Annotated in this window: 77 protein-coding genes and 4 pseudogenes (1 of these 81 only partly in view); 66 read left to right on the top strand and 15 right to left on the bottom strand. The window is 73.4% G+C overall.

Translation table 11 applies throughout. The features are described from left to right. Window positions 1-395, top strand: partial view of a threonine--tRNA ligase gene (gene thrS, locus ACFT41_RS01500; protein WP_377583163.1) — the 3' portion only. The gene continues 1,618 nt to the left of window position 1, outside the view; only the last 395 of its 2,013 coding nucleotides appear in the window; its start codon lies beyond the left edge, outside the window; the stop codon is at window positions 393-395. 114 nt (window positions 396-509) lie between these two features. Here thrS and ACFT41_RS01505 read toward each other — a convergent pair whose 3' ends face one another. Further along, window positions 510-1,250 carry a D-Ala-D-Ala carboxypeptidase family metallohydrolase gene (locus ACFT41_RS01505; RefSeq protein WP_229404427.1) on the bottom strand — a complete coding sequence of 247 codons (741 nt, stop codon included), beginning with the start codon at window positions 1,248-1,250 and terminating at the stop codon, window positions 510-512. A 149-nt stretch (window positions 1,251-1,399) separates the two neighbouring features. Here ACFT41_RS01505 and ACFT41_RS01510 point away from each other — a divergent pair, with 149 nt between their 5' ends. Both ACFT41_RS01510 and ACFT41_RS01515 read left to right on the top strand, forming a co-directional pair. Further along, a complete protein-coding gene (locus ACFT41_RS01510; protein ID WP_377583232.1) occupies window positions 1,400-1,912 on the top strand; it encodes an HIT family protein in 513 nt (170 codons plus the stop codon). A gap of 74 nt (window positions 1,913-1,986) precedes the next feature. Further along, the gene (locus tag ACFT41_RS01515; RefSeq protein WP_377583161.1) at window positions 1,987-3,045 is read left to right on the top strand and encodes an aldo/keto reductase; all 1,059 of its coding nucleotides are present in this window, start codon (window positions 1,987-1,989) and stop codon (window positions 3,043-3,045) included. A gap of 10 nt (window positions 3,046-3,055) precedes the next feature. Here ACFT41_RS01515 and ACFT41_RS01520 read toward each other — a convergent pair whose 3' ends face one another. After that, window positions 3,056-5,179, bottom strand: a complete 2,124-nt coding sequence (locus ACFT41_RS01520; protein WP_377583159.1) for an elongation factor G-like protein EF-G2 — start codon at window positions 5,177-5,179, stop codon at window positions 3,056-3,058. A gap of 251 nt (window positions 5,180-5,430) precedes the next feature. Between ACFT41_RS01520 and pgsA the strand changes: the two genes are divergently transcribed. From pgsA to ACFT41_RS01560, 8 genes are all read left to right on the top strand, one after another. Further along, on the top strand, window positions 5,431-6,063 hold the full coding sequence (pgsA, locus tag ACFT41_RS01525) for a phosphatidylinositol phosphate synthase (protein ID WP_377583157.1): 633 nt from the start codon (window positions 5,431-5,433) through the stop codon (window positions 6,061-6,063). Next, complete coding sequence (locus ACFT41_RS01530) at window positions 6,060-7,010, top strand: phosphatidylinositol mannoside acyltransferase (protein WP_377583155.1); 951 nt, start codon at window positions 6,060-6,062, stop codon at window positions 7,008-7,010. Before pgsA ends, ACFT41_RS01530 begins: the two co-directional genes overlap by 4 nt. Before the next feature lie 17 nt (window positions 7,011-7,027). Beyond that, window positions 7,028-8,188: a glycosyltransferase family 4 protein gene (locus tag ACFT41_RS01535; protein ID WP_377583153.1), complete on the top strand. Its 1,161-nt coding sequence runs from the start codon at window positions 7,028-7,030 to the stop codon at window positions 8,186-8,188. 64 nt (window positions 8,189-8,252) lie between these two features. Further along, a complete protein-coding gene (locus ACFT41_RS01540; protein ID WP_377583151.1) occupies window positions 8,253-8,744 on the top strand; it encodes a hypothetical protein in 492 nt (163 codons plus the stop codon). A 131-nt stretch (window positions 8,745-8,875) separates the two neighbouring features. After that, on the top strand, window positions 8,876-9,793 hold the full coding sequence (pdxS, locus tag ACFT41_RS01545; protein WP_377583149.1) for a pyridoxal 5'-phosphate synthase lyase subunit PdxS: 918 nt from the start codon (window positions 8,876-8,878) through the stop codon (window positions 9,791-9,793). An 84-nt stretch (window positions 9,794-9,877) separates the two neighbouring features. Then, window positions 9,878-10,483, top strand: a complete 606-nt coding sequence (pdxT, locus tag ACFT41_RS01550) for a pyridoxal 5'-phosphate synthase glutaminase subunit PdxT (protein WP_377583147.1) — start codon at window positions 9,878-9,880, stop codon at window positions 10,481-10,483. Between the two features lie 318 nt (window positions 10,484-10,801). Continuing rightward, window positions 10,802-11,551 carry a YebC/PmpR family DNA-binding transcriptional regulator gene (locus ACFT41_RS01555; RefSeq protein ID WP_377583145.1) on the top strand — a complete coding sequence of 250 codons (750 nt, stop codon included), beginning with the start codon at window positions 10,802-10,804 and terminating at the stop codon, window positions 11,549-11,551. A gap of 3 nt (window positions 11,552-11,554) precedes the next feature. Beyond that, window positions 11,555-12,178, top strand: a complete 624-nt coding sequence (locus tag ACFT41_RS01560) for a DUF402 domain-containing protein (protein ID WP_377583143.1) — start codon at window positions 11,555-11,557, stop codon at window positions 12,176-12,178. A 55-nt stretch (window positions 12,179-12,233) separates the two neighbouring features. On the opposite strand, the gene ACFT41_RS01565 is transcribed toward ACFT41_RS01560, so the two are convergent. Continuing rightward, on the bottom strand, window positions 12,234-13,187 hold the full coding sequence (locus ACFT41_RS01565; RefSeq protein WP_377583141.1) for a permease prefix domain 1-containing protein: 954 nt from the start codon (window positions 13,185-13,187) through the stop codon (window positions 12,234-12,236). Then, window positions 13,184-13,525 (bottom strand): PadR family transcriptional regulator, encoded by a 342-nt coding sequence (locus tag ACFT41_RS01570; RefSeq protein WP_377583139.1) that lies wholly within the window; start codon window positions 13,523-13,525, stop codon window positions 13,184-13,186. Before ACFT41_RS01570 ends, ACFT41_RS01565 begins: the two co-directional genes overlap by 4 nt. A 346-nt stretch (window positions 13,526-13,871) precedes the next feature. On the opposite strand from ACFT41_RS01570, the gene dnaE reads away from it, so the two are divergent. Further along, window positions 13,872-17,408, top strand: coding sequence for a DNA polymerase III subunit alpha (gene dnaE, locus ACFT41_RS01575; RefSeq protein ID WP_377583137.1), 3,537 nt, complete (start codon window positions 13,872-13,874; stop codon window positions 17,406-17,408). Window positions 17,409-17,432: 24 nt separating this feature from the next. On the opposite strand, the gene ACFT41_RS01580 is transcribed toward dnaE, so the two are convergent. Continuing rightward, the gene (locus ACFT41_RS01580; RefSeq protein WP_377583135.1) at window positions 17,433-18,116 is read right to left on the bottom strand and encodes a response regulator; all 684 of its coding nucleotides are present in this window, start codon (window positions 18,114-18,116) and stop codon (window positions 17,433-17,435) included. Then, window positions 18,113-19,729, bottom strand: a complete 1,617-nt coding sequence (locus ACFT41_RS01585) for an ATP-binding protein (RefSeq protein WP_377583133.1) — start codon at window positions 19,727-19,729, stop codon at window positions 18,113-18,115. Before ACFT41_RS01585 ends, ACFT41_RS01580 begins: the two co-directional genes overlap by 4 nt. A 155-nt stretch (window positions 19,730-19,884) precedes the next feature. Between ACFT41_RS01585 and ACFT41_RS01590 the strand changes: the two genes are divergently transcribed. Beyond that, a complete protein-coding gene (locus tag ACFT41_RS01590) occupies window positions 19,885-21,270 on the top strand; it encodes a cation:dicarboxylate symporter family transporter (protein WP_377583131.1) in 1,386 nt (461 codons plus the stop codon). Between the two features lie 154 nt (window positions 21,271-21,424). Continuing rightward, entirely contained in the window at window positions 21,425-22,462 is a 1,038-nt protein-coding gene (locus tag ACFT41_RS01595) for an aminotransferase class V-fold PLP-dependent enzyme (protein WP_377583129.1), read from the top strand. Window positions 22,463-22,603: 141 nt separating this feature from the next. On the opposite strand, the gene ACFT41_RS01600 is transcribed toward ACFT41_RS01595, so the two are convergent. Continuing rightward, window positions 22,604-23,209 (bottom strand): hypothetical protein, encoded by a 606-nt coding sequence (locus tag ACFT41_RS01600; protein WP_377583127.1) that lies wholly within the window; start codon window positions 23,207-23,209, stop codon window positions 22,604-22,606. 465 nt (window positions 23,210-23,674) lie between these two features. Here ACFT41_RS01600 and ACFT41_RS01605 point away from each other — a divergent pair, with 465 nt between their 5' ends. Next, window positions 23,675-25,237 (top strand): MFS transporter, encoded by a 1,563-nt coding sequence (locus ACFT41_RS01605; RefSeq protein ID WP_377583125.1) that lies wholly within the window; start codon window positions 23,675-23,677, stop codon window positions 25,235-25,237. Between the two features lie 11 nt (window positions 25,238-25,248). Then, a complete protein-coding gene (locus tag ACFT41_RS01610; protein WP_377583123.1) occupies window positions 25,249-25,857 on the top strand; it encodes a TetR/AcrR family transcriptional regulator in 609 nt (202 codons plus the stop codon). A gap of 51 nt (window positions 25,858-25,908) precedes the next feature. On the opposite strand, the gene ACFT41_RS01615 is transcribed toward ACFT41_RS01610, so the two are convergent. Both ACFT41_RS01615 and ACFT41_RS01620 read right to left on the bottom strand, forming a co-directional pair. Next, window positions 25,909-27,828: a helix-turn-helix domain-containing protein gene (locus ACFT41_RS01615; RefSeq protein ID WP_377583121.1), complete on the bottom strand. Its 1,920-nt coding sequence runs from the start codon at window positions 27,826-27,828 to the stop codon at window positions 25,909-25,911. A gap of 14 nt (window positions 27,829-27,842) precedes the next feature. Then, on the bottom strand, window positions 27,843-28,625 hold the full coding sequence (locus ACFT41_RS01620) for a 3-hydroxybutyrate dehydrogenase (RefSeq protein ID WP_377583119.1): 783 nt from the start codon (window positions 28,623-28,625) through the stop codon (window positions 27,843-27,845). Window positions 28,626-28,806: 181 nt separating this feature from the next. On the opposite strand from ACFT41_RS01620, the gene ruvC reads away from it, so the two are divergent. The 10 genes and pseudogenes from ruvC to ACFT41_RS01670 form a co-directional block, all read left to right on the top strand. After that, on the top strand, window positions 28,807-29,334 hold the full coding sequence (gene ruvC, locus ACFT41_RS01625) for a crossover junction endodeoxyribonuclease RuvC (RefSeq protein ID WP_377583117.1): 528 nt from the start codon (window positions 28,807-28,809) through the stop codon (window positions 29,332-29,334). Continuing rightward, window positions 29,331-29,933, top strand: a complete 603-nt coding sequence (gene ruvA / locus ACFT41_RS01630; protein ID WP_282327068.1) for a Holliday junction branch migration protein RuvA — start codon at window positions 29,331-29,333, stop codon at window positions 29,931-29,933. The genes ruvC and ruvA overlap by 4 nt, the downstream gene beginning before the upstream one ends. After that, a pseudogene (locus ACFT41_RS01635) lies at window positions 29,930-30,146 on the top strand (Holliday junction branch migration DNA helicase RuvB); the annotation flags it as partial. The gene ruvA and the pseudogene ACFT41_RS01635, both read left to right, overlap by 4 nt. A gap of 107 nt (window positions 30,147-30,253) precedes the next feature. Continuing rightward, a pseudogene (locus ACFT41_RS01640) lies at window positions 30,254-30,952 on the top strand (LAGLIDADG family homing endonuclease); the annotation flags it as partial. A 105-nt stretch (window positions 30,953-31,057) separates the two neighbouring features. After that, window positions 31,058-32,008: a Holliday junction branch migration DNA helicase RuvB gene (gene ruvB / locus ACFT41_RS01645; protein WP_377613713.1), complete on the top strand. Its 951-nt coding sequence runs from the start codon at window positions 31,058-31,060 to the stop codon at window positions 32,006-32,008. A 139-nt stretch (window positions 32,009-32,147) separates the two neighbouring features. Beyond that, window positions 32,148-32,489: a preprotein translocase subunit YajC gene (gene yajC / locus ACFT41_RS01650; protein WP_377583115.1), complete on the top strand. Its 342-nt coding sequence runs from the start codon at window positions 32,148-32,150 to the stop codon at window positions 32,487-32,489. A gap of 246 nt (window positions 32,490-32,735) precedes the next feature. Next, window positions 32,736-34,634 carry a protein translocase subunit SecD gene (secD, locus tag ACFT41_RS01655; RefSeq protein WP_377583228.1) on the top strand — a complete coding sequence of 633 codons (1,899 nt, stop codon included), beginning with the start codon at window positions 32,736-32,738 and terminating at the stop codon, window positions 34,632-34,634. Between the two features lies 1 nt (window position 34,635). Beyond that, window positions 34,636-35,823, top strand: coding sequence for a protein translocase subunit SecF (gene secF / locus ACFT41_RS01660; protein ID WP_377613711.1), 1,188 nt, complete (start codon window positions 34,636-34,638; stop codon window positions 35,821-35,823). A gap of 94 nt (window positions 35,824-35,917) precedes the next feature. Beyond that, the gene (locus tag ACFT41_RS01665) at window positions 35,918-36,484 is read left to right on the top strand and encodes an adenine phosphoribosyltransferase (RefSeq protein WP_377583111.1); all 567 of its coding nucleotides are present in this window, start codon (window positions 35,918-35,920) and stop codon (window positions 36,482-36,484) included. A gap of 478 nt (window positions 36,485-36,962) precedes the next feature. Continuing rightward, window positions 36,963-39,242 (top strand): annotated as a pseudogene (locus tag ACFT41_RS01670) (RelA/SpoT family protein); the annotation flags it as partial. A gap of 88 nt (window positions 39,243-39,330) precedes the next feature. On the opposite strand, the gene ACFT41_RS01675 reads toward ACFT41_RS01670, so the two are convergent. Both ACFT41_RS01675 and ACFT41_RS01680 read right to left on the bottom strand, forming a co-directional pair. Beyond that, window positions 39,331-40,170 (bottom strand): peptidylprolyl isomerase, encoded by an 840-nt coding sequence (locus tag ACFT41_RS01675; protein ID WP_377583109.1) that lies wholly within the window; start codon window positions 40,168-40,170, stop codon window positions 39,331-39,333. A 71-nt stretch (window positions 40,171-40,241) separates the two neighbouring features. After that, window positions 40,242-41,117, bottom strand: coding sequence for a peptidylprolyl isomerase (locus ACFT41_RS01680; RefSeq protein ID WP_377583107.1), 876 nt, complete (start codon window positions 41,115-41,117; stop codon window positions 40,242-40,244). Window positions 41,118-41,389: 272 nt separating this feature from the next. On the opposite strand from ACFT41_RS01680, the gene ACFT41_RS01685 reads away from it, so the two are divergent. The 5 genes and pseudogenes from ACFT41_RS01685 (at window position 41,390) to ACFT41_RS01705 (ending at window position 46,846) form a co-directional block, all read left to right on the top strand. Then, on the top strand, window positions 41,390-42,109 hold the full coding sequence (locus ACFT41_RS01685; RefSeq protein WP_377583105.1) for an MBL fold metallo-hydrolase: 720 nt from the start codon (window positions 41,390-41,392) through the stop codon (window positions 42,107-42,109). 52 nt (window positions 42,110-42,161) lie between these two features. After that, window positions 42,162-43,490 (top strand): histidine--tRNA ligase, encoded by a 1,329-nt coding sequence (gene hisS / locus ACFT41_RS01690; RefSeq protein ID WP_377583103.1) that lies wholly within the window; start codon window positions 42,162-42,164, stop codon window positions 43,488-43,490. Between the two features lie 110 nt (window positions 43,491-43,600). Continuing rightward, entirely contained in the window at window positions 43,601-44,536 is a 936-nt protein-coding gene (locus ACFT41_RS01695; protein ID WP_377583101.1) for an acyl-ACP desaturase, read from the top strand. 352 nt (window positions 44,537-44,888) lie between these two features. Then, complete coding sequence (locus ACFT41_RS01700; protein WP_377583099.1) at window positions 44,889-45,938, top strand: S1 family peptidase; 1,050 nt, start codon at window positions 44,889-44,891, stop codon at window positions 45,936-45,938. Window positions 45,939-46,184: 246 nt separating this feature from the next. Continuing rightward, a pseudogene (locus ACFT41_RS01705) lies at window positions 46,185-46,846 on the top strand (MFS transporter). Window positions 46,847-46,881: 35 nt separating this feature from the next. Here ACFT41_RS01705 and ACFT41_RS01710 read toward each other — a convergent pair. Further along, window positions 46,882-47,589 carry a DUF998 domain-containing protein gene (locus tag ACFT41_RS01710; RefSeq protein WP_377583097.1) on the bottom strand — a complete coding sequence of 236 codons (708 nt, stop codon included), beginning with the start codon at window positions 47,587-47,589 and terminating at the stop codon, window positions 46,882-46,884. A 195-nt stretch (window positions 47,590-47,784) separates the two neighbouring features. Here ACFT41_RS01710 and aspS point away from each other — a divergent pair, with 195 nt between their 5' ends. The 14 genes from aspS to ACFT41_RS01780 all read left to right on the top strand — a co-directional run bounded on the left by aspS (window position 47,785) and on the right by ACFT41_RS01780 (window position 66,142). Then, entirely contained in the window at window positions 47,785-49,605 is a 1,821-nt protein-coding gene (aspS, locus tag ACFT41_RS01715; RefSeq protein ID WP_377583095.1) for an aspartate--tRNA ligase, read from the top strand. A 70-nt stretch (window positions 49,606-49,675) separates the two neighbouring features. Next, window positions 49,676-50,488, top strand: coding sequence for a sugar nucleotide-binding protein (locus tag ACFT41_RS01720; RefSeq protein ID WP_377583093.1), 813 nt, complete (start codon window positions 49,676-49,678; stop codon window positions 50,486-50,488). 71 nt (window positions 50,489-50,559) lie between these two features. Beyond that, window positions 50,560-51,228, top strand: coding sequence for an ArsR/SmtB family transcription factor (locus ACFT41_RS01725; RefSeq protein ID WP_377583091.1), 669 nt, complete (start codon window positions 50,560-50,562; stop codon window positions 51,226-51,228). Further along, window positions 51,225-52,553 (top strand): MFS transporter, encoded by a 1,329-nt coding sequence (locus tag ACFT41_RS01730; RefSeq protein ID WP_377583089.1) that lies wholly within the window; start codon window positions 51,225-51,227, stop codon window positions 52,551-52,553. The genes ACFT41_RS01725 and ACFT41_RS01730 overlap by 4 nt, the downstream gene beginning before the upstream one ends. 175 nt (window positions 52,554-52,728) lie before the next feature. After that, complete coding sequence (locus ACFT41_RS01735) at window positions 52,729-52,935, top strand: hypothetical protein (RefSeq protein WP_377583087.1); 207 nt, start codon at window positions 52,729-52,731, stop codon at window positions 52,933-52,935. 75 nt (window positions 52,936-53,010) lie between these two features. Next, entirely contained in the window at window positions 53,011-54,507 is a 1,497-nt protein-coding gene (locus tag ACFT41_RS01740) for a replication-associated recombination protein A (protein WP_377583085.1), read from the top strand. A 2,702-nt stretch (window positions 54,508-57,209) separates the two neighbouring features. Beyond that, window positions 57,210-57,836: a hypothetical protein gene (locus tag ACFT41_RS01745; RefSeq protein WP_377588011.1), complete on the top strand. Its 627-nt coding sequence runs from the start codon at window positions 57,210-57,212 to the stop codon at window positions 57,834-57,836. Between the two features lie 149 nt (window positions 57,837-57,985). After that, window positions 57,986-58,447 carry a DUF948 domain-containing protein gene (locus tag ACFT41_RS01750; protein WP_377587986.1) on the top strand — a complete coding sequence of 154 codons (462 nt, stop codon included), beginning with the start codon at window positions 57,986-57,988 and terminating at the stop codon, window positions 58,445-58,447. A gap of 27 nt (window positions 58,448-58,474) precedes the next feature. Then, entirely contained in the window at window positions 58,475-58,780 is a 306-nt protein-coding gene (locus ACFT41_RS01755) for a hypothetical protein (RefSeq protein WP_377587987.1), read from the top strand. Then, window positions 58,777-61,455 carry an alanine--tRNA ligase gene (alaS, locus tag ACFT41_RS01760; RefSeq protein WP_377587988.1) on the top strand — a complete coding sequence of 893 codons (2,679 nt, stop codon included), beginning with the start codon at window positions 58,777-58,779 and terminating at the stop codon, window positions 61,453-61,455. Before ACFT41_RS01755 ends, alaS begins: the two co-directional genes overlap by 4 nt. Window positions 61,456-61,571: 116 nt before the next feature. Further along, window positions 61,572-62,033 carry a Holliday junction resolvase RuvX gene (ruvX, locus tag ACFT41_RS01765; RefSeq protein WP_377587989.1) on the top strand — a complete coding sequence of 154 codons (462 nt, stop codon included), beginning with the start codon at window positions 61,572-61,574 and terminating at the stop codon, window positions 62,031-62,033. Then, window positions 62,030-63,232 (top strand): endolytic transglycosylase MltG, encoded by a 1,203-nt coding sequence (gene mltG / locus ACFT41_RS01770; RefSeq protein ID WP_377587990.1) that lies wholly within the window; start codon window positions 62,030-62,032, stop codon window positions 63,230-63,232. Before ruvX ends, mltG begins: the two co-directional genes overlap by 4 nt. Next, window positions 63,232-64,074, top strand: a complete 843-nt coding sequence (locus ACFT41_RS01775) for a shikimate dehydrogenase (RefSeq protein WP_377587991.1) — start codon at window positions 63,232-63,234, stop codon at window positions 64,072-64,074. Before mltG ends, ACFT41_RS01775 begins: the two co-directional genes overlap by 1 nt. A 202-nt stretch (window positions 64,075-64,276) precedes the next feature. Continuing rightward, window positions 64,277-66,142, top strand: a complete 1,866-nt coding sequence (locus tag ACFT41_RS01780; protein WP_377587992.1) for a glycerophosphodiester phosphodiesterase — start codon at window positions 64,277-64,279, stop codon at window positions 66,140-66,142. Between the two features lie 202 nt (window positions 66,143-66,344). Here the strand turns inward: ACFT41_RS01780 and ACFT41_RS01785 are convergent, their stop codons facing one another. Then, window positions 66,345-67,088 (bottom strand): helix-turn-helix domain-containing protein, encoded by a 744-nt coding sequence (locus ACFT41_RS01785; protein ID WP_377587993.1) that lies wholly within the window; start codon window positions 67,086-67,088, stop codon window positions 66,345-66,347. 235 nt (window positions 67,089-67,323) lie between these two features. Here ACFT41_RS01785 and ACFT41_RS01790 point away from each other — a divergent pair, with 235 nt between their 5' ends. Both ACFT41_RS01790 and ACFT41_RS01795 read left to right on the top strand, forming a co-directional pair. Then, entirely contained in the window at window positions 67,324-67,467 is a 144-nt protein-coding gene (locus ACFT41_RS01790) for a hypothetical protein (protein WP_377587994.1), read from the top strand. Next, complete coding sequence (locus ACFT41_RS01795) at window positions 67,464-68,672, top strand: helix-turn-helix domain-containing protein (protein ID WP_377587995.1); 1,209 nt, start codon at window positions 67,464-67,466, stop codon at window positions 68,670-68,672. The genes ACFT41_RS01790 and ACFT41_RS01795 overlap by 4 nt, the downstream gene beginning before the upstream one ends. Before the next feature lie 7 nt (window positions 68,673-68,679). Here ACFT41_RS01795 and ACFT41_RS01800 read toward each other — a convergent pair whose 3' ends face one another. Continuing rightward, complete coding sequence (locus ACFT41_RS01800; RefSeq protein WP_377587996.1) at window positions 68,680-69,984, bottom strand: cation:proton antiporter; 1,305 nt, start codon at window positions 69,982-69,984, stop codon at window positions 68,680-68,682. A 154-nt stretch (window positions 69,985-70,138) separates the two neighbouring features. On the opposite strand from ACFT41_RS01800, the gene aroC reads away from it, so the two are divergent. The 6 genes from aroC (at window position 70,139) to nusB (ending at window position 74,661) form a co-directional block, all read left to right on the top strand. Further along, entirely contained in the window at window positions 70,139-71,317 is a 1,179-nt protein-coding gene (gene aroC / locus ACFT41_RS01805) for a chorismate synthase (protein ID WP_377587997.1), read from the top strand. Between the two features lie 23 nt (window positions 71,318-71,340). Next, window positions 71,341-71,871 carry a shikimate kinase gene (locus ACFT41_RS01810; protein WP_377588012.1) on the top strand — a complete coding sequence of 177 codons (531 nt, stop codon included), beginning with the start codon at window positions 71,341-71,343 and terminating at the stop codon, window positions 71,869-71,871. A 202-nt stretch (window positions 71,872-72,073) separates the two neighbouring features. Further along, window positions 72,074-73,150, top strand: a complete 1,077-nt coding sequence (aroB, locus tag ACFT41_RS01815; RefSeq protein ID WP_377587998.1) for a 3-dehydroquinate synthase — start codon at window positions 72,074-72,076, stop codon at window positions 73,148-73,150. Beyond that, window positions 73,147-73,596 (top strand): type II 3-dehydroquinate dehydratase, encoded by a 450-nt coding sequence (aroQ, locus tag ACFT41_RS01820; RefSeq protein WP_377587999.1) that lies wholly within the window; start codon window positions 73,147-73,149, stop codon window positions 73,594-73,596. Before aroB ends, aroQ begins: the two co-directional genes overlap by 4 nt. 73 nt (window positions 73,597-73,669) lie before the next feature. Further along, entirely contained in the window at window positions 73,670-74,227 is a 558-nt protein-coding gene (efp, locus tag ACFT41_RS01825; protein WP_007075814.1) for an elongation factor P, read from the top strand. 23 nt (window positions 74,228-74,250) lie between these two features. After that, complete coding sequence (nusB, locus tag ACFT41_RS01830; protein ID WP_377588013.1) at window positions 74,251-74,661, top strand: transcription antitermination factor NusB; 411 nt, start codon at window positions 74,251-74,253, stop codon at window positions 74,659-74,661. Window positions 74,662-74,786: 125 nt separating this feature from the next. Here nusB and ACFT41_RS01835 read toward each other — a convergent pair whose 3' ends face one another. Beyond that, window positions 74,787-75,275 (bottom strand): transcriptional regulator, encoded by a 489-nt coding sequence (locus ACFT41_RS01835; protein ID WP_007075816.1) that lies wholly within the window; start codon window positions 75,273-75,275, stop codon window positions 74,787-74,789. Window positions 75,276-75,558: 283 nt separating this feature from the next. On the opposite strand from ACFT41_RS01835, the gene pyrR reads away from it, so the two are divergent. From pyrR to metK, 13 genes are all read left to right on the top strand, one after another. Next, window positions 75,559-76,146: a bifunctional pyr operon transcriptional regulator/uracil phosphoribosyltransferase PyrR gene (gene pyrR, locus ACFT41_RS01840; protein WP_377588000.1), complete on the top strand. Its 588-nt coding sequence runs from the start codon at window positions 75,559-75,561 to the stop codon at window positions 76,144-76,146. After that, window positions 76,143-77,069: an aspartate carbamoyltransferase catalytic subunit gene (locus tag ACFT41_RS01845; protein ID WP_377588001.1), complete on the top strand. Its 927-nt coding sequence runs from the start codon at window positions 76,143-76,145 to the stop codon at window positions 77,067-77,069. Before pyrR ends, ACFT41_RS01845 begins: the two co-directional genes overlap by 4 nt. Beyond that, a complete protein-coding gene (locus ACFT41_RS01850; RefSeq protein ID WP_377588002.1) occupies window positions 77,066-78,343 on the top strand; it encodes a dihydroorotase in 1,278 nt (425 codons plus the stop codon). Before ACFT41_RS01845 ends, ACFT41_RS01850 begins: the two co-directional genes overlap by 4 nt. Continuing rightward, complete coding sequence (carA, locus tag ACFT41_RS01855; protein WP_377588003.1) at window positions 78,340-79,542, top strand: glutamine-hydrolyzing carbamoyl-phosphate synthase small subunit; 1,203 nt, start codon at window positions 78,340-78,342, stop codon at window positions 79,540-79,542. Before ACFT41_RS01850 ends, carA begins: the two co-directional genes overlap by 4 nt. Continuing rightward, window positions 79,535-82,915: a carbamoyl-phosphate synthase large subunit gene (gene carB, locus ACFT41_RS01860; protein ID WP_377588004.1), complete on the top strand. Its 3,381-nt coding sequence runs from the start codon at window positions 79,535-79,537 to the stop codon at window positions 82,913-82,915. Before carA ends, carB begins: the two co-directional genes overlap by 8 nt. A gap of 25 nt (window positions 82,916-82,940) precedes the next feature. Continuing rightward, on the top strand, window positions 82,941-83,987 hold the full coding sequence (locus ACFT41_RS01865; protein ID WP_377588005.1) for a quinone-dependent dihydroorotate dehydrogenase: 1,047 nt from the start codon (window positions 82,941-82,943) through the stop codon (window positions 83,985-83,987). A 49-nt stretch (window positions 83,988-84,036) separates the two neighbouring features. Beyond that, window positions 84,037-85,311 (top strand): adenosylmethionine--8-amino-7-oxononanoate transaminase, encoded by a 1,275-nt coding sequence (locus tag ACFT41_RS01870; protein WP_377588006.1) that lies wholly within the window; start codon window positions 84,037-84,039, stop codon window positions 85,309-85,311. Window positions 85,312-85,426: 115 nt separating this feature from the next. Further along, window positions 85,427-86,263 carry an orotidine-5'-phosphate decarboxylase gene (gene pyrF / locus ACFT41_RS01875; protein WP_377588007.1) on the top strand — a complete coding sequence of 279 codons (837 nt, stop codon included), beginning with the start codon at window positions 85,427-85,429 and terminating at the stop codon, window positions 86,261-86,263. A 179-nt stretch (window positions 86,264-86,442) separates the two neighbouring features. Next, window positions 86,443-86,760, top strand: coding sequence for an integration host factor, actinobacterial type (gene mihF, locus ACFT41_RS01880; protein WP_007075824.1), 318 nt, complete (start codon window positions 86,443-86,445; stop codon window positions 86,758-86,760). Between the two features lie 49 nt (window positions 86,761-86,809). Further along, a complete protein-coding gene (locus ACFT41_RS01885) occupies window positions 86,810-87,343 on the top strand; it encodes a guanylate kinase (protein WP_377588008.1) in 534 nt (177 codons plus the stop codon). A gap of 79 nt (window positions 87,344-87,422) precedes the next feature. Then, window positions 87,423-87,686: a DNA-directed RNA polymerase subunit omega gene (rpoZ, locus tag ACFT41_RS01890; protein WP_007075826.1), complete on the top strand. Its 264-nt coding sequence runs from the start codon at window positions 87,423-87,425 to the stop codon at window positions 87,684-87,686. Between the two features lie 15 nt (window positions 87,687-87,701). Further along, complete coding sequence (gene coaBC / locus ACFT41_RS01895) at window positions 87,702-88,952, top strand: bifunctional phosphopantothenoylcysteine decarboxylase/phosphopantothenate--cysteine ligase CoaBC (protein WP_377588009.1); 1,251 nt, start codon at window positions 87,702-87,704, stop codon at window positions 88,950-88,952. Between the two features lie 42 nt (window positions 88,953-88,994). After that, complete coding sequence (gene metK / locus ACFT41_RS01900) at window positions 88,995-90,188, top strand: methionine adenosyltransferase (protein WP_377588010.1); 1,194 nt, start codon at window positions 88,995-88,997, stop codon at window positions 90,186-90,188. The last annotated feature ends 39 nt before the right edge of the window (window positions 90,189-90,227 follow it).

Here is a 90,227-nt window from a genome sequence, read left to right on the forward strand (position 1 = left end):
AGTTCGGGTCGATCGAGCGGTTCATCGGCGTGCTCACCGAGCACTACGCGGGGGCGTTCCCGGCCTGGCTGGCCCCGGTGCAGGTGGTGGGCATCCCGATCCGCGAGGACCACACCGACTACCTGCAGGACTTCGTCACCACCCTGCGCCGGCAGGGCGTCCGCGCCGAGGTCGACGCGGGTGACGACCGGATGCAGAAGAAGATCCGCAACGCCCAGCAGCAGAAGATCCCGTTCATGGTGATCGCCGGGGACGACGACGTGGCCGCCGGCACGGTGTCGTTCCGCTACCGCGACGGCTCGCAGCGCAACGGCGTGCCGGTCGACGAGGCGGTCGCCCACGTGCTCGACGTGGTCACCTCCCGCACCAACGCCGGCCCGTCGGCCGAGGGGTAAGGAAGGGCCCCCTCTTAACGCATGCGGTAGAGAAGGGTTCCCCTCTCACGACAGCTGCTGAGCGTCTCGCCGGCGGCCGCTGTGCGAGGGGAACCCTTCCCTGCCCGGTGGCGGTCAGATGCCGCAGCTCGGGGCCGACCAGCCGCCCGCCGCTCCGACGTGGACGTGGTCGTTGTGGTCGGGGTAGCCGGGGCCGAGGATCTGCGCGAAGCCGTGGTTGCGGGCCTGCTGGGCCAGCCGGCACAGCGAGTGCGGGCCCGAGCCCATGTCGACCCCGTCGCCGTAGAGGTGCCGGCTGTTGGACGCGCCGCCGACCGCGCTGTTGCAGGCGTAGCTGCGGAAGCCGCTGGTGATCCGGATCGACTGGTCGCCGAGGGCGTGCCGCAGCGCCTGGAGCTTCCACATCGACACGAGCGCGTTGAACCGCGCGGTGCTCGCCGACACCGCCCCGCCGGACCAGTCGCCGTTGCAGTTGTTCAGCTCGGCGTAGCTGAAGTTGACCGGCGTGCAGTCGTCGTCCTGGAGCGCGTACAGCAGGTTGAAGGTCTGCGGGCCGGCGACGCCGTCGGCCGACAGACCGTACGCCTGCTGGAAGCGGATCAGCGCCGAGCGGGTCGCCGGGCCGAACGAGCCGTCGAGGCCGAGCACCGCGCCGTAGCCGGGGTAGCCCGCGAGCCGGATCTGAAGTTGCCGGACGTCCTCGCCGGTGGCGCCGGAGGCCAGCGACCGGCCCCAGGTGTAGCAGCCGTCGGCGTGCGCGGCGCCGGTCGTCACGGTCAGCCCCACCAGGGTGGTGGCGGCGGCGAGAGCGCAGGCGGCCAGGGCCCGGCCGAGCCGTCGGAGTGCGGTCTTCACGTGGTACTCCCATCGACGGTTGTCGAGATCGCTGTGACCGGAAGTTTCATCGATAAGCGTCTCTTCGTCAAGATTCTTCACCCCCTGTCCGCCGCCGGGAACGTAGGATCGACGGCGTGACAGGGGTGGAACGGCGCACGGGCGACGGCATGGCCGACGGGTTGGAACGGCTCTGGACTCCGCACCGGATGACGTACGTCTCCGGTGAGGACCGTCCCGAGGGCGGATACGACAAGCCCAGCGGCTGCCCCTTCTGCCTGGCCCCCGGCCTGCCGGCCGAGGAGAGCCTCGTGGTGGCGCGGGGCGAGCACGTCTTTGCGGTGCTCAACCTCTACCCCTACAACCCGGGGCACCTGCTGGTCTGCCCCTACCGGCACGTGCCCGACTACACCGACCTCGACCTCGCGGAGACCGCCGAGCTCGCGGCGTTCACCCAGACCGCCATGCGGGTGGTGCGACAGGTCAGCAACGCGCACGGGTTCAACCTGGGCATGAACCAGGGCGGCGTCGCCGGGGCCGGCATCGCCGAGCACCTGCACCAGCACGTGGTGCCCCGGTGGGGCGGCGACGCCAACTTCATGCCGGTGATCGGGCGGACGAAGGTCCTGCCGCAGCTGCTCGCCGACACCCGGGACCTGTTCCGCCGCGCCTGGCCGAGCTGACCCTCGGTGACCATCCGGCCTCGTTCCGGTGAGAATGCTGCCCCCGGCGGCACTCCGGGTGGCACGATCTGGCGGTGGCAGTGACGACACGGACATTGGGGCGCAGTGGCATCGAGGTCAGCGCCCTCGGCATGGGCTGCTGGGCCATCGGCGGCCCCTGGGCCGAGGGCGCCCAGCCGCTGGGCTGGGGCGCGGTCGACGACGCCGAGTCGATCCGGGCGGTCCGCCGGGCGCTCGACCTTGGCGTGACCCTCTTCGACACCGCGGACACGTACGGTGCCGGGCACGGCGAGCAGGTCCTCGGCCGGGCCCTCGCCGGCCACCGCGACGAGGCCGTGATCGCCACCAAGTGGGGCTACACGTTCGACTCCTCGGCCCGCCAGGCCACCGGGCAGGACGCCTCGCCGACGCACCTGCGCCGGGCCGTGGTCGACTCGCTGCGGCGGCTCGACACCGACCGCATCGACCTCTATCAGCTGCACCTGGGCGACCTGCCGGTGCCGCGCGCGCAGGCGCTCTTCGCGGCCTGCGACGACCTCGTCGCCGAGGGGCTGATCCGGGCGTACGGGTGGAGCACCGACCGGGTGGACCGGGCCGACGCCCTCGGGCAGGGCGCCCGCCTCGCCACCGCCGTGCAGCACGACCTGTCCGTGCTGCGCGATGCCCCCGAGCTGCTCGCCGTCTGCGACAAGTACGACCTGGCCAGCATCAACCGGGGCCCGCTGGGCATGGGCCTGCTCACCGGCAAGTACGCCGCCGGCTCCACGCTGCCCCGCGACGACGTGCGGGGGGCGACGGCCACCTGGCTGGAGTGGTTCCGCAGCGGCCGGCCCGCCCCGGAGTGGCTGCGCCGGGTCGGCGTGGTCCGGGCGGCGCTGACCGCCGACGGGCGTACCCTCGCCCAGGGGGCGCTGGGCTGGCTCTGGGCCCGCAGCGACCGGGCGATCCCGATCCCCGGCTGCCGCACGGTCGCCCAGGTGGAGGAGAACGCCGCCGCCATGGCCCGCGGGCCGCTGACCCCGGACCACTTCGCCGAGGTGGAACGCCAACTGGCGGCGTTGCGGTCGGCGGCCCTGCGTTCCGCCGACCGCCCCTACTGGCCCATGCCCCCCACCCCACCCACCCGCCCCTGAGCGAGGTGAATCAGGTGGTGAGGGCCGGGTCGTAGCGGGTGAAGTGGCGGCGGAAGGTGCCCGTGCCGGAGGTCAGCGAGCGCAGCTCGACGGCGTACCGCAGCAGTTCGGCGGCCGGCACCTCGGCGCGGACCAGCGTGTGCCCCTCGGCGTCCGGGTCGGGCTCGGTGCCGAGCACCCGGCCGCGTCGGCCGGCCAGGTCGCCCAGCACCGCGCCGACGGTGTGGCCCGGCACCCGGACGACCACCTCGTCGACCGGCTCCAGCAGGACGGGCTGGCCCTTCTCGGCGGCGTCGCGCAGGGCGAGCGCCCCGGCGGTCTGGAACGCCGCGTCGGAGGAGTCGACGCTGTGCGCCTTGCCGTCGACCAGGGTCACCCGCAGGTCCACCACCGGGTGCCCGGCGACCAGGCCCTGCTCCAGCTGCGCCCGGACGCCCTTCTCGACCGACGGGACGTAGTGGTGCGGCACCGCGCCGCCGACGACCCGGTCGACGAACTCGAAGCCCGCACCCCGGGGCAGCGGCTCCACCTCGATGTCGCAGACGGCGTACTGGCCGTGGCCGCCGGACTGCTTGACGTGCCGGCCGTGCCCCTTGGCGGGCGCGGCGAGGGTCTCCCGCAGCGGCACCCGCACCGGCTCGGTGTCCAGCTCGGCACCGCCGGCGCGCAGCCGGTCGAGCACCACGTCGGCGTGCGCCTCGCCCATGCACCACAGCACGAGCTGGTGGGTCTCCGGGCTGCGTTCCAGCCGCAGGGTCGGGTCGCCGGCGACGAGCCGGGCCAGGTTGCGGGCCAGCGCGTCCTCGTCGGCGCGGCTGCGCGCGACGACGGCCACCGGCAGCAGCGGCTCGGGCATCTCCCACGGGGCGACCAGCAGCGGGTCGTCCTTGGCGGAGATGGTGTCGCCGGTCTCCGCGCTGCCCGACTTGGTGATCGCGCAGATGTCGCCGGCCACGCACGCGCCCACCTCGCGCAGGCTCGCGCCCAGCGGGGTGTAGAGGTGCCCGACCCGCTCGTCGGCGTCGTGGTCGGGGTGCCCCCGCTCGGCCATGCCGTGGCCGGCGACGTGCGCGGCCAGCTCGGGGCGCAGGGTGCCGGAGAAGACCCGGACCAGGGACACCCGCCCGACGTGCCGGTCGACCGTCGTGCGGACCACCTCGGCGACGAGGGGGCCGGACGGGTCGCAGGCCAGCGGCGGCCGGGGGGAGCCGTCCGCGCCGGTGACGGCGGGCAGCTCGTGCTCCAGCGGCGAGGGGAACGCCGACACCAGGCCGTCGAGCAGCACGTCCAGCCCGACCCCGGTCGCCGCGCAGACCGGCAGCACCGGGTGGAAGTGCCCCCGGGCGACGGCCTTCTCCAGGTCGGCGACCAGCACGGCGGTGTCGATCTCCTCGCCGGCGAGGTAGCGGTCCATGAGGGACTCGTCCTCGCTCTCGGCGATGATCCCCTCGATCAGCTCGTTGCGGGACTCGGCGATCGCCGGGAGGTGCTCCGGCTCCGGCTCGCGTACCTGCGCCGGCAGGCCGGCGGTGTAGTCGAGGACCCGACGGGTGACGAGGCCGAGCAGCCCGGCCACCGACTCGCCGTCGTCGCCGAGCATCGTCAGGTGCAGCGGGAGCACGTTGTCGCCGAAGACCCGCTGGCACAGCGCCACGGCCTCGTCGAAGTCGGCGCGCGGATGGTCCAGCCGGGTCACCGCGACCGCCCGGGGCATGCCCACGGCGGCGCACTCCTCCCACAGCGCGGCGGTGGCGGCGTCCATCCCGTCGACGGCGGAGACCACGAACAGGGCGGCGTCGGCGGCCCGCAGGCCGGCGCGCAGCTCGCCGACGAAGTCGGCGTAGCCGGGGGTGTCCAGCAGATTGATCTTGACACCGTGGTGCACCAGCGGGGCGCAGGCCAGGCTCACCGAACGCTGCTGGCGCACCGCCGCCGGGTCGTGGTCGCAGACCGTGGTGCCGTCGGCGACCGAGCCGGCCCGGCCGATCGTGCCGGTGGCGGCGAGCAGCGCCTCGACCAGGGTCGTCTTGCCCGCCCCGGAGTGCCCGACGAGCACCACGTTGCGTACCCCGCCGGGCTCGGTGACCGTCGGCGCGCCGCCGGCGGCCCCCTTCTCCTGACTCCTCTGCGCCATGGGGCGCACCTCCCTTGGCCGGTGGTGGGTGGCGACCGCCGCGCGCGACGGGGAAGCGGCCCGATGCTTCCGCCGCCGCGACATCCTCCGGTGATCCGCCGCACGACGGGTACGGGACGGTCCGGCGGGTGAGCTAACTCACCCCCACACCCGATCTCACACCTCTTGCGGAGCCGGCACAAGACTTCCTCGGGCGGGTCGGCGACCGGGGCGTGCCGTCGCGGGGTGCCGGCCGTTATCGTGGGACCCCCATGGCGAAGATCTTCCAAGTGTCGGCCCGCGCGGGGATGACCCGCGTCGTCGAGCCGATCGCGCGCCGCCTGCTCCGCGCGGGCGTGACCCCGAACGCCGTCACCGTGACCGGCACCCTCGGGGTGCTCGTCGGCGCGCTCGGCCTCGGCGCCCGCGGCCACCTCGTCGCCGGTGCCCTCGTCGTGACGTTCTTCGCGCTCACCGACCTGCTCGACGGGACGATGGCCCGGATGAGCGGCGGCTCGACGCGGTTCGGCGCGTTCCTCGACTCGAGCATGGACCGGGTCGCCGACAGCGCCGTCTTCGGCGCGGTCGCCTACTGGCTGGCGACCGAGGGCGACCACGCCGGTGTCGCCGCCGCGCTGATCTGCCTGGCCGCCGGGGGCCTCGTCTCCTATGTCAAGGCTCGCGCCGAAGGGCTGGGGATGACCTGCAACGTCGGCATCGCCGAGCGCACCGAGCGGCTGCTCATCGTGGGCGTCGGCGGCCTGCTCACCGGCGTCGGCGTCCCGTACGCCCTCCAGGTCGCGCTCTGGCTGCTGGCCGCCGTCTCGATCTTCACCGTGGGCCAGCGGATGGCCCACGTCTACCGGCAGGCCCAGGCGACCACGCCGAGCGGGCCCCGGGGGTGAACCTCACCGAGCTGGGCTACGTCGCCGGCTGGCGCCTGCTCCGCGCGCTGCCCCGGCCCGTCGTGGCCGCGGCCTTCCGGGCGGGCGCCGACCGCGCCCACCGCTCCGGCGGCGGGGGTACGGCCCGACTGCGCGCCAACCTGCGCCGGGTCGTCGGCCCCGAGCTGCCCGAGGCCGAGCTGGACGACCTGGTCCGCCGCGGCCTGCGCTCCTACGCCCGATACTGGATGGAGGCGTTCCGGCTGCCGTCGCTGCGCCGCGAGCAGATCCTCGCCGGGTTCCGGCTCGCCCCCGCCGGCGTCGACCTGCTGGCCGCCGACGTGGCCGCCGGACGGGGCGCGGTGGTGGCGCTGCCGCACGCCGGCAACTGGGACGCCGCCGGGGCCTGGGTGGCCGCCACCGGCTGGCCGATGACCACGGTCGCCGAGCGGCTCAAGCCCGAGGGCGTCTACCAGCGTTTCCTCGCCTTCCGCCGGGGCCTGGGCATGGAGATCCTGCCCACCCACGGCGGGGACCGCCCCGCGTTCGACGTGCTGGTCGACCGGCTGCGCAGCGGCGCGGTGGTGCCGCTGCTGGCCGACCGGGACCTCTCGGCCCGGGGGGTCGAGGTCGACTTCTTCGGCGCGCGGACCCGGATGCCGGCCGGCCCGGCGCTGCTGGCGATCCGCACCGGCGCCCCGCTCTACGTCACCTCGATGTGGTACGAACCGGACGCCGCGTGCGCCTCGATCGCCGGCCCGCTGCCCCTGCCGGACGCCGACAGCGGGCCGCTGGACCAGCGGGTCCGGGTGCTGACCCAGCGCATTGCCGACGGTCTGGCGGCGGGCATCGCCCGGCATCCGGAAGACTGGCACATGTTGCAGCGGATGTGGCTGGACCAGCGCGGCACCGGCGACGACGGGTCCCGGCCCGCCGCCGGGCCGCCGGCCGCCACCGGGACGGCCTGAGGCGAAGGGGCGCTGGAGTGCGGATCGGCATCGTGTGCCCATACTCCTTCGACGTGCCCGGCGGGGTGCAGAACCACGTGATGGACCTCGCGGAGGCGCTCATCGGGCTCGGGCACGAGGTGAGCGTCCTCGCGCCCGCCGACGAGGACTCCCCGCTGCCGCCGTACGTGGTGCCGGCGGGCCGCGCCGTGCCGCTGCCGTACAACGGGTCGGTGGCCCGGATCGCGTTCGGCCCGGTCTCCTCCACCCGGGTCCGGCGCTGGATCGCCCGGGGCGAGTTCGACGTGCTGCACGTGCACGAGCCGCTGACGCTGAGCCTGTCGATGCTGGCCGTGCTGTCGGCCAAGGGGCCGGTGGTGGCCACCTTCCACACCGCGATGACCCGGTCCCGGGTGCTCGCCGCCGCGCAGGGCGTGCTCCAGATCGTGCTGGAACGGATCACCGCCCGGATCGCGGTCAGCGCCCTGGCGCGCAAGGTCCAGGTCGAGCACATGGACGGCGGCGCGGTGGAGATCCCCAACGGCGTCACCGTCGCCAAGTTCAGCCACGCGGCCCCGCTGCCCGGGTGGCCCGGGGAGTACGGGCCCGGCGAGGGCGGCACGCTGGGCTTCCTCGGCCGGTTCACCGAGGCCCGTAAGGGCTTCCCGATCCTGCGCGACGCGTTCGTCGAACTCGCCGGCTCCCGGCCCGGGCTGCGGCTGCTGGTGGCGGGGCCGGGCGACCCGGACGACCTGTTCGACCGGTTTCCCGCGCCGCTGCGCGACCAGGTCACCTTCCTCGGGCTGGTCTCCGAGGCCGACAAGGCGCGGATGCTGCGCAGCGTCCACCTCTACGTGGCCCCGAACACCGGCGGCGAGTCGTTCGGGATGATCCTCACCGAGGCCCTGGCCGCCGGTACGACCGTCGTGGCCAGCGACCTCGACGCGTTCCGCCGGGTGCTCGACGGCGGCCGGGCCGGGCACCTGTTTCCCACCGGCGACGCCGCGGCGCTGCGGGCGGCCCTGGCCGCGCTGCTCGACGACCCGGCGCGGCGGGCCGAGCTGACCGCCTGCGGCGACCAGGTGGTGGCGCACTTCGACTGGCCCGTGGTCGCCCGCCGGGTCCTGGAGGTATACGCGGCGGCGATCGAGGCGACCGACGGGCAGGTCATCGACCAGGAGTGGGCGGGGCTCGGCTGAGGCCGGCGGGCAGTGTGACGCGCACTTCGGACGAGGCGAACGGAGCAGCACTACGATGCCGGGCATGTGGTGGGTGGTGGGCGCGAGCCTGGTCGTCGGGCTCGTCGCGGCGTACCTGATCTGGACCGCCGGCCGGGTGGAGCGGCTGCGCGTACGCGCGGAGTCCGCCGCCCGGGCCCTCGACGCGCACCTGCTGCGTCGCGCCGCGGCGGCCGCCGTGCTGGCCGAGCGGCGCTACGGCGTGGAGCTGTACGCGGCGGCCCGGATCGCCCTCGACGCCGAGCCGCAGGAGCGGGAGGCCGCCGAGAACGACCTCACCCGCCAGCTGCGGGCGGTGCGGCTGGACCCGACCGACCCGGACTGCGAGGCCGTGATCGCCGCGAGCCGGCGGCTCGCGCTGGCCCGCCAGGTGCACACCGACCTGGTCCGCGACGCCCGGTCGGCGCGCGGCCGACCTCTGGTGCGGCTGTTGCGGATGGGGCGACGGCACCCCTGGCCGCGCTACTTCGACATCGACGACCCGACCCTCGAACTCCCCGCCGACGTGCCCGCCTGAGCCGCCCGGGCGGGGTGACGACGGCCACAGGGCAGGCCACCGTGGGTCTGATTGGCTGTCGGACCGGCGTTACGCCCGTCGTAGCATTCAGCTAGCCGCCACCCCCCCAGCCCGCCGAGGAGCGATGACCCGTGCCCGAAACCACTTCCCCGAACGCCAGCGCCACCCCCGTCGTCGGGACCGCCCGCGTCAAGCGCGGCATGGCCGAGATGCTCAAGGGCGGCGTGATCATGGACGTGGTCACCCCCGAGCAGGCCAAGATCGCTGAGGACGCCGGTGCCGTCGCGGTGATGGCCCTGGAGCGGGTCCCCGCCGACATCCGCGCCCAGGGCGGGGTGTCCCGGATGAGCGACCCCGACATGATCGACGGCATCATCGAGGCTGTCTCGATCCCGGTCATGGCCAAGGCCCGCATCGGCCACTTCGTCGAGGCCCAGGTCCTGCAGGCGCTCGGCGTGGACTACGTCGACGAGTCCGAGGTGCTGACCCCCGCCGACTACGCCAACCACATCGACAAGTGGGCGTTCACCGTCCCCTTCGTGTGCGGGGCGACCAACCTGGGCGAGGCGCTGCGCCGGATCACCGAGGGCGCGGCCATGATCCGCTCCAAGGGCGAGGCCGGCACCGGCGACGTCTCCAACGCCACCATGCACATGCGCAGGATCCGCCAGGAGATCGCCCGGCTCAGCTCCCTGCCGGCCGACGAGCTGTTCGTCGCGGCCAAGGAGCTCCAGGCCCCGTACGAGCTGGTCCGGGAGGTCGCCGAGACCGGCAAGCTCCCGGTGGTGCTGTTCACCGCCGGCGGCATCGCCACCCCGGCAGACGCCGCGATGATGATGCAGCTCGGCGCGGAGGGCGTCTTCGTCGGCTCCGGCATCTTCAAGTCCGGCAACCCGGCCCAGCGGGCCGCCGCGATCGTCAAGGCCACCACCTTCCACGACGACCCGGACGTGCTGGCCAAGGTCTCCCGGGGCCTCGGCGAGGCGATGGTCGGCATCAACGTCGACGAGATTCCGCAGCCGCACCGCCTGGCCGAGCGCGGCTGGTGACGTGCGTGCAAGGAGGGCCCCCTGTTGACGCATTCTGCATAGGAAGGGCCCCTTCCTGACAGCCACCCGAGGAGAGGAGCGAACGTGACGGCAGCACCCGCCATCGGTGTGCTCGCGCTCCAGGGCGACGTCCGGGAGCACATCGCGGCCCTGACCGGCGCGGGCGCGCACGCGCGCCCCGTACGCCGGCCCGCGGAGCTGGACGCGGTCGACGGCCTGGTCATCCCGGGCGGGGAGTCCACCACGATCAGCAAGCTCGCCGACATCTTCGACATGCGCGAGCCGATCGACAAGCGGATTGCCGCCGGCATGCCGGTCTACGGGTCCTGCGCCGGCATGATCATGCTGGCCACCGAGGTGCTCGACGGCCGCCCCGACCAGCGCGGCTTCGCCGGCATCGAGATGACCGTCCGGCGCAACGCGTTCGGCCGGCAGGTCGACTCGTTCGAGGCCCCGGTGACGATCGCCGGGGTCGAAGGGGATCCGTTCCACGCGGTGTTCATCCGGGCACCCTGGGTCGAGCGGGTCGGCGCCGGCGTCCACGTGCTCGGCGAGGTGACCGAGGTGCCGGCCGCCGGGCGGATCGTCGCGGTCCGGCAGGGCAACCTGCTGGCCACGTCCTTCCACCCCGAGCTGACCGGCGACCTGCGGCTGCACCGCTACTTCGTGGACCTGGTCCGCGCCGCCTGAGCCGGCGTCGATGCGCGCCGACCGCCTGAGCCGTTCCTGGTCCGGCGTCGCCTGAGCCGTACCTCGTCGGGTCGCCTGAGCGGTGACCGAGGGCCCGCCCGGACGACCGGGCGGGCCCTCGGCGCGTCGGCCGCCGGGCATGCCGGTGCCGGGTGTGACACCGACGCGCGCCACCTCGGTAGGATTGCCGCGGTTCGGCAGGGCTCCGCGCCCGCTGCGGCCATCCACGCAGAGCCGACCGGCCCGTCGTACGCCGGTGGGGAAGTGGAGTTGGCGCGGGCAGTCGACGCAGGCGTGATCAACAGACGGAGGTAGCAGATGTCCGGCCACTCAAAGTGGGCGACCACCAAGCACAAGAAGGCCGTGATCGACGCCAAGCGCGGCAAGATGTTCGCCAAGTTGATCAAGAACGTCGAGGTCGCGGCCCGCACCGGCGGCGGCGACCCGGCCGGCAACCCGACGCTCTACGACGCCATCCAGAAGGCGAAGAAGAACTCCGTACCGAACGACAACATCGACCGGGCGGTCAAGCGCGGCTCCGGCCTGGAGGCCGGCGGCGCCGACTGGCAAACGATCATGTATGAGGGGTACGGCCCGAACGGCGTCGCGATGCTCATCGAGTGCCTCACCGACAACCGCAACCGGGCGGCGACCGAGGTGCGCACGGCGCTGACCCGCAACGGCGGCTCGCTCGCCGACGCCGGCTCGGTGTCGTACATGTTCTCCCGCAAGGGCGTGGTGATCGTCCCCAAGGCCGGCACGAGCGAGGACGACGTGATGATGGCCGTCCTCGACGCCGGCGCGGAGGAGGTCAACGACCTCGGCGAGGCGTACGAGGTGGTCTCCGAGCCGACCGACCTGATCGCCGTCCGCACGGCCCTGCAGGACGCCGGCATCGAGTACGAGTCGGCCGAGTCGTCCCTCATCCCCAGCGTCAACGTGCAGCTGGACGAGGACGGCGCCCGCAAGGTCTTCAAGCTGATCGACGTCCTCGAGGACTGCGACGACGTGCAGAACGTCTACGCCAACTTCGACGTCTCCGACGAGGTCATGTCGGCGGTCGGCTGAGCCGTGGCGGCCGGGGGCGGGCGGCGGTTCGCGCCGGGTGACACGGTCGTCCGGCGGGAGATCCTGCGCGGTGCGGTCTGGTTCGGGGTCCCGACGGTCTGCGTCGTCGACGCCCCGGATCTGCTCGCCCTCTATCTGCCCGGCGGTGCGGAGTTCGGCTTTCCCGAGCACGGGAGCTTCCCGTGCGGGCGGCACCCGTGGCAGGTGGCCGGGCAGCGGGCCTGGCGCGGGCACGGCAAGCTGATGCTGCACCACCCCGGCGAGGCGCACTCCGTCGACGTGTTCTGGAGCGGGCCGGGGCGGCGGTTCGCCGGCTGGTACTTCAACCTCCAGGACCCGGTGCGGCGTACCCCGATCGGGGTGGACACCCTCGACCACGAGCTGGACCTGTGGTGGGCGGCGGACGCCGACCGGTACGTCTTCAAGGACGTGGAGGTGTTCGCCCAGCGCCTGGTCGAGGGGCGGTATCCGGGGATGGCGGACGCCATCCGCGCGGAGGGCGACCGGATCGCCGCGCTGCTCGACGCGGGGGAGCGCTGGTGGGATCCGGCCTGGGCGCGCTGGCGGCCCGACCCCGCCTGGCCGGTACCGGCGCTGCCGGCCGGTTGGGACACCGTGCCCTGGTGATCGGCCGGGCCGGCCCGCTGGTGGCGGACCGGCCCGGCCGGATGCGGACGGGCGCTCAGGCCACCCGGCGGCGGGCCTTCACCGCGATGTCCACCGTGTTGCGCACCAGCGACGCCACCACCGCCACCAGGGCCACCGTGTAGACGATGTCGAGGTTGGCGCCGTCGCGCAGCCAGTCGACGCGCTGGACGAACTCGGGGTTGAGCAGCCGGTCGGTGAGGACGAGCCACGCCACCGGCACCGCGAACGCCAGGTCGAGGGCGACCTTCGCGGCGACCAGTGGCCAGGTCCAGCGGCCGGCCCGGTGCCGGGCGACCTGTAGGACGATCTCGGCGATCAGCAGGGCGATGAGCGCCGGCAGCCAGAACCGCCACAGTGCGGGGTCGAGCACCGGAATGTGGTCGCCCCCGTCGTCGCGCACCCAGGACCGGAAGTGCTGCCAGGGCAGGAATGCGATCAGGAGCACCAGGGCCGCGATCGACACCGCCGTGTCGGCGAGCGGGACGCCGCGCCCGGCCGGCCGGTCCTCGGGCAGCTGGTCGACGCTCCACCGGGGCAGGTCGAGCGGCAGGCTCAACCGCTCGACGACCGCGAAGGTCAGCGTCACCCAGAACGCGACCTGGACCACCACCTCGATGCCCGTGGTGACGCCGGTGCCGATCGCGGAGCCCACGCTCCCGCCGTCGACGGCGGCGAGCACGGCCACCAGGGCGCCGATGGCGATCGGCACGGTGGCGAGCAGCAGCCGCAGCAGCCGCCGCCAGGCCAGGTAGTAGGTGGGGCCGATGAGCTGGAGGCGGTGGTCGACATACCGGGCGGCCAGCCGCTCGGGGTTGCCCAGCTCGGTGAGCACCTCGCGCTCGGCGGTCTCGCGGTCCTGTCCGGCGTCGGTGCGGCCGTCGATCATGTCCGCGATGGAGGCCCGCAGCTCGTCGGCGATCTCCGCCCGGCGTGGGGCCGGCACCGCCCGCAGCGTGGCGGCGAGGTAGCGGTCGGTCAGGGAACTCATCGGGCCACTCCTTCGATCAGGCCGGTGAGGGATTTCTGTACGGCGGACAAGTCGGCGAGCAGCAGGCGCAGCACCGACTCTCCCTCGTCGCTGGTCCGGTAGAACTTCCGGGGCCGGCTCTCCTCGGTGTTCCATGCGCTGGTCAGCAGGCCCTGCTCCTCCAGTCGGCGCAGCAGGGGGTAGAGCGTGTTGGCGTCCACGGGGAAGCCGTGGTCGGTTAGCCGCTGGAGCAGGGCGTAGCCGTAGTCGGGCCGGCGCAGCGCGACCAGGCTCGCCACCACCACCGTGCCCCGGCGTAGCTCCTGGAGATGGGTCCGCAGGATGTCGTCGCTAACCACGCCTCACACAATACTGTGCGCCACACACTATTGTCCACCGTCACACCGTTGTGTCGCCCCAGGCACCCCGGGCGCCTCGGTGATCAAGAAGTTTCGGTCAAGCTGGAGATCGACTTCGACGCGATCCTCTTGATCACCGAGGGCCGGTGGGAGGTGCCGGTGGGCGGGAGGTGCCGCGCGGGCGGGTCGGGCAGCCGACCGCCAGCCCGTCGTCGTCGCGCCGGAGAGATCCGCGCCACCCCGGGAGGGCCCGCCCCGCGAGGCTGCTGGAGGTGGCCGATCCCCGGCGATAGGGTGGGCCGACCGATCTCGACAACCCATGATCCGACCCGGGGGGGCGCCACGCATGGGCGATTCGTTCGCGCATCTGCACGTGCACACCGAGTACTCGATGCTCGACGGTGCGGCCCGGCTGAAGGACCTCTTCGCCGAGGCCAACCGGCTCGGCATGCCCGCGGTCGCGATGACCGACCACGGCAACATGCACGGCGCGAACGACTTCTACAAGCAGGCCATGGCCGCCGGGGTCACCCCGATCCTGGGCGTCGAGGCGTACGTGGCGCCGGAGTCGCGCTATCACAAGGCGCGGGTGAAGTGGGGCCGCCCGGAGCAGAAGAGCGACGACGTCTCCGGCAACGGCGCGATCACCCACATGACCATGTGGGCGGCGAACAAGACCGGCCTGCACAACCTGTTCACCCTCAACTCGCGCGCCTCCATGGAGGGCCACTACGTCAAGTGGCCCCGGATGGACATGGAGCTGATCGCCGAGAACGCCGAGGGGATCATGGCCACCACCGGGTGCCCCTCCGGGGCCGTGCAGACCCGGCTGCGGCTGGGCCAGTTCGACGAGGCGCTCAAGGTCGCCTCCGCGTACCAGGACATCTTCGGCAAGGACAACTACTTCCTGGAGCTGATGGACCACGGCCTCGACATCGAGCGCCGGGTCCGCGACGGGCTCACCGAGATCGGCAAGAAGCTCGGCATCCCGCCGGTGGTGACCAACGACTCGCACTACACCCACGAGGCGCAGGCCGAGGCGCACGACGTCCTGCTCTGCGTGCAGACCGGCAGCAACATCGCCGACCCCAACCGGTTCCGCTTCGAGGGCGGCGGCTACTTCATCAAGTCCGCCGAGCAGATGCGCGCCGTCGACTCCTCACAGCTGTGGCTGGAGGGGTGCCGCAACACGCTGCTGGTGGCCGAGAAGGTCGACCCGGCGGGGATGTTCGAGTTCCACAACCTGATGCCGCGCTTCCCGATCCCTGCGGGGGAGACGGAGGAGTCGTGGTTCCGCAAGGAGACGTTCGCGGGCCTGGCCCGCCGGTTCCCCGGCGGTGTCCCCGAGGGGCACGTGGTGCAGGCGGAGTACGAGCTGGGCGTCATCATCCAGATGGGGTTCCCGTCCTACTTCCTCGTGGTCGCCGACTTCATCCAGTGGGCGAAGAGCCAGGGCATCGCGGTGGGCCCGGGCCGTGGCTCGGCAGCCGGCTCCCTCGTCGCGTACGCGCTGGGGATCACGGACCTGGACCCGATCCCGCACGGCCTGATCTTCGAGCGGTTCCTCAACCCCGAGCGCGTGTCGATGCCGGATGTCGACATCGACTTCGACGAGCGTCGGCGCGGTGAGGTGATCAAGTACGTGACCGACAAGTGGGGTGAGGACAAGGTCGCGCAGATCGCCACGTTCGGCACGATCAAGGCGAAGGCGGCGATCAAGGACTCGGCGCGGGTGCTGGGTTTCCCGTACGCGGTGGGCGACCGGATCACCAAGGCGATGCCGCCGGCGGTGATGGGCAAGGACATCCCGCTGTCGGGCATCTTCGACCCGAAGCACCCCCGCTACGCGGAGGCGGGGGAGATCCGGGGCCTGTACGAGACGGACCCGGACGTGAAGAAGGTCATCGACACGGCGAAGGGCATCGAGGGGCTGATCCGGCAGACCGGCGTCCACGCCGCCGGGGTGATCATGTCGGCGGAGCCGATCATCGAGCACATCCCGTTGATGCGGCGGGACTCCGACGGGGTGATCATCACCCAGTTCGACTACCCGACGTGTGAGTCGCTCGGGTTGTTGAAGATGGACTTCCTGGGCCTGCGGAACCTGACGATCATCGACGACGCGGTGAAGAACATCCAGCTCAACCACGGCAAGGACCTGGACCTGCTGGGGTTGGACCTGGACGACAAGGCCGCCTACGAGCTGTTGGCGCGGGGCGACACGCTGGGGGTGTTCCAGCTCGACGGTGGGCCGATGCGGTCGCTGCTGCGGCTGATGAAGCCGGACAACTTCGAGGACATCTCCGCCGTCCTCGCGTTGTACCGGCCGGGTCCGATGGGCGTGGACTCGCACACCAACTACGCGTTGCGCAAGAACGGGTTGCAGGAGATCACGCCGATCCACCCGGAGCTGGAGGAGCCGCTGCGGGAGATCCTGGCCCCGACCCACGGCCTGATCGTCTACCAGGAGCAGGTGCAGCGGGCCGCGCAGATCCTCGCCGGCTACACGCTCGGTCAGGCGGACCTGCTGCGGCGGGCGATGGGCAAGAAGAAGAAGGAGATCCTCGACAAGGAGTTCGTGCCGTTCCGGGACGGCTGCCGCGAGCGCGGCTACTCCGACGAGGCGATCCAGGCCGTGTGGGACGTCCTCGTCCCGTTCGCCGGGTACGCGTTCAACAAGGCGCACTCGGCGGCGTACGGGCTGGTGTCGTACTGGACGGCGTACCTGAAGGCGCACTACCCGGCCGAGTACATGGCCGGGCTGCTGACCTCCGTCGGCGACGACAAGGACAAGATGGCGCTCTACCTGTCGGAGTGCCGCCGCATGGGCATCCAGGTCCTCCCGCCCGACGTGAACACCTCGGCCGGGCCGTTCACGCCGGTCGGCAAGGACATCCGGTTCGGCCTCGCGGCGATCCGCAACGTCGGGGCGAACGTGGTGGCCTCGATCATGCGCTGCCGGCAGGAGAAGGGCGAGTACGCCGACTTCTACGACTTCCTGGCCAAGGTCGACGCGGTGGTCTGCAACAAGAAGACCATCGAATCGCTGATCAAGGCCGGCGCGTTCGACGTCATGCAGCACAGCCGCAAGGGGCTGCTCGCCGTGCACGCCGACGCCATCGACGCGTACGCCGACGTCAAGCGCAAGGAGGCCGTCGGCCAGTACGACCTGTTCGGCGCGGGCTTCGGCGACGCGGAGGCGGTTGGCGGCAGCACCACCGTCATGCCGACCATCGGCGAGGCCGAGTGGGACAAGCGGGACAAGCTCGCCTTCGAACGGGAGATGCTCGGCCTCTACGTCTCCGACCACCCGCTGTTCGGCCTGGAGCACGTCCTCAACGCGGCGGCCGACTGCACCATCGCCGCCCTCTCCGAGGAGGGCACTGTCCCCGACGGCGCGGTGGTCACCCTCGCCGGCATCCTCTCCGGGGTGCAGCGCCGCGTCACCAAGCAGGGCCGGGCCTGGGCGTCGGCCACCCTGGAGGACCTCGCCGGCGGCGTGGAGACCCTGTTCTTCCCCAACACGTACGAGGTGATCGGCCAGTACATCGCCGAGGACGCCATCGTGGTGGTCAAGGGCCGGGTCGACCGCCGCGACGACACGCCCCGCATCATGGCCATGGACATGCAGATGCCCGACGTCACCAGCAACCCGGGCAGCAAACCGGTCACCCTCACCATCCCCGTGCACCGGTGCACCCCGCCGCTGGTCGAACGCCTCAAGGAAACCCTCGTCCTGCACCCCGGCGACACCGAGGTCCACGTCAAGCTCCTCAACGGCGGCAAGACCACCACCCTGCGACTCGGCCCGTTCCGGGTCGCGGCCACCACCGCCCTGATGGGCGACCTCAAGAGCGTCCTCGGCCCCGCCAACGTCAGCTGACCCGCCGCCGGGCCCTGACCGCGGTCAGGCCGGGCGGTACTCCATCTCCGGGCGGCCCGGGGTGCCGTAGCGGGGGACCCGCACCGCCCGCTCGGCGGCCACCAGATACTCCAGGTAACGGCGGGCGGTGACCCGGGAGATGCCGGTCAGCCCGGCCACCTCGGAGGCGGACCGGCCGGTGTCCCCGCTGAGCGAGCCGAGCACGGTGCGCAGGGTCTGTTCGTCGAGCCCCTTCGGCAGGGTGTGCGCGGCCGGGCCGCGCAGGGTGGCGAACATCCGGTCCACCTCGTGCTGGGCGGCCACCTCGCCGTCGGCCAGCACCTGACGGCGATACTCGGCGTACCGGTGCAGCTTGTCGCGGAACGCCGCGAAGGTGAACGGCTTCAGCAGGTAGTGGGTGACCCCGAGGGACACCGCCGTGCGGACCACCGCCAGGTCCCGGGCCGACGTCACGGCCAGCACGTCCACCGCGCTGCCGGCGGCCCGCAGCGCCCGGCACACCTCCAGCCCGTGCAGGTCGGGCAGCCGGAAGTCGAGCAGGACGAGGTCGACCGGGTTCTCCGCCCGCTGCCGCAGCGCCGCCATCGCCTCCCGGCCGGTGTGCGCCACCCCGACCACCACGAACCCCGGCACCCGCTCGGTGTACGTGCGGTGCGCCTCGGCCAGCAGCGGCTCGTCCTCCACCACGAGCACCCGGATGTCGGTCACGGCCGCGCCACCCGCCCCGACCCCGCCACCGGCTTCGGCCCCGGGACCGGCAGCCGCACGGTGAACAGGGTCCCGCCGTCGACGGAGCGGCCCACGTCGGCCCGGCCGCCGTTTCGGCGTACCACCTGGCCGACGAGGGCCAGGCCGAGGCCCCGCCCGGCGCTCTTGGTCGACCAGCCGCGCCGGAACGCGTCGGCCACCCGGTCCGGCGCCAGCCCCGGCCCGCTGTCGCCGACCCGGACCACGACGGCGTCGTCGTCGGCGCCGACGAAGACCCGCACCCGCCGGGGCGCCTCGGTGCCGGCGACGGCCTCCAGGGCGTTGTCGATCAGGTTTCCGACGACGGTGATCAGGTCCGTCACGGGCAGCGGGGTGCCGTCGAGCCGGCAGTCCGGCTCCACCACCAGGTCCACGCCCCGCTCGCCGGCCTGCGCCGACTTGCCCAGCAGCAGGGCGGCCAGGGCCGGCTCGGTCACCGCGCCGACCACCCGGTCGGTGAGCTGCTGAGCCACCACCAGGTCCTCGGTCGCCAGCCGGACCGCCTCGTCGGCCCGGCCCAGCTCCACCAGGGTCAGCACGGTGTGCAGCCGGTTCGCCGACTCGTGGGTCTGCGCCCGCAGCGCGTCGGTCAGCGCCCGCACCGAGTCCAGCTCGCTGGTGAGGGTGCGCAGCTCCGTCTGGTCCCGCAGGGTCAGCACGGTGCCGAGGCGGTGCCCCTCGAACAGCGCCGTGCGCTGGTTGACCACCAGCACCCGGTCGCCCGCCACGACCGGCTCGTCGTGCGCGTCCCGCCCCGAGGCGAGCAGTTCCGCCACGGCCGGCGGCAAATCGACCTCCCCGGCCGGCCGGTCCACCACCGCCGCGTCGTCGGCGAGCCCCAGCAGCCGCCGCGCCTCGTCGTTGACCAGGGCCACCCGGCGGTCCACCGTCGCCACCACCAGCCCCTCCCGAACCGAGTGCAGGACCGCGTCGTAGTACTCGTACATCCGGGTCATCTGGGCGGTGCCCAGGCCGTGGGTCTGCCGGCGCAGCCGCCGGCTCAGCAACCACGAGCCGACCGCCGCGACGGCGAGCGCCGGGGTGGCGGCGGCGAGCAGCACGGGGGCCTGGGCCAGCAGGCGGCGGTTGATCGCGCGGGTGGTGATGCCGACGGAGACCAGCCCGACGATCCGGCCGTCCGCGGCGTGGACGGGGACCACCGCCCGCACCGACTCGCCGAGGGTGCCCACGTTGGTGGTGGTGAACGCCCGACCGGCCAGCGCGGGCCCGATGTCGCCGACGAACGGCTGGCCGATCCGCTCCGGCCGGGGGTGGGAGTAGCGGGTCCGGTCGGGGGCCATCACCACCACGAAATCCGTCCCGGTCGCCACCCGGGTCGCCTCCGCGTACGGCTGCAACGACGCCGACGGGTCGGCGGAGGCGAGGGCCGCGCGCACGTCCGGGGAACCGGCCACGGTGTGCGCCACGGCCAGCACCTCATCCCGGGCGGCGTCGCGCGCGTCGCTGCGGGCCAGCCACACCCCGCCCGCCGAGGCCGCCAGCACCAGCAGGCCGACCACCAGGGCCTGGAGGGCGAACAGCTGCCCCGCGATGCTCCACTGCCGTCGGGCCACGACACCTCCTGTCCGCGCTCGAATGGTGGGGCAAGTTCCGGCTGCCGGGGCAAGTGTGGCGTGCCGGCCGGCCGCCCATGTCGGCCGTGGGTCACGGGAGTGAACAGAATGACCACAAGGCTGCCTTGCGGTGAGTCGCAGTTCACATTGTGGGCATGGACACCACCCCCACCGCCACCGCCAAGTCCACCCCCACCCGCCGGGACCCCACCCGCTACCTCTACCTGGCCGTGATCGCCGCCGCGATCGCCGGCATCGTCGTCGGACTCGTCGCACCCGAGGTCGGCAAGGCGTTGAAGCCCCTCGGCACCGGCTTCGTCGCGCTGATCAAGATGATGATCAGCCCGGTGATCTTCTGCACGATCGTCCTCGGCGTCGGCTCCGTGCGGCAGGCCGCGAAGGTCGGCAAGGTCGGCGGCCTCGCGCTCGGCTACTTCCTGCTGATGTCGACCGTCGCGCTGGCCATCGGCCTCGTCGTGGGCAACCTGATCCAGCCGGGCGCCGGCCTCGACCTGGGCGCGCAGACCGCCGGCGCCGGCCAGGCGGCGGCCGGCGGCGAGAGCGGGGGTACGACCGAGTTCCTGCTCGGGATCATCCCGACCACGCTGGTCTCCGCGCTCACCGAGGGCGAGGTGCTCCAGACGCTGCTGGTCGCCCTCCTGGTCGGCTTCGCCGTGCAGGGCCTGGGCGGTCGCGGCGAGCCCGTCCTGCGCGCCGTCGGGCTGCTGCAACGGCTGGTCTTCAAAGTGCTCGCCATGATCATGTGGGTGGCGCCGATCGGCGCGTTCGGCGCCATGGCCGCCGTCGTCGGGGCCACCGGCATGGACGCGCTCACCAGCCTCGCGCAGATCATGCTCGGCTTCTACGCCACCTGCCTGATCTTCGTGGTCGTGGTGCTCGGCCCGCTGCTGCGCCTGGTCTCCGGCATCTCGATCTTCAAGCTGCTGCGCTACCTGGGCCGGGAGTTCCTGCTGATCCTGTCCACCTCGTCGTCGGAGTCGGCGCTGCCCCGGCTCATCGCCAAGATGGAGCACGTCGGCGTCAGCAGGCCCGTCGTCGGCATCACCGTGCCCACCGGCTACTCGTTCAACCTCGACGGCACCGCGATCTACCTGACCATGGCGTCGCTGTTCGTGGCCGACGCCATGGGCAAGCCGATGTCGATCGGCGAGCAGGTCGGCCTGCTCGTGTTCATGATCATCGCCTCGAAGGGTGCGGCCGGGGTCACCGGAGCCGGCCTGGCCACCCTGGCCGGCGGCCTCCAGTCGCACCGCCCCGACCTGCTCGACGGGGTCGGGCTGATCGTCGGCATCGACCGGTTCATGTCCGAGGCCCGGGCGCTGACCAACTTCGCCGGCAACGCCGTCGCCACCGTCCTGGTCGGCACCTGGACCGGCGAGTTCGACCGCGAGCAGGCCCACGCCGTGCTCGCCGGCAACCGCCCCTTCGACGAGGCCACCATGCTCGACGACGAGCCCGCCGACGACCCGCAGCCGCAGGCCGAGCCGCAGCGCCCCGCGCTCAGCGGCGCACCCGCCTGACCGGCCCTGCCGCCGCGCCAGCCGGTCCGCCGCGCTGCCTCCCCACCGCCCCCGAGTCGTCCGCCGCCTGCTGCGGGCCGCGACCGGGGGCGGCGGCCACCATCGGTGAATTGGCGCTCACGGCGGCGACCCCGGGCGCACTACCGTCAGCGGCATGGAGTTGGAGCAGGCACGCAAGCTGTGGCAGCCGCAGCCCGGCTGGCTGAACACCGCCAGCTACGGGCTGCCGCCCGAGCCGGCCTGGACGGCGGTGCAGGAGGCGCTGGCCGACTGGCGGGCGGGACGTACCTCCTGGGAGGGCTGGGACGACGCGACCCGGCGGTCCCGGGCGGCCTTCGCCGGCCTGGTCGGCGTGCCGGCCACCGACGTGACGGTCGGCAGCACCGTCGCCGGGCTGCTCGGCCCGGTCGCGGCGGCCCTGCCGGCCGGCGCGGCGGTCGTGGTGCCCGAGGTGGAGTTCACCTCCAACCTCTTCCCCTGGCTGGTGCAGGCCGAGCGGGGGGTGCGGGTGCGCACCGTCCCGCTGGACGGCCTCGTCGACGCGATCGACGCCGACACCGACCTGGTCGCGTTCAGCCTGGTGCAGTCCGCCGACGGCACCGTCGCCGACTACGACCGGATCGTCGCCGCCGCCCGGGCCCACGGCGCGCTGGTGGCCGTGGACGCGACCCAGGCGTGCGGCTGGCTGCCGTTTCACGCCGGCCTGGCCGACGTGGTCGCCGTCGGGGCGTACAAGTGGTTGATGGGGCCGCGCGGGTCGGCCCTGGCCTACCTGGCACCCGGGCTGCGCGAGCGACTGCGCCCCGACGGCGCCGGCTGGTACGCGGCCGAGGACCCGTTCTCCTCCTACTACGGCCCGCCGCTGCGGCTGGCTGCCGACGCCCGGCGGTTCGACCAGTCCCCGGCGTGGTTCAGCTGGATCGGCACCGCCCCCGCCCTGGAACTGCTCGCCGAGATCGGCCTACCGGCCGTGCGCGAGCACGACGTGACGCTGGCCAACCGGTTCCTCGCCGGGCTGGGCCGGCCGCCCGGCGACAGCGCGATCGTCGCGGTGGAGGTGCCCGGCGCGCAGGAGAAATTGGAACGGGCGGGCATCCGGGCGGCGGTGCGCGCCGGCCGGGTCCGGGCGTCGTTCCACCTCTACACCACCGAGGCCGACGTCGACCTGGCCCTCGACGCGCTGACCAACTGACCCGCCGCCTTGGTGCAAGGAAGGGCACCTTGTTGACGCTTTCGGTAGCGGAGGGGCCCCTTCTTAGCGCCCCGCTGGTGGGGACGCGGCCGGCCGGGCGCCCTGGTGTCGGGGCCCGGCCGGCGGTGGGTGTTCGGTGGGTCAGTTGTTCCAGTGGCGGGTGACGAGGTCGGCGGCCTGCTGTTCCCACTGGGCGTAGGCGTCGGGGTAGGCGGAGACCTGCACGGTCTGGGCGGCGTCGGTCAGGGGCATGTCCTGCCACCCGTCGACCTGGCGGAGGCCCTTCAGAAACGCCGTCGTGGCGTACTCCGGGTCGGTGATCTGCTCGGGCGTGCCCCACCCGGACGACGGGCGCTGCTGGAACAGGCCGAGGGAGTCGTGGTCGTTGTGGTCCCCCAGGTGACCCAGGTTCTCCAGCTTCGACTCCTGCAGGGCGGTGCCGATCGAGATCACGGCGGCCCGCTCGTCCAGGCCGGTCTTCTTCGTGGCGGCGATGATGGCCTTGACGTTGGTGGTCTGTTCGGCGTCGAGGTCGATGCGCGACTGGGCGCCCTGCACGCCGTGGGGGATCAGCTTCCCCGCATCCCCGCCGGTCTTGTCGGCCTGGACGGCGGCGACGGGCCGGGCGTCGACGGTGCCCGTGCTGGTGTCGGTGTTGTGGTGGTGGAGGGGTCCGGCGGCGAGGCCGCCGGCGAAGGCGAGTCCGGCGATGCCGAGGACACTCTTACGCAGGATGCTGGTGTTCATGGGGGTGTCTCCAATCGGGGGTCGACACCCGGCCCGTGGGGATGGGCGGGTGTGAGCACCACGTCGAGGCGCCCGAACGGCGAAGCAGCAAGACGGGGGCGGCTGCCTTGCGGCGCCGGGTCCAGGTGTAACGCCCCCGGCCCCGCCACGATTCCGCACCCGGGGTGCCGCCGGTCACCACCACCCGCCCCGCCGGACCGGACAATCCGCCCATCCAGGCGGTTGACCGACGGGATGCCGGGCAGGTGGGTGCATCCCCGTCCGGTTGATACCGCCACGTCCCCGACATGAAGTCGATCAACCAGGCGACCCCGAAGGTCGCGCGGGGCTCGAGCCGTGACGTGGCACACAAAACGATACGATCCGGTTCCGTATCGAAACCGATTGCGCCTAGTCTCATCGGCGTTACGAGCCTGCCCCGTGTCGTATTTGCGGGGCGGGCGGAACCGGGGAGAGGAACGGCCCATGCAACCGCACGAGAACACCGGACACCCGAGGCGGTGGGCGATCCTCGGGGTGTTGGTGATCAGCCTCCTCGTCGTCGTCCTCGACAACACCATCCTCAACGTCGCCCTGCGTACGCTCGCCGACCCGGTGCACGGCCTCGGCGCGAGCCAGGGCGAGCTGGAGTGGTCGATCAACTCGTACACCCTGGTCTTCGCCGGTCTGCTCTTCACCTTCGGCGTGCTCGGCGACCGCGCCGGGCGCAAGCGCTTCCTGGTGATCGGGCTGGTCCTGTTCGGCCTCGCGTCGCTGCTGTCGGCGTACGCGCAGAGCCCGGCCCAGCTCATCGGCGCCCGCGCGCTGATGGGCATCGGCGGGGCGGCGATCATGCCGGTGACCCTGTCGATCATCTCCAACGTCTTCGACCCCCGGGAGCGCGGCCGGGCGATCGGCGTGTGGGCCGGCGCGGTCGGCCTCGCCGTGGCGATCGGCCCGATCCTCGGCGGATTGCTGCTGGAGCACTACTGGTGGGGCTCGGTCTTCCTGATCAACGTGCCGGTGGTCGCGGTCGGCGTCGTCCTGGTCGCCCTGCTGGTGCCCGAGTCCCGCGACCCCGACCCGGGGCGGGTCGACGTCCCGGGAGTGTTGCTGTCGGTGGTGGGCCTGGTCGCCGTGACCTACGGCATCATCGACGGCGGCGAGCACGGCTTCGGCCGGCTGCTGGTCTGGGTGTCGATCGTCGGCGGCCTGGCCGTGCTGACCTGGTTCGTGCTGCTGGAACTGCGCAGCGACCACCCGTCGTTGGACGTCCGGCTGTTCCGGGTGCCCCGCTTCGCCGCCCCGGTGGCGCTGGTCGGGCTGGTCTTCTTCGCCGCCATGGGCGTGATGTTCTTCAGCTCGTTCTACCTGCAACTGGTCCGCGGCTACACCCCGCTGCAGACCGGCCTGCTCTTCCTGCCCTTCGCCGCCGCCCAGCTGATCTTCGCCCCGCGCAGCGCGGCGATGGTCCGCCGGTACGGGGGCAGGGCCGTCGCGGCCGTCGGGCTGGCGCTGACCACCGTGGCCCTCGCGGCCTTCGCGTTCGTCGACGCGAGCACGCCCATCTGGGTGGTCCTGGTGGTGTTCCTGCTCCAGGGCATCGGCATGGCCAACATCATGCCGCCGGCCACCGAGTCGATCATGTCGGCGCTGCCCCGGGAGAAGGCCGGGGTCGGGTCGGCGGTCAGCAACACCGTCCGCCAGGTCGCCGGCGCACTCGGCGTGGCCGTGCTCGGTTCGGTCCTGTCCGCGGTATACCGGGACGACGTCGCCCCGGCGCTGCGGGGCCTGCCGGCGGGGGCACACGAGGCGGCGGGCGAGTCGATCTCCGGCGCGTACGCGGCGGCCGGGCAGCTCGGTCCGGCCGGGCCGACGCTGGTCACGGCCGCCAACGACGCCTTCGTCTCGGCGATGCACTGGGCCGCGGCGCTCTCTGCGGTGGTCGCCACGCTCGGCTTCGTGGTCGTGCTCCGCTGGATCCCCGGCCGGGCCGACAAGAGGGCGGCACCGGCGGCGGCTGAACCCGAGTTGGCCGGAACAGCATAGGTTCGGGAACAATGTCGGACATGACTTCCGCCGCAGAGGCTCCGCGGTCGCCCGGACGACCGCGGAGCAGCCGCGCGGACGAGGCGATCGTGGAGGCCACCCTCGACCTGCTCGCCGAGGGCAGCACGATCGAGGCGCTCTCCATCGAGGCGATCGCGGCCCGCGCCGGGGTCGGCAAGGCCACCATCTACCGCCGTTGGTCGGGCAAGGACGCGCTGCTGCTCGACGCGCTGCGCCGGCTCAAGGGCGTGCCGCCGGATCCGGCGGGTCACTCCGTCCGGGACGACCTGGTGCTGCTGGTCGGCGCGGTCGGGCACAACATCGATCCGCGCGCCGCGAGGATCATGCCCTGCCTGGTGCCGGAGGTGAACCGCAGCCCCGACCACTTCCGGCTCTACCAGAACATCATCGCGCCCCGTCGGCAGCTGATGCGCGAGGTGCTGCGCCGGGGCATACGCCTCGGCGAGCTGCGGGCCGACCTCGACATCGAGGTGGCGACGGCGCTGCTCACCGGGCCGATGCTGATGCAGCGGATGCTGCGCTGGCACCCCGAGCTGGACGACATCCTGCTCCCGGACCGGATCGTCGACGGCGTCCTGGACGGCATCCGGGCCCGCTGACGCCACCCCGCACCGGTCAGCGGCGCGGCGGCCCGTGAAGCCGACACCCGGTCAGGGCGTCGGCTCGCGGAGCCGGTGCAGGCGCAGCGCGAGCTGCACCTCCAGGGCCCGCCCGGGCTTCTGCCAGTCGGGGCCGAGCAGCTGGCCGACCCGTTCCAACCGCTGGGTCACCGTGTTGACGTGCACGTGCAGCAGCTCGGCAGCCCGGGCCAGGCTGCCACCCACCCCGAAGTACGCCTCCAGCGTCTTCACCAGTGCGGTGCCCCGCCGGGCGTCGTAGTCCACCACCGGCCCGACGGTGGTGGCGAGGAACCGGGCCACGTCCCGGTCGCCCCGGTCGCCCACCGCCCCCAGCAGCAACCCGACGAAGCCCAGCTCGGCGGTGCTCGCCCCCTGCCCGGCCCGGCCCAGCGCGCCGAGCGCGGTCAGGCAGCGGTCCGCCTCCTGGAAGATCACCGCCAGCGAGGCGGGGTCGGTCGACGGGCCGCTCGCCCCGGCGGTCACCGGCCGGCCGGTCACCCGGGACAGGTCGCGGGACACCGAACGGGCCGCGCCGCCGGCGTCCCGGCCGGGCAGCATCAGCACCACCCGGCCGTCGCGCGCCGCGGCCAGCCCGCCCCGCGTCGAGGCGTACGTGGTGGCCCAGGACAGCACCCGCTGCCGGGCGGAACCGGTCGTGGAGATCGCGTCGTCCCCGACCGCCACCAGCACGTGCGGGGCGTCCAGGTCGACCCCGAGGCGGCGGGCCCGGCTGCGCAGCGCGTCGGTGTCGGCCAGCGGCCGGGCGATCAGGTCGTCGAGCAGCTCGCCCCGCACCCGCCCCTCCGCCTCGGCCACCGTGCGGCGGAACAGCAGCAGCAGCGCGGTCACCAGCGCGGCCCGCTCCAGGATGCGCTGGTCGGCGTCGACCAGCTCGCCGTCGGGCCGCAGCACCAGCGCACCCAGGTTCTCCGTGCCGGCGACCACGGCGGCGCACCAGAAGGGGCCCCGGCGGACGCTGCGCCCCTCGGTCCGCGACGCCGCCACCGCCTCCACCAGGTCCACCCGGTCCGGCTCGTCGATCTGACCGACCCGGGCCAGCCGCCGCCCCTGCGCGTCCAGCGCCAGCAGCGCCCCGCCGAGCACGTCGGTGACGGCGGACGCCACGTCCTCGACCCCGCCGCCGCGCAGCACCAGCGCCGTCATCCGGTCGTGCGCCGCCGCCGCCCGCTCCACGGAGCTGCTGTGCGCCCGGATGGTGGTGTTGGCCGCCGACAGCTCCGCCAGCGCGGCCCGGGTCTCGGCCAGCAGCCGCGCGGTGTCGATCGCCACCGCCGCGTGCGCCGCGAGGGACACCAGCAGCGACACCTCCTCCCGGGCGAACGGCCGGGCGGAGCGGTTGGCCGCGTACAGCACGCCGATCGAGGTGGAGCCGAGCCGCAACGGCACGCCGAGGATTGCCACGAGGCCCTCCTCGCCCACCCCGGCGTCGATCTCCCCGGTGTGGTGGAACCGTTCGTCCTCGGGGTAGTTGGCGGTCACGTACGGGGTGCCGGACTGGGCCACCAGGCCGCCCAGGCCCGCCCCCATCGGCAGCCGCAGCCGCTGGAACCGCGCCGAGATCGATCCGTCGGTGACCCGCATGTACGTGTCGCCGTGCTCGTCGTCGTTGAGCGTCATGTACGCCACGTCCGCGCCGAGCAGGTGGCGGGCCCGGTGCACGATCGCCCGCAGCACGGCGTCGAGGTCGCGCAGGCCGGCCAGGTCGCTCGCGGTGTCGTACAGGCCGGACAGTTCGGTCTCCCGGCGGCGTCGGCGCTCCAGCAGCGCGCGGACCCGCAGCGCGACCACCTTCGCCTGCTCCAGCTCGGCGAGCCGGTCGGCGGGCACGCCGGCCGCGCGGGCCGCCACCAGCGGCCCCTCGAACTCCACCGCGGCGGCCTCCCGGGCGAGCAGTTCCAGAAACTCCACCGGCGACGACATGACCGACATTGTGCGCGAGGCCACTAGTTCGCCGTCCAGCCCCCGTCGAGGGCGATGGACGCGCCGGTGATGAACGCGGCCGGCGGCGCGCACAGGTACGCCATCAGCTCCGCGACCTCCTCCGGCTCGATCAGCCGCTTGATCGCCGCCCGGGCCAGCATGATCTTCTCCACCACCTCGGCCTCGCCGATGCCGTGGGTGGCGGCCTGGTCGGCGATCTGGCTCTGCACCAGCGCCGTCCGCACGTACGCCGGGTTGATGCAGTTGGCGGTGACCCCGTGCGCCGCGCCCTCCAGCGCGACCACCTTCGACAGCCCCTCCAGGGCGTGCTTCGCCGACACGTACGCCGCCTTGTACGGCGAGGCCCGCAGCCCGTGCACGGAGGAGATGTTGACGATCCGGCCCCAGCCCCGGGCGTACATGTGCGGCAGCGCCCGGCGCACGATCCGGAACGGCGCCTCCACCATCACCCGGTGGAGGTACGCGAACCGCTCGGTCGGGAAGTCCGGCACCGGGGCGACGTGTTGCAGGCCGGCGTTGTTCACCACGATGTCCACGTCGGCGTCGAGCCGGTCCACCGCCGCCGGGTCGGCCAGGTCCACCCGCTCGGCCCGGCCGCCGGCCAGCGCCGCGACCTCCTCGGCCGCGTGCGCGTCGCGGTCGACCACCAGCACGCGGGCCCCGGCCGCGGCGAGCCGCAGGGCGCAGGCCCGGCCGATGCCGCCGCCTCCGCCGGTCACCAGCGCGGTGCGGCCGGCCAGGTCGACGTGTACGACGTGGGGGTCCGCCACGGGTTCTGCCGTCATGGCGCACAAAGCTACGAGCTGGGTGGCCGGGGGCACATGGGGCCGGGGCACATACTCGACGTCCCGGCTGTGTGCCGGGGGACGCCCGGTGCCTCGGCGGCGTGTCCCCGCAGCCGGGTGTCGGGGCCGCCCAGTAGGGTGTCGAACACACGTACTGCCGACGTGGTGGGGAGGAGGCGGCGTGCGCGTGCTCGGCGTCGACCCGGGGCTGACCCGGTGCGGGGTCGGCGTGGTCGAGGGCGTGCCGGGCCGGCCCTGCACCCTGGTCGCCTACTACGTCGTCTACACCGACCCGGGCGACGACCTGCCGCTGCGCCTGCTGCACCTGGACCGCTCGCTCACGGAGCTGGTGGCCGAGCACCGGCCGGACGCCGTCGCCGTCGAGCGGGTGTTCAGCCAGCACAACGTGCGCACCGTGATGGGCACCGCCCAGGCCAGCGGGATCGCGGTGCTGGCCGGCGCGCGGGCCGGCCTGCCCGTGCAGACCTACACGCCGAGCGAGGTCAAGGCCGCCATCACCGGCTCCGGCCAGGCCGACAAGGCGCAGATGACGGCCATGGTGACCCGGCTGCTGCGGCTGCCCGAGCCGCCGAAGCCGGCCGACGCCGCCGACGCCCTGGCCCTGGCCATCTGCCACGTCTGGCGCGGCGGCACCCGCTCGAAGCTGGCCGCCGCGGCCGACCGGGCACGACGAGGAGGAGCACGATGATCGCCAGTGTGCGCGGGACGGTGACCGCGACCGGCCCCGACCACGCGGTGGTGGAGGTCGGCGGGGTGGGCCTGGCGGTGCACTGCGCCCCCGGCACGCTCGCCGAGCTGCGGGTCGGCCAGCCGGCCCGGCTGGCCACCAGCCTGGTGGTCCGGGAGGACTCGCTCACCCTCTACGGCTTCGCCGACGACGATGCCAAGCAGCTGTTCGAGCTGCTCCAGACGGCGAGCGGGGTGGGGCCCCGGCTGGCCCAGGCGGTGCTCGCCGTGCACACCCCCGACGCGGTGCGCAAGGCGATCGCCAACGCCGACACCGCCGCGCTGACCCGGGTGCCGGGCATCGGCAAGAAGGGTGCCGAGCGCCTGGTGCTGGAGCTGCGCGACCGGATCGGCCCGGTGCCGGTGGGCGCCGACGGCGCGGCCGGGGTGACCGGGGGCGCCTGGCCCGAGCAGGTCCGCCAGGCCCTGGTGGGCCTCGGCTGGACGGCGGGCCAGGCCGACCAGGCGGTGGCCGCGGTCGCGGAGACCGTCGACGGCCCGCCGCCGCCCGTGCCGGTCCTGCTCAAGCAGGCCATCCGCCTGCTCGGCCGCACCCGATGACGGGCCCCGACGGCAACCTCGTCTCGGCGTACGTCAACGACGCGGAGCGCGACGCGGAGGCCAGCGTCCGGCCGAAGCGGCTGGAGGAGTTCATCGCCCAGCACCGGGTCCGCGAGCAGCTCGACCTGCTGCTGCGCAGCGCGATGCGGCGCGGCTCCCCGCCCGACCACATCCTCCTGTCGGGCCCGCCTGGCTTAGGTAAGCCCATCTCCGTCGAGGCGCTGGTCCTCCTCGAGGACGGTTCCCGCCGTCGGCTGGGCGACATCGTCGTGGGTGACCGGGTCATCACCCGCACCGGTGGGGGCGCGACGGTGACCGCCGTGCACGAGCAGGGCGAGTTGGATTCCGTTCGCATCCGCACGGCCAGCGGGCGGGCCGTTGTCGCGGCACCCGACCATCCGTTCTGGACGCCCGAGGGCTGGGTCAAGGCCGGTGACCTCACCGAGCGGGACTTCCTGGCCAACGTCCTGTGCCCGGAGCTCGTCCCCGACGGCACCGAAGCCCTCGACGAGTACAAGCTGGCCGGCTACCTGATCGGCGACGGCTGCACGAGCAACCAGGTCACCTCTACCGGTGGCGACGAGTGTGTCCTGGCCGACTTCCGGGCCGTCTGCGACCGGCTCGGCCACGCTCACCTCACGAGGCCCAACAGCGCCCGCAGCTCACTCGTCCGGGTCTCGGGGCTGCGGCCGTGGCTCGCGGAGCACGAGCTGCTGGACAGGACCGCCTGGCAGAAGCGAGTGCCGGACTTCGTCTTCCAGGGCGACGCGTGGCAGGTCGGGGCGTTCCTCGGGGCATATTTCGCCTGCGACGGCACCGTCAGCCGCCGGGGTCGAGATCGCTACGACATCGTCGTCGAGTACTACAGCGTCTCCCGGGAGCTGCTCGCCGACGTGCAGCACCTGCTGCTGCGGCTCGGTGTCCAGTCCCGGCTGAAGCTCAAACGAGGCCGTTACCAGGGCCGCCCGCACGAGTCGTGGCGGTTGAGCATCACCAGCCAGGACGACGTCGCCCGGTTCGTCGAGCGGGTGACGGTGATCGGGGAACGCGGCGCGCGACTCGCGGAGTGGGCGCCGCGCCGGGATCGTTTCGAGGAGCGCCTCGCCGTCGACCGGGTCGCCTCGGTGGAGCCCGCCGGCCTGCACCGGTGCCGCTGCCTGACGGTCGACGGCGACCACACCTTTACCGTCAACGATCTGGTGGTCCACAACACCACCCTGGCCAACATCGTCGCGGCCGAGCTGGGCGCCGGCATCCGGGTGACCAGCGGCCCGGCGATCGAGCGCTCCGGCGACCTCGCGGCGATCCTGACCAGCCTCACCGAGGGCGACGTGCTGTTCATCGACGAGATCCACCGGATCGCCAAGCCGGCGGAGGAGCTGCTCTACAGCGCGATGGAGGACTTCCGGGTCGACGTGATCGTCGGCAAGGGGCCGGGGGCCACCGCCATCCCGCTGGACGTCGAGCCGTTCACCCTGGTCGGGGCGACCACCAGGTCGGGCCTGCTGACCGGGCCGATGCGGGACCGCTTCGGCTTCGTCGCGCACCTCGACTTCTACTCCCCGGCCGATCTGGAGGTGCTGCTGCGCCGGTCGGCGCGCATCCTCGGGGTGCCGATCACCGACGACGGCGCGGCCGAGATCGCCGGCCGGTCCCGGGGCACCCCCCGGATCGCCAACCGGCTGCTGCGCCGGGTGCGCGACTTCGCCGAGGTCCGGGCCGACGGCACGGTCACGGTGGAGACGGCCCGGGCGGCCCTGACGGTGTACGACGTCGACGCGCTCGGGCTGGACCGGCTGGACCGGGCGGTGGTCACCGCGCTGGTCGACTCGTTCCGGGGCGGCCCGGTGGGCCTGTCCACGCTGGCCGTGGCGGTGGGGGAGCAGCCGGACACCGTCGAGGAGGTCTGCGAGCCGTTCCTGGTGCGGGCCGGGCTGCTCGCGCGTACGCCCCGGGGGCGGGTGGCGACCGAGGCGGCCTGGCGGCATCTGGGTCGTACCCCACCGAATGGTACATTCGGCACTGGTGCCCCTCCCGCGCCCGATCTGTTCTCCGCTGCGCCCGATGAGCCGTGATCCGTTCGTGATCTGTGCCGCATTCGGCGTTTCCAGGTGCAGGGACTAGACTCGCCGCGGTCTGTACAGGACGTGAGAATCCGCCTCCGCTCCGGTGCCCGTCGTGCCGAGCCGGAGGCCAATCGGAAGGTCAGTAACCGTGCTTTACGCAGCAGCGGGTAGCGGGGCCGGCGGTCTCACGCCGATCCTCATGATCGCCCTGCTCTTCGGCGTCATGTACTTCATGATGATCCGCCCGCAGCAGAAGCGCCGTCGCGAGGCGGAGCGGATGCAGTCCGCCCTCGCCCCCGGCGACGAGGTGGTCACCATCGGCGGGCTCTACGGCACGGTCACCGGCGTGGACGACGAGACCGTCCTGCTCGAGGTCGCCCCCGGCGTGCAGGCCCGGTACGCCCGCCCGGCCATCGCCCGCGTCGTCAGCCAGGCCGAGCGGGCCGAGCCGACCGAGGCCACCGAGGACGCCGAGACCGTCAAGGAGTGACCGTCGTCCCGGGGACGGGGCAGCGGAGACAGCGATAAAACTGGATAGTTGGGTCGACCCCCGACGCCGATGCGTGAGCGCTGCCGGCCGCCGCCCCCGCGGCGGCCGTGGGCAGCCGTGTCGACGTCGGGTCGCCGGCCCGGACACCCGTCGCCGGGACCCCCGGCCCGACCCTCGTGCCGCCGCCTCGGCGGTGCGACCGTAACAGGGAGACAGACAGCCGTGGCACCACCACCTCAGGGACAGATGCGGCCCGGACGGCAGCTCGCCGTGCTCGGGTTCATCTTCGTCGTCCTTTATCTCTTGGTGTTCTTCTCGGGCGGCGCCAGTGGTGGCTTCAAGGACCGGCTGGAGCCCCGGCTCGGCCTGGACCTGGTCGGCGGCACCCGGATGACGCTGGAGGCGACGAACAGCCTCGACGGCAAGCCCCCGACGGCGGAGAACCTCGAAGAGGCCCGCCAGATCATCGAGAACCGGGTCAACGCCTACGGCGTGGCCGAGGCCGAGGTGGTCACCGAGGGCAACCGGAACATCGTCATCTCCCTGCCCGGCGAGAACCGCGACCTCACCGACGTCGGCAGCGCGGCCGAGCTGCGCTTCCGCAAGGTGCTCAAGGCCGCCGACGGCAGCGGCGCGGCGGCGGCTCCGGCCCCCACCCCGACGCCGGCCCCGTCCGGCAGCGCCTCGCCGACGCCGTCCGGCAGCGCGAAGCCCTCGGGCAGCGCCAAGCCGTCCGGCAGCTCGTCGCCGTCGGGCGCGAAGGCCACCGCGTCGCCGAGCGCGGGCGGCCAGGGCGGCGGGGCGCCGGCCCCGAGCGCCACCCCGTCGCCCTCGGCGAGCGCCGCGCCGTCGCCGAGCGCCAGCGCGGAGCCGGTGCCGGCGGGCGTCGAGGAGCAGCGCAAGGCCGTCGAGCAGAAGGTCGGCGCCGCCGCGTGGCAGGCCGCGAGCGGTCTCCAGGCCCCGGCCGACCTGACCGCCGACCCGTCGCTGGGCGACAAGCTCAAGCCGTTCGGCGCGCTCACCCCGCGCGAGGTCGCCGTGCTGCCGGCGGAGATGCAGTTCAACGTCCCGACGATCACCTGCGCGCAGCTCGACAAGCGCCCGCCGGCGTCGATCAAGGACGAGAAGCAGAAGGCCGTCGCCTGCGAGGACGGCGTGCAGAAATACCTGCTCGACGTGGCGAAGGTGCTCGGCACCGACGTCGGCGACGCCAACGCCGTGCTCGACCAGACCAGCTCCTGGGTGGTGAGCCTCGACTTCAAGGGCGAGGGTCAGGAGAAGTGGACCAACCTGACCCGCGAGGCGTTCAACAACGAGGGCCAGGCCTGCGACCAGACCGCGCTGGGCCAGGACGGCAAGTGCCGCGTCGCCGTGGTGCTGGACAACAAGGTCGTCTCCTCGCCGGAGATCCAGGGCGTGCTGACGGGTGACTCGCAGATCACCGGGAGCTTCGACAACAAGACGGCCAGCGCCCTGGCCAGCCAGCTGCGCTACGGCGCGCTGCCGGTGACCTTCGAGGCGCAGGAGAGCCAGAACGTCACCGCCACCCTCGGCGCGAGCCACCTGCGCGCGGGCCTGCTCGCCGCCGGCATCGGCATGCTGCTGGTCATCATCTACTCGTTCTTCTACTACCGGCTGCTCGGCTCGGTCATCTTCCTGAGCCTGGTGCTGTCGGCGTTGCTGGTCTTCGGCGCGCTGATCGTCCTGGGCCGGCAGATCGGCTTCACCCTCACCCTCGCCGGCATCGCCGGCATGATCGTCTCACTCGGTGTGGCGGCGGACTCGTTCGTCATCTACTTCGAGCGGCTCAAGGACGAGATCCGGGAGGGCCGCAGCCCACGCAGCGCGGTGCCCCGGGCGTGGATCCGGGCCCGCCGGACGATCATCTCGGCGAACGCGATCACGATCCTGTCGGCCGTGGTGCTCTACATCGTCTCGGTCGGCGCGGTGAAGGGCTTCGCCTTCGCCCTCGGCCTGGCCACGGTGCTCGACCTGGTCGTGGTCTTCCTGTTCCGTCACCCGATCATGACGATGTTCGCCCGGACCCGGGCGTTCCTGTCCCCGCGGGTCAGCGGTCTCGGCCGGATCCTTCCGCCCGCGCGGAGCGAGCAGGCCACCCGCACCTCGCGCGTCAAGGAGGCCTGAGATGGCTAAGACTGGTTTGGCGAGCCGCCTCTACGCGGGTGAGGCCGGCCTCGACGTCATCGGCCGGCGCAAGCTGTGGTTCGGTGTCGCCGGGGCGCTGATCCTGGTAGCCGTGCTCAGCTTCGCCCTGCGCGGTTTCACCCTGGGCATCGAGTTCGCCGGCGGCAACTCGTTCCAGGTGCCGGCCAGCGTCGGCACCCTCGACGACGCCGAGCGGACGGTCGACGCGGCGCTGGCGGGCACCGCGGGCGGGGCCGAGGTGGTCACCGCGCAGAAGGTCGGCGGCACCGGCGGCGACTTCTACGAGATGCGCACGTCGCAGCTCACCGCCGAGCAGGCCAACGCGGCGAAGGCCGAGATGGCCCGCGCGTTCGGCATCCAGCCTGACCAGATCAGCGGCAACCAGGTCAGCGAGGCGTGGGGCAGCCAGGTCACGTCCCGGGCGCTGCTCGGCCTGGTGATCTTCATCCTGCTGGTGACGGTCTACCTGGTCCTGCGGTTCGAGTGGCGGATGGCGGTCGCCGCCGTCTCCTCGCTGTTCATGAACCTGATCCTCACCGCCGGCATCTACTCGCTGGTCGGCTTCGAGGTCACCCCGTCGACGATCATCGGCTTCCTCACGATCCTGGGCTTCGCGCTCTACGACGTGGTGGTGGTCTTCGACAAGGTGCAGGAGAACACCCGGGGCATCACGGCGAACAACAACCAGACGTACGGCGAGGCGGCCAACCTGGCCATCAACCAGAGCCTCATGCGGTCGCTCAACACCTCGGTGGTCGCGCTGCTGCCCGTCGGTGGTCTGCTCTTCATCGGTGCCGGCCTGCTGGGCGCGGGCACGCTTAAGGACCTCGGCCTGGTGCTGTTCGTCGGTATGGCGGTCGCCTTCCTGACCTCCATCCTGCTGGCCACCCCGCTGCTGGTGCTGCTGAAGAACTACGAGCCGCGGATCCAGGCGCACAACAAGCGGGTCCTGGCCCGGCGGGGCGCGCTCGCCCGGGGCGAGATCACCCCGAAGGGCGCGCCGCGTCCGGCCGCAGGCGCCGACGAGCCCGTCGACGTCGACGCGGCCCTGGCCGGGGCGGCCCCGAAGGTGGGCGCCCGGCCCGCCGGCAAGCGCGCGACCGGCGCCCGGGGCGGTCGCCCCGCCGGTGGCGGCGGCAACCGGCCGGGCGGCGCCAAGCGGCGCTGATCGGCCACACCGGTAGGAAACGTCCCGGCGGCGTCCCGCGTGCTGTGCGAGCAGCGTGCGGGACGCCGTCGGCCATGAAGGGAGACGGGCCGCCGTGACGGAGACGCACAGCGCCGAGGCACGGGGAGACAGCGGCCCGCGGGTCGCCGAACTGGTCGCCAGCCGCGTGCTGGACGTGCCGGACTTCCCGAAGCCGGGCGTGATGTTCAAGGACCTGATGCCGCTCTTCGCCGACGGCGAGGTGTTCCGGCAGGTCGTCGACGGGATCGTGGCGTACCACGGGCGGGACGCGTTCGACGCGGTGGTGGGCATCGAGGCCCGGGGCTTCGTCGTCGCGGCGGCCATCGCGTACGCGACGGGGGTGGGCGTGGTGCCGGTGCGCAAGGCCGGAAAGCTGCCCCGGCCCGCCTATTCGGCCTCGTACGCCCTGGAGTACGGCGAGGCGACGCTGGAGGTGCACGAGGACGCGTTCACCGCCGGGCATCGGGTGCTGGTGGTCGACGACGTGCTCGCCACCGGCGGCACCGCCGAGGCCACCCTCGGCCTGGTGGAGCGGGCCGGTGGCACGGTGGCCGGCTTCACCGTGCTGCTGGAGCTGGGTTTCCTCGGCGGGCGTGCGCGGCTCGCCCCGCGCCCCGTGCACGCCCTGCTGAGCGTGTGAGCCGCCTGGGGCGTCGCCTTTTCCCGGCGCCTGACGGCCGGAGCGCGACGCGCCAGGCGTGCCTGTTCGTGCCCCGGTGCCCGATTGGTGGCCCCGGCCGCCGGGCGGACCCGGTGGGGACCGTCCGGCGGAGCGGCGGGGCACCGTGCGTGCGGGTAGCATTGCCCTTTGCTGACCGGGCGGGTGACCGTCCGGGCGGCGCGAGACCAGGCCGGCCGGACGGTCGGCGCATCCCCGGCGAGCGGTGAGGAGGCCGGTGTCCCACGATGTCGTCCCTCCGGTGGAGGGCACGGTGCACCCGACAGGCGACGCTGACGGTTCGGTGACCGATCGGGGCGCTGACGCCCTGGCCGTGGCGGGCGGGAGCGGCGCGGGCCCGGTGTCCGCCGACGGCGGGGCAGCAGGGGCCGGTGTCGGGACGCCGGCTTTCCCGGCCGACCTCACCGGCGAGCCGTCGCACCTCACCGACGATCCGTCGCCGAGCGGCGGCTTCGCCCTCTCCAACGCGCCCACCGGGCGGCGGGTGCGGGCGAGGCTGGCCAGGTTCAACGCGCCCTGGCAGACCTCGCAGGTCAGTGAGGTGCTGGAGCCGCTGATCTCCAGCCACCGGGAAAACCACCCGAAGGCCGACGCGCGGCTGATCCAGACCGCGTTCGACACCGCCAACCGCTGGCACTCGGGTCAGTACCGCAAGTCCGGCGACCCGTACATCACGCATCCCCTCGCGGTGGCCACCATCCTGGCCAACCTGGGCATGGACACCACCACCCTGGTAGCCGCGCTGCTGCACGACACGATCGAGGACACGGAATACACCCTCGACCAGATGAAGATCGACTTCGGTCCCGAGGTCACGCTGCTCGTCGACGGGGTGACCAAGCTCGACAAGGTCAAGCTCGGCGACGCCGCGAAGGCCGAGACGATCCGCAAGATGGTCGTGGCGATGGCGAAGGACCCGCGGGTCCTGGTGATCAAGCTGGCCGACCGGCTGCACAACATGCGTACGCTCTCCTTCCTGCCCACCCCGAAGCGGGAGCAGAAGGCGAAGGAGACGCTGGAGATCCTGGCGCCCCTGGCGCACCGCCTGGGCATGAACACGATCAAGTGGGAGTTGGAGGACCTCGCCTTCGGCACGCTGTTCCCGAAGCGGTACGAGGAGATCCTGCGCCTGATCGGGGAGCACCAGCCGCAGCGGGAGTCGCTGCTGCGTCAGGTGACGCAGAAGGTGGGCACCGACCTGAAGGCCGCCAAGATCAAGGCGGAGACGACGGGCCGGCCGAAGCACCTCTACTCGATCTATCAGAAGATGATCGTGCGGGGTCGCGAGTTCAACGACATCTACGACCTGGTCGGGGTGCGGATCCTGGTCGACACGGTGCGCGACTGCTACGCCGCGTTGGGCGTGATCCACGCGAACTGGCAGCCGGTGCCGGGCCGGTTCAAGGACTACATCGCGATGCCCAAGTTCAACATGTACCAGTCGTTGCACACGACGGTCATCGGGCCCACCGGCAAGCCGGTGGAGATGCAGATCCGCACGTACGCGATGCACCGCACCGCCGAGTTCGGCATCGCCGCGCACTGGAAGTACAAGGAGCACAAGGGCACCCAGATCGTCGGCCCGCCGGCGCACATCGACGAGATGACGTGGCTGCGTCAGCTGCTGGACTGGCAGCGGGAGGCGGCCGACCCGAGCGAGTTCCTCGACGCGCTGCGCTTCGACCTGTCGAGCCAGGAGGTGTACGTCTTCACCCCCAAGGGTGACGTCATCCCGCTGCCGACGGGGTCGACGCCGGTGGACTTCGCGTACGCGGTGCACACCGAGGTCGGGCACAAGTGCATCGGGGCGCGGGTCAACGGCAAGCTGGTGCCGCTGGAGTCGACGCTGTCCAACGGCGACGTGATCGAGATCTTCACGTCTAAGTCGGACACGGCCGGCCCGACGCAGGACTGGCTGGGCTTCGTCAAGAGCCCCCGGGCGCGCACGAAGATCCGGCAATACTTCAACAAGGAGCGGCGCGAGGAGGCGATCGAGGCCGGCAAGGACTCGATCGTCAAGGCGATGCGCAAGCAGGGCATGCCGTTGCAGCGGATGCTCACCTCCGACGCGTTGATGTCCATCGCGCGGGACCTGCACCTGGCCGACGTGGCGTCGCTGTACGCGGCGGTCGGCGACAGCCAGGTCTCGGCCCAGTCGGTGGTGCAGAAGCTGATGGCCGCGTACGGGGGCGAGGAGGGCGCGGCGGAGGACATCGCCGAGACCGCCGTGGCCACCCGGCCGCCGCGCAGCCGGCAGAGCAGCGCCGACCCGGGCGTGGTGGTGCGGGGCGTCAGCGACGTCTGGATCAAGCTGGCCCGCTGCTGCACCCCGGTCCCGCCCGACTCGGTCTTCGGGTTCGTGACCCGCTCCGGCGGTGTCAGCGTGCACCGCGACGACTGCGCCAACGCCGAGGACCTGCGGGCCCAGGCCGAGCGGGTGGTCGAGGTCAGCTGGAAGCTCACCTCGGCCTCCACGTTCCTGGTGGCCATCCAGGTGGAGGCCCTCGACCGGCACAAGCTCCTCGCGGACGTCACCCGGGTGCTCTCCGAGGAGCGGGTCAACATCCTCTCGGCGACGGTCACCACCACCCGCGACCGGGTGGCGGTGAGCCGGTTCAGCTTCGAGATGGCCGACCCGAAGCACCTCGGGCACCTGCTGGCCGCCGTCCGCAAGGTCGACGGGGTGTTCGACGCCTACCGGGTCACCTCGGGGTCCTGAGCCGCACAGGGGAAGCGCCGTACCCGCGTCGCACACGGAAAGCGCCCGCCGGCTGTGACCGGCGGGCGCTCCGTGGTGTGGGGGCGGGTCAGCCCTGCGGCTCGCTCATCGTCATCTTCTTGATGACGACCTCCTTCTTGGGGTGGCCGCCGCCGGCCTGCTCGGCGAACGCGCCGTCGTCGCCGGCCTTCGCCACCTCGTTGACGATGTCCATCCCGCCGGTGATGGTGCCGAGCACGGTGTAGGCCGGGTCCAGCGGCGAGTCGCCGTAGACGATGAAGAACTGGCTGCCCGTGCTGCCCGGTTCCTGGGACTTGGCCATCGCGATGACGCCCTCCGGGTACGGCGGGCGCTTGTCGGTCGGCAGGTTCTCCTCGGCCATCCGGTAGCTCGGGCCGCCGGTGCCGTCGGTGTCCCGCCAGCCCTTGCCGGTGGCGCTCGGGTCGCCGCACTGCAGCACCTTGATGCCCTCGGTGACCAGGCGGTGGCACTTGGTGTTGTCGAGGAAGTTCTTGCTCGCCAGGTGGGTGAAGCTCGCGGCGGTGCACGGCGTGGCCGACCGGTCGACCTTGGCGGTGATCGGGCCCAGGTTGGTGTCGAACGTCAGGGTCTGGGTGCCCGTGTTCGGTTGCTGGGCGGCCGGCAGCCCGACGTCCTTGATTTCCTTGGTCCGCTGCTCCTTGGGGACCTCGGTCCAGGCGCACTGCACGAAGCCGGGGGCGGCGGCGGTGTCCTGTTTCTTGTCGTCGTCGCCGCCGATGCTGACGGCGAGCCAGACGGTGCCGGCGACCACGAGCAGCAGGGCCGCTCCGGCCCCGACGATCGCCTGCGTCTGCCGGCGCTTGCGGGCCCTGGCCGCGCGCTCGGCCATCTCCCGCTCGAGCCGGGCGCGCGCCGCCGCGCGCTGCCGCTCTTTGGTGGACGTCACGGTCGATCCTCCTGGACTGTCTCGGGCGCGGCCGGTGCCGCAAAGGCTGTGGGGTTTCGGGGTGAGCCGGGTCAGCCGGCGCTGGGGCTGGCCGCCGCGCCGCTGGGGGCCGGTGCCGGCGCCGTCGTCGGCTCGCCGACGGTGAGACTCTGGATCACCACGTCGGTCTTCGGCTTGACCTTGGCTCCGCTCCCATTGTCCACGGTCGGCAGGGCACCGATCTTCGTGAGCACGTCCAGGCCGCCGGTGACCTTCCCGATCACCGGGTAGGCCGGCTCGTCCGGGTCGAAGTCCTTGAAGAAGACCAGGAACTGGCTGCCGTTGGCGCCCGGCGGGTTGGCGATCATCGCCACCGTGCCCTTCGGGTACGTCGGGGGCTGGTCGGGCGCGGGGCTCGCCGACGGGCTGGCCTCGGGCGTCACCGGGACGTTCTCGTCGTAGAACGAGTACGTCGGGCCGCCCAGCCCGGTGCCGCTCGGGTCGCCGCAGCGCAACGCGCCCTCGGAGGTGATCTCGTGGCACTTGGTGTTGTCGTAGAAGCCCTTGCTGGCCAGGTGGGCGATGCTCGCCCCGGCGCACGGGGCCGACGCGAGGTCGAGCTCGGCGGTGATCGGGGCGCCCTGGTCGGTGGTGACGGTCAGCGCCCGGGTGCCGGCGGTCGGCAGGCCCTGGGTGGCCGGGGTGCCCACGTCCTTGAGGTTGGTGTTGGCGGTGGCGTCCTGCGGCGTCCAGAGGCAGACGTCCTCGGCGGCCGTGTTCTGCTTCGGGTCGTCGTCGAAGGCGCCCAGCGCCCAGGCCGAACCGACCACGATCAGCGCGAGCACCACGGCGGCGCCGACGCCGGCCTGGATCTGCCGCCGGCGTCTGCTCCGGGCGGCCCGTCGCGCCAGCTGCCGGTCGAGCTTGGCCCGCGCCAGTTTGCGCTGCCGGTCCCTGCTGGAAGCCACCCGTGCTCCCCTTCCTCTGCCCTGATGGTCACCGGCGGTCGGCGTAGCGCCCCGTCGGGCGCCACGTGCGCCACGCCACACGCCCGCCAGAGTGTACGGGTAGCGGCTGGGAAAGTGGTGTACGAGGTCCGGGCTGGCTTTATCGGAGTTGCTCACTGGGCCGGTGGGGCCACGGTGACGGGTGGGCCGCCGCAATCCGCTCGCCGCTGCGGCTAGGCTTCCGGTGCAGGGTGGGACAGCAGGGTGAGACAGCTCGACGGAAGGGGAGCGGCGTGCTCGTGGCGAGCTTTCCCGCGGACGCCTTCGGCACCAACTGCTACGTGGTGGCGACCGGGCCGGGGGAGCAGTGCGTGGTGGTCGACCCGGGCATCGGGGTCGTCGACCGGCTCGACGCCGTCCTCGCCGAGCATCGCCTGCACCCCGCCGCCGTGCTGCTCACCCACGGCCACCTCGACCACACGTTCTCCGTCGCGCCGGTCTGCGGCGCGCGGGGCGTCACCGCGTACGTCCACCCGGAGGACCGCGAGCTGCTGGCCGACCCGGGCAAGGGGCTGTCGATGGACCTCCGTGGGCTCTTCGGCGGCCGGCTGCCCTACTCGGAGCCCGACGACGTCGCCGAGCTGACCGACGGCGCGACCCTGGCCCTCGCCGGCCTGGAGATCACCGTCGACCACGCCCCGGGCCATACCGGCGGGTCGGTGCTGTTCCGGCTGCCCGGCGCCGGCTCCCGTTGGGAGGCCGAGCAGGTCTGCCTCTCCGGCGACGTGCTCTTCGCCGGCTCGATCGGCCGCACCGACCTGTGGGGCGGCAGCATGCCCCGGATGCTCACCAGCCTGCGCGACAAGATCCTCCCGCTGGCCGACGACACGGTGGTGCTGCCCGGCCACGGCCCCGCGACCACCATCGGCCGCGAGCGCGCGAGCAACCCGTACCTCATCGAGGTGGCGGCCTCGGGCGACGCGCGCCCGGCCGCACCCGCCCGCGGTCTCTAGGCCGCGCCTCGACCCTTCCCGCGCAGACGGCGCGGGTGCCGAACGGAGCGTCATGAGCAAGCCCACGCCCATCTCCGGCTTCCCCGAGTGGACCCCGGCGCAGCGGATGATCGAGCAGTACGTTCTCGACCGGATCCGCGCCACCTTCGAGCTGTACGGCTTCGCGCCGCTGGAGACCCGCTCGGTCGAGCCCCTCGACCAGCTGCTGCGCAAGGGGGAGACCTCCAAGGAGGTGTACGTGCTGCGCCGGCTCCAGGCCGACGCCGACGGCCCCGCCGGTGACGACTCCCTCGGCCTGCACTTCGACCTGACCGTGCCGTTCGCCCGCTACGTGCTGGAGAACGCCGGCAGGCTCCAGTTCCCGTTCCGCCGCTACCAGATCCAGAAGGTGTGGCGGGGCGAGCGCCCGCAGGAGGGGCGCTACCGGGAGTTCCTCCAGGCCGACATCGACATCGTCGACCGGGACACCCTGCCCGCCCACTACGAGGCCGAGATGCCCCTGGTCATCGGCGACGCGCTGCGCGCGCTGCCGATCCCGCCGGTGACCATCCAGGTCAACAACCGCAAGATCTGCGAGGGGTTCTACCGGGGCATCGGGCTGACCGACCCGGAGGCCGCCCTGCGCGCGGTCGACAAGCTCGACAAGATCGGCCCGGCGAAGGTGGCCGAGCTGCTCGCCGAGACGGCCGGGGCGAGCGAGGCGCAGGCCAGGGCGTGCCTGGCGCTGGCCGAGATCTCCGCCCCCGACGCCTCGTTCGCCGACGCCGTGCGCTCCCTCGGGGTCACCCACCCGCTGCTCGACGAGGGCGTCGCCGAGCTGGTCGCGGTGGTGGAGACCGCCGCCGCGCACTCGCCGGGGCTGTGCGTGGCCGACCTGCGGATCGCGCGCGGGCTGGACTACTACACCGGCACCGTCTACGAGACGTCCCTGGCCGGCTACGAGCGGTTCGGCTCGATCTGCTCCGGCGGCCGGTACGACAACCTGGTCAGCGCCGGCGGCGCGGCCTTCCCCGGGGTGGGCATCTCGATCGGGGTGAGCCGGCTGCTCGGGCTGCTCTTCGGCGCGGGCGCGCTCACCGTGTCCCGCAGCGTGCCGACGTGCGTGCTGGTGGCGGTGACCAGCGAGGAGCGGCGGCCGGCGAGCAACGCGGTCGCCGACACGCTGCGCCGCCGGGGGGTGCCCACGGAGGTGGCGCCGAGCGCGGCGAAGTTCGGCAAGCAGATCAAGTACGCCGAGCGGCGCGGCATCCCGTACGTCTGGTTCCCCGGCGTCGACGGGGCGCCCGACGAGGTGAAGGACATCCGCTCCGGCGAGCAGGTGGCGGCGGCGGCCGGGGAGTGGACCCCGCCCCGGGAGGACCTGTCGCCCCTGGTGAGCTGAGGTGCGACGCCCGGTCGGGTGAGCCGGGACGCGCGGGGCCGGGCGTTACTGGCGCGTACGGCGCGGAGGACCTACGGTGGCGTAAGTTACGCCACCGTAGGGAGAACCTCGTGACCGCACTCAGCCAGACCGCCCTGCTCGTCGAGCTCGAACCCGTCGTGGCGAAGAACCTCGACCGACACCTCTCGATGGCCAAGGAATGGTTTCCGCACGAGTACGTGCCGTGGAGCGAGGGGCGCACCTTCGACGGCCCGCTCGGCGGCGAGGCGTGGTCGCCGTCGGACTCGACGATTCCCGAGATCGCGCGTACCGCGCTGGTCGTGAACCTGCTGACCGAGGACAACCTCCCCTCGTACCACCACCAGATCGCCACCCTGTTCGGCCCGGACGGGGCGTGGGGGACGTGGGTGGGTCGGTGGACCGCCGAGGAGGGCCGGCACGGCACCGCCATCCGCGACTACCTGACGGTGACCCGGGCGGTGGACCCGGTGGCGCTGGAGCGGGCCCGGATGGTGCACATGACCGCCGGCTACACCAACTCCCACGACGACTCGATGCTGCGCTCGCTGGCGTACGTGTCGTTCCAGGAGCTGGCCACCCGGATCTCGCACCGCAACACGGGCCGGGTGACCGGCGACCCGGCCTGCGAGGCGCTGCTGGCCCGCGTCGCCGCCGACGAGAACCTGCACATGGTCTTCTACCGCAACCTGCTCGCCGCCGCCCTGGAGGTGGCCCCGAGCCAGGCGATGCGGGCGATCGCCGACGTCCTCGCCGACTTCCAGATGCCCGGCGTGGGCATCGAGGGCTTCGCCCGCAAGTCGGTGGCGATCGCCCTGGCCGGCATCTACGACCTGCGTCAGCACCGCGACGAGGTGGTCGTCCCCGTGCTGCGTCAGTGGGACGTGTTCAACGTGACCGGCCTGGACGCCGACGGCGAGGCTGCCCGCGACCAGATCGCCGCCCACCTGGACACGCTCCAGGTCCACGCGTCCCGCTTCGAGGAGAAGCGCGCCGCCCGCGCCGCCCGCCTGGCCGCCGCCCGCTGACCTCACCCCCACCCCCCACCCCCGATCTTGCAGTTGGGGCCCCGGCGAAAGGGGCATGACGCCCGTCGCGGGGGCCGAAAGTGCAAGATCGCGGGGGTGTGGGGAGGGGAGGGGGTGGGGGGCTGGGGAAATTGGGGGTACGTCGAGCGCGCTGATCGACTTTGGTGGTGCGATGTTGCGAACTCGTGTCGGTCGTAGCTCGGGTGACACAGGGCGAAGTCGGGTCTTGCCAGTGAATCTAAGTATGTGAATACTTCAGTTCACTCGGCCGGTTCACCCCAGCTCCGGCCGGGTGGTCCTCGGGTCCGTCACCCCCGGCGTGACCCGTCACCCCCTTCCGGGAGGTTGTTACATGCGACCCACGAGGTCATCGCTCCTCCGCGCCGTGTCCATCGCCGCAGCCGGCACCCTGGTCGCCACCGCGCTGATCGGCGCACCCGTCCAGGCCGCCCCCGCCGCCTCGCCCGACGCCGCGGCCGGCCTGGCCGAGCGGCTCGGTGACCGCTCCGCCGGCACGTACGCCGACGCCAGCGGCAAGATGGTCGTCACCGTGACCGACGCCGCCGCCGCCCGCCAGGTCCGCGCCTCCGGCGCCACCCCGAAGCTCGTCAAGCGGGGCGCCGCCGAGCTCAACCGGGCCACCGCCGAGCTGGAGCGCTCCGCGAAGATCCCGGGCACCGCCTGGTGGACCGACCCGGCCAGCAACCAGGTCGTCGTCTCCGTCGACAGCACCGTCACCGGCGCCAAGCTGGAGCGCGTGCAGGCCGCCGCCGCCCGGACCGGCGGCGCCGTCCGCATCGAGGCCGAGGCCGGCGTGCTGAGCACCCGCATCTCCGGCGGCCAGGCGATCTACGCGGCCGGCGGCGGTCGCTGCTCGCTCGGCTTCAACGTGCGCAGCAGCTCCGGCGTCACCTACTTCCTGACCGCCGGGCACTGCACCAACATCGCCTCGACCTGGTACTCGAACTCGGCCCAGACCAGCACCCTGGGCACCCGCGCCGGCACCAGCTTCCCGGGCAACGACTACGGCATCGTCCGGCACAGCAACTCCGCCAACGCGACCGGCAACGTCTCCCTCTACAACGGCAGCTACCGGGACGTCACCGGCGCGGCCAACGCGTACGTCGGCCAGAGCGTGCAGCGCTCCGGCAGCACCACCGGCCTGCGCAGCGGCTCGGTCCAGGCGCTCAACGCCACCGTGAACTACGCCGAGGGCTCCGTCTCCGGCCTGATCCGCACCAACGTCTGCGCCGAGCCGGGCGACAGCGGCGGCTCGCTGTTCAGCGGCAGCAGCGCCGTCGGCCTCACCTCCGGCGGCAGCGGCAACTGCACCCGCGGCGGCACCACCTACTTCCAGCCGGTCACCGAGCCGCTCAGCGTCTACGGCGTCAGCATCATCTGATCCACCACCACCCTCCGCGAAGCGGGTCGCCGGCCTCCGGCGGCCCGCTTCGGGCGTACCCGGGACCCGGCGTAGCCGGAAAGGGCCGGGACCGGCGGCCCGGTCGGGCGTGATCCGCGCGAGGATCGACTGGGCCGGCCGAACCGGGGTACGTTGCGCCCGGTGAGCGCCACACCGCCCCCCGCCCCGCCCGCGTCGGCCTGGGCCCCGCTGCGCCTCGCCGCGTTCCGCAGCCTGTGGCTGGCCGTGCTGGCCAGCAACGTCGGCACCTGGATGCAGACCGTCGGCGCCCAGTGGCTGCTGGTCGACCAACCCAACGCCCCCACCCTGGTCGCCCTGGTGCAGACCGCGAGCATGCTGCCGGTGCTGCTGCTGGCCCTGCCCGCCGGGGCGCTCGCCGACACCCTCGACCGGCGCCGGCTGCTGATCGGCGTGCAGTGCTTCCTGGCCGCCGTGGGGGTGCTGCTGACCGCGCTCACCGCCGCCGACCGGATGCCGCCGGCCCTGCTGCTCACCCTCACCTTCGCCTCGGCGTCGGCCAGGCGCTCACCCTGCCCGCCTGGCAGGCCGTGATTCCCGAACTGGTGCCCCGCGCGCAGCTCGTCAGCGCCTCCGCCCTCGGCTCGGTCAGCGTCAACCTGGCCCGCTCCGTCGGCCCGGCGGTGGCCGGCGTGCTGGTCGCCCAGGCCGGGGCGGCCATGGCCGTCGCCGCGCTCACCGTGCCGCTGTGGCCGCTGCGCGACACCCGCGGGGTCGACCGGGACCCGGCCGTCTACTGGCCCGAGCCGCACCTGCGCCAGCACGGCGGCCGGCTCACCGGCGCGGATCGGGCGGCGGAGGAACGGGCGAGGGCGCTCACCGAGGGCGAGGTCCGCGTCACCCATCTCCTCCCCGCCGACGAGGTGTGAGCCGCGGGTCAGCGCCGGTGGCGGTGCGCCGTGGGTCAGCGCCGGCTCAGCCACCCGGCGACCAGCAACGGGCAGAGCGCCTCCGCGCCGGCGGCCACCCGCTCGGCCAGGCCCACCCGGTCGCCGCCGGTGGCCAGCTCGACTGCGAACCAGGCCACCGGCACCAGCAGCCCCACCGCCAGCGCCGCCCAGGCGGCCCGTCCTCGGGCGTACCCGTCCGGGGCGGACCGGGCCCGGCGGTCCGGGTCGCGGCCCGCCGGCCGGGGCGTGTCGCGGCGTCGATGGTCGGCCTGTCGCGGCTCCCCGGGTCGTGGCCCGTCGGCGATCGGCTGCGGTTCGGCCTCGCGTGGCCCGTGGCCGGCGGGGGCGAGCACCGGCCAGAGGGCCAGCGCACCGAACGCGACGGCGGCGGCGAGCGCGTGCGGCACCGAGTCGCCGTCGGCCGGCAGCGGAAACGCCGCCACCGCGAGCGTGGCGACCCCGCCCAGCGCGAGCAGCGCCCGACCCCCGGCTGCCAGCGGGCGCAACCCGGCGGCGGTCACGCAGTGGCACAGGCCGAGACCGACGAGGCCGAGCGTCATGATCCACCGGTCGGCCGCGCCGACGGCCGCGAGCGCGCTGATCGTCCCGGAGACCTGGTCGAACCCGCCGGGCTGCCGGGCCGCGCCGAGGAGCCAGCCGCCGACCAGGAACACCGGCGCGGCGCCGGCGGAGAGCAGGGCCCATGGGGGTACGGCACGCATCCGCACACCGTACGCGGCGCGCCCCGCCAGCGCGTTGGCGGCGCGGGACGTGTTAGCAGGGGCCCCTGTACGACAGAAAGCGATAACAAGGGGCCCTTCCTTACCCCCCAGCCGCGCCCGGTGACGGCGGGGGGCGGGGCGCCCTGACAGAATGCGAGGGCAGACCGATCGCAGACGATGAGGGAGACGCAAGCCGTGATCCGTACCCATGACGCCGGCAGCCTGCGCGCGACGGACGCCGGCACCACGGTGACGCTCGCCGGGTGGGTCGCCCGCCGGCGTGACCACGGCGGTGTCATCTTCGTCGACCTGCGCGACGCCTCGGGCGTCGTGCAGGTGGTCTTCCGCGAGGAGGACGCCCACGCGCTGCGCAACGAGTTCTGCGTGAAGGTGACCGGCGAGGTGACCCGCCGCCCCGGGGGCAACGAGAACCCGGAGCTGTCCACCGGCGATATCGAGGTGACCGCCAGCGCGCTGGAGGTGCTCTCGGAGGCCGCGCCGCTGCCGCTGCCCGTCGACGACCAGGTCGAGGCCGGCGACGACATCCGGCTCAGGTACCGCTACCTGGACCTGCGCCGGGGCGGCCCGGCGAGGGCGATGCGGCTGCGGTCGCGGGCCAACCAGCTCGCCCGGGGCGTGCTGCACGAGCGCGACTTCCTGGAGATCGAGACGCCGACGCTGACCCGGTCCACCCCGGAGGGCGCGCGCGACTTCCTGGTCCCGGTGCGGCTCCAGCCGGGCAGCTGGTACGCGCTGCCGCAGTCCCCGCAGCTGTTCAAGCAGCTGCTGATGGTCGGCGGCATGGAGCGTTACTACCAGATCGCCCGCTGCTACCGCGACGAGGACTTCCGCGCCGACCGGCAGCCGGAGTTCACCCAGCTCGACATCGAGATGTCCTTCGTCACCGAGGACGACGTGATCGACCTCGGTGAGGCGATCGTGGCGGCGCTCTGGTCGGACCTGGCCGGCCACGAGATCTCCCGGCCGATCCCGCGCATCACCTGGCACGACGCGATGGCCCGGTACGGCTCCGACAAGCCGGACCTGCGCTACGGCGTGGAGCTGACCGAGCTGACGGACTACCTGCGCGGCACGGCGTTCCGGGTGTTCGCCGGGGCGATCGACGCGGGCGGGTACGTGGGTGCCGTCGTCATGCCGGGCGGCGCGGGCCAGACCCGCAAGGAGCTGGACGGCTGGCAGGACTGGGCGAAGGCGCGCGGCGCGAAGGGCCTGGCGTACGTGGTGCTCGACGCGGAGACCGGCGCGGCGCGCGGCCCAGTCGCGAAGAACCTCTCCGAGGAGCATCTGGCGGGGCTGGCCGACGCGGTGGGCGCGAAGCCGGGCGACGCGGTCTTCTTCGCCGCGAGCGTCGAGGCGCGGGAGGCGCAGGAGCTGCTGGGCGCGGCCCGGATCGAGATCGCCAAGCGGGCGAAGCTGGTCGACGAGAGCGCGTGGGCGTTCTGCTGGGTGGTCGACGCGCCGATGTTCGAGCGGACCTCGGACGAAGCCGGCGGGGCGGGCGGTTGGACGGCGGTGCACCACCCGTTCACCTCGCCGAACGCCGAGTGGGTGGACCGCTTCGAGGAGGCGCCGGACCGGGCGCTGGCGTACGCGTACGACATCGTCTGCAACGGCAACGAGATCGGCGGCGGCTCGATCCGTATCCACCGGGGCGACGTGCAGCAGCGGGTCTTCGACCTGCTCGGCATCACCCCGGAAGAGGCGCAGGACAAGTTCGGCTTCCTGCTGGAGGCGTTCAAGTACGGCGCCCCGCCGCACGGCGGCATCGCGTTCGGCTGGGACCGGGTCTGCATGCTGCTGGCCGGTGCGGACTCGATCCGCGAGGTGATCGCGTTCCCGAAGACCCGGGGCGGCTTCGACCCGTTGACGGGCGCGCCGACGCCGATCACCGCCCAGCAGCGCGCCGAGGCGGGCATCGACGCCAAGCCGAAGGCCCCGACCGGCGCGCACACGGGCACCGCCGGCCCGGCCGCCCCGGTGGCCGATCCGGTCTGAGGCGACCAGCGATTCCGGCGGGCGGCCCGACGGTGGCCGTCCGCCGGGCCCGGGGAGGAACGGGGGCGACGTGACGCTGCTCGTGGTGGGTGCCAGCGGGTACCTCGGCGGCGAGGTGTGCCGGCGGGCCGTCGCGGCGGGGGAGCGCGTGGTCGGCACGTACCACGCCAACCCCGTCGAGCTGGCCGGCGTCGAGGTGCGTCGGCTCGACGTGACCGACCGGGCCGCCGTGCGCGCGCTGGTCGCGGCGGTGCGGCCCGCCGCCGTGGTGAGCACCCCCTACCGGTACGACGACTGGACGGTCACCGCCGACGGCGCGGCGAACGTGGCGTACGCCGCCGCGCAGGCGGGGGCGCGGCTCGTGCACCTGTCCAGCGACGCGCTGCACGCCGGCCGACCCGAGCCGTACGCCGACGACGACCCGCCGACCCCGGTGTTCGCGTACGGGGCGGCGAAGGCGGCGGCGGAGACCGCAGTGCGGGCGATCGACCCTCAGGCGGCGCTGGTGCGTACCTCGTTGATCGTGGGCGACGAGCGGAGCAAGCAGATCCGGCTCTGCCTGGACGCCCTCGCCGGCCGCACAGCCCTGTTCACCGACGAGGTCCGCTGCCCGGTCGACGTGGGCGATTTGGCCGCCGCCGTCCTGGAGTTGACGGCGGGGGACCACGCCGGGCTACTCAACGTGGCCGGCCCGGAGGGGGTCAGCCGCGCCGAGCTGGGGCTCCTGGTGGCCCGGCGGTTCGGGCTCGACCCGGGCGGCCTGCGGACCGCCACGAGCGCCGCGTCGGGCCTGGCCCGCCCCATCGAGGTACGTCTCGACAGCTCCCGCGCCGCCGGCCTGCTGCGTACCCGCCTGCGCGGCGTGTACGAGCTGCTCGGCTGAACCGTCCCGTCGGATCCCCAACTCTGCACAGAAGTTGTGCATAGCTTCTGTGCACAGTTATTGTGCATCGCATGGAGAACACTTCGGCGAACGAGGAGGCGCGGTCCGTGCCGCGCGCCGTCCGGCTCGACCACCGGCAGGTGCGGGTGCTCGCGCAGCCCCTACGCATGCGCCTCGTCGGGGCGCTGCGGGTGAAGGGCCCGGCCACCGCCACCGACCTCGCCCAGGTGCTCGGCACCAACACCGGCGCGACCAGCTACCACCTGCGTCAGCTCGCCGAGGTCGGCCTCGTCGTGGAGGACCCGGAGCTGGGCACCGGGCGGCAACGCTACTGGCGCGCCGCCCACCAGGTGACCCAGTGGGAGGCCAGCGACTACGACGACGACCCGGACGCCCGGGCCGCGATCGAGTGGATCGAAGCGGACCAGGTTCGCTACCTGGTGCAACACGCCGAGCAGTGGTTCGCCCGGCGGCACGAGTGGTCGCCGGCCTGGCGCGACGCGTTGGGCATGGGCGACGTGTTCATGACGATCCCGCCCGAGCGCCTCCAAGCGCTCAAGGACGAACTCTGGGCGGTCTTCGAGCGCTACCGCGCGGAGGCCGACCCCGCCGAGCCGGGTGCCGAGCAGGTGCAGATCTACCTGGCCGCCTACCCGATGCTGGCCGAGCTGCGGCTCGCCGCCCCGATCCTCGCCACCCCGATCCTCGACGCCCCGCTTCCCGACGAGGACAAGCCGTGACCGCTCTGACCGTACGCCAGATCCATGTCCGCTACCTCGTCCTGTACGGCCTGCGTTGGCTGCCGGGCGGCCTGATGATCCCGGTGATGATCCTGCTGATGCAGCAGCGCGGGATGTCGCTGTCCCAGATCGGCCTGGCCGGCATCGCGCAGGGCCTGATCGTCCTCGCGTTGGAGCTGCCGACCGGCGGGCTCGCCGACGCGCTCGGCCGCAAGCCGGTGCTCGCCGTCGCCTGGGCTGTCGGCCTCGTCTCCTTCGCCGTCTTCGCCGTGGCGCAGTCGTTCTGGCTGTTCTTCCTGGCCTGGGGGTTGCAGGGCGTCTACCGCGCACTCGACAGCGGCCCGCTGGAATCCTGGTACGTCGACGCCACCCTCGCCGCCGACCCCGACGCCGAGTACGAGCGCGGCCTCGGCCACGCCGGCACCGTCATCGGCCTCGCCATCGGCGCGGGCGCGCTGCTCAGCGGCGGCCTCGTCGCCCTTGGCCCGGTCGGGCCGGTCAGCGCGCTGACCCTGCCGGTGCTGGCCGCCATCGTGCTGCAGGCCGTGCTGCTGGTCGCGTTGCTGGTCCTGCTGCGCGAGGCACGCACCGCCCGGGGGCCCGCCGCGCTGCGTGCCTCGGTGGCGGCGGCACCCCGGATGGTCGGGCAGGCGGTCGGCCTGCTGCGCCGCTCCCGGGTGCTGCTCGCGCTGGTCGCGGTCGAGCTGTTCTGGGGCTTCGGCATGGTCACCTTCGAGACGCTGCTGCCCGTGCGCCTCGCCGAGGTGGTCGGCGACGCCGACCGGGCCGCTGCGCTGCTCGGCCCGGCCAGCTCGGCGGCCTGGCTGGCCAACGCCCTCGGCGCCGCGCTCATCCCCGTCCTGTCGCGCCGGATCGGGGCCGCGCCGGCCGCCGGGCTGCTGCGGGTTCTGCAGGGCGTGACCGTGGTCGGCATGGGCCTGCTCGCCGGCCCGGTCGGCGTGATCGTCGCCTACCTGGCCTGCTATGCCGTGCACGGCGCGTCGAACCCGCTGCACATGGGGCTGCTGCACCGCCAGGTCGACGGCCCGTACCGCACCAGCGTGCTCTCCCTCAACTCGATGATGGCCCAGCCGGCCGGGGCGCTCGGCGCGCTCACGCTGACCACCCTCGCCGAGCGCACCAGCGTCGGCGCGGCGATGCTGGTCGGCGCGGTGGTGCTCGCCGCCGCCGCACCGTTGTACCTGCCCGCCTGGCGGGCCGGTCGCACCCCCGCCGCCCTGGCTCCCGCCGCACCCGCACCCGCCGATCCCGCACCCGCCGATCCCGCGGCCTCCGCTCCCGATGCCTCCGCGGTCAGGCGGTGAGAAGGGGACCCTTCTCTACCGTAGGCGTCGACAAGGGGCCCTTCCTTGCACCGCAGGCGAGCGGTCGGTGACCCACCGTCGCCACGGCGAACCCGATCCACGGTGGAGATTGGCGATCGGACCGATTGGGTACCTCACACGGCGACCTACTGGGAACCCCTACCGGAGGACCGACATGCTCGCTATTCTCGCGGCCATCGTCTTCGGCTTCGCTCTGCTGCTCGACCTGCTCGACACCAACTTCGGCGCGCCGGACCTGTTCAACGTGCACACCCTGCTGATGCTCGGCCTGTTGCTGCTCTCCCTCCACCTGGCGGGGGTGGGCAGCGGCCCGCGCGGCGGTGGCCGCTGGTACCGGGGCCGCCGCCCCGGCCGTGGCTGACCGTAATCGATCTGATCGGGCCGGGCCCGCGCCGCAGTTCCGGCGCGGCGGGCCCGGCCCGGTACTGTCTTCGTGATGGAGTCCGACGCTCTCTTCTCCCTCGGTGCACCCGCCGGGGCGCCCGGCGCCCCCGCGGGTGCCGTCGGCGTTGACGGCTTCACCCCCGTGGCGGCCGACTCGCCGCTTCCCGTCCGGATGCGCCCGGCCAGCATCGACGAGCTGGTGGGGCAGGGGCACCTGCTTGCCCCGGGCGCGCCGCTGCGCCAGCTCGTCGGCGGCGCCACCCCGATGTCGGTGATCCTCTGGGGGCCGCCCGGCTGCGGGAAGACCACGATCGCCCACCTGGTGGCCCACGCCACCGACCGCCGCTTCGTGGCCATGTCGGCGCTCACCGCCGGGGTCAAGGACGTCCGGGCGGTGATCGACACCGCCCGCCGGCAGCGCCGCTCCGGCGGCCCGCAGACGGTCCTCTTCATCGACGAGGTGCACCGGTTCAGCAAGACCCAGCAGGACTCGCTGCTCGCCGCGGTGGAGGACCGGACGGTCACCCTGCTCGCGGCCACCACGGAGAACCCGTACTTCTCGGTCATCTCGCCGCTGCTGTCGCGGTGCGTGCTGCTCACCCTCCAGCCCCTGGACGACGCGGCCGTGCGCGGCCTGCTGCGCCGCGCGGTCACCGACGCGCGCGGCCTCGCCGGCGCGTTCACCCTCCAGCCCGACGCCGAGGACCACCTCGTACGCCTCGCCGGCGGCGACGTGCGTAAGGCCCTCACCGCCCTGGAGGCGGCGGCGGCCTCGGCGGCGGCGCTGGGCGTCGACCGGATCGACCTGGCCACCGCCGAGCAGGCGGTGGACGTCGCGGCGGTGCGCTACGACCGGGCCGGCGATGCCCACTACGACGTCACCAGCGCCTTCATCAAGAGCATGCGCGGCTCCGACGTCGACGCGGCGCTGCACTGGCTGGCCCGGATGCTGGTGGCCGGCGAGGACGCCCGGTTCATCGCCCGCCGCCTGGTCATCTTCGCCAGCGAGGACGTCGGGATGGCCGATCCGGGCGCGTTGGGCGTGGCCACCGCCGCCGCGCACGCCGTGGAGTTCGTCGGCCTGCCCGAGGCGCAGCTCAACCTCGCCCAGGCCGTGATCCATCTGGCCACCGCGCCGAAGTCCAACTCGGCGACCACCGCGATCGGGGCCGCCACGGCCGACGTCCGCGCCGGCCAAGGCGGGCCGGTGCCGCGCGGCCTGCGCGACGCCCACTACTCCGGCGCGCGAGGGCTCGGCCACGGCACGGGCTACCGCTACCCGCACGACGACCCCCGCGGGGTGGTCACCCAGCAGTACGCTCCCGACGATCTCGTCGGGGCCGACTACTACCGTCCCAGCGGGCACGGTGCGGAGCGGGCGGTGGCCGCCCGGCTGCCGCTGCTGCGCCGGATCGTCCGGGGGCTGCCTGCCCCGGTGCGTCCGGACGATCCGGCCCTGCCGGGGAACGGCCGCCACCCGTCGGGCAACGGGCACGCCAGCGCGGCGGACGAGGACGGCACGGGCGCCGTCGGGGAGGGTCAGCAGTGAGATCCCGTGGTTCGGAGCGACCGGAGGACGGCCCCGACGAGCGGCGCGAGCCGCGCGCCAAGGGGCGCCGGTGGGGCCGGGGCCGACCCGACAGCGAGCCCGAGGAGCCGGTGGCCGGCGAGGAGTTCGGCTGGATCGACGACCTGCGCTCCGCCAAGCGGCAGCGCGGCGAGTTGGGGCCGGACGGCGGGGCGCCGGGACAGGCCCCGCCGCCCGACCCGCAGTCGCGGCGCGCTCCGACCGAGCCCCCGGCGGGGGTCCCGGTGCATGGCGGTGAACCCGGTCCGGCGCGTCCGCGACCGGTCGACGGTCCGTGGCCCGGCTCGCCGCAGCCGGGCCGTCGCCCCGGGCCCGCCGAGCCGCCCCGCCCGCCGCAGGCCGCGCCGCAGCCGCCGAACCGCCTGCCGCAGGGCCCCCACCAGCCGTCCCACCAGCCGCCCCACCCGCCGCACGGCTCGGCGGAGCCGCCCCAGGCGGCCCGCCCGCCGCAGGGCCCCTCGCAGCTGCCGGCCCAGCTGCCGGCTGGGCCGATGCCGGGCCCGGCCCAGTCGCCGGCCCCACCCCGTCCGGCGGGTCAGCCGTCCGGGCCGCCGTACCCGGCGGGTCAGCCCGCGCGGGCCCCGTACCCGGCGGACGCCGTGCCCCGGCGCCCGCGCGACGACGGCGAACCGTCCGGCGGACTACCCCGAGCGGCGGCACCGGCCGGGCCGGCGGGCCCCTCCGCCGAGCGGGCCGGCGGGCCGCCGCCGCCGAGCTCCGGGGCACCCGGGCAGCGCCCCCGCCCGCTGGGCCCACCTGGGGCGCCCACGGCCCCGCCCGCACGTGGTGGCCAGCCCCCCACCGGTGGCTGGCCGGTCGTCCCCGCCCCGCCACCCCCCGCCGGCCGGGCCGTCAGTCCGCCACCTCCCGCCGGCCGGGCCGCCGCCCCGCCACCCCCCGCCGGCCGGGCCGTCAGTCCGCCACCTCCCGCCGGCCGGGCCGTGGCCCCGCCGCACCGCGCCACGCCGGCTCCCGCCGGCCCGCCCTACCCGGCACCGACGGGGACCGTCGACGGTCCCCGTCGCGAGCCGACGGGCGAGCGCCCCAGTTCCGCCGCACCCGCCGTACCCGCCACGGACGAGCCGACGGGTCGTGGCACCGCCGGGCCGGTTGCGCCCGCGCCCGGTTCGGCCGGTCGCCGGCGGGCCGCCGAGCCGCAGCCGCCGGTCGTCCCGCTCAGCGGCAACGCCCCTGAGGTGCCCGGGGTGCCGAACGGTCCCACCGGCGTGGATCCGGCCGTCGCCCAGGGGCCGGCGGCCACCGGCCAGGAGCCCGGTGGCCGCCGCCGGGCCCGGCCCGAGGCGGACCCGGGCGGGGCGGCACCGCGACGCCCGGCCGGCCCCGTCGACGCCGGGTTCCCCGGCCCCGCCGAGCGGGGTGGCCCCCCGCAGGGCCGCGGCGACCGGCCGCAGCGTCCGGCGGAGTGGTTGCGCCAGGCAGGTCGCGGCACGCACACCGACGCCGCGATGCCGATGGTCAACCGGGCGGCCGTGCCGTCCCCGCCGCCGGGCGCCGTGCCGCCGGCCGGCGAATCGGCTTACTGGCCCGGCGACGGCGGCCGGGGAGCCGGTGCGCAGCACGGCGCCGGCGCTGGGCCGGTCGGCCCCGGGGGCAGGACCCGGCCCGCCGCCGCGCCCGTCGACCCGGCGGAGGAACCGGTCCCACTGCCCACCGGCCGGGCGGCAGCTCCGTCCCGTCCGCAGGTGGCGGGCCCACGCACCGGCGAGCCCCGTCCGCCGGCAGATCCTCGTGCGGGTGGCCCGCGTCCGGCGGCGGATCCGCGTACGGGCGAGCCGCGTCCGCCGGCGGTGGACCCGCGTACCGGGGAGGTGCGTCCGCCGTTGCCCGAGGAGCACCGCCCGCAGGCCCCGCCTGTCGGGTCCGGCCCGCGCGCCGGTGCCGGCCCCCGCTCCACCCAGGAGCCCCGGTCCGGGGCTGCCACCGGCCACCGGCCCGCTGGATCCGTCCCCGAGCCCGGGCCGACCGCCCGGGCATCGGCGGCACCCACCGCGCCCGGTCGAGCCACCCCGCCCGGCGGTCCCGCCGGCCGGGCCGCTGCGGCGCCCGGGGTCGCCGGCCCGGTCAACCCGCCGGGGGGCCCTGCCGGCCGGGCCGTACCTCCGTCCGGTCCCGCCGGCCGCGCGACGCCGCCGGGGGGCCCCGCCGGCCGGGCCGTGCCGCCCGGTGCCCCGACCGCCGGTCCTCACCAGCCCGGCGTGGCGCGGGCGGTTGTTCCGCCCGGTCGCGCCGGCGAGCGGCCAGCCGACCACGCCGGCGGCCGCGCGGCACCGCCGCAGCGTGACCCCGGCAGCGCGGCACCGGCGCAGCACGACCCCGGACCCTCGGCGCCCCCGCAGCAGGGTGGACCGGAGCCGACCGGTGGTACGGCGTCGCCGGCCCGCCCCGACCAGCCGCCCGTGGTGGCCCGGGCCGCCGCCGTGGTGCCGGCCACCGACGCGCCCCCTTCCCGGCTCGGCCCGGAGGCGCACCGGCCCGGCTTGGAGGCGCACCGGCTCGGCCCGGGCCCCGCGCCCCGTCCGGGCAGCGACGCCCCCGCCGGGGCGGAGCAGTTGCGCCGGGCCGCGAACGCGGACGACCCGGACGAGGGGGACGAGGCGGAGTCTGGCGGCCTGAGCGGAGCCCGGTCAGAGCTGCGGCGACAGATGCGGGAGCGCCGTCGGCTGCGGATGGGCGTGCTCGCGCTGGTCAGCGTGGTGCTGCTGGGCGCCCTGCCGCTCTACTTCGGCATCCGTACGCTGAGCCGCGACCCGGTCTTCGACACCCTGGACGGGCTGAAGGTGCCCGGCTGGGCGGCCACGAAGACCGTCGACAACGTCAGCGGCAGCCGTTGGTGCGTGGAGGAGTGCCGGCTGCGCGAGCGCACCGTGGAGTCGCAGCGGCCGGTCGAGGAGACGGCGCAGGCCTACGAACGCGCCCTGACCGAGTCCGGCTGGCAGCCGTGGCAGGTCACCCGTTGCCCGGAGCAGCCGGCGAAGGGCGACTACACCTGCTGGCGTCGCGACGAGCTGACCCTCGACCTGTGGGTACGCGAGCCGACCTGCGTTCCGCCGCCGATCGACGGGGAACCCGCGCCGACGTCACTGGCCACGCCCCCCGCAGCGGGGGAGTGCAATGGGTCGTTGGTGTCGGTGAAGGTCCGCAACGCCATCGACGACGAGCGGACCCGGCCACAGCCGAGCACCGACCCGTCGCTCACCGGCGAGGATCCCTTCCCGACCCTGAGCGAGGATCCGCTCGGCGAGCTGACGCCGACACCCTCACCGTCGTGAGCCGGATTTCATCACTGACGGTAGGGTCTGGGGCTGGCAGGCCCGCCTGCCCCCGCTGACCCGGGTTGGGTCGCCGAACGACGGTGTGGGTATGACGGTCGCGCGTTGCGGGGCGTCGGGCCCCGGAACTCTGGTTGAGGAGGACATGCGTGGATGGTGGACAGGTCGCTGCGCTGATCGCGGCCGGCGCGTTCCTGATGCTGGTGCTCGTGCTGGCGGTGCCGATCCTGCGCCTGCGGCACACCGTGGACGCCACGACCCGGATGATCAACGACCTCAACGACCGCACCGCGCCCCTGCTCGGTGACGTCAACACCACGGTGAAGAACGTCAACACCGCGCTGGAGCAGGTGCAGGTCTCGCTGGACGGGGTCAACCTCCAGCTGGCCAAGGTGGACACCATGACCACCCACGCCCAGAACGTCACCGCGAACGTGGCGAACCTGGCCACCGTGGTCTCCGCCGCCGCCGCGAACCCGCTGGTGAAGGTGGCCGCGTTCGGCTTCGGCGTGCGCCGGGCCGCCGCCGCCCGCCGGCACGCCGAGACCGAGCGCGAGGTGCGCGACACCATCAAGCAGCAGCGCCGCGCCGCCAAGCACGGCGACGGCTGAGCCGGCCGGCGACGGAGGGATGAGATCATGAAGCGCCTGTTCTGGCTGGGCATCGGGCTGGCCGTCGGCGTGGTGGTGGTGCGCAAGGCGACCCGCGCCGCGCAGGCGTACACGCCGGCCGGCATCGCCGGCGGCCTGTCGCAATCCGCTGGCGGTCTGGTGGAGTCGCTGCGTAGCTTCGTGGAGGACGTGCGGGTCGGGATGGCCGAGCGCGAGCAGGAGATCCGCGAGGCGTTCGCCCGGGGTGAGGCGTTCGACGACCAGTTCGCCGAGCTGCGGGAAGACCCGCGCATCGGCGACCGAGAGATCTTTCCGGAGGAGCACCAGCGATGAAGACGGCGGAGATCAAGCGGCGGTATCTCGCCCACTTCGAGGCGAACGGCCATGCCGTGGTGCCGTCCGCCCCGCTGCCCGCCATCAGCGACCCGAACCTGCTGTTCGTCAACGCGGGCATGGTGCAGTTCGTCCCCTACTTCCTGGGGCAGCACACCCCGCCCTACTCCCGGGCGGTCAGCGTGCAGAAGTGCATCCGCACCCCGGACATCGACGAGGTCGGCAAGACCAGCAGGCACGGCACGTTCTTCCAGATGAACGGCAACTTCTCCTTCGGCGACTACTTCAAGGCCGGGGCGATCCCGCTGGCCTGGGACCTGGTCACCAGGTCGGTCGCCGAGGGCGGCTTCGGGCTGGACCCGGAGCGGATCTGGGCGACGGTCTACCTCGACGACGACGAGGCGGCCGAGATCTGGCGTTCCGTCGGCATGCCGGCCGAGCGGATCGTCCGGCGGGGCAAGAAGGACAACTTCTGGTCGATGGGCATTCCCGGCCCGGCCGGTCCGTGTTCGGAGCTGTACTACGACCGGGGCCCCGAGTACGGGCGCGAGGGCGGCCCGGAGGTCGACGAGGACCGCTACCTGGAGTTCTGGAACCTCGTCTTCATGCAGTTCCAGATCGACGACGTGACGAGCAAGGAAGACTTCCGGATCGTCGGCGACCTGCCGAAGAAGAACATCGACACCGGCATGGGCCTGGAGCGGATGGCGTCCCTGCTCCAAGGCGTCGACAACCTCTACGAGATCGACGAGGTCCGGCCGATCCTGGCGCGCGCCGCCGAGTTGACCGGCAAGCGGTACGGTGCGCACTCCGGCCATGTGGCCGCCGAGTCGCACCCCGACGACGTGCGGCTGCGGGTGATCGCCGACCACGTGCGTACCGCGCTGATGCTGATCGGCGACGGGGTCACCCCGAGCAACGAGGGGCGCGGCTACGTGCTGCGCCGCATCATGCGCCGCGCGATCCGGGCGGTGCGGCTGCTGGGCTGGCAGGATCGGGCGCTGCCCGAGCTGCTGCCGGTGGCGCGGGACTGCATGGCCCCGTCGTACCCGGAGCTGGCGGCCGAGTTCGACCGGATCTCGCAGTACGCGTACGCCGAGGAGGATGCCTTCCTGGCGACGCTGCGCGCCGGGACGACGATCCTGGACACGGCGATCGCCGAGACCAAGTCGGCGGGGAAGCCGGCGCTGTCGGGCGACAAGGCGTTCCAGCTGCACGACACCTACGGCTTCCCGATCGACCTGACCCTGGAGATCGCGGCCGAGCAGGGCCTCGCGGTCGACGCCGACGGGTTCCGCCGGCTGATGGCCGACCAGCGCAACCGGGCCAAGGCCGACGCGCGGGCGCGCAAGACCGGGCACACCGACCTGTCGGCGTACCGGTCGGTGCTGGACGCGGGCGGGCCGGTGGAGTTCACCGGCTACACGGAGCTGACCCGGGAGTCCCGGGTCCGCGCCGTGCTCGCCGGCGGCGACCAGGTCGGCGCAGCCGTCGAGGGCGACACGGTCGAGCTGGTGCTCGACACCACCCCCTTCTACGCGGAGGGCGGCGGCCAGCAGCCCGACCAGGGCCTGATCACCGTCGGCGGCGGCCAGGTCGAGGTCTTCGACGTGCAGCAGCCGGTGCCGGGCCTGATCGTGCACCGCGCCCGGGTGATCCGGGGCGAGGTGCGCGCCGGCGAGAACGGGTACGCCGAGATCGACGTGACCCGGCGGCGGGCCATCTCCCGCTCGCACACGGCCACCCACCTGGTGCACCAGACGATGCGCAACTTCCTCGGCGAGTCGGCCACCCAGGCCGGTTCGCTCAACGCGCCGGGCCGGCTGCGGTTCGACTTCAACACCCCGACCGGGGTGTCGCCGAGCGTCCTGCACGACGTGGAGCAGCAGGTCAACGAGGTGCTCCTGGCCGACCTGGAGGTGCACGCCTTCGTCACCACCCAGGAGGAGGCCCGCCGCATCGGCGCGATGGCGCTGTTCGGCGAGAAGTACGGCGAGCGGGTGCGGGTCGTCGAGGTCGGCGACTACGCCCGGGAGCTGTGCGGCGGCACCCACGTGGCCCGCTCGGCCCAGCTCGGCCTCGTCAAGATCCTCTCCGAGGCGTCGGTCGGTTCGGGCGTACGCCGCATCGAGGCGCTCGTCGGCATGGACGCGTTCGGCTTCCTGGCCCGCGAGCACCTGCTGGTGTCGCGGCTCGCCGAGCTGTTCCGGGTCCCCGGCGACCAGGTCGCCGACCGGGTGGAGCAGACCGTCACCCAGCTGCGCGACGCCGAGAAGGAGCTGGAGAAGCTGCGCGCCCAGCTCGTGCTCGGCGGCGCGGCGGCCCTCGCCGGGCAGGCGAAGGACGTGCGGGGGGTGGCGTACGTCGGCACCGAGGCGCCCGAGGGCGCGGCCGGCAACGACGTGCGGACCCTGGCCCAGGAGATCCGCGGCAAGATCGACCCGGCCCGGCCGGCCGTGGTGGCCGTGGCGGCCCGGTCGAACGGCAAGGCGTCCCTCGTGGTGGCCGTGAACGCGGCGGCCCGCAGCCGGGGCCTGGCGGCGAAGGACCTGGTCAAGGCGGCGTTCTCCGGCCGGGGCGGCGGCAGCGACGACCTGGCCCAGGGCGGCGGCCTGCCGGCGACCGAGGCGCCGAAGCTGCTGGCCACGGTCGAGCAGGCGATCGCCGACGCGTGAGCGCACCGCACGTCGGGTCAGGGCGGGCCGTCACGGTCCGCCCTTACCCGTTCCAGGGCAGGACGAACGCCGTTCCAAGGCGGACAGCGGTCTTTTCAGGGCAGGATGAACGGAACATGGCCGAAACGGTGCACGGGGTCCGGCTGGGCGTCGACGTGGGGCAGGTGCGGGTCGGGGTGGCCCGGTCCGACCCGCACGGGGTGCTGGCCACCCCGCTGGTGACACTCGCCCGGGACCTGACCGCCGCAGAGGACGCCGTGCCGAGCGACATGGCCCAACTGGTCGCCCTGATCGCCGAGCACGAGTGCGTCGAGGTGGTCGTCGGCCTGCCGGTCAACCTCGCCGGCCAGCACGGCCCGGCCGCCCGGAATGTGAAGGCGTATGCTGACCGGTTGGCTGAGGTGATAGCGCCCGTTCCGGTAACGCTCACCGACGAGAGGATGTCGACGGTCGTGGCTTCTCGTAGGCTTGCCGAGCGTGGCGTCCGGGGAAAGCGCCAACGCGCGGTGGTCGACCAGGCCGCCGCGGTCGAGATCCTGCAGAGCTGGCTGGACGCGCAGCGGAGGCGGACGCGATGATCGACGATCTGGACCTCGGTTTCGACGAGTCGGAACGGAGTGGCGACAAAGGCAAGCACCGGCGCAGCTACGTACGCAAGCGCAAGGGCGAGTCGGGCGGGAGCGGGGGCAGGACAGCCCTCGCCCTGCTGATGGCCTTCGTCCTGCTCGGCGTGATCGGCGGCGGTGCCTTCTACGGCTTCGACCGGGTGCAGAGCTACTTCGTCACCCCCGACTACGACGGGGCCGGCACCGGCGAGGTGACCGTCGAGATCAAGCAGGGCGCGCTGATCGCCGACATGGCTGTCGCGCTCTACGACGCCGGGGTGGTCAAGAGCGCCAAGGCCTTCATCGAGGCGGCCGAGGCCAACTCGCGCAGCAAGAACATCCAGCCCGGCACCTACAAGGTGCGCAAGCAGATGAGCGGCGAGCAGGCCCTGATCATGCTGCTCGACCTGAAGAACAAGATTACGAATCAGGTCACCATCCCCGAGGGTCGCACCGCCAAGAACGTCTACAAGCTGCTGTCGGAGAAGACCAAGATCCCGATCAAGGAGTTCGAGGCCGCCGCGAAGGACCCGGAGGGGCTCGGCGTGCCGGACTGGTGGTTCAAGCGCACCGACGGCAAGCCGGCGAAGAAGTCGGTCGAGGGCTTCCTCTACCCGGACACGTACGAGATCCCGCCCAAGGCCACCGCCGAGATCCTGCTGACGACGATGGTGCAGAACTTTCTCACCGTCACCGGCGAGATGAAGTTCGCCGACCGGGTGCAGGAGGAGCGGGGCGGCATCAGCCCGTACGAGGCGCTGATCGTCGCGTCCCTCGCCCAGGCCGAGGCCGGCAACAAGGACGACCTCGGCAAGGTCGCCCGGGTGGCCTACAACCGGGTGTACGGCGAGTTCGACTGCAACTGCCTGGAGATGGACGTCACGGTCAACTACTACTTCGAGTCGATCGGCCAGGAGGGCAAGAAGTCGAAGGACATGACCGCGGCCGAGCTGGACAACCCGAAGAACCCGTACAACCGCAAGCTGCGCGGGATGATCCCCACCCCGATCAACAACCCGGGCAAGCAGGCGCTGGAGGGGGCGATGGACCCGCCCCCCGGTAAGTGGCTCTACTTCGTGGCGATCGACGACAAGGGCCACTCCGCCTTCGCCGACACGTACGAGCAGCACCTGAAGAACGAGGCGAAGGCCAAGGAGGCCGGGATCATCTGATGACGACGCCACGGCGGGCGGCGGTGGTCGGCAAGCCGATCAGTCACTCCCTCTCCCCGGTGATCCACAACGCCGGCTACGCCGCCGCCGGCCTCGCCGGGTGGTCGTACACGACGATCGAGTGCGCGGAGGCGGAGCTGGCGGCGATGGTCGCCGGCCTCGGCCCCGAGTGGGCCGGGCTGTCGGTGACCATGCCGTGCAAGGAGGCCACCCTCGCCCTCGCGGCCGAGGTGTCGCCCGTCGCCGCCGCGATGGGCGCGGCGAACACGCTGGTCCACCGCCCCGACGGCTCCTGGTACGCGGACAACACCGACGCCGCCGGCATGATCGAGCTGCTCGGCGCGGCCGGGGTGCCGCCGGGGGCCCGGTTCACCGTGCTCGGCGCGGGCGGCACCGCGCGGGCCGCCCTGGCCGCCGCCGCCCGCCTCGGCTCGGGCACGGTGACCGTGGTGGCCCGCCGCGCGTCGGCCATCGAGGAGCTGCGCCCGGCCGCCGACGCGCTCGGCCTGCGGCTGGCCGGCGCCGACTGGGCCGACGCGGCCGGTCACACCGACGCCGACGTGGTCGTCTCCACCGTCCCGAAGGGCGTCGCCGACGCGGTCGCGGCGCAGGCCCGGTGGCGGCCCGGCGCGGTCTACTTCGACGCGCTGTACGACCCGTGGCCCACGCCCCTCGCGGCCTCGGCCGAGGCGGCCGGCTGCCGGGTGGTGTCCGGGCTGGACCTGCTGGTCGCCCAGGCGGTCGGCCAGTTCGAGCACTTCACCGGCGTCCGCGCCCCGGTCGCGGCGATGGCCGCCGCCCTGTCGGTCGAGGTCGGCATCGAGATCCGCCCGACCCGGTAGCGGCCCGCCCCGCCCGGCCCGGCCCGGTTCAGCGCCGTCATGTCGGCGACATGGCGGTATCCGCGCCCACGGATACCGCCATCTCCCCGACATTCGCCGCCCACCGAGCGGACCTGCGGCCCGTCCGGTGTGCATCCGTGGGTCGGCCGGTGTCAGCGGCGGCGACACCAGGCGTTTCTGGGCGATGCCTAGCGTGCGGGGCATGTTGACCTTGAAACGACGGCCGCGCCGGTCCGTGGCCGTCCTCGCGGCGCTCGCCACGACCGCCGGCCTGCTCGCCGCCGTTCCCGTTTCCGCCCCCGCCACCGCCGCGCCCAACGACGTCGTCGTCGCCGAGGACTTCTCCGCCGGTATGCTGCCCGCCGGCTGGCGGGCCATCGACGGCGAGTGGACGGTGCGCGACGGCCGGCTGTACGGCACCGCCACCAGCGGCACCAAGAAGATCACCTTCGGCCGGCACCTCACCGACTTCCGGTTCTCCGCGACCGTCCGCTTCGAGTCCGTCGCCGAGCCGACCCGGTGGACGTCGCTCGGCCTCGACGTGCCCGCCGACGGGCGTACCCCGTGGTGGATCGCCACCATGCGCAGCGGCACCACCGCCGCGAACGGCCTGGAGTTCGCCCAGCTCACCACCGCCAACGCCTGGAACGTCACCAACACCGGCTCCGCGCCGTACGCTGCCGGCACGGGGCGGGACATGAAAATCGCCGTGGAGGTGCACGGCAACCAGGCCCGCTGGTTCCTCGACGGCCGCCAACTGCTGCGCACCAGCAGCCTCACCCGCTCCACCGACGGCGGCCAGGCCCTGATCGTCAACGGCAGCAGCGTCTCCTTCGACGACGTGCTGGTCACCGAGCTGCCGCCGAACGGCTACCTGCGCCCGGCCGGCGCGCCGCTGACCATCATCGCCCACCGGGGCGCGTCCGCCTCGGCACCCGAGAACACCCTCGTGGCGCAGGAGATCGCCCGCCGCTCCGGTGCGGACTTCATCGAGAACGACGTCCAGCCCAGCAGCGACGGGGTGCCGTTCGTGCTGCACGACGCCACCGTCGACCGCACCACCGACGGCGCGGGCGCGATCCGTACCCTCACCGCCGCCCAGCTCAAGGCCCTCGACGCCGGCTCCTGGTTCGCCCCGCAGTACGCCGGGGCCCGCCTGCCGACCCTCGCCGAGCAGCTCGCCGACCTGCGGAACCGGGGCGGCAACCTGCTGCTGGAGATCAAGGGCGCGCACACCCGCGACGAGGTGGCCCGCATCGTCGAGGTGATCCGCGCCGAGCAGATGACGAGCCGGGTCTTCGTGCAGAGCTTCGAGGTCGACGCCCTGCGCCACACCCGGGAACTCGCCCCCGAGCTGCCGACCGGCCTGCTGCGCAGCGGCCTGGACGCCGACCCGGTCGCCGTGGCGCGGGAGCTGGGCGTGACCGCGTACAACCCGACGGGCGCGGCGCTGCTGGCCCGGCCGGCCGTGGTCGCCGACCTGCACGCCGCCGGTGTCGCCGTGATGGCCTGGACGGTCGACTCGCCGGCCCAGTGGCAGCAGCTGGAGCGGATCGGCACCGACGGGATCATCACGAACCGGGCGGCTGAACTGGCCGGCTGGAACGCCGCCGGTCAGCTCGGCGCGGCCGTCCCCACCGTGTCGATCGCCGCCCCGGCCGACGGCGTCAAGCTGGACCGGGCGCAGCGGCCCCTGCTCACCGTGCCGGCCACCGACGCCGACACCGTGACCGTCACCCTCGACGGGGCGGTGGTGCCGGTGGGCAAGCCCCTCGACCTGACCGCGCTGGCGGCCGGCGCGCACCGGCTGCGCGCCGAGGCGACCGGCCCGAAGGGCACGGCCACCGCCGAGTCCACCTTCACCGTCGCGGTGACCCCGGCCGGCCTGGGTCACCTGGTGCTCACCTCCGGCGCGAAGGACCAGGCCCTGATGGTGCTCACCAACCACCTGGTCAAGCGCCGGTACGCGGAGCTGGCCCGGTACGCCGAACGGCACGCCGGGCGGCTCCTGCCCGTGGCGAAGGCGCGCGTGATCGCCGCCGACGCGCGTATCCTCGCCAGACACTGACCGGACGCGGTGCGGGCCGTCGCCGTCCGGCCCGCACCGCCCCTGCCTCCGCCCCGGCTCCGCCTTGCCTCCGCCCCTGCCTTCGCCCCGGTTGTTGATCAAGAGGTTTGCGTCATCGTTGAGATCAACTCTGACGTTTTCCTCTTGATCACCGATGCGGGCAGGTGCGGGTGATGTCGTATTCGACTCAGCTCCGTACGGCTCAGTCCTGTGGGGTGGCAGGCTTGCCATCGGCCCACAAAGACTCGAAGTGTTCGACGTATCGGTCGAACGCTCCCCCGTCCTGCCACCGTCGCAGGTGCAGCGTCACGGAGTCCTGCCCGAGCCCCGCCCCGATGTGCGTGGCGACTATGGCCTCCTCGTCGAAGACCCACACGGACATGGCGAGGTGGCGGACGGAGAAGCGGACCGGAATCACGGCGCCGACCTTGCTGAGCTCTGCGCGCGTCATCGCGATGCGAGTCGCCAGGGTGAGCGGAGTCGCTTCGGTCCTCTCCCGTTCGGCCGTGACCGGACTGTCCGGATCTCCGAGCAGGAATCGCAGGTCGGCCCCGGCGCTCGCCTTGGCTTTGAGGGTGGCGGAGACGCCGGGCACCTCCAGCCAGAGGAAATAGCTGGTGTACCCACCGAACCACAGCCGGGAACTGGCACGCCCGATCGCCTCACGGAACACCGACTGGGGGAGGTCGGCGCGGCGAGGATAGATGCCGACCAGTTCACGATCGCTTCCAACCTTCACGGCACGTCGGATCATCTCAGGCCATAGCACCCTCACATCCTCGCCCAACACCTCGGCCGCTCGCACTCTGGAGCGAGGGTGAGGTACGCGCCCCCGGCTGACCCACCTCTCCACGGTCTTCACGTCCACATCGCACCTTTCGGCGAGGTCAGCGAAGGAAAGACCGGCTGCCACGATCGCCGCCTTGAGTGCATCGTTTCGCGCCATGACGACCAGGGACCTTTCATAGACGTCCCTTCATGGTCGCATGCGAGCGGTTTAACCGTCCGTGACACGCTGGCAGCGTTCAGCGCATGCCATGTTCTGCACAACGGATGCTGCCTGCCCCGCACACATCAGGGGTGACGCGTCCCTGGCGTAGGCCCGGGCGGCTGGACCGGCCGGGGAGTCCGGGTAGGCCAACGTGCCGGCCCTCCGCCCCGCAAGAAGGCCAGGGTTCCCGGTGATCTCCGAAGTCGTGTCGATTGTGTTCGGGGGCCTGGTCCCCGGCTTCCTGCTCGGACTCCTCGCGTTCCGGGTCAAGTCCCGGTGGTGCCCCCGCTGCGGCGAGCACACCCACGCCCTGCCGCCGGAGCAGAGCAGGTGACCGGGCCCGGCCGGCGCAGCCGCGACGAGGTGCCGATCGGGCGGCGGATGGCCGAGTTGCGGGCGCGGCGGGGGATGAGTCAGCAGGTCTTCGCCGACCGGATCGGCAGGTCGAAGAGCTGGGTCGACAAGGTCGAACGAGGCGTACGCACCCTCGACCGGCTCTCCGTCATCGAAACCGTCGCCACCGCTCTCGGTGTCGCCCCGAACGTCCTGCTCACCGACAAGACCCGCCGGGAACCCGCCACCGACATCAGCGCCGCCGTGGAGCGCGTACGGGCAGTCCTCGCCCGCCACGACCCGCCCGATCCCGGCAGCGACACCCCGTCGCTGCGCCAACTCGACGACCAGGCCGCCTACGCCTGGGCCTCCTACCGCAACGGCCACCACCCACAGGTCCTACGGATCCTGCCCGACCTGCTCGCCGCCACCCGGCACACCCACCACACCGAGACAGCAGCCGACCTGCTCGTCCGCGTCTACCGGCTCACCGCCCAAACGCTGGTCAAACTCGGCGAACCCCACCTCGCCCTGCTGGTGGCCGACCGCGCCGTTATCGCTGCCACCGGCGACCCCCACCGCACCGGCCTCGCCGCCGTGTCCCTCGCCCAGGCCCTGCGCGCCCTACGGTGGGGACGCCTCGCGCAGGCTGCCGCGCTCACCGCCGTACACCAGCTGAATCTGACGCCGTCGCGCGCCTTCCTGCCCGGCGAGCCTGGACTGACCGGAACCCTGCTGATCGAAGCCGCCCTCGCCGCCGCCACCTACGGCGCCGCCGCCACCGCCCACGACCTCACCGAACGCGCGGCCCACCTCGCCACCGCCCACGGCGGCCGGCACCACGACGGCGACGGCACCGCCTTCGGCCCCACCGCCGTCACGCTCGCCCGCGCCCTGGCCGCCACCCACCTCGGCGACCACCACCACGCCGTCACCCTCCACCGCCGGGCCACCACCGACGACGGCTGGCACCGGATTCCCGCCGAACACCGCGCCGCCCACCTCATCGACATCACCCGCGCCCACCTCGACCTCGGCGACCACCACGCCGCCGGCCGCGCCCTGGTCACCGCCGACGACATCGCCCCCGCCGAAACCCGCGCCCGCTCCGCCGCCAGAACCGCCCTCACCGCCGTGCTCCGCGCCGGGCACACCCCCGCCGACCTGACCCGCCTCGCCACCACCATCGGGCTGACCCGGCGATGACCACACGTCACCCGCGCCGTCGACGGGCCGGGCGCCCCTCGCCCCGGCGGGCCGACCGCCGGTTCGACACCTCGCGCAGCCGGTCGTACCAGGCGGGGGTGGTGGCCGGGTCGAAGATCCGGGCAACCACGATGTCCGTCGAGGAGTGGGCCAGGATCGACAGTACGATCGTCAGCGCCACCAGGTGGAAGATCTCGTCCCCGGCGGTGATGCCGGCCTCCAGCACCAGCAGCCCGTAGACCACCGAGGCGAAGCCCTTCGGCCCGAACCACATGGCGGCGAACTGCTCGGTGCGGGTCAGCCGCGAGCCGAGGAACGACACGGCGAGCGCCAGCGGGCGGGCCACCACGATCGCCAGCGCCGCGAACACCCAGCCGGTCCAACTGATCTCGCCGAGGAACTCGATCGAGATCAGCGCGCCGAACACCAGCAGCGCGGCCAGCTTGAACAGTTCGGCGATCAACTCCCCGAAGTGCTCGAACGCCTCCCGCTGCCGCTCGCCGAGGGTGGCCACGGTGATGCCGGCGGCGAACGCGGCGAGGAAGAGGTTGGCGTGGGTGACCTGCCCGAGCGCCAGCACCAGCAGGCCGATGGCGACGCCGTTGAGCGGCTCGTACGCGGTGGAGGCAGCGAGGAACCGGCTGCGCTCCAGCCGCAGCGCCAGCCACGGCACGGCGACGCCGATCACCACGCCGAGCAGCAGCTCCCAACCCAGCTCGCCCAGGTGCAGGTCGTCCGACCCGGCGGCGACGGCCAGGAAGAGGATCACGAACGGCAGCGCGAGGCCGTCGTTGACGCCGGACTCCACGTTCAACAGGTGCCGCAGCCGCCCCGGCACCCGCTCGTTGCCGACCAGCGCGGCGGCGAAGACCGGGTCGGTGGGGGAGAGGATCGCGCCCAGCAGCAGCGACTCCGCCCAGGGCAGGCCCACCAGGTAGTGGGCGAGTAGCGCGGTGATCAGCAGGGTCAGCGGCAACCCCCAGCCCAGCGCCCGGCCGGGCAGCCGCCACGCCGAGCGCAGGTCGGCCCAGCCGACCCGCATGCCGTCGGTGAACAGCACGGTGAACAGGGCCAGCTCGGCCAGGGTCGCCACGAGCGGGGAAGAGGCGTTGACGTCCAACACCCCGGTGGTCTCCGGCCCCAGCAGGAAGCCGGCGACCAGGAACAGGACGGCGGTGGAGAGGATCGTCCGGTGCGCCAGGCTGGACAGCAGCACGGCGAGCAGCAGGACGGCGGCGAAGGCGAACAGCAGCACCGGCACTCCCGGGTCGAAGGGGTCGACGGAGGAACCGCCGACCAGACTTCCCGGCACGCCGGGAGGATCGTAGCTGCCGGTCGCCGTCCCCGGTGGCCGGGGTCCCAGCGGTGATCGCGGTCGGGGTCACGGTGGTGAAGGCGGCGTCCGTAGTGCGGGACGCGGTGGGCGGCGCGGTGGGACGTGACCCGGGCGTGACAGACTTGCCCACGTGTTGCGCTGGCTGACTGCAGGTGAATCGCACGGTCCCGCCCTCGTCGCGATGTTGGAGGGCGTGCCCGCCGGGATCGAGGTGACCACCGGCGAGATCGCCGGTGAGCTGGCCCGCCGCCGGCTCGGCTACGGCCGGGGTGCCCGGATGGCCTTCGAGCAGGACGTCGTCGAGTTCATCGGTGGGCTCCGGCACGGCGTCACCCTGGGCAGCCCCGTCGCCATCCGGGTCGGCAACTCCGAGTGGCCCAAGTGGCAGACGGTGATGGCCGCCGACCCGGTGGACCCCGACGAGCTGGCCCGGCAGGCCCGCAACGCGCCGCTGACCCGCCCGCGCCCGGGCCACGCCGACCTGGCCGGCATGCAGAAGTACGGCCACACCGACGCCCGGCCGATCCTGGAGCGGGCCAGCGCGCGGGAGACCGCCGCCCGCGTCGCCGTCGGCACGGTGGCGAAGGCCCTGGTGAAGCAGGCCCTCGGCATCGAGATCGTCTCGCACGTCGTGGAGCTGGGCTCGGTCGCCGCGAAGCCGGGGCTGCGGCCGACGCCGGAGGATGCCGAGCGCATCGACGCCGACCCGCTGCGCTGCCTCGACTCCGACGCGAGCGCCCGGATGGTCGCCGAGATCGACGCCGCGAAGAAGGCCGCCGACACGCTGGGCGGCGTGGTCGAGGTGCTGGCGTACGGGGTGCCGCCGGGTCTGGGCAGCCACGTGCAGTGGGACCGCAAGCTCGACGCCCGGCTCGCCACGGCGCTGATGTCGATCCAGGCGATCAAGGGCGTGGAGATCGGCGACGGCTGGTTGCAGGCCCGCTCCCGCGGCTCGGAGGCGCACGACGAGATCGTGCCGACCGCCACCGGGGTGCGCCGGGTGACCGACCGGGCCGGCGGCCTGGAGGGCGGCATCACCACCGGCGAGCCGTTGCGGGTGAAGGCGGCGATGAAACCGATCTCGTCGCTGAACCGGGCCCTGGCCACGGTGGACGTGGCCACGGGGGAGCCGGCGACCGCCATCAACCAGCGTTCCGACGTCTGCGCCGTGCCGGCCGCCGCCGTGGTCGCCGAGGCGATGGTGGCGCTGGTGCTCGCCGAGGCCGCCGTGGAGAAGTTCGGCGGCGACTCGGTGGCCGAGATGCGCCGCAACCTGGCCGGCTACCTCGACGCCCTGGTGATCCGGTGAGCCTGACGCCGCCTGACGACTCGGTGTCCCCTGGTGATCCGGGCGGCCGGACGCGGCCGCTGGTCGTCATCGTCGGGTCGCCCGGTTCGGGGAAGACCACCGTCGGCGAGGCACTCGCGGAGCTGCTCGGGGTGGAGTTCCGCGACACCGACGCCGACATCGAGGCGATGGCCGGCAAGCCGATCCCCGAGATCTTCGTCGACGAGGGCGAGGACCACTTCCGCGCCCTGGAGCGGGCCGCCACCGCCGCGGCGCTGACCTCCTGCGCCGGGGTGCTCGCCCTCGGCGGTGGCGCGGTGCTCGCCGAGGAGAACCGGGCCGCCCTGGTCGGGCACACCGTGGTGCACCTGAGCGTCGAGCTGGCCGACGCGGTGAAGCGGGTCGGGCTGGGCGCCGGCCGGCCGTTGCTGGCGATCAACCCGAGGGCGACGCTGAAGCACCTGATGGACCAGCGCCGCCCGCTGTATGCCGAGGTGGCGACCGTGACGGTGGTCACCGACGGGCGTACGCCGGAGGAGATCGCCGCCGAGGTCGCGGCCCTGCTCAAGCCCTGAGTCCCCGCCCCGCCCCGCCACCCTCCCGCCCCGTCGCCGGTCGCGCGCCGGTCGCATCCGGCCGCGTCGCGCCGCCCGCGATGTCAGGAAGGGACCCTTCCTATACAGAATGCGTTGACAAGGGGCCCTTCCTTACCACCAAGGCGCCAGGGAGTGGACAGGCGGCGCCTCGTGGGCGGCGGCTGGACTAGGCTCCCGGGCGATGGACGAGGTGACCTGGATTCCGGTCGGCGGCGAACGGCCGTACGACGTGCTGGTGGGACGCGACCTGCTCGACGCGCTCCCGACGTTGCTGCCCGGCGCGAGCCAGGTGGCGGTGCTGCACGCACCGCCGCTGAAGGGGCTGGCCGACGCGATCGGCACGCGCCTGGCGGCGGCCGGGGCGGCACCCCTGTTCGTGGAGGTGCCGGACGCCGAGGCGGGCAAGGCCATCGAGGTGGCCGCCGCGTGCTGGGACCGGCTCGGCGAGGCGGGCTTCACCCGCACCGACGCGGTGGTCGGGGTGGGCGGCGGCGCGGTCACCGACCTGGCTGGCTTCGTCGCGGCCTGCTGGCTGCGCGGGGTGCGCTGGGTGCCGGTGGCGACGTCGCTGCTGGGCATGGTCGACGCGGCGGTGGGCGGCAAGACGGGGATCAACACGGTGGCCGGCAAGAACCTGGTCGGCGGCTTCCACCCGCCGGTCGGGGTGCTGTGCGACCTCGCGGTGCTCGACAGCCTTCCGCCGGCCGACCTGGCGGCGGGGCTGGCCGAGGTGGTCAAGTGCGGGTTCATCGCCGACCCGGTGATCCTCGACCTGGTCGAGCGGGACCGGGCGGCGGCGACGGACCCGACGTCGCCGGTGGTCCGGGAGCTGATCGAGCGGGCGATCCGGGTGAAGGCCGACGTGGTCTCCGGCGACCTGCGCGAGTCCGGGGTGCGCGAGGTGCTCAACTACGGTCACACCCTGGCCCACGCGATCGAGAAGGTGGAGGGGTACCGCTGGCGGCACGGGCACGCCGTGTCCGTCGGGCTGGTCTACGCGGGCGAGCTGGCCCGGCTGGCGGGCCGGCTGGACATGGAGACCACCGCCCGGCACCGCACGGTGCTGACGGCCCTCGGGCTGCCGACGGCGTACCGGGCCGACGCGTGGCCGCAGCTGCTGGCCGCGATGCGGGTGGACAAGAAGAGCCGCGGCTCGCGGCTGCGGTTCGTGGTGCTCGACGCGCTGGCCCGCCCGGCGATCCTGGAGGGCCCGGACGACGAGCTGTTGCACGCCGCCTACCGGGAGGTCGCCTCATGAGGGTGTACGTGCTGAACGGGCCGAATCTGGGCCGGCTGGGCACCCGCCAGGTCGACGTGTACGGGGCGACCAGCTACGCCGACCTGGTGGGGCTCTGCGAGGCGACCGGCCGGGAGCTGGGGCTGGACGTGACGGTCCGGCAGACCGACGCCGAGCACGAGCTGGTGGGCTGGCTGCACGACGCGGCCGACGAGCAGGCGGCGGTGGTGCTCAACCCGGCCGCCTGGTCGCACTACTCGATCGCGGTGCGGGACGCCTGCGCGCTGCTGCGCGGCACCCTGGTGGAGGTGCACATCTCCAACATCCACGCCCGGGAGGAGTTCCGCGCGCACTCGGTGGTGTCGGCGGTGGCGACGGGGGTGATCTGCGGGCTGGGCGTGGACGGCTACCGCCTCGCTCTGCACCACCTGGCGGCCCGCGCGGGCGCGGGAACGGCCGGCGGCTGACGGCGGGAACGGCCGGCGGCGGCAGCTAGTAGACTTGCCAGGTCTGTCCGCCAATTGATGATCAAGGCAGGAAATGGCCACCACCAACGACCTGAAGAACGGCCTGGTACTCAACCTCGACGGGGAGCTCTGGGCCGTCGTGGAGTTCCAGCACGTCAAGCCCGGTAAGGGTGGCGCCTTCGTGCGTACCACGCTGAAGAACGTGCTGTCCGGGAAGGTGGTCGACAAGACCTTCAACGCGGGCACCAAGGTCGAGACCGCGACCGTGGACAAGCGCACGATGCAATACCTCTACGCCGACGGCGAGGACTACGTCTTCATGGATCTGGAGACGTTCGACCAGATCACCGTCCCCGGGGGCACCGTCGGCGAGGCCGCCAACTACCTCCTGCCGGAGGCCGAGGCGACCGTCGCCACCCACGAGGGCGTGCCGCTCTACATCGAGCTGCCGACCTCCGTGGTGCTGGAGATCACGTACACCGAGCCGGGCCTGCAGGGCGACCGGTCGACCGGCGGCAACAAGCCGGCGACGGTCGAGACCGGCGCGACCGTGCAGGTGCCGCTCTTCATCACCACCGGCGAGAAGATCAAGGTCGACACCCGCGACGGCCGTTACCTCGGCCGCGCCTGATGGCCGAGGGTGCCAAGCAGCAGATGCCGGCGCGCCGCAAGGCGCGCAAGCGGGCGCTGGACGTGCTCTTCGAGGCCGACCTGCGCGACCGGCCGCCGGTGGAGGTGCTCGCCGGCTACGTCGAGCGGATCGAGAAGCCTCACCCGGAGCACCTGGGGTACGCGGTCAGCCTCATCGAGGGGGTGGCCGCGCACCTGGGCCGGATCGACGAGCTGATCGCCAGCTACGCCGAGGGTTGGACGCTGGACCGGATGCCGGCGGTGGACCGCAACCTGGCCCGCATCGCCGTCTACGAGCTGCTCTATGTCGACGAGCTCGACGACGCGGTAGCGATCAGCGAGGCTGTCGAGCTGGCCCGGCAGATGTCGACCGACGATTCGCCGCGCTTCCTCAACGGGGTGCTCGGCCGGATCGCCGAGTACGCCACGCGCTGACGGGCGTCGTCGACAAGGTCCCGACCCGCTCCGTGCCGGGCGGCAGTGTCGAGAAGGGCCCCGGCGCTGTCGAAAAGGGCCCGTGCCGTCGGCACGGGCCCTTTCGGCGTGACCGGCGTGACCGGTCAGGACGCGAAGAACGCCCGCGGGTCGGCGACGAGCACGCCGTGCTCGGTGAGGCGCTCGATCAGCCCGGACGGCGAGGCGTCGTAGACGATCGCCAGGGCGCGCAGGTCGTCGGCGCGGATGGAGAGCACCCGGCCGTTGTAGTCGCCCCGCTGCTGCTGGATGGCGCGGGCGTACCGGGCGACGTAGGCCAGGTCCTCGGAGGCGTCGTCGTAGAGCCGCTCCAGGTCCAGGACGATCTTGCTGGTGGGCTCGTGTCGCACCCCGCTGCCGTCGGGCAGCAGCTCGGAGACGGGCACCCGGTAGAAGTCGGCCAGCTCGGCCAGGCGGGACACCGTGACGGCGCGGTCACCGCGCTCGTACGAGCCGACCACCACGGCCTTCCACCGCCCGTTGGACTTCTCCTCCACTCCCTGCAGGGACAGACCCTGCTGCTGGCGGATGGAGCGCAGGCGGGCGCCCAGCGACTTGGCGTATTCAGAGGGCATTCGGACACTCCCAGTGCTGCTCGGGGTTCACCCCGCGATCGCTACGGAGCGTGACGGTACGGGGATTGCGACAACTGGTCAAGTGGTCGTGACCCTACCGTTGGGCTGCGCGGGGGAGTTGTCCCGATTCGCCAGCCTGATTCTGGGGTCAGTGCCGGCGTCGGGCGGTCCCGTGACCGCTGGTAACGTGGCATGCAGCCCCCGCCCGGGCCGCTCGCGGCCGGCCGGAGGAGTCAGACGTCCTTTAACGACCCGTCCCGTGAGGCGGGGAAGGAGGTCCGCCGTGGCCTACCCATCGGCTGCCCATGCGTCGCCGCCGCGACAACCCTCGGTGAAGGTGATCCTCGCCGCAGCGGACGTCTCGCGGGTGGTCGACCGCATCGCACACCAGATCCTCGAGAAGACACAGGGCGCCGCCGACACCGTGCTGCTCGGGATTCCCACCCGCGGGGTGCCGCTCGCGCGGCGGCTCGCCGCCCGGATCGGCACCTTCGAGGACGTCGCCGTCCCGGCCGGTGTGCTCGACATCACCCTCTACCGCGACGACCTGCGCCGGCACGCCACCCGCGCGGTCGGCCCGACCCAGCTTCCGTCGGGCGGGATCGACGGCAAGCGGGTCGTCCTCGTCGACGACGTCCTCTTCTCCGGCCGCACCGTCCGGGCCGCCCTCGACGCGCTCAGCGACGTGGGCCGCCCCGCCTCGGTGCAGCTCGCCGTGCTGGTCGACCGGGGCCACCGGCAGTTGCCGATCCGCGCCGACTACGTCGGCAAGAACATCCCGACCGCCCTGGCCGAGAACGTCCGGGTCACCCTCGCCGAGACCGACGGCGCCGACGAGGTCAAGCTGTACGGGGAGGCGACCGCCGCATGATTCGGCACCTGCTCTCCGGCGCCGACCTGGACGCCGTCACCGCCACCCAGATCCTGGACACGGCTGCCGAGATGGCCACGGTCGCCGGCCGGGAGGTCAAGAAGTTGCCCGCGCTGCGTGGCCGGACCGTGGTGAACCTCTTCTACGAGGACTCCACCCGGACCCGGATCTCGTTCGAGGCGGCGGCGAAGCGGCTCAGCGCCGACGTGATCAACTTCTCGGCCAAGGGCTCCAGCGTGGCCAAGGGCGAGAGCCTGAAGGACACCGCGCTCACCCTCCAGGCGATGGGCGCCGACGCGGTCGTCGTCCGGCACCCCGCCTCCGGTGCCCCGCACCGGCTGGCCAACTGGGTCGACGGGTCGGTGGTCAACGCCGGCGACGGCACCCACGAGCACCCCACCCAGGCGCTGCTGGACGCGTACACGATGCGGGCCCGGCTGGGCCGGCTCGCCGGCCTGCACGTCGCGGTCGTCGGGGACGTCCTGCACTCCCGGGTCGCCCGCTCCAACGTGCTGCTGCTGTCCACCCTCGGGGCGAAGGTCACCCTGGTCGGCCCGCCCACGCTGATCCCCGTCGACATCGCGCAGGCCCTCGCGCCCGGCATCGACGTCTCCTACGACCTCGACGCCGTGCTGCCGAACGTCGACGTGGTGATGATGCTGCGGGTGCAGCGGGAGCGGATGACCGACTCCTACTTCCCGTCGGCCCGCGAGTACGCCCGCCGCTACGGGCTCGACGGGCCCCGGATGCGCCGGCTGCCGGAGCACGCGATCGTCATGCACCCCGGGCCCATGAACCGGGGCATGGAGATCACGCCCGAGGTCGCCGACTCGCCCCGCTCCACCATCGTCGAACAGGTCGCCAACGGGGTCTCCGTGCGGATGGCCGTCCTCTATCTGCTGCTCGGGGGGAAGAACCTGTGACCGCGTACCTGATCACCAACGTGAGCGTCGTCGGCGCCGCGCCGACCGACCTGCTCATCCGCGACGGCGTCGTCGCCGAGACCGGCACCGGGCTCACCGCACCGGACGCCACTCAGCTCGACGGCACCGGGCTGGTGGCCCTGCCCGGCCTGGTCGACCTGCACACCCACCTGCGCGAGCCGGGCCGCGAGGACGCCGAGACCGTGGAGTCCGGCTCCCGGGCGGCGGCGCTCGGCGGCTACACGGCGGTCTGCGCGATGGCGAACACCTCCCCGGTCGCCGACACCGCCGGCGTGGTCGAGCAGGTCTGGCGGCTCGGTCGGGAGGCCGGGCTGGTCGACGTGCAGCCGATCGGCGCGGTCACCGTCGGCCTGGCCGGGGAGCGCCTGGCCGAGCTGGGCGCGATGGCCGACTCGGCGGCCCGGGTGCGGATCTTCTCCGACGACGGGCACTGCGTCGCCGACCCGAAGCTGATGCGCCGGGCGCTGGAATACGTCAAGGCGTTCGACGGGATCATCGCCCAGCACGCCGAGGAGCCCCGGCTCACCGAGGGCGCGCAGATGCACGAGGGGGAGGTCTCCACCCGGCTCGGGCTCACCGGCTGGCCGGCGGTCGCCGAGGAGGCGATCATCGCCCGGGACGTGCTGCTCGCCGAGCACGTCGGCAGCCGGCTGCACGTCTGCCACGTCTCATGCGCCGGCAGCGTCGAGGTGCTGCGCCAGGCCAAGGCCCGGGGGGTACGCGTCACCGCCGAGGTCACCCCGCACCACCTGCTGCTCACCGACGAGCGGGCCGGCACGTACGACCCGGTGTTCAAGGTCAACCCGCCGCTGCGCACGGCCACCGACATCGCCGCGCTGCGCGCCGCCCTGGCCGAGGGCGTGATCGACGTCATCGCCACCGACCACGCCCCGCACGCCGTGGAGGACAAGGAGTGCGAGTGGGCGTACGCCCGGCCGGGCATGCTCGGCCTGGAGACGGCGCTGTCGATCGCGCTGGACGTGCTCGGCCCGCAGTGGGACCTGATCGCCGAGCGGATGTCGCGCGCCCCGGCCCGGATCGCCGGGCTCGACGGCCACGGCCTCGACCCGGCCCCCGGCGTGCCGGCCAACCTGACCCTGGTCGACCCGGCCGCCCGCCGGGTCATCGAGCCCGCGGAGCTGGCCAGCCGCAGTCGCAACACCCCGTACGCCCGCATGACGCTGCCGGGTCGCATCGTGGCGACCTTCCTGCGCGGCGAGCCGACGGTCCTGGACGGAAAGGCGGTCAAGTGACCAGCAAGCGCAGGCCCGCGATCCTCGTACTGGAGGACGGGCGCACGTTCCACGGCGAGGCGTACGGCAGCGTCGGCGAGACCTTCGGCGAGGCGGTCTTCAACACCGGCATGACCGGCTACCAGGAGACCCTGACCGACCCGTCGTACCACCGGCAGGTGGTGGTGCAGACCGCCCCGCACATCGGCAACACCGGCGTCAACGCCGAGGACGACGAGTCGGCCCGGATCTGGGTCGCCGGGTACGTGGTGCGCGACCCGGCCCGGGCCGCCTCGAACTGGCGGTCCACCGGCACTCTGGCGGACCGGCTCGCCGCCGAGGGCGTGGTCGGCATCAGCGGCGTCGACACCCGCGCGCTGACCCGGCACCTGCGCGAGCGCGGCGCGATGCGGGTCGGCATCTCCAGCGTCGACGACGACCCGCGCGCCCTGCTGGCCCGGGTCCGCCAGTCGCCGCAGATGGTCGGCGCGGACCTCTCCGCCGAGGTGAGCACCGCGCAGCCGTACGTCGTCGCCGCCGAGGGCCCGCACCGGTTCACGGTGGCCGCCCTGGACCTGGGCATCAAGCGCAACGTGCCGCGCCGGCTCGCCGCGCGCGGCGTCACCACCCACGTGCTGCCCGCCGGGTCGAGCCTCGACGACCTGCTCGCCACCGGCGCGGACGCCGTCTTCTTCTCGCCCGGTCCGGGTGACCCGGCCACCGCCGACGGCCCGGTGCGGCTGGCCCGCGAGGTGCTCGGCCGGCGGATCCCGCTGTTCGGCATCTGCTTCGGCAGCCAGATCCTCGGCCGGGCGCTGGGCTTCGGCACCTACAAGCTCGGCTACGGCCACCGGGGGATCAACCAGCCGGTGCTCGACCGGGCCACCGGCAAGGTCGAGGTGACCAGCCACAACCACGGCTTCGCGGTCGCCTGGCCGGGCCGCGAACAGGAGCAGGGCGCGGTCGTGCCCGACCAGGTGATCGACACCGAGTTCGGCGGCGTCGAGGTGTCCCACGTCTGCCTCAACGACAACGTGGTCGAGGGGCTGCGGGCGCTCGACGTGCCCGCCTTCACCGTCCAGTACCACCCGGAGGCGGCGGCCGGTCCGCACGACGCGGACTACCTGTTCGACCGCTTCGCCGAGCTCATCGAGGGTCGTGCCCTCGACCAGCGGCCCAGTGAAGGCCGGACCCACAGCGAGGGGCGCGCGCATGCCTAAGCGGACCGATCTCAAGCACATCATGGTGATCGGCTCCGGGCCGATCGTCATCGGGCAGGCCTGCGAGTTCGACTACTCCGGCACCCAGGCGTGCCGGGTGCTGCGCAGCGAGGGGATCCGGGTCAGCCTGGTCAACTCGAACCCGGCGACGATCATGACCGACCCGGAGTTCGCCGACGCCACGTACGTCGAGCCGATCACCCCGGAGTTCGTCGAGCTGGTCATCGCCAGGGAGCGTCCCGACGCGCTGCTGCCCACCCTCGGCGGGCAGACCGCGCTGAACACGGCGGTCGCCCTGCACGCCGCGGGCGTGCTGGACAAGTACGGCGTCGAGCTGATCGGCGCGAACATCGACGCCATCAACCGGGGCGAGGACCGGCAGCTGTTCAAGGACATCGTCGCCAAGGCCGGCGCGCGCCTGGGCCTGGCCGACCCGGCCTCGCTGGTGCCCCGCTCGCGGGTCTGCCACTCGATGGCCGAGGTCGAGGCCACGGTCGCCGAGCTGGGCCTGCCGGTGGTGATCCGGCCGTCGTTCACGATGGGCGGCCTCGGCTCCGGCATGGCGCACACCGACGCCGACCTGGCGCGCATCGCCGGGGCGGGCCTGGCCGCCAGCCCGGTGCACGAGGTGCTCATCGAGGAGAGCGTGCTCGGCTGGAAGGAGTACGAGCTCGAACTCATGCGCGACCGCCACGACAACGTGGTGGTGGTCTGCTCGATCGAGAACGTCGACCCGATGGGCGTGCACACCGGCGACAGCGTGACCGTGGCCCCGGCGATGACGCTGACCGACCGGGAGTACCAGCGGCTGCGCGACCTCGGCATCGCGGTGCTGCGCGAGGTCGGGGTGGACACCGGCGGCTGCAACATCCAGTTCGCGGTGAACCCGGCCGACGGCCGGATCGTCGTGATCGAGATGAACCCCCGGGTGTCCCGCTCCTCGGCCCTGGCGTCGAAGGCGACCGGCTTCCCGATCGCGAAGATCGCCGCGAAGCTGGCCATCGGCTACACCCTCGACGAGATCCCCAACGACATCACGTTGAAGACCCCGGCGGCGTTCGAGCCGACCCTGGACTACGTGGTCGTGAAGATTCCCCGGTTCGCGTTCGAGAAGTTCCCCGGCGCGGACCCGGAGCTGACCACCACCATGAAGTCGGTCGGCGAGGCGATGAGCCTCGGGCGCAACTTCACCGAGGCGCTGAACAAGGCGATGCGCTCGATGGAAACCAAGGCGTCGGGTTTCTGGACGGTGCCCGACCCGGCCGACGCCACCCGAGAGAACACCCTGGCCGCGCTGCGGGTGCCGCACGACGGCCGGCTCTACACCGTCGAGCGGGCGCTGCGGCTCGGCGCGTCGATCGCCGAGGTCTCCGCCGCGTCCGGCGGGATCGACCCGTGGTTCCTGGACCAGGTCGCCGCGCTGGTGGAGCTGCGCGCGGAGATCGTCGACGCCCCGGTGCTCGACGCCGGCCTGCTGCGCCGCGCCAAGCGGGCCGGCCTGTCCGACCGGCAGCTCGCCGCGCTGCGCCCCGAGCTGGCCGCCGAGGACGGGGTACGCACCCTGCGCCACCGGCTCGGCGTCCGCCCGGTCTACAAGACGGTGGACACCTGCGCCGCCGAGTTCGAGGCGACCACCCCCTACCACTACTCGACGTACGACTCGGAGACCGAGGTCGCGCCCTCGGCCCGGCCCAAGGTGATCATTCTCGGCTCGGGGCCGAACCGGATCGGCCAGGGCATCGAGTTCGACTACTCGTGCGTGCACGCCGTCCAGGCGCTGCGCGCCGCGCCCGTCGGCTCGGCCGCCGCTGGTGGTGGCGGCGGCTACGAGACCGTCATGGTCAACTGCAACCCGGAGACCGTGTCGACGGACTACGACACGGCCGACCGGCTCTACTTCGAGCCGCTGACCTTCGAGGACGTCCTGGAGGTCTGGCACGCCGAGGATTCCTCCGGCAGGGCGGCCGGCGGGCCGGGCGTGGTCGGGGTGGTCGTGCAGCTCGGCGGGCAGACCCCGCTGGGCCTGGCGCAGCGGCTCAAGGACGCCGGGGTGCCGATCGTCGGCACCTCCCCGGAGTCGATCCACCTGGCCGAGGAGCGGGGCGCGTTCGGCGCGGTGCTGGCGCGGGCCGGGCTGCGCGCCCCGGCGCACGGCATGGCCACCTCCTACGGGGAGGCGAAGGCGATCGCCGCCGAGATCGGCTACCCGGTGCTGGTGCGCCCCTCGTACGTGCTCGGTGGGCGGGGCATGGAGATCGTCTACGACGACCCGACCCTGCGCGACTACATCGGGCGGGCCACCGACATCTCCCCGGACCATCCGGTGCTGGTGGACCGGTTCCTCGACGACGCCATCGAGATCGACGTGGACGCCCTCTGCGACGCCGACGGCGAGGTCTACCTCGGCGGGGTGATGGAGCACATCGAGGAGGCCGGCATCCACTCCGGCGACTCGTCCTGCGTGCTGCCGCCGATGACGCTGGCCGGCTCGCACCTGGCGCAGGTGCGTCGCTACACCGAGGCCATCGCCAAGGGGGTGGGGGTGCGTGGCCTGCTCAACGTCCAGTACGCCCTCAAGGACGACGTGCTGTACGTGCTGGAGGCCAACCCCCGCGCGTCGCGGACGGTGCCGTTCGTGTCGAAGGCCACGGCGGTGCCGCTGGCCAAGGCGGCGGCCCGGATCGCGCTCGGCGCGACCATCGCCGAGCTGCGCGCCGAAGGGCTGCTCCCGCCGACGGGCGACGGCGGCACCATGCCGGCCGACGCGCCGATCGCGGTGAAGGAGGCGGTGCTGCCGTTCAAGCGGTTCCGCACCCCGGCCGGTAAGGGCGTCGACTCGCTGCTGGGCCCGGAGATGAAGTCCACCGGCGAGGTGATGGGCATCGACACCAAGTTCGGGCACGCCTTCGCCAAGAGCCAGTCCGCCGCGTACGGGTCGCTGCCGACCGCCGGGCGGATCTTCGTCTCGGTGGCCAACCGGGACAAGCGCGGCATGATCTTCCCGATCAAGCGCCTGGCCGACCTGGGCTTCGAGATCGTCGCCACCGCCGGCACGGCGGAGGTGCTGCGCCGGCACGGCATCGCCTGCGAGCAGATCCGCAAGCACTACGAGGCCGGCGCGGGTGCCGACGCGGTGTCGATGATCCTCGCCGGCGACGTGGCGCTGGTGGTGAACACGCCGCAGGGCTCCGGGGCGAGCGCCCGCTCCGACGGCTACGAGATCCGCAGCGCCGCCGTGACGGCGGACATCCCCTGCATCACCACGGTCCCGGGCGCGGCGGCGGCGGTGATGGGCATCGAGGCCCGCATCCGCGGCGACATGACCGTCCGCCCTTTGCAGGACCTGCACGCCACCCTGCGGGCGGGCGAGTGATCGCCGGGACACCGGGGAGCACCCGGTGATCTTCGAGCGGGTGGTGCGGCCAGGGCTGTTCCGGGTCGGCGGCGGCGACGCCGAGGCCGCCCACGAGTGGACGCTGCGCCGGCTGGCCGCCGTGTCCCGGTCGCCGGTGGCGCTGGCCGCCCTGCGGGCCCGCTACGCCGTGCGGGCGCCCCGGACGGTGTTCGGGGTGGACTTCCCGAACCCGGTGGGGCTGGCCGCCGGGGTGGACAAGGACGGCGCGGCGCTGCCGGCGTGGCCGGCGCTGGGCTTCGGCTTCGTCGAGGTCGGCACGGTCACCGCGCACGCCCAGCCGGGCAATCCCCGGCCCCGGCTGTTCCGGCTGCGCGACAGCGAGGCCGTGGTCAACCGGATGGGCTTCAACAACGCCGGCGCGGCGGCCCTGGCCGACCGGCTGGCGGCGCTGCCCCGCCCGGTCGGCGCGCCCCTGGGGATCTCGCTCGGCAAGTCCAAGGTGACCCCGCTGGCCGAGGCCGTCGAGGACTACCTCGCCTCCTACCGGGCGCTGCGCGGCCACGGCGACTACTTCGCCGTCAACGTCTCCTCGCCGAACACGCCGGGCCTGCGCTCGTTGCAGGACCGCGCCCACCTGGACGCGCTGCTGGCGGCGCTGGTGGGGGAGAAGCCGGTGCTGGTGAAGATCGCCCCGGACCTGACCGAGCCGGCGATCGCCGAGCTGCTGGAGGTCTGCCTGGCGCGCGGCGCGGCCGGGGTGATCGCCACCAACACGACCCTGGCCCGCGACGGTCTCGCCCCCGCCGACCGGGAGCGCGGCGCGCCGGCGGGCGGCCTGTCCGGGCGTCCGCTGGCCGCGCGTGCCCGCGCGGTGGTCTCCTTCGTCCACCGGGAGACCGGCGGGCGGCTGCCGGTGATCGGCGTGGGCGGCATCGTCGACCCCGACGACGCCGCGCGCATGTTCGACGCCGGCGCGGCCCTGGTGCAGCTCTACACCGGCTTCATCTACCGGGGTCCCGCCCTCGTCCGCGCCGCCGCCCGGGCCGGCCGGCCGGTGCCCGCGCCGGCGCCGCCGGGCGGTCGGTCGTGACCGGGGAGCCGGCCACAGCGCGCCGCGCCGGGGGCCGCAGGGGGCGCGGGTGACGCCGGAGGAGATCCTCGCCGCCGACCGGGCACACGTGTGGCACCCGTACGCGCCGCTGCCCCCCGCGACGCCCCCGTACGTGGTGGCGGGCGCGCGGGGGGTGCGGCTGCGGCTGGCCGACGGGCGGGAACTGGTCGACGGGATGTCGTCGTGGTGGGCGGCGATCCACGGCTACCGGCACCCGGTGCTGGACGCGGCGGTGACCGACCAGCTCGGCCGGATGAGCCACGTGATGTTCGGCGGGCTCACCCACGAGCCGGCCGTGCGCCTGGCGCAGACCCTGGTCGAGCTGGCCCCGGAGGGGCTGGAGCGGGTCTTCCTGTGCGACTCGGGCTCGGTGAGCGTCGAGGTGGCGGTGAAGATGTGCCTGCAGCACCAGCGGGCGCTCGGGCGGCCGGAGCGCCGGCGGCTGGGCACCTGGCGGGGCGGTTACCACGGCGACACCTTCCACCCGATGAGCGTCTGCGACCCCGAGGGGGGCATGCACCACCTGTGGGGCGACGTGCTGCCCCGGCAGGTCTTCGCGCCCGTGCCGCCGGCCGGGTTCGACGCCCCGCCCGACCCCGCGTACTGCGCGGCGCTGGTCGACGCGGTGGCACGGCACGCGCACGAGCTGGCCGCCGTGATCGTGGAGCCGGTGGTCCAGGGCGCCGGCGGGATGCGCTTCCACCACCCGCGCTACCTGCGGGTGCTGCGCGAGGTGACCCGCGCCCACGGGGTGCTGCTGGTCTTCGACGAGATCGCCACCGGCTTCGGCCGCACGGGCACGATGTTCGCCGCCGAGCACGCGGGGGTGAGCCCCGACGTACTCTGCGTCGGCAAGGCGCTCACCGGCGGCTACCTGACGCTGGCCGCCGCGCTCTGCACGGCGGAGGTGGCGGCGGGCATCTCCCGCGACGGGGTGCTCGCGCACGGGCCCACGTTCATGGCCAACCCCCTCGCCTGTGCGGTCGCGAACGCCTCCATCGGCCTGCTGCGGGCCGGAGACTGGGCGGCCGAGGTGTCGAGGGTGGGCGCGGCCCTGCGGGCCGGCCTGGAGCCGCTGCGGGGCGCCCCGGGGGTAACCGACGTCCGCGTGCTGGGCGCGATCGGCGTCGTCCAGCTCGACCACGAGGTGGACGTGGCGAGGGCCACCGTGGCGGCGGTGGAGCGGGGGGTGTGGCTGCGGCCGTTCCGCGACCTGGTCTACGCCATGCCGCCGTACGTCGCCGACGACGCGGACGTCGCCCGCATCGCCGCCGGAATGGCTGCCGCGGTGGCGGCCGGCTGACCGGCGTTCCTTCCTTCGTGGGTGGCGCGCGGGTGGCCGCATGACCGCGATCGGACAGGCGCGGCGCGCCGGCGGATGCCGGGCGCCCGGAGGAGTCGAGAGGAAAGAGGCGCGGATGGAGAGCTTCGGTGACCGGTTGCACCGGGCGATGGCGCAGCGCGGTCCGCTCTGCGTGGGCATCGACCCGCACCCGGGGCTGCTGACCCGCTGGGGGCTGACGGACGACGTCGACGGCTTGGAGCGGTTCAGCCGCACGGTGGTGGAGGCGCTAGGCGACCGGGTCGCGGTGGTCAAGCCCCAGTCGGCGTTCTTCGAGCGCTTCGGAGCGCGGGGCGTGGCGGTGCTAGAGTCAACTATCCGACAGTTGCGGGATTCTGGCTCGCTCGTTCTGCTCGACGTCAAGCGCGGGGACATCGGCTCCACCGTCGCCGCGTACGCCTCCGCGTACCTGGATCCATCCAGCCCGCTGTATGTCGACGCGGTCACCGCGAGCCCCTACCTGGGAGTAATGTCGCTGGCCCCGATGTTCGAGCTCGCCGCCACGCACGGCGGCGGGGTGTTCGTCCTGGCGCTCACCTCCAACCCCGAGGGGGCCGCCGTGCAGCGCGCGCGGGGTGCCGACGGGCGCACCGTCGCGCAGGCGGTGATCGACGAGATTGCCCAGCTCAACCGGGGTGCGCAGGCGCTCGGCAGCTTCGGCCTGGTGGTCGGGGCGACCATCGGCGACACCGGCCACGACCTGTCGGCGGTGCGCGGCCCACTGCTCGCCCCGGGGCTCGGCGCGCAGGGCGCCACGGCCGCCGACCTACGGACCGTGTTCGGCGCGAGCCTGCCGTGGGTCCTGCCGTCATACTCCCGCGAGGTGCTGCATGCCGGGCCCGACGTGGCCGCCCTGCGGGCCGCCGCGCAGCGGGCCCTGGCCGACTGCCGGGCGGCCCTCGGCGGCTCCTGACTGAGTGACGACTCGGTCATTTTGCCGTGGTCGTGGCGTGCCCACGTTGCCGAATGCGTCCGCGACCGCTAGTTTTCCCCGCGCTGGGAACCACGGACCCCTTTGGTTTCCGGCGACTCCACGTTTCACATCTGCGGCGTGGCGTCCCGCCCGTCGCGACAAGGACCTGAGGAGAACTGGTGCCCCTCCCGTCACTTACCCCCGAGCAGCGCGCAGCTGCGCTCGAGAAGGCTGCGGAGATTCGCAAGGCCCGCGCTGAGCTGAAGGAGCAGCTCAAGCAGGGCAAGACCACCCTCGCCGCGGTTCTCGAGCGGGCCGAGGGCGACGACGTCGTCGGCAAGCTGAAGGTGTCGGCCGTCCTGCAGGCGATGCCGGGCATCGGCAAGATCCGGGCGACCCAGATCATGGAGAAGCTCAAGATCGCCGACAGCCGCCGCCTGCGTGGTCTGGGCGAGCAGCAGCGCAAGGCCCTGCTCGGCGAGTTCGCCGCCAACTGAGCCCGGCGGTTCGCCGCCGGCCGTGCACGGCACCGTGTAGAAACGAGCCGTGAGCACGGATGACGAGGCGCGCCCGGCGGCTCGGCTCACCGTCCTGGCCGGTCCCTCCGGGGCCGGCGTGGGCAGTGTCGTCGAGCCGTTCCGGGCGCGTTCGCCGTCGGTCTGGATCCCGGTGCCGGCCACCACTCGGCCCCGCCGGGAGCGCGAGGTGGACGGCGTCGACCGGATCTTCCTCGCCCCGGCGGCGTTCGACCGGCTGATCGCCACCGGCCAGCTGCTGGAGTGGGCCCGCGTCGGGCCGTACGCCCGCGGCACCCCGGCCGCGCCGGTCGCCGACCGGCTGGCCGCCGGCCGACCGGTGCTGCTCCCGCTCGACCTGCCCGGCGCGCTCGCCGTCCGCGCGGCGCGCCCCGATGCTCGGCTGGTCCTGCTCGCCCCGCCCGGCTGGCGGCCGGAGGCGGCCGACCCGGCCGGCGACGCGCACGTCGTGGCGCACGACCGCACCGGGCGGGCGGTGGATGAGCTGGTAGGCTTGTTCGGTTCTTCCTATCTGGCTCCGGCCCGACCGCGGCTGAGCGGCTGAGTGACCCCACCAACCGCGTCCGCGCGGTTGGCCAGACGAACCGCGTCCGCGCGGTGACGACAGACGCAGAGGTTATTTCGTGGGATCCATCGCCAACCCCGAGGGCATCACCAACCCGCCGATCGACGAGCTGCTCGAGAAGACGACGTCGAAGTACGCCCTGGTGATCTTCGCTGCCAAGCGCGCCCGCCAGGTCAACGCCTACTACAGCCAGCTCGGCGAGGGCCTGCTGGAGTACGTCGGCCCGCTCGTGGAGACCACCCCCCAGGAGAAGCCCCTCTCCATCGCCATGCGCGAGATCAACGCGGGCCTGCTCACCGCCGAGCCGACCGACCAGCCGTAACCGCGCCGCACGCCGATGTCCGCCGAGATCGTCCTCGGAGTCGGCGGCGGCATCGCCGCCTACAAGGCGTGTGAGCTGCTGCGGCTCTTCACCGAGTCGGGCCACCGGGTCCGCGTGGTGCCCACCGCGTCGGCGCTCCGCTTCGTCGGGGCGCCGACCTGGGCCGCCCTGTCCGGCCAGCCGGTCGCCGACGACGTCTGGGCCGACGTGCACGAGGTCCCGCACGTCCGGCTCGGCCAGCGGGCCGATCTGGTGGTGGTCGCCCCGGCCACGGCCGACCTGCTCGCGAAGGCGGCTCACGGTCTCGCCGACGACCTGCTCACCAACACACTGCTCACCGCCCGGTGCCCGGTGCTGCTCGCCCCGGCGATGCACACCGAGATGTGGGAGCACCCCGCCACCGTGGCCAATGTCGCCACGCTGCGCTCCCGGGGGGTCCGCGTCGTCGAACCCGCCGTCGGCCGGCTCACCGGCGCCGACACCGGCAAGGGTCGGCTGCCCGACCCGGCGGAGATCTTCGCCGTCGCCCGGCGGACCCTGGCCCGCGGCCCGCACGCCCCGGCCGACCTCGCCGGCCGGCACGTGGTGGTGACCGCGGGCGGCACCCGCGAGCCGCTCGATCCGGTCCGGTTCCTGGGCAACCGCTCCTCCGGCAAACAGGGTTACGCCTTCGCCCGGTCGGCGGTCGCCCGGGGCGCCCGGGTCACCCTGATCGCCGCCAACGTGGCGCTCGCCGACCCGGCCGGCGTGGACCTGGTGCGGGTCGGCACCACCGAGGAGTTGCGCGAGGCCACGCTCAAGGCGGCGGCCGGCGCGGACGCCGTGGTGATGGCCGCCGCGCCCGCGGATTTCCGACCCGCCACCTACGCAACGGCCAAAATCAAGAAATCGGACGCCGGGGCACCTACGATCGACCTCGTCACCAACCCGGACATCGCCGCCGAGCTGGGTCGGCACCGCCGACCGGAGCAGGTGCTGGTGGTGTTCGCCGCGGAGACGAGCGACGCCGAGGCCAACGGCCGGGCCAAGCTCGCCCGCAAGCGGGCCGACCTCATCGTCATCAACGAGGTCGGGCCGGACAAGGTCTTCGGCGCCGAGACCAACGCGGCGACCGTCATCGGCGCGGACGGCTCGGTGCACCCGATGGCCGAGCAGTCCAAGGAGGACCTGGCCGACGGCGTCTGGGACCTCGTCGTGGCGCGCTGGCCCACCTTCCCGAAGAATGACCGGGAAGCGACCGTTCCAGCGAGCTTCGAGACCGGGTGACTACACTTCCGCGGAACGACTTTTCCATAACTTAGGAGTGCCGTGACACGCCGCCTCTTCACGTCCGAATCGGTCACGGAAGGCCACCCGGACAAGATCGCTGACCAGATCAGTGACGGCATTCTCGACGCGCTGCTGGCTCAGGACGCGCACAGCCGCGTCGCCGTCGAGACCCTGATCACCACTGGCCAGGTGCACGTGGCCGGCGAGGTGACCACCAAGGCGTACGCCGACATCCCGACCATCGTGCGGGAGACGATCCTCGACATCGGTTACGACTCGTCGAAGAAGGGCTTCGACGGGGCGTCCTGCGGCGTCAGCGTCTCCATCGGCGCCCAGTCCCCCGACATCGCGCAGGGCGTCGACAACGCGATGGAGCTGCGCACCGGCTCGTCGGAGAGCGCGCTGGACGCCCAGGGCGCCGGCGACCAGGGCATGATGTTCGGCTTCGCCTGCTCCGAGACGCCCGAGCTGATGCCGCTGCCGATCGCCCTGGCGCACCGGCTGGCCCGCCGGCTCACCGCGGTCCGCAAGGACGGCACGATCCCCTACCTGCGGCCGGACGGCAAGACCCAGGTCACCATCGAGTACGAGGGGCTGCGCCCGGTCCGGCTGAACACGGTCGTCGTGTCCAGCCAGCACGCGGCGGACATCTCGCTGGACTCGCTGCTCACCCCGGACGTGCGCGACCACGTCATCGCGCCGGAGCTGGAGAGCCTCGGCCTGGACACCGGCGGCTACCGGCTGCTGGTCAACCCGACCGGGCGGTTCGAGATCGGCGGCCCGATGGGCGACGCCGGCCTCACCGGCCGGAAGATCATCGTCGACACCTACGGCGGGTACGCCCGGCACGGCGGCGGCGCGTTCTCCGGCAAGGACCCGTCCAAGGTGGACCGCTCGGCCGCGTACGCGATGCGCTGGGTGGCCAAGAACGTGGTGGCCGCCGGCCTCGCCGAGCGCTGTGAGGCGCAGGTCGCGTACGCGATCGGCAAGGCGCACCCGGTGAGCCTGTTCATCGAGACGTTCGGCACCGAGACCGTGCCGGTCACCTCGATCGAGAAGGCCGTGACCGAGGTCTTCGACCTCCGCCCGGCCGCCATCATCCGGGACCTGCACCTGCTCCGCCCGATCTACCGGCAGACCGCGGCGTACGGCCACTTCGGCCGGGAACTGCCCGACCTGACCTGGGAGAGCACCGACCGGGCCGCCGACCTCAAGTCGGCCGCGAGAGCCTGACCGGCACCAGGCGCAGCGACCGGCGACCCGCTGACGGGC

It is taken from the genome of Micromonospora sp. NPDC057141, assembly GCF_042670805.1.
Classification (GTDB): domain Bacteria; phylum Actinomycetota; class Actinomycetes; order Mycobacteriales; family Micromonosporaceae; genus Micromonospora.

Coding starts and splice junctions, on each gene's coding strand:
- ACFT41_RS01605 (WP_377583125.1), top strand. CDS start 23,675: ATGCAACCGCACGAGAACACCGGACACCCGAGGCGGTGGGCGATCCTC.
- hisS (WP_377583103.1), top strand. CDS start 42,162: ATGAGCAAGCCCACGCCCATCTCCGGCTTCCCCGAGTGGACCCCGGCG.
- ACFT41_RS01615 (WP_377583121.1), bottom strand. CDS start 27,828: ATGTCGGTCATGTCGTCGCCGGTGGAGTTTCTGGAACTGCTCGCCCGG.
- ACFT41_RS01735 (WP_377583087.1), top strand. CDS start 52,729: ATGCTCGCTATTCTCGCGGCCATCGTCTTCGGCTTCGCTCTGCTGCTC.
- nusB (WP_377588013.1), top strand. CDS start 74,251: ATGCCGGCGCGCCGCAAGGCGCGCAAGCGGGCGCTGGACGTGCTCTTC.
- ACFT41_RS01775 (WP_377587991.1), top strand. CDS start 63,232: ATGACGACGCCACGGCGGGCGGCGGTGGTCGGCAAGCCGATCAGTCAC.
- ACFT41_RS01595 (WP_377583129.1), top strand. CDS start 21,425: ATGGAGTTGGAGCAGGCACGCAAGCTGTGGCAGCCGCAGCCCGGCTGG.
- ACFT41_RS01520 (WP_377583159.1), bottom strand. CDS start 5,179: ATGGCGCAGAGGAGTCAGGAGAAGGGGGCCGCCGGCGGCGCGCCGACG.
- ACFT41_RS01785 (WP_377587993.1), bottom strand. CDS start 67,088: ATGGCGCGAAACGATGCACTCAAGGCGGCGATCGTGGCAGCCGGTCTT.
- aroB (WP_377587998.1), top strand. CDS start 72,074: ATGGACGAGGTGACCTGGATTCCGGTCGGCGGCGAACGGCCGTACGAC.
- ACFT41_RS01555 (WP_377583145.1), top strand. CDS start 10,802: ATGTCCGGCCACTCAAAGTGGGCGACCACCAAGCACAAGAAGGCCGTG.
- ACFT41_RS01565 (WP_377583141.1), bottom strand. CDS start 13,187: ATGAGTTCCCTGACCGACCGCTACCTCGCCGCCACGCTGCGGGCGGTG.
- ACFT41_RS01745 (WP_377588011.1), top strand. CDS start 57,210: ATGCGGGAGCGCCGTCGGCTGCGGATGGGCGTGCTCGCGCTGGTCAGC.
- ACFT41_RS01755 (WP_377587987.1), top strand. CDS start 58,475: ATGAAGCGCCTGTTCTGGCTGGGCATCGGGCTGGCCGTCGGCGTGGTG.
- mltG (WP_377587990.1), top strand. CDS start 62,030: ATGATCGACGATCTGGACCTCGGTTTCGACGAGTCGGAACGGAGTGGC.
- ruvX (WP_377587989.1), top strand. CDS start 61,572: ATGGCCGAAACGGTGCACGGGGTCCGGCTGGGCGTCGACGTGGGGCAG.
- dnaE (WP_377583137.1), top strand. CDS start 13,872: ATGGGCGATTCGTTCGCGCATCTGCACGTGCACACCGAGTACTCGATG.
- alaS (WP_377587988.1), top strand. CDS start 58,777: ATGAAGACGGCGGAGATCAAGCGGCGGTATCTCGCCCACTTCGAGGCG.
- secF (WP_377613711.1), top strand. CDS start 34,636: ATGGCTAAGACTGGTTTGGCGAGCCGCCTCTACGCGGGTGAGGCCGGC.
- ACFT41_RS01610 (WP_377583123.1), top strand. CDS start 25,249: ATGTCGGACATGACTTCCGCCGCAGAGGCTCCGCGGTCGCCCGGACGA.
- ACFT41_RS01725 (WP_377583091.1), top strand. CDS start 50,560: ATGGAGAACACTTCGGCGAACGAGGAGGCGCGGTCCGTGCCGCGCGCC.
- secD (WP_377583228.1), top strand. CDS start 32,736: ATGCGGCCCGGACGGCAGCTCGCCGTGCTCGGGTTCATCTTCGTCGTC.
- ruvA (WP_282327068.1), top strand. CDS start 29,331: ATGATCGCCAGTGTGCGCGGGACGGTGACCGCGACCGGCCCCGACCAC.
- ACFT41_RS01835 (WP_007075816.1), bottom strand. CDS start 75,275: ATGCCCTCTGAATACGCCAAGTCGCTGGGCGCCCGCCTGCGCTCCATC.
- ACFT41_RS01780 (WP_377587992.1), top strand. CDS start 64,277: ATGTTGACCTTGAAACGACGGCCGCGCCGGTCCGTGGCCGTCCTCGCG.
- ACFT41_RS01740 (WP_377583085.1), top strand. CDS start 53,011: ATGGAGTCCGACGCTCTCTTCTCCCTCGGTGCACCCGCCGGGGCGCCC.
- ACFT41_RS01600 (WP_377583127.1), bottom strand. CDS start 23,209: ATGAACACCAGCATCCTGCGTAAGAGTGTCCTCGGCATCGCCGGACTC.
- ACFT41_RS01710 (WP_377583097.1), bottom strand. CDS start 47,589: ATGCGTGCCGTACCCCCATGGGCCCTGCTCTCCGCCGGCGCCGCGCCG.
- ACFT41_RS01590 (WP_377583131.1), top strand. CDS start 19,885: ATGGACACCACCCCCACCGCCACCGCCAAGTCCACCCCCACCCGCCGG.
- aroQ (WP_377587999.1), top strand. CDS start 73,147: ATGAGGGTGTACGTGCTGAACGGGCCGAATCTGGGCCGGCTGGGCACC.
- ACFT41_RS01510 (WP_377583232.1), top strand. CDS start 1,400: ATGGCCGACGGGTTGGAACGGCTCTGGACTCCGCACCGGATGACGTAC.
- coaBC (WP_377588009.1), top strand. CDS start 87,702: ATGTCCGCCGAGATCGTCCTCGGAGTCGGCGGCGGCATCGCCGCCTAC.
- pyrF (WP_377588007.1), top strand. CDS start 85,427: ATGGAGAGCTTCGGTGACCGGTTGCACCGGGCGATGGCGCAGCGCGGT.
- ACFT41_RS01700 (WP_377583099.1), top strand. CDS start 44,889: ATGCGACCCACGAGGTCATCGCTCCTCCGCGCCGTGTCCATCGCCGCA.
- ACFT41_RS01845 (WP_377588001.1), top strand. CDS start 76,143: ATGATTCGGCACCTGCTCTCCGGCGCCGACCTGGACGCCGTCACCGCC.
- efp (WP_007075814.1), top strand. CDS start 73,670: ATGGCCACCACCAACGACCTGAAGAACGGCCTGGTACTCAACCTCGAC.
- ACFT41_RS01620 (WP_377583119.1), bottom strand. CDS start 28,625: ATGACGGCAGAACCCGTGGCGGACCCCCACGTCGTACACGTCGACCTG.
- pgsA (WP_377583157.1), top strand. CDS start 5,431: ATGGCGAAGATCTTCCAAGTGTCGGCCCGCGCGGGGATGACCCGCGTC.
- carB (WP_377588004.1), top strand. CDS start 79,535: ATGCCTAAGCGGACCGATCTCAAGCACATCATGGTGATCGGCTCCGGG.
- ACFT41_RS01540 (WP_377583151.1), top strand. CDS start 8,253: ATGTGGTGGGTGGTGGGCGCGAGCCTGGTCGTCGGGCTCGTCGCGGCG.